Below are 107292 nucleotides of genomic sequence, written 5' to 3' on the forward strand. Positions count from 1 at the left end.
GGGACGCCAGGTCGACAAGGGTCGGGGTGTCGTCGACGGGCGGTGCGACCTCGTCCGGCACGTACCGGGCCGGCGGACGCCAGTAGTCCGGCTCCTCCGGCACGTCGTCCTCGACGCTGTGTCGGCCGCTGCCGCTGCGCGGCGTCGCCGAGATGGGGCTGGCCGAGATCGGGCCGGCGGAAATCGGCTCGACGGAGACCGGGGAGGCAGAGATCGGCTCGGCGGCCTGCCACCGGCGCGGGCTGTCCCACGGCTCCTCCGGCTCGACTGTCGGCCGTGGCGGTGCCGAGTACCGGGTGCCGTCGTCCTCGTCGCGGGACCGGCGGCTGGACCGTTCGGCGGCCGGCTCCTCGACGCGTCGCCGTCCGGTCGGCACCGCCTCGTCCCGGGTCCGCGAGCCGCGCCGCCGGGTCACCGGCTCGACCTCCTCGTCGTCGCGCCCACGGGTGACGGTCTCCTCGACGCTGCGCCGCGACCGGCGGGTCGCGGGCTCCACCTCGTCCCGCCGGCCGCGCGAGGGCCGTTCGGTGTCGCGGCCGGCCGCCGGCTCGTCCACCCGCCGCCGGCGGCTGGGCCGGGTCGACTCGACGAGGGAACCAGGTTCGGGCACCACCGGGACGGTGAACCGGTCCGGGTCGCGACGCGCGGCCGGCGCGGCCCAGGTGGCGGTGGTGGTATCCGCCCAGCCCGGACGCTTGTCCGCGTCGGCGTTCTTGCGGCGGGTCAGCCCGGCCAGCAGCGATCGACCCCGGTCCGCCTCGCCGGCCCGACCCGCCAGCACGGCGTTACGCACCGCGGCCTGGTGCTGTTCGCGGCTGCGCCGACCGATGGTGACCGAGAGCCGGACCAGCAGGGCCAGCACCACCAGCAGGATGCAGCCCAGGTAGCTGAGCACCACCCAGGAGCTCGCGGCCCGACCGGCGTTGAGGCCGTGCAACACGGCGAACGGCCAGGCCAGGTACGCGGTGGAGTGCAGCGTGCGCCACAGCCACTTGGGACCGACGCCGGCGAAGCGGGCCCGGATGATGCCGGTCCAGATCACGCTGACCATCAGCAGGGCGGCCACGGTGCCGAGCCCGACGTAGAGCCCTCGGCCGCCGACGAACGGCACCAGCGCGTCGGTCGCGGCGGCCCGCCCAGTGGCGATCTTGGTGAGGACGTGGAAACCGAGCCCGGCCACGCCCAGTACGCCGGTGGCCCGGTGCGCCGACTGCATCAGTACCCGGTGCGAGATGCGCAGCACCAGCCGGTCGGTGGCGAGCAGCCCGAGCATCACGGTGAGGCTCAACGTCACCAGGGAGATCACCCCGGCGAAGAACTCGGTGAAGAAGAAGCCGTACGCGTACGCCTTCTGTCCGGCGCCCGTCAGCATGACCGCCGCCCACAGGGCGGCGAGCACCGACGCGATCAGCATGGTGGCCGCCGACCTGGACGGTGCGCGTACCCCCCGACTGCTGGCGCTGGTCCGGACGGTGGCCGCCTTCTGGTTCTGCTGTGCCCGGGCCATGTGCTCCTCGATCGTCTCGCGGCGGCGTACCACCGGCCGACCCCTGCTCCCCCATCCAGTACGGACCGGCGGGGCGCGCGGATCATCCGTGCGGAAAATTTTCTGGGCCGAGATCGAACCGACGGGTGTCGACGTGCGTTTCCGTCCTTCTCGGAGCGGGGTCGGGACCTTCGGTCGGCGGGTATCACCGAATCGGGGGCCTCGAACCGTCCGCCACCTTAGAGTGGTTTAGTGCTGTTTGACGGAAAGTCCCCGTACCGCCGCCGTGCCTCCTGGGTGGCCGCCGCCATCGCCGTGCCGGCCCTGCTGGTGGCCGCGCTGCTGGTGGGTCAGGCCCTGACCCCCGGCACGACAGCACCCGACCGACGGATCGCGGCCGACCCGACGCCGAGCACCGTCGAGCAGAGCGCCGAGGAGCCGATTCCCTCGGCCGCGCCCGCCCCGGCGGGGCTGCCGGTGGTCGACTACGACCCCGCGCCAGGGGGCTTCCCCACGGATCCGGCCACCATGGACACCACGCCGCTGACCGAGGCTGCGCACCCGACCAGGCGGATCGCCGCGTACGACGCGCCCGGCGGCCGTCCACGAGCCTTCCTCGAACCAACGATCAGCGGCGTCGACCTCACCATGCCGATCGCCGACCGGCGCTCCGGCTGGATTGCCGTCCTGCTGCCCTCCGCCAATCGGCGGCTCGCCTGGCTGCCTCCCGGCGGGTTCGACACCGTGGCGTTGCGCGACCAGATCGTGGTGGAACGCAAGGTCCATCGGCTCACCTGGTACCGGGCCGGCACGGCGGTGCGCTCCTGGAAGATCAGCCTCGGCCAGCCGGGGCAGGACACTCCGCTCGGGCGGACCTTCGTCCTGGGCCGGACCCCGCCGCCCGAGGAGGTCTACGGCGGGGTGGACATCTACGCCCTCGGCTCGGTGCCCGACGACCCCGAGTCGGTGCCGGCCGGGCTGCGGGGTGCCCACATCGGGGTGCACACCTGGCACAACGACGACGAGTTGGGCGAGAACACCACGAACGGCTGTATCCGGCTGACCCGCAGTGGTCAGCGGGAGCTGCTCGCCGAGGTCCGCCCCGGCAGCAGTGTGGTGGTTGTCGACAAGCTACCCACCCCGCCCCCGACCGCCTGACCGGCTGGCGTCACTCGCCGAGCAGCCAACCGTTCTGCTCGGCGACCCGGATCGCCTCGGCCCGGTTGCGGGCCCCGGTCTTGCCGATCGCCGCCGAGAGGTGGTTGCGTACCGTCCCCTCGGACAGGTGCAGCGCCCCGGCCAGATCGGCGACCGTGCCACCCCCACGGGCGGTCCGCAGCACCTCGGTCTCCCGGTCGGTCAGCGGGCTCACCCCGGCGGCCAGGGTCTCGGCGGCCAGCGTGGGGTCGACCACCCGCAGGCCGGCGTGCACCCGACGGACCGCGTCGGCGAGTTGCCGGGCCGGGGTGTCCTTGACGACGAACCCGCTCGCGCCGGCCTCCATCGCCCGACGCAGGTAGCCGGGCCGACCGAAGGTGGTCACCACCAGCACCCGGCAGGTCGGCAGCGCGGTCCGTAACGCGGCGGCGGCCGCGATCCCGTCCAGGCCGGGCATCTCCACGTCCAGCAGGGCGACGTCGGGGTTGCTGCGGCGGGCCGTCGGCACCACCTCGTCGCCCCGGCCGACCTCGGCCACCACGCTCAGGTCCTCTTCCAGCGAGAGCAGCGCGGCCAGCGCGCCGCGCACCAGCGCCTGGTCGTCGGCGAGCAGCAGCCGGATCGGGTTGGACCGGCCCGGGCCGGACGCAGTCACCGGGCCTCCGCCGGGGCGTGCACCCGCAGCAGGAAGCCACTCCCGTCGGGCCGGCGGCCGACGCTCACCACGGCGTCCAACTCGCGCGCCCGCTCACGCAGGCCGACGAGCCCGTGCCCGTTGGCGTCCGGAGTGGACGGGCCCCGACCGTCGTCGCTCACCTCGACCGCATCCGGGTGTACGCGGACCGTGCAGCACCGCGCCCCGCTGTGCCGGACCACGTTCGTCACCCCTTCCCGTACCGCCCACCCGAACAACCGGTCCCACCCGTCCGGCAGCGCCGGCACCTCGGCCGGCAGATCCGCCGCGATGCCCGCCGCGGCCAGCGCGGAGCGGGCACCAGCCAGCTCCGCGGCGAGGGTGACCTCGCGGTACGCCCCGACGGTCTGCCGCACGTCGGACAGCGCCGCGCGGGCCAGCGCCTCCACCTCGGCGATCTCGGTGGCGGCGCGGTCGCGGTCCACCTGGATGAGCCGGCCCGCCAACTCCGCCTTGATCGCCACCACGGTCAACGAGTGCCCGAGGATGTCGTGCAGGTCGCGGGCGGCACGGGCCCGCTCCTCGGCGACCGCGAGCCGGCCGATCTCCTGCTGGGCAGCCCGGAGTTCACTGTTGCGCTGGGCCAGCTGGGACACCCCGAACATCGCGAACGAGGCGAGCAGCACCGCGAAGACGATGCCGCTCTCCGCCTGCCAGCCCGGCACCAGCCAGGACGTCAGCACGGGGGTCACCGCGCAGAGCACCACCGTGGCCAACGCCTCTCGCGGCGGCAGCAGGAACACGCTCGCCGCCGCCACGTAGACCAGGGTCGCCAACCAGTCGCCACCGGCGCCCGGCATGCTGGCCAGGCCCACCGCGAGCAGCAGGACCAGCCCCACCCGCGCCCGACCCACCGGGATCGGCCGCAGGGTCTGGCGCTGCTTGCGGGCCCACTGGAACAGCAGCACGTAACCGACGCCGAAGGCGACCAGGGCCACCACCCCGACGGCCCGCCGCCACAGCTCCGGCTGGTGCAACGCGGTGGCGAGCGGCACGTTGAGGAAGAACAGCCACACGGCCGCCAGCAGCCAGCCGGTGAACCGCCAGTGGCGGCCCACCGGCCAGGGCTGCCCGGTCGAGAGGTCCATCGGCTCCACGCTAGCGCCTGCCTCATCAGGGCGGTCGAGCCGAGGCGGGCCAGTTCGGACGAAGCAGGCGCTGACCGTCGCGGTGATCAGACCCGCGCGGTGTCCCGGCGGAACAGCCGGGCCGCACCGACACCGAAGACCAGCGCCCAGCCGACGAGGTTGACCACCGCCGCCACGCTCACCCCGTCGCCGGTCAGCGGGGCACGGGCCAGCACACCCATGCCGTACACCGGGGTGAACTTCGCGACCTGCTGGAGCACCTCCGGCAGCACCTCGACCGGGACGAACAGCCCGCCGAACATGGCCAGCACGGCCAGGATCGGGCCGATGAACTGCATGACGTTCTCGGCCGGCACCAGGTAGCCGATGAACAGGCCGAACGCGGCGAAGACCAGCGAGCCGAGCCAGGCGGCGAGCCCGGACAGCAGCCAGATGTACACCGGGATGCGCACACCGGCCGCCGCGCCCACCAGGAACTCGACGGCCACGGCCAGCAGGCCGAGGGTCATCGCGGTGACCAGTTTCGTCGCCACGTACGCGGTCGGGCGCAACGGGGTGAGCCGCAGCTGACGGCTCCAGCCCAGTGCCCGCTCGGTGGCGACCGCGCCGCCCGCGCTGGTGGTCGCCACCATGGCCGCGTACACGGCCAGGCTGATCATGACGTACGCCGTGACCGGGCGGCCGTTGTCCAGCGACTGCCCGCCCTGCGGCAGGCCGAAGATGAGGAAGAAGACGCCCGGCATGATCAGCGTGAAGGCGAGGGTGCGGCGGTTACGCAGCACCCGGCGCAGCTCGATGCGCAGGACGCCCGGGGCGAAACCGCCCAGGGCGGGCAGCCGACGGTCCGGCTCGACGGCACGGGTGGGGGTGAGTGTGGTCATCTCAGGCTCCGGGATGCGCGGTGGTCAGGGCGAGGAACGCGTCCTCGAGGTTGCGGGAGGTGATCTCCACGTCCCGGGCGTCGGTTCGGGTAAGCAGGTGCCGGGCGATAGCGTCCGAGTCGCCGGTGCGCACCAGCACGCTGTCGCCGCGTACCTCCACGGCGTCCACGCCCGGCAGCGCGGCCAGCGCGGCCTGGTCGGCACCGGGCAGGGTGGCCCGGACCGTGCGGCCGGCGGCCAGGTTCTTGATCTCCGCGGTGGTGCCGTCGGCCACGATGCGCCCCTGTCGGACCAGCACGATCCGGTCGGCGTACGCGTCGGCCTCGTCCAGGTAGTGGGTGGCGAAGATGACGGTCCGACCGGCCCGCGCGTCGCGGCGAAGGGCCTGCCAGAAGTCCCGCCGGCCCTCGACGTCCATCCCGGTGGTCGGCTCGTCGAGCACCATCAGATCCGGGTCGGGCAACAGTGCCAGCGCGAAACGCAACCGCTGCTGCTGGCCGCCGGAGCACCGTCCGACGACCCGCCCGGCGATGTCGGCGATACCGGCCCGCTCCAGCACCTCGGCCGTGGGGCGGGTGTGCCGGTAGAAGTGCGCGCTCATCTCGACCGTCTCGCTGACGGTGAGGTCCTTGAGCAGCCCGCCGGTCTGGAGCACGGCGGCGACCCGGCCCCGGGCCACCGCGTCGTCCGGGGTGCCGCCGAGGATCCGGACGGTGCCCTCGTCCGGGCGGGCCAGACCGAGCAGCATGTCGATGGTGGTGGTCTTGCCCGCCCCGTTGGGGCCGAGGAACGCCACCACCTCGCCGGGGTGCACCCGCAGGCTCAGCCCGTCGACCGCGGTGACCGCGCCGAAGCTCTTGGTGAGGCCGTTCAACTCGACGGCCGGATGCGTACTGGTCATGGCACTCATGCTCCGGCGGCGCGGACCCCGAGGCCCGGAGCGGTCGTCACGTTCCGACCGTGACATTTGTCAGGGGGCATCCCCGGCGCGACCCCATCGCGTTCTCGGAGGAATTCCACGTGTGGGAGCGGGTAACCGCCGGGCCGGACGCCGCGACACCGGGAGGATGCGATGGGTGCCATGCCGCAGGGCCAGGTCGACACGATCGTGCTGATCCACGGACTCTGGATGACCCCCCGTAGCTGGCAGAGGTGGATCGAGCGGTACACCAGGCGCGGCATGCACGTCATCGCCCCGGCCTGGCCGGGGATGGACCGATCCGTGGAGCAGTTGCGCGACGATCCCAGCCCGATCGCCGAGCAGAGCATGGCCACGATCGTCGCGCACTACGACAAGATCATCCGAGCGCTGCCCCGACCGCCGATCATCATGGGCCACTCGTTCGGCGGCCTGTTCGCCCAGGTCCTCGCCGACCGAGGGCTCGGCTCGGCGGTGGTGGGGGTGCACCCGGCGGCGGTGAAGGGGGTGCTCAAGGTGCCGCTGAGCCAACTGCGCTCCGGCTTCCCGATCCTGCGCAGCCCGGCCAACCGGAGCAGGGCCGTCCCGTTCACCCCGGACGACTTCGCCTACACCTTCGGCAACGTGCTGAGCCGCGAGGACTCCGACCGGGCGTATCAGCGCTATGCCGTGCCCGGTGCCGGCCGGGTGTTCTTCGAGGGCGCCTTCGCCAACGTCGACCCGCGCTCGCCGGCCCGGGTCGACACCACCCGCGACGACCGCGCTCCCCTGCTGTTGCTGGCCGGCGGGGCCGACCACGTGGTGCCGGCGTCAGTGGTCCGGGCCAACGCGGCGCTCTACCAGAAGTCCCGCGCGCTCACCGCCTACCAGGAGTTTCCCGGCCGATCACACTTCACCGTCGGGCAGGACGGCTGGGAGCAGGTCGCCGACTACGCGCTGGACTGGGCGCTTCGGGCTGCGGCCCTGCCCCGGGAGGCGACCATCGCCAGCGAAGCACCCCGCCGCTGAACCGCCCAACAGGGGCAGTCCGGGCAAGACGCCAGGTCGGTGGCGCTTCAGCCCCAGCCCAGCGAGATGTCGAGGATCTCCAGATCGGGCGGCGCCGCGGGGGCCACCCTCTTTGGGTCGCGGGTGACCAGGTAGCAGCGGTACAGGACGGCGGTCGCCACGGCGTGGGCGACGTCCAGCGGCACATCGAACCGCGCGGCGATCCGGGCCACCCGCCGACTGGTCGGCGCGTCGTAGACCGCGACGTTGATGTCCCGCTCCTCACTGAGCAGCAGGTCGAGCAGGTGGACCGCTGGCGTCCCAGCCACCTCCAATTGAGCCTGGCCCAGGCAGAGCGCGGGAATCCAGACCACCTGGTCCGGGTCCTCCTCCGCGAGGGTCAGGATCGCTCCCGGCTCGATGCTCGTGCCCGAGGCGTAGGCGAGGAGGGCGGACGTGTCCAGGACAAGGCCGTTCACGCGGCGGCAGTCCCGTCCTGGTCGAACTGGCGCAGCCATTCGGCGTTGCGGGCGTGCTGTTCGTCGGTGATCGGCGCTCGTGCGGCAAGGTGCGACCGGGTCCGTTCGATGTCCTCGTCGGTCACCACGTAGCCGAGCTGCGCCCAACGGGCGCGAAGACTGTCGGCACGCATTTTCCGGCGCAGGATCCCGGTGATGAAGCCTGACGTGTTGCCCTGCGTGCGCTCCACGTACGCGGCCACGTCATCGGGCAGGCTGATGGTGATGCGGCGAGTCATACTCTCACCCTACCCGTTGCATACTCAGGCAGGGACTACGACAGCGTCGCCTGTCCCGGCTCAGCCGGGGCTGGCATGGGTGGGTCCACCTGGGGTATCTCGGTGGGATGAGGGCCAGTTTCCGACTTGGTCGGATCGCGGGAGTGCCGGTCGGAGTCAACTGGAGCGTTCTGGTCATCTTCGCGTTGATCGCGTGGGGTCTGGCCGCCAATCAGTTTCCCCGCTCGTACCCCGATCGCTCGTCCGTGGCGTACACCCTCGCCGGGCTGGCCGCGGCGGTGGTCTTCTTCGTCGGCCTGCTCGCCCACGAGGTGTCGCACGCGGTGGTGGCCAAGCGCAACGGGCTGACCGTCGACGGCATCACGCTGTGGCTGTTCGGCGGCGTGGCCGAGCTGCGGGGCGAGCCGCGCGACCCGGGCGCGGAGCTGCGCATCGCGGGGGTCGGCCCCCTGGTCAGCCTGCTGCTCGGGGCATTCTTCGGCGCGATCGCCGCGCTGCTCGCGCTGGCCGGGCAGGACGGGCTGCTCTTCGGGGCGGTGGCGTGGCTGGCCGGCATCAACGTGCTGCTGGCCATCTTCAATGTGCTGCCGGCCGCGCCCCTGGACGGCGGCCGGCTGTTGCGCGCCGCGGTGTGGAAGGCCACCGGTGACCGGACCAGAGCGTCGGTGGTCGCCGCGCGGGCGGGCTGGGTGCTGGGCGTCCTGTTGATCGGCCTGGGGCTGTGGCAGTTCCTGTCCGGAGTCGGCTTCGGCGGGCTCTGGCTGGCCCTGATCGGTTGGTTCCTGATCGGGGCCGCCGGGACCGAGGAACGGCAGGCCCGCACCGGCAGCGCCCTACGCGGGGTCCGGGTGGGTGACGTCATGACGCCGCACCCGCAGACCGCCTCGGCGGAGATGACGGTCGCCGACTTCGTCGACCACTACCTGTTCGCGTACCGGCATTCGGCGCTGCCCCTCACCGAGGAGGGCCGGCCGATCGGCCTGGTCACCGTCGACCGGGTACGCGGCGTGCCGGCCGAGCGGCGGGGGGCGACCACGCTTGCCGAGGTGGCCTGCCGGGCCGACCAGTTGGTCCTCGCGCAGCCCGGCGAGCAGCTCAACGACCTGCTCCCCCGGCTCAGCGAGTGCGCCGACGGCCGCGCCCTGGTGGTGAGCGAAGACGGTCACCTAACCGGAATCGTCTCCCCCAGCGACATCAGCCGAGCCGTCCAACGCAGCACCCTGCGCACCCCGGCCACCCCGACCCCCGACCAACCCCGTTGATCATGGAGTTGTTGTCACGACACGGGCAGGGCGGCAATAACCCCATGATCAACGGGGGTCGGCGGAGGGGTCGGGCGGGGGTCTGCGGGGGTCGGGCGGGGGCAGGGTCAGCGGGGAAAGTGGCGGTCTAGGAGGGCCGTGCGGAACTTGCCGGTTGGGTCCAGGTGGGGCAGCAGGGCGGCGAAGTCGGCATGGCGCGGGTAGCGGTCGGCCAGCTCGGCCGGGTCGGTGACGAAGACCTTGCCCCAGTGTGGGCGCGGCGCGAACGGTGCCAGGCGCTCCTCCACCGCGGCCACCACCGGCAGTACGGCCGCGGTGTCGTCAATCCAGGTGAAGTGCACGACGAAGCTGTCCCGCTGGTGGTTCGGGCTGAGCCACAGCTCGTCCGCCGCCACGGTCCGCAGTTCGCAGACCAGCAGCACCGGTGCGATCAGGTGCGCCACCTCGTCCAGCGCGGCGAGCGCGTCGGCCGCCGCCGGACGCGGCACGTGGTACTCGGACTGCAACTCGTCGCCGCTACTCGGGGTGAAGCCGAGCTTGAAGTGCGGCAGCCGCTCGTGCCACGGACCCGGTTCGCCGAGCTGCGGGGTGCAGTTCTCCGCTGGCATGCCGAGCACCGGGTGTCGTGGCTCGGTGGCGGCTGTCGTGCCGAGCCAGTCCGCCGGGGGCGGCGGCTGGTCGGCCACCTGCTTGCGCCACACCTCACGCAGTCGGGGTGCCCGCCAGTCGGTGAAGACACTCACGCTGTACGCCGAGCCGAGCGCCTCGTCCAACGCCTCCCGGTCGAGGTCGAGCGACACGTACTGGCGCAGCTCGAAGGCCGGCACCACGTCCAGGGTGACCCTGGTGACCAGGCCGAGCGCGCCGAGACCGACCACCATGCCGGCGAACGTGTCCGGGTCGGTCTCGCGGTCGACCCGCAGCAGGTCGCCGTCGGCGGTGACCAACTCCAGGCCGGCGACCGCGGTGGCCAGGTTGCCGTGCGCCTGACCGGAACCGTGGGTGGCGGTGGCCACCGCACCGGCCACCGAGATGTGTGGCAACGAGGCGAGGTTGGCCAGCGCGTACCCCTGGGTGTGCAGGTGTCGGGCGAGGTCGCCGTAGCGCATCGCCCCGCTCACCGTGACCTGCCCGCGCTCGCGGTCCACCTCGACGACCGGGGGCAGCCCGGCGAGGGTGACCAGGTCACCGTCGGTGTCGCCGAGGCGGTTGAAGGAGTGCCCGCTGCCCACCGCCCGGATCCGGGTGCTGCCGGCGACCAGTCGGCGCAACTCGTCGGTGGAGGTCGGTCGGTGGAACGCCCGCGCGGCGTACCGCACGTTGCCGGCCCAGTTGCGGCGCGGAACGTCGGCCGCGGTGCTCGCAGTGGCGTGCTGTCCGTGCGCGATCATGTAGCGGTCTCCCGATCGGTGGACGGGTGGTCGGCCAACGCGGCGACGAGGGCGACCAGAACCGTATCCGTCTGGAACGTGTGGTAGCCACGCTGGGCGATCGGCAGCCCGGCCGCGCCGGCGCGTTCGATCTCACCCCGGGCCGCCTGCCGGGTCGGCGCGTCCCCGGACACCAGGGCGTCCTGGCCGCGTCGGATCAACCGGTCGACCCGGTCCATCTGGTAGCCCCGCAGGCCCACCGGGAGGTCCGGGTCGGCGAAGGCGGCCCGGCGCAGCGCCAGCAGGTCGACGAAACGGTCGCCCGCGTATTGCCGGAGCGCGCCGGCCACCTGGTCGGGCTGCTCGCGGACCTGGTCGAGGACGAGCAGCTCGATGGCGGGGCGGCCGTCGAGTGGGTGGCGGGCGGTCACCGGCTCCAGCGGCACCCCTGGCACGGGCACCAGCAGCAGTCGCGGCGCTTTCCGGTAGCCGTCGCGGCGGGGCGGCTCGTCGAGCACCAACGTGTCGACCTCGGCCCACGGGATGTCCCGGCGCAGGCCGGGTCGTCGGATGCTGAGCCCGTCGGGGCCGATCCCGAATCGGAACGGCCGCAGCGCGCTGGCCAGCGCCACGACGCCGAGCGCGACGGCACCACCCGCGATGATCGTCCGTAGCAGGGCGCCGTGGCTGGGATAGACCAAGAGCAGCACCCCACCGAGTACGCACACCAGAGCGAGCGCACGGGCCCCCCGATTCCGGCGCAGTTCCACGCTCGGACCCCCGTTCATGACCGTGGCGTCGGTTCCAGCATCTTCCGCCAAACCGCCCACCGGGGACACCGGTCGATCGGGCACGGTTGTTCTCGTCATCGCCGGGGAACCCTACGCCCATGAGCAGCTACCGTGATCCGGCCCCACGGGGCGATGTGTATCCCTCCGAGGAGGAGCTGGACCCGACCGGCAGCGGCGTCGAGCAGGCCAGCGCGCCGTCGGCCAGCGGGTTGCCCAGCCATCCGGCGCCCACGCCCGGTCCCCGGCCCACCCCGGCGCCCGCGCCGGCCCCGACGCCGGTGCCGGCACCCGGCCCGGCGCCGCGCGCGCCCGGTGCCGGGCCACAGTCGATCGTGACCCGGCACCTGGACGGCTCGGTGGAGGTGGTCACCGACCTGGACGGCGACGGCGTCGCCGATGTCGTCCAGATCGATGTGGACGGCGACGGGATTCCCGACATCACCTATGTGGACAGTGACCGGGACGGACGGCTGGACACCGTGCTGAGGGACGCGAACATGTCCGGGACGGGCGTGGGCGCCCATCGCCGCGCCTGAACCGCGAGCAGCATCCCCACGGTGACCCGTTGGCTCAGAGCTTCGCCATCACCTCGTTGGCGACGAGTTCGAGGTGCGCCAGGTCGCCAAGGTCCAGCACCTGGAGGTAGAGCCGCTCGCTGCCGATCTCCGCGTACCGGCCGATGGTGTCCAGCACCTCGCTGGGCGTGCCGGCCAGGCCGTTGGCCCGCAGCTCGTCCGGTTCGCGGCCGATCGCGGCGGCCCGACGCGCCACCTCGGCGTCGTCGCGCCCGCAGCAGAGCACCAGCGCGTTGGACCAGACCAGCTCGGCCGGGTCCCGGCCGATCTCCGCGCACGCCGCGCGGACCCGGTCGAACTGTGCCGCCGTGTCCGGCACCGAGGCGAACGGCAGGTTGAACTCGTCGGCGTAGCGGGCGGCCAGCGCGGGGGTGCGCTTCGGGCCCGTGCCGCCGAGCAGGATCGGTGGGCGCGGCTGCTGCACGGGCTTCGGCAGTGCGGGTGAGTCCCGGACCGGGTAGTACCTGCCGGCGTACTCGTACCGCTCCCCCGGCGGTGTGGACCACAGCCCGGTGATCACCGCGAGCTGCTCCTCCAGCCGGTCGAACCGCTCGGCCAGTGGCGGAAACGGAATGCCGTACGCGGTGTGCTCCTCGGCGTACCAGCCGGTGCCGATGCCCAACTCCACGCGGCCGCCGCTCATCTGGTCGACCTGCGCCACGGTGATCGCCAGCGGGCCGGGCAGCCGGAAGGTGGCGGCGGTCATCAACGTGCCGAGCCGGATCCGACTGGTGTCCCGGGCCAGGCCGGCCAGCGTGGTCCACGCGTCGGTGGGGCCAGGATCCCCGGTCCCGTCACCCATCCTCAGGTAGTGGTCGGACCGGAAGAACGCGCCGTAGCCGGCGTCCTCGGCGCAGCGGGCGACAGCGAGCAGTTGGTCGTAGCTGGCGCCCTGCTGGGGTTCGGTGAAGATCCGCAGTTCCATGATCCGAGCATAGGTCCCCCACTCGGACCCGGTCGGTGGTCGCACCGACCGGGTCGTCAGCCGCTGACTCAGACGTACGGCGGGGTGGCGTAGGCCGCCGCCAGGGCGGCCAGCCCGGTCGCCTTCGGCGTCAGCGTGCCCCACCCGGAGTTGAAGTAGTTGGTGCGGGCGATCAACGGCCCACGCTCGGCGTTGAGCTGGGCGACGGCTGCTGGCACGGTGGCGATCCAGGCGGCCTGGTTGGGGATCTCAGCCACCCGCACCCCCCACTCGGCGATGAGCACCGGGCGGGACAGCGCCACCGGACCGAGGTCGGCGACCGCCCAGTCCTTGGTACGGCGGAACCGGGCCAGCGCGGTGTGGCTGGCGTTGGTGCCGTAGACGTTCCACTGGAGGAAGTCCAGCCGGGTCATCAACGACTCGGGGTGGACGCGCTGGAAGCAGGCTCGGTCGAAGCCGGCGATCCCGACCGAGAAGGTCGTGCCGCCGGGCAGCGTGCGCGCCTTGAACCAGGTGAGGATGTAGTTGATCGCCTGCACCGCGCGGGCGTCGGACTGCGCCCAGGTGTACCCGACACCGCCCTCGGTGGTGCCGAACTCGTGGTCGGTGTCCAACTCGGACGCGAGTTGGATGTTCACGCCGAAGCCGAGCGTCCGATACTGCGCCAGCGCGCGGGCGAACAACCCGTCACACTGACCGCTGACCACCTGGCCGTACCCGTACGCCTTCGGCCAGGTCGTGCCGGGGCGCTGCTGGATGGTCATCGACGGCGCGGGCACGGTGTAGGTGGTGCCGTCCACGGTGAAGGTCTGCGGGCCGGTGTCCGGGGCGCCGTAGTGCTTCAGCTCCAGGACCATGTTCATCTGGATCCCCTCCCGGCCCAGCGTGATCAGCCAGGGCCGGTTGTAGCCGGGGAAGGTGTAGCCGTCGGCGAAGCTGCGGTACTGGGTCAGCGAGCGGAAGTTGCCGCCGGCCATGTCCGCGGTCGGGTCGGCGCCCCCGGAGAGGTAGTAGCCGCCGAGGACCGGCTGGCCACCCACTGTGTAGTCGGCGCTGGCCGTCGCGGTGTTGCCGGCGGCGTCGCGCACCTGCACGGTGACGCGGGGCATCACGCCACCGCCCGGTAGACGGCGACCGCGCCGTTGTCGGAGACCCGGGTCCAGGTCCGCCCGGAGTTGTCGGTGACGGTCAGGGTGAGCGGGTCGATGACCGCGGTGACCTTGACGGGCGCGCTGCTGTTGCCCTGCGCGTCGGTCACCACGATGGTGACGGTCAGCGGCTTGGTGTCAGCGTCGGAGTAGGTGACGGTCAGCAGCATCTGGGCGCCGGGCGGGTAGGTCGACGCGTTCAGGCTCGCGGTTGCGGTGGGAGCGGCCATGGAGGTGCCTCTCTGAGATAGATCGTCAGGTCCGGGCGCGCTGGGCGACGCCGGACCGACGGGACGCACACAGGTGCGGAAAGGGAAGGCGGAGCACCGGCCCAGGCGACGCGGCCATGCGGCGGTGTCGGCGGTGATGACGTCCTTGTCCCGGTGAGGACGAACCCGCTGAGGGCGCCCCCAGCGGAGTCGGCACCTGCCCCAACAGTGCTCCGCAAAAGGCCCTACCGTCTTGTCCGGTGCACGACAGGGACCCCCACTGAGCTGCGGAAACGTGAGTCGCGGTTGCTAGTTGGCCGCGACACCCGGAACGGCCCAGGCCCGCGCGCCGAGGTGGACCGAGCCGTCTGGCTCGACCGGAGGGCGGGCCGCCAGCGCCTCCCGCAGAGCGTCCCGCGCCGGCTCGGCCAACGTCGTGAGGTACCCCGGCGCCGCGCCGACGTACGCCTCGTACGCGTCACCGTCCGCCCACACCGGGTGCGTCATCCCGGAACGATACGACGGGCGCTGCCACCCGGCGGCGATCTTCAGTCGAGATGGTCGGCGGGAGCCGTCTGCAGCAGCCACGCCAACGGCATCCGGGCCCGCTCCTCGTAGCTGCCGTCTCCGCCCATCCGATGCAGGGCGACAGTCTGCGCGCCGTCCCGGTCCACCACCCAGTACCGCGGGATCCCCGCTGACGCGTACTCGCGGACCTTCGTCACCGAGGCCATCGCCTCCGATCCCGGCGGAACGATCTCCACCACGAGTACGACGTCGTCGACCGCGGCCCAGACGCTGCGGGTCGGCGGCGTGCGCCACACGCTGAGGTCGGGGATGCGACCGCCGTGGCCGTCCGGCCCGGAGATGCGCAGACCGGCCGCCTGGAGGACCTGCTCGGCGGGCCAGCCAGCCATGATCAGCCAGGCGAAGAGGCGACTGGCGATCATGGCGTGGTCCGAGTCGGGGGGCGGCATGACCGACAGAACCCCCTCGGGGCTGGTCTCGTAGCGGTGGCCGTTCGGGTCGGCGGCGTTCATCGCCGCCAGGTCGTCGAGCGTCACGATGGCGGGCATGTGCATGCCGACGGCCTCAGCGCTCATGAGCCTCATCCTAATTGACCAGCGGCACCGTGCCCTGCTCGACGCAGCGACGTCGCCGAGCTGCGTCGAGCAGGGCGGGCGGGGTGTCGGACTGCCCGTGTGCGGCGAGGTCGACGCCGGGCGCCACGATCGCGTCGGGCACGGCGGCCGAGGCACGGTGACCGCGGTGGCGAGCTGAGAGTGCAGGTGGTCCATGCTGCGGGGGCGATGATCGCACCCGCGGGCAGCGATAGCGTGGTGATCATGGTGGAGTGGGAACTGCGACCGGCCTCGCTGGCGGACGTCGACGCCGTGGCCGAGCTGCGTGCCGTGGTGCTGCGGGCGGATCTGGAGCGGCTCGGGCGCTACGACGAACAGCGCGTACGGCAGCGCCTGCGGGACGGCTTCGTTCCGGCGTACACCTGGGTTGTCGAGGTGGGTGGGGCGTTCGCCGGCTGCGTGGCGCTGCGCCCGGCGGACGACGCCCACTGGTTGGAGCACTTCTACCTGTCCCCGCGCGTGCAGGGCAGCGGCCTCGGCACGGCCGTGTTGCGCGAAGTGCTGGACCGGTGCGACCGCGACGGCACCCTGGTCCGGCTGAACGTGTTGCGGGGCAGTCCGGCCCGGCGGCTCTACGAGCGGCACGGATTCACGCTGACGGCCGAGGACCGGGTGGATGTGTTCATGGTGCGCGCGCCGCCACCTCTGCTGTCAATGTAACGTTGACAGATGACGTCGGAGTTGGCGCAGTTGGCGGACGTCCAGGTCGCCCGCGCCCACCTGGACGAGCGGGAGCTGGACCTGATCGACCGGGCGCGGCACGACGGCGCGACGTGGGCGCAGGTGGCGCAGGCGTTGGGCCTCGGCAGCCGGCAGGCCGCAGAGCAGCGCCGGCAGCGCCTGGTGGTGGCGCGGAGGTCGCGGCAGAAGCACCGCGACCTCGGCTACCCGGCACAGATCGCGGCACTGCGCGCCGCCGTGGCCGAGCTTGAGCGATGGATCGCGGCGGACCGACGGTGGAACGCCCGATTCCGTCGAGCGGCGCTCGTGCGCAGCACGGTGGACGCCGCCCTGGACGCCGCCCCGGGGTCGCTGTACGCGCTGGCCCCGCCCCTCGTCGCCGACCTCGCCGAAGCAGGCGACCGGCTGCCGGTACCCGCCCGAGCCGCGGCGGCGGCGCTCGACGCGGCGTTGTCAATGCCACGTTGACGTACGACGTCAACGTTGCGCCGACAAGCCTCAAGGCCAAAGGATGAGTCATCCCGACTCAACCTGGGGGGCTCATGCGGCGCAACGCCGGACTGTTCGTGGCGATCTCACTGCTGTCCGGCTTCGGCAGCAGCGCCATGTCCCTGGTGTCCGGCATCTGGACCCTGGACCTGACCGGCTCCACCGGCCTCGCGGCCCTGACCGGGCTGTGCGTGTACGCCCCGGTGCTCGCCGGCCCGTGGCTGGGCGGCCTGCTCGACACCGCACCCCGACGGCCGCTGGTCATCGCGGTCAACCTCGTGTTGGCTAGCGCCCTGCTGGCCCTGTTCGCGGTACGCGGGCCGGGGCAGACGTGGCTGATCTTCGCCGTCTCCGCCGTCTACGGCGTCAGCTACGTGCTCATCGACGCGGGCGAGACGGCGCTGCTGCCGTCCGCGCTGTCACCCACCGAACTCGGCGACGTCAACGGGTGGCGCTCCAGCGCGGGGGAGGGCATAAAACTCGTCGCTCCCCTGGCCGGGGCGGGCCTCTACGCCTGGCACGGTGGCCACGCGGTCGTCGTCCTCAGCGCGTGCGCGCCGGTCCTGGTCGCCATCCTGTACCCGGCGGTGCGCCTCAACCGGAGGCCACCGGTCCAGCCGAGGCGGCGGCGTCCGGGCCTGCGTACCGGATTGTCGGCCCTGTTCGGACAGCGGGCGACGGCCGTGCCAATCGTGCTCGCCGCCGTGTCGATCGCCATGTCCGGCTTCACGACCGCGGCGATCTACACGATCGTGACCACCGACCTCCGTCTCCCGACGACGTTCCTGGGGGTGCTGACAAGCGCGCAGGGCGGCGGTTCCGTCATCGGCGGCCTGATCGTCGGCAGGCTCCTGGCCGGCCGGGGTCCGGGTGCGGTCGGCCTGGCCGGGACCGTGCTGTTCGCCGTCGGTTGCCTGGCGCGTGGCCTGCCGTGGTGGCCGGTCACGGTCGCCGGCGCGGTGGTCGCCGGCGTCGGCCTGCCCTGGACCCTGGTCGCGGCGGTGACGGCCGTGCAGACACACACGCCGTCGGAGCTGCTGGGCCGGGTGTCCGCAACGGCGAACACCGCGATGTTCGGCCCACTCGTGCTGGCCATCCCCCTCGGGTCGGCGGCCGTCCACGTCGGCGGTCGCCCACCGCTCGTCGCCGCTGCCGTGATCTGCCTGACGGCGGTGGCCGTCACGCTCGCCCGTCCGCCGACCAGGACTGGCCGGGCAACCGGACGTGGTTAACTATCGAGCCATGCCGCTCAGTCTGGACGAGGTCGAGCTCTTCGAACGCGCCAGGGCTCGCCTGGGGGCGATCGCCTATCGGCTGCTGGGCTCGGCAAGTGACGCCGAGGACGCGGTGCAGGACACGTTCCTGCGCTGGCAGGCCGCCGACCGGCAGCGCGTCGAGACGCCCGAGGCCTGGCTGACGAAGGCGCTCACCAACGTGTGCCTCAACCAACTCACCTCGGCGCGGGCCCGACGCGAGACGTACGTGGGCACCTGGCTGCCCGAACCGGTCCTGGCTGGGGACCGGATGCTCGGCCCACTCGACACCGCCGAGCAGCGCGAGTCGGTCTCCATGGCGGTGCTCACCCTGCTGGAGCGGCTGTCGGCCAAGGAGCGCGCGGTGTACGTGCTCCGCGAGGCCTTCGGCTACGCACACGCGGAGATCGCCGACATGCTCGGCGTCAGCGAGTCGAACTGCCAGCAGATCTACCGGCGGGCCAAGCAGCACGTCACCGGCGACCGCGCCCGCGCCGAGGTCGACCTTGCCACCGCGCGCCGAATCGTCGAGGAGTTCCTCGCGGCGGCCGCCAACGGCGAGACCCAGCGGTTGGTCACGCTCCTCACCGACGACGCGACGAGCATCGGCGACGGCGGCGGCAAGATCCCGGCCCGGACCACACCCGTCGTCGGCGCGCTGGCGGTGGCCAGGTTCCTGCGTGGGCTGTTCGCGCCCAGCACCGCCAAGCGGGACATCGTGGGCGGCAGCCCCGCCCTCTACGCCGAGGTCGTCAACGGCGGTCCGGCGCTGGTCGTCGTGCTCGACGAACAGGTCGTCGGGGTCATGTCGGTGCGGGTGACGCCCGACGGCGTCGCGGCCCTGCACGTCCAGGTCAACCCCGACAAGCTCGTACGCGCCACCCGCCACTGGTCCACCTCCGCGCACGGGGAGCCCCTGCTGCACGTCTGGTGACCCAGCTCTCAGCCGACTCCTGTCAGGAATCGGGACGCTGTCCGGTTCAGGAAGCGACCCTCACCGAGACAGGAGTGACACCATGAAGCACCGGATCGTCGTCCTCGGGGCTGGATACGCCGGAGCCATCGCGGCCGGGCGTCTCGCCCGGCGGCTGCACCGCGACGACACGCAGATCACCATCGTCAACGCCGACGACGACTTCGTCGAGCGGGTCCGTATGCACCAACTCGCCACCGGTCAGCACCTCAGGCGCCGACCGCTGACCGACATCTACGCGGGCACCGGCGTCGAGGTCCGGGTGGCCCGGGTCACCGCCGTCGACGTCGACCGCAGGACCGTCGCGCTCGGCGCCGAGCACGGCACCGACGAGATCGCGTACGACACGCTCGTCTACGCCCTCGGCAGCACCAGCGCGGACCACGGCGTCCCCGGTGTCGCCGAGCACGCGTACGACCTCGCCGGCAGGCCGTCGGCGGCGCGTATGCGCGACCGCCTGGCCCAACTCCCGGCCGGCGCGACAGTGCTCGTCGTCGGCGGCGGCCTCACCGGCCTGGAAGCGGTCACCGAGATCGCGGAGGCCCGCCCGGACCTCGACGTCGCGCTCGCCGCCCGAGGCGCTCTCGGTGACTGGCTCACCGCGAAGGCGCGGCAGCACCTGCGCGGGGTCTGCGACCGGCTCGGCATCACCGTTCACGAGCACACCGACATCGCCCGGGTCGACGCCACCAGCGCGGTCACCGGCGCCGGCCGGGTGCTCCCGGCCCAGGTGACCGTGTGGACGGCCGGCTTCGCCGTCCACGCCATCGCCGCCGCCACGACCCTGACGGTCGAGGACACCGGGCAGATCGTCGTCGACGCCACGATGCGGTCGGTCTCCCACCCCGACGTGTACGCCGTCGGCGACGCCGCCGTCGCCGAGGGACCGGGCGGGAAACCACTGCGGATGTCCTGCGCCTCGGGAATCCCGATGGCCTGGCAGGCCGCCGACGCCATCGCCACCCGCCTGACCGGTCGGACGAAGATCCCGAAGGCCCCGCTGCGCTACTTCAACCAGTGCATCAGCCTCGGCCGCCGCGACGGCATCATCCAGTACGTGACCGCCGACGACCGGGCGCGGCCCGCCCTGCTCAAGGGCAGCCTGGCGGCCCGCTACAAGGAGGTCGTCTGCGCGGGCGCGGCCTGGAGCATCTCCCGCCCCATCCTGTACCCGGTGCGCCGCCACCGCATCCTCGCGACCCGACCGGAGACCCTCGCGACCATGAGCATGAGCCCGAGGCGCTGATCAGCCGTCGGGCGCCGCGGGCAGGGCCGGCTCGAAGCGGAAGACCTGACCGGAGCCGTTGCGGTCGCACGCCTCCTGCCGGATCGGCGCCCACCTGCGGGTGGACGCTCCCAGCACGCCGAGACAGAGACCGGAGTGGGTGGGCCGGATCCGGAATCCGGACAGCGGCGCGCTGACCGGCTCCAGGGTGAACTCCTTGGCATCGGGCTCAGTGCAGAAGTCGTCGGAGACGACACCACCGATCGCCATGCTGGCATCCTGGACACCCATGCAACCGGGACCCTCCCGCGGGTGGAAGGTCCGGATCAGGTACCCCCCGTCGGTCCGGTCCAGGGCCCGGTCGACGAAAACCTGGCCGCAATCAACCTGATAGACGGCACCGTCCTCCCGGTCGGGGCGTTCGGAGAGACAGTGACCGGAGTGCGCGGCACGGATCCGGTAGAAGCCGTTGTCCGGTGGTTTCGATCCGACGCCGCTCGACGACTCCACCTGCGGCGGCCGTGGCGGCGACGCGTCGTCCCGGCCGCTCAGGTGGGCAGCGTTGAGGCTGACCACGATGGTGACAGCGGCAGCGACCGTGACGAGGCCGACGCTCAGCAACCACCGGCGCGGTCGGCGGGGATTCGGCGACGCTGCCTCGTCGTTCCCACTCGGGGCGGCACCGGTTTCCACCGCGGACCCCGCTCGCCCGCCGCTGGGCTGTTGGCCGAGCAGCAGAGCCCGCCGGGCGTCGACCCAGCGGGAAATCTCCCGATCATCGGCGCCGGCCGCGGCCAACAGCGCCACCACCAACTCCTGTCGGGGCAACGTGTCGCGGCCGAGCATGTCGTGCAGAGTGCTGGACGGCAGGGAGCGACCGTTCGATTCGGCGCGCCGCTGTAGCTGCCGGTAGGTCAGCTCGGATTGTTCGCGAAATTGCCGGAGCAGCGCCACGTATTCGGCGTGGCTGCCCGCGGTAGCCGGATCGGGTTCCGGGTGGTCGGACATTGCTTGCCCCCGCAAGGTCGTCCGGAGTCAGTGCCGGGCGATGTGCGCGACCACCGTCGTATCACCCGCCGCCTGGCAGTGCGGGCACCGATTCTGACACAAACACGTGAGGGCGGCGCGACGGCCAACTCCCGCCTGCCACTGCGGCCCCACCGCCGGACTCGCAACGGCGGCGCGTACCGCACGGCCCCCCGGTGACCAACTCGGGTCGGTCACCGGGGGTCTCAATCGCCTGTTCGGGACTGGCCTAATGCGCCCCCGTGCTGGTCGGGGGCGGTGCCACGACGCGGCTAGCCGTGGCCCCAACCGAGGGTCTGCAGGATGGACTCCGAGACGACCGGCTTCTCGCTGGCCTGAGCTGGCGCGGCCACCCCGCTGACTGCCAGCGCGGCTCCGATCGCCACTGCGTAGAAGACACGACGGATTCGCATGAACTCTCCCTTTGAGCCGTTTGTGCCGCCGGTGCGACTGGCGACAGCGTGCACTGATCGTCGGACCTGCTTGAGGTGCCCACCGGTGGGCGGAACTCGTCACCCAATCTCGATCGGCCGGCGTCCTGGCTGATCGAAACGCAGCGTATTGGCCCTACCGGGGTGGCCGCTACGCCGATGACTGTCCCGGACACCCACGTACCTGTCCGGGCTGCTCACGGCCTTGTCCGAGGCTGTCCGGAACACCCGACCCGCGCTCCCGGAATGGTTCCGGTCGCCACCGCGACTGCGGAGCCGATCGACCGACGTCGCGACAGTTCCACCTCCCGTCCTCGATCCAGGTCTGGCGCGCATCGGCCTACTTGACTCTTTCGTCATGCTGGAAGCGGAGCCCACACCCGTGACATCCGAGGAGGACTCGTGCGTAAGCCAGCCAGGACCGCCGCCGCCCTCTTCGGGCTCGGTGTCGGCGTTGCGGTCGGCCCGTCCCTCGGGCCGGCCGCCACGTGGTCCGGCATCGTGGTCGCCGGGCTCGGCGTCGTGCTGTCCCTCGTGGGCACCACGGAGTCCGATCTCGTCGAGGACGGCCTGGTCGACCGCGACGAGGTTGCCGCCGAGACGGGCACCGGGACTCCGGTCGTCACGGACCAGCTACTGCTGGACCTCCAGCGGCGACCAACCCTCAGCGGCCTGGGCGACCGGGTCGAGCAGATCCTCAGACTCGCCGAGCGGCAGGCCCACGACCACCGGACCGAGGCGCGGCGCGAAGCAGAGGGCGTCGTGACCGACGCCCGACGGGAGGCGGAGGCCATCCTCAACCGGGCGCGCGAACAGGCGGCCGGGATCACCGGCACGCACCGGGAGCCGCCTGCGGCACCACCCCGCCACGCGTCTGCGGCGGACGAAGATCCGAGCCGGCACGCCTGACGGAGGCGGCGGCTACCTCACTCCGTCTACCTCGCGGGCGCGAGCCAGGTGGGAGCCGGACGCGCGTACTCGATGGTGGCCGCGACGCGGTCAGCGGTGCCCGCGTCGAGCTCTCGTTCCGTGATCCACAGGGCCAGGTCCAGCCCCGCCGCGAGCGCACCCGCGGTGATGCGGTCCCCGTCGTCGACGACCCGCTCGTCGACGACGTCGACGCCGTAGGAGCGCAACTCCTCGTACGCGTTGCGGTTGGTGGTCGCCTGCCGCTGGCCCAGCAGGCCGGCGGCCGCCAGCAACAGACCGCCGGTGCAGACCGACGCCATCCAGCGGGTCGAGGGAGCCAGCGCGGCCAGGCGGGCGGGGAGTACGCCGTGCTGCGCCTGCGCCCAGGCACCAGCGGCGGCCCGGTTCAGCCACCCTCCGCCCGGCACGATCACACCGTCGGGCCGCCCCAGCACCGCGGGCACCTGCAGGTGGACGCCCCGCATGCTGACCACCGGGCCGGGCCGCTCGACCGCGACCAGCTCGACCGCGAACCCGGCGATCGCCAGCACCTCGAAGGGGCCGAACACGTCCAACTCGTCGAACCCGTCGAACACCACGATCTCTATCCGCATCCGACGAGAATCCCGTCTGCCACGGTGGACTACGAGTGGCATCCTCGCCACTGTGCACAAGCAATCGGCCACGCACCGGGTCGCCGTACTGGCCCTGCCACCCGTCGTCGCCTTCGACCTGACCATCGCGACACACGTCTTCGGCCACGAAGGCCAGGGCCGGTACGCGACCACCGTCTGCTCGCCGGACGGCGGCACGGTCCCCACCACCACCGGCGGGCTGGGCCTGACCGTCGATGCCACGATCGACGCCCTCACCGACGCCGACACCGTGATCGTTCCCGGTTTCCGCCGAGGACCCGCGCCGGCTCAGGCCCTCGACGCCCTGCGCGACGCGTACCGGCGTGGCGCCCGCATCGCCTCGATCTGCACCGGCGCGTTCGCACTGGCCCAGTCCGGCCTGCTCGACGGCCGGCGGGCGACCACCCACTGGATGCACGCCGAGGCGCTGGCCCGCGAGCATCCGGAGGTCACCGTCGACGCCAATGCGCTGTACGTCGACGAGGGACAGGTGCTGACCAGCGCCGGGCTGGCGGCGGGCCTCGACCTGTGCCTCTATCTGGTGGGCCGGGACCACGGCCAGCACGTGGCCATCGAGCGCGCCCGTCTCATGGTCACACCGTTGCACCGGGCCGGCGGTCAGGCGCAGTTCGTCCCCGCCCACGCAAGCGTTGACGACGCCGAGATGGCCGCCGTCACCACCTGGGCGACCGCCAACCTGCACCTGCCGATCACCGTCGCGGACCTTGCCCGGCAGGGCCTTCAGTCGACCCGCACGCTGCACCGCAACTTCCGACACCGGTTCGGGCTGAGCCCGCAGGCCTGGCTGACCGAGCAACGCCTACGCGCGGCCTGCGGGCTGCTGGAAGGCGACGACATCACGATCGACGAGGTCGCCAGACGAACCGGGCTGGGCACCGCCACCAACCTGCGCGCCCATTTCCGGCGAGCCTTCGCCACCACGCCCACCGCCTACCGCCGCGCCTTCACCCCCTGACGCCCCGCAGAACCCGATCCGGGCCGACGGCCGTGCCGGTTGGTTACTGGAGCAAATCACGTGTGGCCAGGTGGGCCCGCAGCGTCTCGTCGTCCTCGGCGGACATCAGGCGACGTGGGATGACTGTCGCCGGCATCCGCCCGACGAACACGATCCAGAACTCGGGGGTGGCCTTCACCTGGGTTACCCCATCCCAGGCGATGCCGCTGGACTGCGAGCCACTGCGCATCATGATGTTGTTGTCGGTGATGTCGTAGGCACCCTCGACCGCGTAACCGCTGGAGCGTCGCCGGGCGCGCCACCGCACCCACGGCGAGTACAGCATCGACAGCAGGCCGGCCACGACCAGGGTCACGCACAGCGGCGAGATCTGGTCGGCCCGGTCGGAGCCGCGCGAGACGGCGAGGCCGATCGCCCCGACCGCCACCAGCACTGCGCCGATGATGCCGTACCTGCGCAGGCGTACCCGGCTGAGCGCAGCGGCCACCCGGCCCGGGTAGGCGGGATCGGCGGGGACGTCGAAGTGGATGTGCACGTCAGCACGATAGTGCCCGGTCAGCCGTTCCGGATGTCTGACCTTCGCTTCGGGGTGGTACGGCCGGACGGCGACACGCTCGTGGCGTGCTCGACGGGGACACGATCCCATTCGTCGATTTCCGGCTGGCCGCGCACACCGGGCGAGCTGATCACACATCGAAGCTCGGCAATGCTATTTTGGTAGCCGTCGATTCCCGATCGCGCGCCGGGTGCTGTCGACAGCACGCCTCGCCGACCTACCGACGGGGAGATCATGCTGAGCCGCACCCCTGCACGCCTGGCGATCCGGTCACGCGTCATTCCCGCTGCCATCGCGCTCGGCTCGCTGGTCGCCGCCACGCTGACCGCGCCGGCATCGAGCGCCGCAGCCGCGCTCTCCGACAGCGGCCCGGTCAACCCGGTGGTCACCTGGGACCTCAACGCCCAGACGGCGATCTGGGACGTCGCGGCCCAGCAGCCGAACGAGCAGGTGCGCAGCTTCGCCATGGTGAGCGGAGCCGTCTACGACGCGCTCAACGCAATCGCCGGCACCCCGTACCAGCCGTATCTCGTCGCACCGCCCTCAAGAGGGACAGACTCGGCGGACGCCGCCGTCGCCACCGCCGCCCACGACGTACTCGCTGCCCTCTTTCCCGCCCAGCAGGAGCGGCTTCGGGCGCAGTACGACGCGGCTATCGTCGCGATTCCCGACGGGCGGTCGAAGCAGGGCGGCGTGGCGGTGGGGGCGCGAGCAGCGGCCTCGATGGTGGCTGCCCGGCAGGGCGACGGCGCGTTCGGGGATCAGCAGTGGCGCACCGGGACGGTGCCCGGCCGGTGGCGACCCACGCCGCCGCTGTTCCTGTCGCAGGGTGCCTGGACCGGGCACATGCGACCGTTTCTCCTCCCGCACGCCTCGACGATCCGCACCCCCGCGCCGCCTCGACTGACCAGCAGCGCCTACGCCCACGACCTCAACGAGGTGCGGGAAGTCGGCGGTGCGACGAGCACGGTGCGCACCCAGGACCAGACCGAGGCCGCGATCTGGTGGCACGACCGGCGGTCCGCCTCCTGGGAGATCAAGCGACAACTCGCCACCACCCAACGGTTGGACGCCCTGCACACCGCGCGCTTCTTCGCGATGACCGACCTCATCGTGGCCGACTCCGGGGTGGCGTGCTTCAACCAGAAGGACTTCTGGAGCTACTGGCGTCCGGTCAGCGCGATCCACCTGGCCGACACGGACGGCAACCCGCGGACGTCCGCCGACCCGGGCTGGCAGTCGTTGCTCGGCACGCCCCCCTTCCCGGAGTACCCCTCCGGCCACGCCTGCGGCACCGGCGCGCGGATGTCGCTGTACCGGTACTTCTTCGGCCGGGACGACGTCGCGTTCAGCGGATCCAGCGTCGACTCCGGCACGACCCGGCACTTCAGCAGCTTCTCGCAGGCACTCGACGAGCTGATCGGCGCGCGGGTCTGGGGTGGCGTCCACTTCCGCACCGCCGACGTCGAGGGTGCGAAACTCGGCGCGGAGGTTTCCCGCTACGCGGTCCGACACTACTTCCGCCCGTTGCGACAACGGCAGTGAGCGTGGCGGTGCCGTGCACCAGGCGTGCCGCTCGTGCAGCCGGCGCCCTCACCTTGGCCCGGCGGGTAAGGAACACTTGCCGACATGGCCTTTGCTGGGCGATGCGAAGGCGGCACTGCACCACTGTCTCCGGGTGACCCGCGACGACCTGACGATCCGCCGGCACGGTCGGCCGGACCCGCCACCGTCCGGGCCTGACGTACCAGGTCCGGACGGTGATCGAGAGCTGACCCGTCGGTGGCGTACCCGCTAGAACCCACCCCACCGGTGGGCCTCGCACTTCCAGGTCCTGCCGTTGTTGTGGGAGACGCAGACCACGACGATCTTCCCGAGGACGGGAAGCCCGAGGGTGAAGATGTGGAGCTTCGTCTTCTTCACGTACGGTACGCCGGACTTGTCGGCGAGATCGGCCAACGCCCACCCGGGGTCCGGTGCGTCCACCGTCGCCACCCGGCGCAGCGTGTCGACGTCCTTGCCGTCAAGAAGCATCTCGATCTCTCCCGCCGTGGGATCACCGTCGCCGACCAACGTGTCCACGCTGTACGGCCCGTCGACGGCGACCCCGTTGACCTTCTCGAAGGCCGCCACCGTCCCGCCCACCGTGGTGTCACCGGCCAGGTCGAGGGTGAGGATCTGGTCGGTGCCGCGACGCAACAGGATGCACTCCCAGATGCTCTTGCCCGAGGCGACGCACATGGTCAGGCACCACTCCCGGCCGTCGGGCGCGGACGAGGCGAACAGTAGCGACGTCGCCGTCGTGCCGTCACCCCGGCCGTCGTACGCGCCGTCGGCGAGGTCGGCCATGGTCGTGCCGAGGATGTCCCGGCCGCCCGGCATCGTGCCCACGACCGTGGCGCCGTCCACCCGCTCGCCGGCCACGAGCGCCGTAAGCTGGTCGTCGGTGAGATCGCGGCCGCCGGCGTCGACGGCCAGCACCGCGTCCAGGTCGCCGACGGGCCGGCCGGTCAGATCCTCGAACCGTTGCAGCACCGTCCCCGGCGCACCGGGGTGGTCGGTGACCGTGGTGCGGGCCTCGTCCTCGGCGGCCTGCGACGGAGCGTACGACGCGGTCAGCCCGACGATCAGGGCCGTCGTGATGATGGTGACGCGCCTGGTGATGTCCCGCAGAGCTGTCATGCTGTCCTCGTCTCGGTGATCGGTGTGGGCGGGGTCGGGCGGGCTACCAGCGGCACGTGACCACGTCGCCAACGTCGTTCGGGGACCCCCAGTCGCAGTGGTCGTCGATCCATTCGCCGACATCGCTGATCGTGTCCACGATCCACGCGAACACCGACTTGATCGCGCCCCAGAGGCTGAAGTAGACAACTGTCGTCTCCGGGGTGCCGCCGGCCTCGTCGATGACGTCCTTTGTCGACATTGCGGCGGTTGGCTTCTCGATGATGTCCAGCACCCGTACGCCGGTGGTGTCCTTGCCGGCCAGCAGCGCCTCGACCTGCTCCGGGGTGCGCTCCTTGCCGTCGTCGACCGCCACGATCGCGCGGTCGATCAGCACCTCGCGGCTGCCGCTGACGGCCTGGGCGATGGTGGTGATCTCGCCCACCGTGAGCTCGTTACCGAGTGCGGGACCGGCGAACCGCCGGACCGAGACGGCACCGGCCGGGTCGATCTGGATCTCGTCGGCGGTGATCAGGTCGTCCGCTCCGAACGGGTCCCAGGCGAACGTCCACCGGCCGCCGACGCACCGGAACGGGCCGTGCTCCCGGCCCTCGGGCTCGGTCTCGGTACTGACGATTCCGCCGCGCTCGTCGACCTGCTGGACCACGCAGTCGGTGCCCTTTGACGGCGGCCTGTCGGTCCGGGCCACGGCTGCGGTGGACATGGCCAGCACCGTCGCGCTGACCACCCCCACCACCGCGAGGCGGTGTGCCAAACGCTTCATCGAACGCTCCGTTCCTCGAAGACCACAACCGGTGTCCGAAGAGTGCCGGGCCGCGCTGAAGCGGCCCGGAAACGGCGCGGAAAGCGGGGTACGTCAGGGAAGTCGACTGGCGTCGAGCTGTGCCAGGTCGGCGCGGATCGAGTCGGCGTCGGCGTCGCCGAGCTCGTCGAGGATGGTCAGGGCCTGGCTCCACGCGGCACGGGTGGCACCGAGATCGGCGAGTGCCCGGTGGCTGCCGCCGAGGTTGACGTACGTGCTCGCCTCGGCGTACCGGTCGTTGACCTGCGTGAAGAGGTCGAGCGCGTGCTCGTAGCAGGCGATCGCGTGCCGGTCGTCGCCGAGCTGGTGATGGGCGTGGCCGAGGCTGTCCCACGTGTCGGCCTGCCCCTGGACGTCGCCCACCTCCTGCAACATCCGCAGTGCCTCGCCGCACGACTGGAGGGCACGGTGGTAGTTGCCGAGCAGCCCTTCCTGCCAGCCGACCGCGTTGAGGGTGTAGCCCTGACCGGCCCGGTTCCCGGCCCGCCGGAACAGGGTCAGCGCCCGGCGGGAGTGGTGGAGCGCCTCGTGGTGCTGCCCTCGCCGCTCGGCCAACTGACCGAGGTTCAGGCAGGTGTGTGCCCGCCCGGCGTCGTCGCCGACCTCCGTGAAAAGGTCGAACGCGCGCCGCAGGTGGTCGTCGGCCTCGTCGTAGCGGCGCAGCCGGGAGCAGGCGAGACCGAGGCTGCGGTGTGCCTGAGCCTGCCCGCTCCGATCTCCGATCCGGGACGCGGCGGCGAGAGCGATGCGTTGCGTGCCGAGCCAGTCCTGCCAGTGCCCCTGCCGGTGCAGGAAGCCGGCCAGGCTCCAGGCGAGCCGCCAGGCGTGTCCCTCGAATCCGAGGCGGGCAGCGAGCGGTACCGCGGCGAGCAGGACGGGAAGTTCGGCGGTGAACCACGCCGTGGCGGCCGACCTGCTGCGGGGATTCTCCGGTGTCACGCCCAACCGTGCGAGCGGGAGGCTGATCTCGCTGAAGTGCGGGTGCAGGACGAGGTCGGCGGCGTGCGCGGTGCGCAGACAATGGTCGAGCAGCCGGTGGACGGCGCCACGGCGGTCGGCCGGTGGCTCGGTCTCGTCGGCGAGGCTGGCGGCGTACGCGCGCAGCAGGTCGTGGAACGCGTAGCGCCCGTACGAGTGTTCGGTGAGGAGATTCGCCCGGGTCAACTCGCTCAGCAGAGGGCCGCTCGCCTGGGGGGTGAGACCGGCCAGGCTGGCCACGGCCGGGACGGCGACGTCCGGGCCCGGATGCAGGCTCAGCAGCCGGAACAGCCGCAGCGCCGGTGGGCTGAGCGTCCGGCACGACCAGGAGAAGACCGCCCGCACGTCGGTGGCCTCGTCGCCCCCGTGAAAGGCGTCCAGGTCGCCCAGCTCGGCGGCGACCGTGGCCAACGAGAAGTGCCGGTTGGTGACGGCTCTGGCCGCGACGATGGCCAGGGCGATGGGCAGCCGCGCGCACCTGTCGACGATGTGCTCGGCCGCGGCGGGTTCGGCGGCGACCTGGCGCTCCCCGAGCCGGCGGACCAGCATGTCCCGGGCTTCGCCAGGGCTCAACAGGTCGAGCAGCAGCGGGTGGGCGCTTTCGGTGACGACAAGCGGGTTGAGCCGGTCGCGGCTGGTGACGATCGTCAGGCAGTCGGGTGAGCCGGGCAGCAGTGGCCGGACCTGTGCCGCGTCGCACGCGTTGTCGAGCACGACCAGCAGGCGTCGGCCGGCCACCGTCGTGCGGTAGAGGCTCACCATCAGGTCCGGATCGCTCGGCATCCGCGCCGCCGGCACGCCGAGCGCCTCCAGGAACCCGTGCAGCGCTCGCGCCGGCTCGGTCGGTGTGGCCCCCGGGTCGAAGCCGCGCAGGTTGACGTAGAGCTGCCCGTCGGGGAAGCGATCGGCCGCCCGGTGCGCCCAGTGCACGGCGAGCGCCGTCTTGCCGACGCCGGCCGTCCCGGACACCACGACGGCGCCGCCCCGGTCGACGACCGCGTCGAGGGCGGCGAGTTCCGCCTCCCGACCAATGAACGTCGGTACGGGAGGAGGCAGCTGCGCCGCCACCGACGCCGCGGCCGGGGCGGGTGCGGCGGGTGCGGCGATCGCGCTGTCCTGGCGCAGGATGGCGCACTCCAGATCCCGGAGCCGCGGACTCGGGTCGATGCCGAGGTTTTCCCGGAGGGTGTCGCGCAGCCGCCGGTACGTGGTCACCGCTTCGCCCTGTCGGCCGTCGCGGTACAGGGCGAGCATCAGTTGCGCGTGCAGGTGCTCGTCGAAGGGGTGCTGCCGGACGAGCCGTTCCAACCCGGGGACGAGCCGCGCGTGCTCGCCGACGGACAGCCGCGCCTCGGCGAGCGCCCGTTCGGCCTCCAACCGGAGGCGGGCGAGGTGTTCGGCCTGCTCCTCAAGCCAGGCCGACCCGCCCACGTCGGCCAGCGGCGGGCCACGCCACAGCGCCACGGCGGCCGTCAGGTGCTTCACCTGCTCGTTGCGGTCCGACGACCGCCGGGCCAGTTCGAGGAGCCGCTCGGCGGCCTGGACGTCCGTGGACTCCGGCCCGGTGTTGAGCAGGTAACCGGGCGGGCGTGCCACTATCGATCCAGGCTCGCCGAGCACTCCGCGCAGGTAGGAGACGTGGCGTTGCAGCGTGTTCGCCACGGTGGCCGGTAGCTGCTCCCCCCAGACCACGTCGATGAGCCGGTCGACGCTGACCACCCGGCCCACGTGCAGCGCCAACGTCGCGAGTATCGCCTTGCGGCGTTTGCCGTTCACCGCCTGCGGACTGTCGGCGACGACCACCTCCACCGGCCCGAGCAGCCTGATCCGCACGCCCGTGCCAGCCGTCGAGATCACGGGGTCAGGCTAGTTCCGCGGCCCGGCGACCTCGCTCTGTTCGTCGCGCACTGGACACGGTCGACGACAGAGCCCGCCGTCAGCCAACGTACTTGCCGTTTCGGGTGTCCCCCGAATTGCCGTCGTAGTGCACCTTGCGGTAGCGGTGCACCGAACCCTTCTTGACCGCCTGCCAGTGGGCGTATGCCACGGCGTAGTCGTGGTGCTTGTAGTAGGACCCGCCCGACTTGTAGTAGATCCGGTGCCGGGCGTCGCCGCCGCAGTTGGCGAGGTAGCTGTAGGAGTACATCTTCATTCCGCCGAAGTCCGACGAGTAGTACGTCTTCGCCGGGTGCCACACCGACGCCGGATTCGGATATCCGGGCAGCTCGGCCCAGTTGTACGGGTCCCAGTACAGGTCCCAGCAGGTCCGCACCGCCGTGGTGGACATCGCGCTCGACGTGGGCGCGGCGAGATCGTCGGCGACGACCGGGGACGCCACGATGGTCCGGTAGGCAAGCTCCGGTGGGGTCGGCGTGCCGGCCGGCGGCTCCGACAGCAGCACCCGCGGCACCGGCACGGACCGGGGCGTGATGGTCAGGTACGTCTGCAGCATGCTCTGCTTGTCGTCGTACGCCAGGGGTGCGTTGCGGCCCATCTCCCCGTCCTGCCGAAGACCCCAGTCGCCGGACAGCTCGTCGCGGGAGAACACCACCCGCACACCGTTGCGGTAGCCCAGCCGCGCCAACTCGACGTCGCGGTCCACCGGCTCGTCGTCGAACATTCCTGGCCCTGACCCACCGGCGGCGCTTACCGGCGCGGCATTCCACGCGGTGAGCGTCGGTAGGACGACCAGCACTGCGAGCAGTGCGCGTCCCGACAGCACTCTTGCCATCACAACTCCTCATCCGATCGATTCGCGAGACGCGGACCGGGCTGATCGCCCTCCGCGTGCCTTCCCGGGACATCCTTCGAGGCGGGGTTCAGAGCGCCGTCAAGGTGGCGTCAAATGCGCCGGGATTCGGTGTCGTAACGGCGACGCTCGCGTACCCACGGCCACCCGCAGAGCGCCCAATGGGGACCTGGACCAGCGTCGACCGGAAGGCAGCGGATGAACGCCACGACGGATCGAGGATGGAGCCGCCGCTGCACCGTCGTGGTCGCCGCGGCCGGCTACGGCAAGACCTTCGCCGTGCGACGCTGGCTGGGCGACCGCTCGGTGCGGTGGTGCGACGGACCGGACGTCGCGGCGCTGGCGACGGCCGGGCCGGAATGGCTCCGCACCCTCGGTGCCGGGATCGCGCCGTGCGTCGACGAACCGAGCTGGCTCGTCCTCGACGACGTCCCACGCCTCTCCCGCCGCCGGCTACAGACCCTGCTGGACACGCTGGAACGCCTACCGCAGCAGCTCAGGGTCGTCCTGGTGACCCGCCACCCGCCGACTTTGTCCCCGCGACAGTCGGCCCAGCTCACCGAGTACGGTCCGGCGGATCTCCGGCTCTCACCCGAGCAGGTGGCATCCGTGCTCGCCGCCGACCACGGCCTGACCGACCCGGCGCTCGCGACGCGGGTCCACGCCGAGACCGACGGCTGGCCGGCACTTGTCACACGTGCCGCGCCAACGGCCGCCGCCACCGGCACGGACCGGGACAACCCGGCCGAGCCGGGGACACCACTGGAGTCCTACCTGGTCCGGGAGGTGTTCGCGGAGCTGCCGCCCGAAGTCCACCGACTGCTGCGGGACGCGGCGCACCTCGACCTGGTCCACCCCGAGCTGAGCCGTTTCCTCGGCCACCGACACGGGGGCCATCGACTGGACCAACTGACTCGCGGCGGCATCCTCGTCCCGGTGCCGGGCGGTGGGCCCGCGTACCGGATGGTGCCTGTCGTCGCCAGCGCCGCCCGCCGCCGATTCCCGTTGGACCCGACGGCGGCGCGACGCCTGCACGGGCGGGCGGCAGCCTGGTACGCGGAGCACGGCTACCTCGTCCCGGCCCTGCGGTCGTACCGGAAATCGGGTGGCCTGGACGCGACGGCGCTGATCCTCGCCGACCACGGCGCGGAACTGCTCGCCTCGGGCGGCGCCGAGGCCGTGGTCGACGCCTTCCAGGCCCTCCCCGAGCACGCCCGCTCCGACGGTCTGCGGCTGCTCCACGGGGAGGCGCTCCAGATGTGCGGCGACTTCGACGCGGCACTCGCCGTCTACGCCGCGCTGGACGATCATCAGGGCGCCCTCGCCGCCAGGCTCGCCTGGCAGTACGGCCTCGTGCACTACCTGCGCGGCGAACCGCAGTCCGCCCTTGAGGTCTTCGAACGCGGAGTGCTCGACGAGCACCCGTCCACCGACAACGCCCGACTGCTCGCCTGGACCGCATCGGCCCAGTGGACGACCGGGGACACCGAGGCGTGCCGGGGCAACGCCCAACGGGCCCTTGCGGCAGCGGCAGCGGTCGGCAGTGAAGCGGCCCTCGCCGCCGCGCACACCGCGCTCGCCCTCGACGCCAAACTGCGCGGTGATCGACCGGCAGCCGACGAACATCACCAGAAGGCGCTGCGGGCCGCCGAGGCCGCCCGGGACACCATCCAGGTGACGCGCATCCGCGCCAACCGCGCGTCCGCCCTGGTTGGCGAGGGCCGATACCTCGAAGCGCTGGCGGAGGTGCGCCCGGCGGTGGAGTTGGCCCAGGCCAACGGGCACGCCGCGATGCTCGCACTGGCACTCTGCAACGAGGGTGGAGCCCATTTCCACCTCGGTCAGCTTGCCGAGGCCGCCGCGTGTTACGAACGCGCCGTACCGCTGCTGCAACGGATGGGGTCCCGCAAGGTGGCGTACCCGTTGGTGGGTATCGGCGACGTCCACGCGCTGCGGGGCCGGACCAACCTGGCTCGCGCGGCGTACGAGGAGGCGCTGCGCGCCAGCGAACCCGTCAACGACCAGCAGATCCAGGTGCCGGCGCTCGCCGGCCTGGCCCGCGTGCTGGCCGCCGAGGACAGCGCCACGGCGATCGCCCTGGCCCAGCGCGCCGTCGAACTGGAACGCGGCCCGGACTCGGCGACCGCCCGACTCGCGCTCGGCTGGGTGGCCCTGGAGATCGGCGACCACCAACGGGCCGCCGAGGTGGCACTGCTGGCGTCCACCGCGGCCCGGCTGCACCGTGACCGGGCGGCGCTCGCCGAGGCGTTGGAGCTTCGCGGGGCCGCCACCGTCGACTCCGACGACACCCGCCACGCCTGGCGGGAGGCAGCGGCGACCCTACGCGACATCAGGTCGGCCGTGGCCGCGGACCGGATCGCGGTGCTGCTCAGCCGGTTGCCCGGGGCGGACCCGCAGGAGCGGGTCGATGCCCGGCTGGCCGCCGAGCGGCTGACGAACGCCGGCGTGCCGACGCCGGCACTCAACCGGCAGCGCCCCCGCTGCGTCGCCCAGGTCACCGTCCGCACCCTCGGACGCTTCGAGGTGTTCGTGGACGGCGCGCAGGTGCAGGCCACCGCGTGGCAGTCCCGTAAGGCACGGGACCTGCTCCGCATCCTCGCCGCCCGGCGCGGTCGCGCGGTGCCCCGGGAGCAGCTCGGCGAGATGCTCTGGCCCGCCCAGGACCCGGACCGGGTCAGCCACCGGCTGTCCGTGGCCCTGTCCACCCTCCGCGGCGTGCTCGACCCGCAGCGTCGTACGTCCACCGACCACTTCATCATCGCCGCGCACCCCAGCCTGGCGCTCGACGTCGGTCACGTGGAACTGGATGTCGAGGAGTTCCTCACCGAATCCGCACACGGCCTGCGCCTGGCCGAGCACGGCGCGACAGACGGCGCACGCGCCACGCTCCTCCTCGCCGAGCAGCGCTACCGCGGCGACTTCCTGGAGGACGAGCCGTACGACGACTGGTCCCGACCGACCCGCGAGGAGGCACGTCGGGTCTACCTACGCGTGGTCCGCAAGCTGGCCGCGCTGGCACACGCCCTCGGCGAGACCGACGAGACCCTCCGGCACCTCGGTCGTGCGCTGGAGCTGGAACCGCACGACGAGGGCGTGCACGGCGATTTCGTCCGGACGCTGACGGCGGCGGGCCGACACGGCGAAGCCGCCCAGGCGTACCGACGGTACGTGGAGGCGATGTCCTCGATCGGCGTACCGGCCCAGTCGCGGGGCGACCTCGCAGGTCGGGTGACAGCACTCGGCGTGGCCGCTTGAGGACGTCACCGCCTGGGCTGGAGGCGCTGGTGGGCGGTGAGCAGCGCTCCGCTACTCGACGTTCGTCTTGATGAGCACACCCTGGTCGGCGCAGGCCGTCTGGAGCCCCGTCGACGCGGTGCCCGCCGCGGTGAGCAACCCGAACGCATCCGACTCCTGTCCCTTCGGCAGCTGCGAGATCCGCCAGGCGATGTCGATGAGCGTGGTGCCGTGCTTGCGAATGTCCTCGTACCGGGAGTCCTCGAACACCTCCCGCGTTTGCCGATACTCGGCTTCGGTGAGCTTGAGGTCCCCGGAGCCCATGGTGCTGCCGTCCGGGCTCTTGCCCTCAGCCAGCCGCTTGCAGGCGGCGAGCCCGGAGTCCTCCTTGATGAACCCCTCGTACACGGTGAAGCCGGCGGCCACGAGCATCAGGAGGGCGACGAAGGCGACGCCGGCGAACAGCAGCGGCTTGCGCCCTGCTCCCCCGCCCGTCGGCGCTGGCAGGTGGCCGGGCTGGCCCGAACCGAGGTCCTGCTGCCCGATCGGCTGGTACTGCTGTGGCGGGTGAACCGGACCGCCCGGCTGGTACGGCGACTGCGGCTGCGGCTGCGGCTGCGGCTGCGGCTGCGGGGCTTGGTAAGGCTCGGTCACGGTGTGCTCCCCACGTGTCTTCTGACGTCGGAATCCAGACAACCATGCGTCCGGCACACCTGGTGCCCCGCGGTACGGGTGCCGCTGCGATGGGGCACTCGCCTCCCGGGCGGCCGTACCGCGGCTTGACGGCCCGACCCCGACGGCAGGCCGCTGGCCCGGCGGTTTGCTTCGCGCGGCGGCGGGAAACCGGCGGCACCGAAAAGTTGGGGGGGCTCATGCGCTGGTTCCGCGCGGCTCGCCGCGCCCCCAGGAAGGACGCGACCAGGTCCAGCAACCCGATCGGTGCGGAGCGAGATCCGAAGCGGGTCGTCTCGTTCAGCGACGCGGTCATTGCCATCGCCGTTACCCTGCTCGTCCTGGAGATCCGTCCGCCGGAGGACTTTGCGCACCTCCTTCGCGGCCTCATCGAGCTGTGGCCCTCCTACGTGGCCTATGCGATCACGTTCCTGCTGATCGGGCAGATGTGGGTGAACCACCACGTCATGTTCGATCACATCCGCTCCGCCGACCGCATGCTGCTCCTGCTCAACACCCTGCTGCTGATGGTGATCGCGTTCCTGCCGTTCGCCTCATCCCTCCTGGCCCACGCGTTCGAGTCCGGCGAGGGCAAGCGAACGGCACTCATCTTCTACGGGGCCACCTACGAGGTGGCCGCCCTCCTGTTCAATGTGATCTGGGAGTACGCCAGGTCTGGCCGGCGCCTGCTCACCCCCACCACCGACAACGACACCGCCCGGGCGATCAGCAGACGGTTCCGTCCCGCGCCCGTCTGGATCGCCGCCGGAACCGCGCTGGGCGCTCTCCATCCGGTCGTCGGCCTCGTCGTGGTCACCGCGTTCATCCCCTTCTACTGGCTGCCCATCAGGGGTGAGGTCGCCAGCATCAGGCGCACCCGCGAGCAGAGTCCCGGCGACCCCTAGGGTGGGGATGGATCCAGCGGGCCGTCCGACGGGCTCGTGGGACGTCAGGCGATCTGCCAGGCCGGCAGTTCGGGATCGTCGTTGTATACGACGATGTTCGCGTGCTCGGCCGGGCGAGCCGCAGCGAAGTAGAGCTGCTGGGAGGGGATGTAACGCTCGCGCCAGCGTCGTTCGACGGCCGCCCGAGGTGACACCGGGCGCTCGCGTCTCACGGCACGATCCACGGTCCTCTCCAGTGCCGTCGACACGAAGAGGCGCAGTTCCCAGCGATCGACCAGTTCCGGGCGCAGGAGGAAGACGCCGTCGAAGACCAGCACGGCGGCGGCCGGGGCAGTCGTGACCGGCGGAGATAGCACAGCATCCGCGGCGTGGTCGTAGATCGCGTGTTGGAAGCGTCGATCTCCGCCCGGGCCGAGCGGATCCAGCAGGACCCGGTTCAGGGCGTCGTAGTCGTGGGTGTCGTAGTAGCAACCTTCGGCCGAGTACTCGCCACGCGGATAGCGCTGTGCCCGGGGGTGGACGAAATCGTCGATCGTGGCGCGGATGACGTCGCGGCCCTGTTTGCGCAGGGCGGCCGCCAACTCGTCGGCGAGGGTGGTCTTGCCGGCAGCGGGTGGTCCGTCGACGGCGACCCGTGTCGGGTGGGCGACCACGACTGACCCGACCGCCGCAGCCAGGCGCTCGATCAACTCACCGCGCGTGCCATACACCATGTGAACCTCCTGCTGGGCCAGGTTGGCGTACTCGACATCCACACATTGTCCGAAGCGTGTCACCCCCTCCCGGTAGCCTGCCCGGCGAGCCGACTGACAGTCGCAGCGGCGGAGTCGTACGACGGGGGGTGTGATGTCCGCGATCACGTCACTGACCGTGGTCCCCAGGGACAGCGTCACCGAACTGGCCCACCGGGCCGCCACATCGTCGTCGTCGCTCCACTCGTACCTCGCGGAGCACGGGAGCCCGGCGCGCCAGGAGTACGACTGGTCCGGTTACTGCATGCTGTACGTCCTGACTTATCTGGAGGAGCGCGGGGTCGACCTGCAGCAGTCGGAGTTCGATGCGGAGTCGAACGCCATCAACAGCGTGCTCGGCTTCACCGTGGTGATCACGCCAGCCCACCGGCAGTTCCTGGACCAGCTCGACCCCGGCAGGCACCGCGCGGAGGAGTTGACCGCCCACTTCGATGAGATGGGAATGGAGTTCGAGGAGAGCGGGACGGCCGGCCTGGACGGGCTGAGGCTGCTGCGCGACAGCATCTCCGACCTCCGCGACGACCAGGTCCTGCTGCTGCACCTCGGCTGAGGGCGACTCGATCAGGCGCGTCACGACCCTGGGCTGCCCGCAGCGCCCGATCCCGAAAGCGCGGCGTGGGCAGCAGGAAGGCCGCCTGCTCCGGCCAGGTCAGCAGCGGAGCGACCTCGCCGGGCAGCGTACGGAAATCGTCGACCACGACCGGTCGCTCAGCGGGCATCGCGAGCAGGTCATCGACCACGAACCCGAACGTCTCCCCGTGCAGGCTCGGCATCGACTCGAAGATGTCCTGGGCGCTGCGGCTGTTCCAGTTCTGCGCCGGCGAAGCGTGCAGCAATGCCCAGAGGTACGGCTGCTCGCGCGCGGTGCACCGGCTGACGTAGCTGCGCTCCGCGCGGTCGCCGTCGTAGATCAGCACGTCGTAGCGCTCGGCCAGGGCGCGGGCGAGGGTGCTCTTGCCTGACCCGGTGCCCCCGCCGAGCAGCGCACATGAGACAGCCGGCGAGCAAGATCTACAGCTTGGTTGTCAGCGACCATGCCACGAAAGACTGCCGCCGTCACGGACGAAGAAACAGTCTTGTTCTTCAGGTGGCGGCCGCTGAGAATCAAGGAGAGAGCCGTGACAGGCGTCTACGCCTCCGCGGCCTGCTGGGCGCGGGCGGCCGCCGGCAGGAGCGGAGTGAGCAGGACGGCGAGGCCGATGACTGCCGCGTTGTACGACAGCGCCGTTCCTGCGGCGTCCGGGAAGTTGCGGGACTCGAGCAGCGCGAAGAAAATGGCACCGACGATGGCGACACCGACGGCCGCGCCCAGTTGCAGCACCGCGTTTGTCACTCCGGAGCCAGCACCGGCGCTGCGCGGCGGGACGTCGGCGAGCACGACTGTGGTCACGATGGAGACGCACAGGCCCATGCCCAGACCCATCACCAGGATCGGCGCGGCGAGCTGCCAGAAGGTGACGGTCATGCCCTCGCGGGTGAACGTGAGAATGAGCAGGACCATGCCGGCGGCCATGACGGTCAGCCCGATCTGGATGAGCCTGCGGCCCTGGGTGGTGGCGAACCGCTGGGCCACGCCGGTGGTGAGGAAGATGCCGACGGGGAAGCCGAGGCCGGTCAGGGCGGTACGCATCGGGCTCCATCCGTACCCGGTCAGCAGCGTGTAGTTGAGCACCAGGAACAGCGACGCCAGCGCGGAGAAGACGATCAGCAGCACGATCAGGCCGACCGCGAACGAGCGCTGCCGCATCAGGTCCGGCGGCACCAGAGCCGAGCCGTCGCGGCTGTCCCGGCGCCGTTGCACCACCGCGAACGCCCAGAGCAGCGGGACCGCGGCTACCAGCAGCACGATCATCCCGTTCGGCCAGCCCGCCTCCCGGCCCTGGATCACCGGGAACATGAGGGCGAGCGAGGCGAGGCTGATCAGCACGATGCCGGCGACGTCGACAGCCAGCGGCGTCTCCGAGCGCGACTCCGGCAGCCAGCGCAGCGCGCCGAGCAGCGCGAGGACGCCGACCGGCACGTTGACGTAGAAGATCGCCCGCCAGCCCAGGTCGAAGACGCTGTACTCGGTGAACAGCGCCCCGAGCAGCGGGCCGCTGACGTTGGCGAGGCTGAGCGTGACGCCGTACAGGGCGAAGGCCTTGGCCCGTTCGGCGTTCCGGAACAGGATGACCACCACGGACATCACCTGCGGGACCATCAGGCCGGCGGCGACGCCCTGGATCAGGCGTGCGACGACCAGGACCGGGGCGGTCGTGGCGGCGCCGCAGACGATCGAGGCTACGGTGAACGCCGCGATGCCGATCAGGAAGACCCGGCGCCGGCCGTAGATATCGCCGAGGCGGCCGCCCGGGATCAGGGCCAGGGCGAACGTGACCGAGTAGCCGACCAGGATCCACTGCGCGGCGGCGTAGCCGGCGCCGAGGTCGGCTTGGATCCGCGGCAGGGCGATGCTGACGATGGTGCCGTCGACCAGGTCCATGAAGGCGGCGGTGAGGACGACGGCGAAGGCCAGCCACGGGCGGGCTCCACTCCGCTGGGGCGCGACGTCGGTGATCATGTCAGTCCTCCGACTTTTGCTACGGTCGGAGCAGACGCACGGGACAGAGCTTCTCGCGTGGCGATCTGCTCGGTTTTAGATTCTCTCTAATTCCGAGACTTTATGGGGAGGGTGGCCGGGTGTCAACGTCGATGTCACGGGGCTCGCTTGTCACCGACCTGTACCACCTGGAGCGCGCGGCGGCCCAAGCCGCGGTCCTGTTCCACGCCGCACTCGCCGCGCGGGCCGGCATCACCGTGACCGACATCAGCTGCCTCGGCGTACTCGACAAGGACGGTCCCATGCCCACGGGCCGCCTCGCCCGCCAGATCGGCCTCACCCGCGGCGGCGCCATCACCGCGATGCTGGACCGGCTGGAGCAGGCCGGTTTCCTGCGCCGGCAGCGCGATCCCGCCGATCGGCGCAAGGTGACGATCGAGCTGGTACGCGGCGAGGCGTACGAGCGCCTGCAGCAGACCCTCGACGAGTTCAGCCGCGACTACCTCGCCCTCATCGAGGAGTACTCCGACGAACAACTGCGTCTGTTCACCGGGTTCTCCCGCCGTTCCACGGCGATCCTCGACCGGCACACCGCCACGCTGCAGGGCGTCGAGCAGCCCCCGACGAAGCCCTCCTGAGCCGGACGGTGCGTTCGGGTGGTCCCACGAGGATGTGTGCAGCCAGGCCCTCCGGACAGTCGGCGAATCCACGGCCTAGCGATCATCCGGAACGCGAACAGCGCTGGGCCATTCTTTGCGAAAGGCTTCCCTGCTGCACACATTGCTGAACGACGACACGTTGAACGCTGACGACAGAGCGTGGCTTCAGCAGGTCGAAGGAGCCTGTGGCTGATTCAGGATCTCCTCGTCGGGCAGTTTCCCATGAGGCGAGGAGCGGACACTGGATCTTGTTGGAGTCAGTCTTGCTGCAGGGGCCTGCGTCGGGCGCGCACGATTCGGTGCGTGATACGCCATCCGGCAGCCGTTCGTTCGACGGTGTCCTCGTACGTGACGCTGCCGGTCGATCCGTCAGCCATGACCCCGAATCCCTTGGACAGGGCGGAGACCGTGCCGTCCGCCGTCTCGCGCAGCACGATATTGGTCACGTGGTGGGCTACCGGGTTGGCGTCGGCCAGTGCCAGGCCGGCTTCACGGACTGCCGCGAGACCGACCAGTTCGCCGCCACCGAGAGTCGACACGTCGTAGACGACGTCCTCGGTGAACAGCGTCGCCAGACCATCGAAGTCCCCGCGATCGGTCAGGTGGCCGTGCAGGTTGATCAGGTCCGTGATGGCGATCCGGTCATCCATGGTGATGAGCATCATGATCCCTCCGCACCCTAACTGGGGAACTCCCCGTTTGGTTTCCGGTACCGTAAGCGGGGATGTCCCCGGATAGCAAGCGTGGCCCGCGCTCCGACGCGTCCCGCAACCGTGCGCGGCTCGTCGCCGCGGCCCGTGAAGCACTGGCCGAGGCGGGCAACGACGTCGCATTCGACGTGATCGCCCGACGCGCCGGGGTCGGCAACGCCACCCTGTACCGCCACTTCCCGACGCGCGCCGACCTGCTCGTCGCCGTCTACGCCGACGAGGTCGCCGCACTGTGCCAGCGCGGCGAGCAGTTGTTGGGGTCCGCGGAGCCGACGAGCGCGCTGTTCGCCTGGCTCGACGAATTCGTGGTGCACGTGACCACCAAGCGTCCCCTCGCCCTGGCCGCGACGGAAGGCACCGACGACAGGCGTACCACGCTGTTTCGTGACTGGCACGCGTCGATCACCTCGATCGCCGATCGCCTTGTCCGACGCGCGCGGCCGGCACTCCGTCCCGACCTCACCGCCACCGACGTGCTGACCTTGGCCAGCGGAGCGGCCCTGACCGCCGACCCGGCGCAGGCCCGCCGTCTGGTCGCGATTCTGCGTACGGGCATTGTCGCTCCAACCGGCACCGACTGAGGCTTCCTTCGGCCTGAGCCCGCCCGGTTGCTGATGGCCGTCAGTGCCGGGGGACTGCTTTTCGGGCAAGGTGGGTCCACGGCGAGGCCGACGAATATATTTTCTCCTATGAATAAGCCTGCGGAGGTGAGGACGCCCGTGCGCGTCCGCTCGTGGCTTAAGATCGCGGCGGCCACCGCCATAGCGGCGATCGCCACGGCTGGCTTCTGGTGGTTGGCCGTACCACGTCTTGACGTCTGCGCGACCGTCCTGCCCGCGCCTGCCGGCTGCCGGATCGCCGATCGGGTGTCCACCGCAACACTCTGGACGGCTGTCGTCGCGGTGCTGTACGCGGTGACCGTCGTCGTCGCCCTCGCCCGCCCGCGTGGTCGCTGGTGGCCGTCGGCGGCGGCGATCGCGGTGCTGATCGTCGCCGCGTTGTGGGGTTACCGGGCGGTGCTGTACCAGACCTGACCGGCGGGCGGGCTGCCAATCCCCCAGCACCCATCAACCTCTCACGGACTGGATGCGGACTGCGCTGCGGTCGGGACGGATCGGCCTTTGCACCAACCAGGTTGCCGACCAGGCCCCTCGGGTAGAGGCAGATCCATGGACCCCCGAACCTTGTTCCAAATGGTGTTGGGCGTCGGCGGTCTGGTTCTTGCCGGCTACGGTGTTCGTCTCCTGTTGACTGGCCGCATGTCGCCTTTTGCCGGGAGACGGTGGAGGCGGTCGGTCGATGCGGGGATCTGGTTTCTCTACGCTGGGCTCTCCTTCCTGTTACTCGCAGTGGGGTACCTCGGCCAGCTCATCGGCGCGTTCGGATCCGCAACAACGTGGACGCTTGGGGGCCTGGCGCTCGTGCTCCTCGCGCTCGGCCTCATCAGGCATCGGCCACGTGACAGCAGACGCGGCGGATCTTCGGACCCGACGTAGCCACACTGGTGGGCCGGCGGTACCACCATGCGAACCACACGCCACGATTCGCGGGTAACCCGTTACTGCTGCCTGTGCCCGGCTCACGAGCCTCGGACGAGGCCCGATGAGCCCGACCCGGCTCGCCCGGGTAGCGCAGCATGCCCTGGCTGGGTGGTCGTTCGGGTCGTTGGTCCACCCGCTCTGCTCGGCTCCTGCGGCTCGGTTGTCCAACTGGCGAGCATGGGCAGAACCTGTGCCGTGTGTGAGTCGGGTTCGACGGTGTAGACGACCAGGCGTTGATCGGGGTCATGCGGCCCGACGAGGGACTCGATGCCGAAGGTGAGCGGTCCGGCCGTCGGGTGGGCCAGGTGCTTGGTCACCGAGGTGCGGAAGGTGACCCGCTGGTCGTCCCACCACTGCGCGACGTCGGGATCGCCGCTGCGCACCTCCTGCACCAGCTCGACGAGTCGCCGATCGTCGGGGTGGCGTCCCACCTCGTAGCGCAGCGCCCCGACCGCGGCGGCAGCGAAGTCCGCCCAGTTCACGATCCGCACCCGCGCGTCGGGATCCAGGAACAGCCACCGCGCGAACGACGACCCCGGCTCGAGAGCAGGCCCCAGCACCGCGGCCAACAGCCCGTTTCGCGCCAGCACCTGCGTACGGCGCCCCAGCAGCAGCACCGGGACGTGGCTCAGCACCTCCATCAGGCGCAGCATCCCCGGGTCGGGCCGCTGTGCGACCTCCGGCCGCGCCCATCGCCGGCGCGAAGTCGGGGCGGCCAGGTCCCACAGGTGGGCGCGTTCGATCTCGTCCAATTGCAGCGCCCGCGACAACGCCTGCACCACCTCATCGGTGACGGTGTGCTGGCGTCCCTGCTCCAGGCGGCTGTAGTGGTCCGGGCTCAACCCGGCGAGCACGGCGAGTTCCTCCTTGCGCAGACCCGGCACCCGGCGCGGGCCCGGGAAGGCCTCGATCCCGGCCTGGGCAGGGGTCAGACGGTCACGCCGAGACCGCAGGAACGCCCCGAGGGCAGCACGGTCAGCAGGCATACACCCACTGTAGGAGCAGACCTCGACGCGAACCTGGTCATGGCGTGACCAGGCACCACGCGTCCTGGTGCGTGCCGCGTGTCCGCGCTGAGGTGGGGACCATGACCTCTACCGAGACTTCCGCCGAGCAGACCCGCACCGTCCTGATCACCGGCTCCACCAGCGGCATCGGTGCCGCCACCGCCCGGACCCTGGCTACGCAGGGATGGCACGTCGTCGTCACCGGCCGCGATCAGACCCGCGGCGCCGCCGTCGTCGCCGACATCGAGGGCGGCGGCGGACATGCCGTGTTCGTGCCCTCTGACCTGGCCAGCCCACCCGAGGCGCTGCGGGACTTCGCCCGCGCCGCCACCGAGGCCGCCGGTGGTCGACTGAACGCGGTGGTCCACAACGCCGCCCTGTGCCCGGCCGTCGACACGGTGAGCCTCACCGACACCGACCTGGAGGCCACGCTCGCGGTCAACGTCCGCGCCCCGCACGTCCTGACCGCCGCGCTGGCCCCGGCAATGGCTGAGCGCGGCCACGGCGCGATCGTCGTCATCGGCTCGTGGATGGCCCACGTCGGGCACCCCTTCGTCGGGCTTTACTCCGCGACCAAGGCCGCCGAGATCCAACTCGCCCGCAGCTGGGCCGCAGAGTTCGGCCCCCGCGGCGTGCGGGTCAACACCGTTTCCCCCGGGGCAACGCGCACCCCGATCAACGCATCCGACGGCGACGTCATCGCTCGGATGACCGCCGGCACCCCCGCCGGACGCCCGGGAACCCCCGACGACACCGCCAACGCGGTGGCCTGGCTACTCTCGGACCACGCCAGCTACATCCACGGCGCGGAGATCGCCGTCGACGGAGGCATCACGGCAACCCGCTCCAGCTGAGAGATCAACCGCGCCGGCCCACAGACGACAACGCTGATGACCACGCGGGAACCGACCGCTTCCACCGAAAAGGTGGCACGCGGAGGTAACGGAAGCGGTTCGGGTACCGCCCACATCGTTTCGCGTCTTCCCAGCTCAGGCGCCGTGAGTGGCCGGAGGCACCACCAGGCGGACCGCACCGCTTCTCGCACCGCTCGGCCGCCGTCAGTCGAGCTCAGGCGGACTAGATGCGGACTGCGGGACGGGCGGCATGGAGCGTCAGTGTGGAAAAGCGGGCTCAACCGGTCGTGATGCCCGAAACGCCGGCTCATGGTTGCCGGCACGACTACGCCTCGTGTCCACCCGCGACCGCTCGGCGCGATGGCTACTGGCCCGTGGATGGCCCGGCAGCGCCTCTTCCGTAGGCTCGGCGAAGCTTGCACACGCAGCGATGTATGGCCCGGAGGACCACACCTGCACGAACGGACACTGATCGTCGCGCATGCCGCAGGCTTCGAGCATGACGAAGACGACGAGGTCGTGGAGGCCGGCTTTGCCGAGGGCGCGGACGGATCGGGGTTCGCGCTGATGTTCCAGCGCACCGACTACGAACCCGATGAGCAGGACATCAGCCTCGACATGGATACCTACTGCCTCACCACCGGCGACGGCCGCACGCACTACGGCGGTCTGCTCGGGGCAGAGCTGGACGGTGGCCAACTCACCCTGCGCCTCGCGCCGGGCGCCGCCGAAGCCATCGGACTCAGCGAGGTCACCACCGTCCGGCTCCACGTCGACGCCGCCTCACTCGCTGCCTTGAGAAACGGTCTGCCGCAGGTCGTGAACTGGGGCCGCTGCGAGGAAATTCCTACGCTGCAGGGCTTTGAGTTTCCTGCCGCCGGCTGACGCACCGAGGCTGAGGCGGATCTCTGCGGAGGGCCGAAGTTCGGGGCAGAGACCCGAGGTCTTCAAGGGCTTCGTCGTCCCAAGCGTGGCCGGCTTGCGGGCCGCCCTGATCTGAACGGATGCTGCGTGGTGGTTCCTCGACACCGTCGAAGGGCAGCTCGTACGGGGGTGGGACTCAGGTGCCGATCTAACCGCCGAATTGGACACCGAGGGTGGCCAGGACAGGTACGAGGCTGCGTCTCGGTCATGCGAACCACGGAAGCGCAGGCTAAGAGCGAGATCAAGTCATGTGGTGGGGCGGGCGGGGCTCGAACCCGCGACCGAGGGATTATGAGTCCCCTGCTCTAACCGGCTGAGCTACCGCCCCGAAACACCGCGCCGGATCTTATCCCGCTCGGCGATCAGCAGCCAGCACCGCGCCGGCCGGTGCCCACGTCTGCGCCAGCACGATGGGCTACAGGAATATAACAGCGTGCTCGGGTACGCCGGTCAGCCGGCGCGCAGCTCGTCCAACACCGCGCCGGCCGCGCGCCACCCACTGGCGAGAGCGCCCTGGATCGATGGGCTGTCCCGGTGGTCACCGGCCACGAACAGGCCCTCCCCCAACGACACCGGCTTGCGCAGCCGTCCCTGCGGTGGCGGTGCGGCGGGCAACGCCTGTGGGACGGCCACGGTGGTGAGGTGCGTCCAGTCGGCGGTGGATCGGCCGTACAGCCGGGTCAACTCGGCCCGGATGGTCGGCTCGGGTGGCGCGGTCGGGCCGACCACCGAGGTGGCCACGAGGTGCCGCCCGGCGGGCGCGTACGTCGTCGCGGCGTTGCTGAGCACCACCGTGTTCGCCACGATCTCCCGCCGGTCGCCGTCCACGAGCAGGATCGCTTCGGTAAGCGGCGGTTCCGGTGCGCTGTGGTAGTAGGTGGTGTAGCTGTGCATGCGTACCGTCGCCAGAGCCGGCAGCAGCGCGGGCGCGGCGGGCGGGTCGACGGCGACCACGACGGCCCGGCAGTGGATGTCGCCGGCCTGGGTGCGGACCCGGCCGGGGGCGACCTGCGCGACCGGGGTGTCCAGGTCGAGCAGGTCGGCGGGGAGCGGATCGGCGATGGCCCGGGGCAGCGCGGCCATGCCCTCGGCGGGCAGGCCGATCCGGCCGCGGGCGAAGGAGCGCAACACCACCGCGAGGACGTGGCTGGAGGTGGCCAGCTCCCGGTCGATGAACACACCGGACAGGAATGGCCGCAGCAGCTCCTCGATGATCGCGTCGGAGAGGCCCGCCCGACGCAGCGCCGTCTCGGCGCTGGTCTCCGGCGCGGTGAGCAGCCGGGACACCGGCAGAGTGGCGCAGCCGGTCGCGAGCGCGGCGAAGCGCAGCCGGTCGAGCAGGGTGCCGATGCCGGCGAGCGCGGTGCCGGGGGCGCCGGTCGGCTCCCGCAACGGGTTGACCAGCCGCAGCAGGTCGTCGCCCTTGCGCACCAGCACGCCGGAGGTGAAGTACCCGAGGTGCAGCCGGTCGGTGTCGAGCAGCGTGCCGAGCTGCGGGTAGGCGGTGTTGAGCACCTGGAAGCCACGGTCGATGAGGTAGCCGTCGACGACGTCGGTGGCGACCCGGCCGCCGAGTCGGCCGCTGGCCTCCAGCAGCCGCCAGGGCACGCCGGCGCGGTGCAGCCGGCGGGCGGCGGCGAGGCCGGCCAGGCCACCGCCGACGATGACCACGTCCGTCTCAGCCAGCATCGCGCGCCTCCCGCTCACCGTTCGTCCGGGACAACCGGCCCGGCCACCAGATCTTCGGCCCGATGTCGTACGCGAGAGCGGGCACCAGCAGCGACCGGACGATGATTGTGTCGATCAGTACCCCGATCGCGACCGCCGTACCCAACTCGACGAGGATCACCAGCGGCAGTACGGCGAGGGCGGAGAAGGTCGCGGCGAGCACGATGCCGGCGGAGGTGATCACGCCGCCGGTGACGGCGAGGCCGGCCAGCACCCCGGCGCGGGTGCCGCGCCTGAGCGACTCCTCCCGGACCCGGCTCATCAGGAAGATGTTGTAGTCGATGCCGAGGGCGACCAGGAAGACGAACGCGAACAGCGGGAACGACGAGTCCACCCCGGGAAAGTCGAACACGTGCCGGAACAGCAGCGCGCAGAGGCCGAGGGTGGCCGCGAAGCTGAGCAGCACGGTGCCGATCAGCAGCAGCGGGGCGAGCAGCGCCCGCAGCAGCAGGGCCAGGATGACCGCGATGACCACCAGCACCACCGGGATGATGACGTTCTGGTCGCGCTTCGCGGCGTCGGAGGTGTCCACGTTGATCGCCGTGAAGCCGCCGACCACCGCGTCCGCGCCGGGCACCCGGTGTACGGCCACCCGCAGCTCCCGGATGGTCCGCTCGGCCCCGTCGCTGTCGGGAGGGTCGGCCAGGGTGGCCTCCAGTTGCACCCGTCCGTCGACGACCTTGGGTGTGGCGCTCGGGTCGGGTGGCCCGATCTGCGCGCCGGCGGTGAGTGGACGGACGTCGGCGATGCCGGGCACGTCCTTCGCCACCTGGGCGACCTGCTGGGCGGTCCGCTCGGTGGTGAAGATGGTGGCCGGGCTGCCCGTGCCGGCCGGGAAGTGTCGGGCGATCACCTCCTGGCCGTCCACCGAGTCGGTGCGCTGGGTGAACAGGTCGGACTGCCCGAGCGTGGTGGCGCCGAGCTGGGTGAGACCCAGCGTGAGGACGGCCAGCACGACGGCGGTGCTCAGCCAGATCGGTCGGGCGTGCCGGGCCACGAAACCGGCGATGCGGCTCCAGAGGCCGTGCTCGGCGCGTGGGTCGGCCTGGTCCTCCCGGGGTCGTCGCGGCCAGAACGCCCACCGGCCGCCGAGCACCAGCAGCGCGGGCAGGAAGGTGAGCATCACCAGCAGGGTGGCGGCGATGCCGATGGCGGCGACCGGGCCGAGCGCCCGGTTGGAGTTGAGGCTCGACAGCAGCAGGCAGAGCAGGCTGACGATGACGGTGCCGCCGGAGGCGATGATGGCGGGCGCGGCACCCTTCCACGCGGTCCGCATGGCGTCCCACGGTCGGGCGTGGCGGTGCAACTCCTCTCGGTAGCGGGCGATCAGCAGCAGCGCGTAGTCGGTGCCGGCACCGAAGACCAGCACGGTGAGGATGCCCTGCGCCTGCCCGTTGAGCTTCACCACGTCGGCGTCGGCGAGCAGGTAGACGAAGACCGAGGCCAGGGCGTACGACATGCCGGCGGCGAGCAGCGGAAAGACCCAGAGCACCGGGCTGCGGTAGACCACCAACAGGATGATCAGCACCACCACCAGGGTGACCAGCAGCAGTGGCCCGTCGATGGCGGAGAAGACCTTGATCAGGTCGGCGAGGAGGCCGGCGGGTCCGGAGACGTCCACGGTGAGCCCGTCCCGGTCCCCGCCGGTGATGTCGCGGAGCTGGTCGACGACCGAGCCGATCTCCTCCCCCTCGGCGTCGTCCACCGGCACGACGACCTGGAGGGCCTGGCCGTCCTCGCTCGGTGTGGGTGGGGGCAACGGGGTGAGCACGCCGGGCACCTGGGCGAACCGGGCGGCGTCCGCGCTGACCCGCTGCCGGTCGGCGTCGGTGATCCCGGTCGGCCGTTCGTAGACGACAAGCGCCGGAATGGTCTGCCTGTCGACGAAGTCGCCGGTGAGGTCCTGGGCGCGGGTCGCCTCGGCGTCGGTGGGCAGGAAGGCGGCGTTGTCGTTGGTGGCGACCTCGCTGAGTCGCCCGGCGTACGGCCCGGCCACGCCGCCGATTACCAGCCAGGCCAGCACGACCGCCACCGCGATCAGCGTGGCCCTGCCGCCTCGTCCGGACATCGGCACTCCCCCCGGCTGGATCGACGCAGCGGTCGACATCGACCATCCTGCCGGCCCGGGTAGCCCTTAGCGGGCCAAACCTCTCATTCCGCCCGCGCCCCGCGCCCCGCGCCCCGCGCCCCGCGCCCCGCGCCCCGCGCCCCGCGCCCCGCGCCCCGCGCCCCGCGCCAAGATCGTCGCAACTTCGGGGATGTTGCTGCCTCGAATGCCGGCCCCTGCGCACAGGCGGGGAGGGTCGGGGGTGGGGTGGGGGTACGGGAACGCCCGCCGGCAGCAGGCCGACGGGCGTTTGTGGAGAGGCTCCCCCGATTGGACTCGAACCAATAACCTGCCGGTTAACAGCCGGCTGCTCTGCCAATTGAGCTACAGGGGATCGTGCATCGCGCGCCTCCGGATCACGCCGGCACCGTGCGACGGGAAAAGAATACAGGACATCCCCCGGTGGCGGTCCAGTGGGTTCCGCCGCACCTTCCGATGATCAAGGGGTGCAGGTCAGGCCTCGCAACGTATCGACAATTGGGGTAATTCGCCATCCCGGCACAAGCATGCTTGAGCGGAGAGCAGGATGGGTAGTTAGCTACGGACAGAGGACGCAGGCGCGAACAGGTCGCCTTCCGACGGGGCAACTCGCCGGGGCGACGGCGCGTCAGGTACGGAAGGAGCCGCCATGCGCGGAAAGATCATGTTTCTTGGCGGGCTGGCTGCGGGATTCGTCCTGGGCGCCCGTGCCGGCCGGGAAAAGTACGAGGAGCTCGTTGTTCGGGGCCGCAAGGTGCTCGACCACCCGACCGTCCAGGAGGCGGCCGGGGTCGCGCAGGCCCAGGCCAACAAGCTCTACAGCGAGGGCAAGGACAAGCTCGGCCAGACCAAACTGGGCGAGAAGCTGGGCACCGGTAACGGCAGCACCGGCACGCAGGAGCTGACCGCCGCCGACGACGCGTTCGCCGGCACGCCCGCCACCGTGGGCGCCAAGGCGGGCACCAGCACGGTCGGCACGACCTCCGGGTCGCCGTCGTCCACCAACAACCCCCGCACCAAGCCGTCCGGCTCGGGCACGAACGCCAGCACGCTCTGACCAATCGCACGTCGACGGGCCGGTCGCCGCAGGGCGACCGGCCCGTGGTCTGTCCGAGGTGCGGTCAGTCCTTGCTGCTGAACGCCGCGTCGAAGGCGGCGCTCGGTGCGTCGAAGGCCAGCCGACGGACGAACTGCAACGCCTCCGGGGCGCCGACCAGCCGGTCCATTCCGGCGTCTTCCCACTCGACCGAGATCGGGCCGGTGTAGCCGATCGCGTTCAACGCGCGGAAGCAGTCCTCCCAGGGCACGTCGCCGTGCCCGGTGGAGACGAAGTCCCACCCGCGGCGCAGGTCGGCCCAGGGCAGGTGCGAGGCGAGCCGGCCACGCCGGCCGTCGCCGGTGCGCACCTTCGCGTCCTTGCAGTCCACGTGGTAGATCCGGTCGGCGAAGTCGAAGATGAAGTTCACCGGGTCCAGCTCCTGCCAGACGAAGTGCGACGGATCCCAGTTCAGCCCGAACGCGGGCCGGTTGCCGATCGCCTCGAGCGTCCGCTTGGTCGTCCAGTAGTCGTACGCGATCTCGCTGGGGTGGACCTCGTGCGCGAACCGCACCCCGACCTCGTCGAACACGTCGAGGATCGGGTTCCACCGGTCAGCGAAGTCCTGGTAGCCGCGCTCGATCATCGACGGCGGCACCGGCGGGAACATCGCCAGGGTGTGCCAGATCGACGAGCCGGTGAAGCCGACGACGGTCTTCACTCCGAGCTTCGCCGCCGCCCGCGCGGTGTCCTTGATCTCCGCGGCGGCCCGCTGACGAACCCCCTCGGGCTCCCCGTCGCCCCAGATCCGGCCCGGCAGGATGTCCTGGTGCCGCTCGTCGATCGGGTGGTCACAGACCGCCTGACCAACGAGGTGGTTGGAGATCGTGAAGACCTCAAGGTTGTGCTTCGCGAGGGTCTCCCGCTTGCGCTCGACGTACGAGTCGTCGGCGAGCGCCTTGTCGACCTCGAAGTGGTCGCCCCAGCAGGCGATCTCCAGACCGTCGTAGCCCCACTCGGAGGCGAGCCGGCAGACCTCCTCGAAAGGTAGGTCGGCCCACTGGCCGGTGAAGAGCGTGATGGGTCGCGCCATTGTTCTTCTCCCCTGTTGTCATGGGGGATTCCAGGTGCGGACCGGGGCGAGGGTGACCGGACGTACGCGGCACCGAGTGGTCACCGGTGGGTGCGGACGCACCTGGGCCCGGCGGGTTGCGCCTCCCACCGGGTCACCGGCCACCAGCACGGTCGCCGCCCCCACCCTATTTCCGTGGCACCCGATTGCGAAAGCCCTGCGGGGCGATCATCATTCGGCCAGTTCCTCGGGCGCCGGCAGGGCGGCCCGCACGGTGAAGCCACCACCGGCGCGCGGGCCAGCGGACAACGTGCCGCCGAGGCGTTCCGCGCGCCTGCGTACCCCGAGCAGACCCCGCCCAGCGTCCTGGCTGTCACCGCTGAACGGCAGGGCGCCGGTGCCCTCGTCGCGGACCTCGATGGTGATGCCCGTGGCGTCGTAGCGCAGGCGGACCGCGACCGGCGCGCCGGGAGCGTGCCGGCCCGCGTTCGTCAACGATTCCTCGATGATCCGGTACGCCACCGCGTCGACCGGTCCCGGCAACGGCCGGGGTTGACCGGCCAGGCTCCACCGCACCGGCTGACCGGCGGCAAAGCCCTCCACCAGCGCGTCGAGGCGGTTCAGACTGCCCGTCGGATCGAACGGGTCGTCCAGCTCCTCCGGGCGCCGAAGCGCACCGCGCAGCCGATGCCCCTGCTCAAGCACCATTCCGCGCCACTGCGCGAACCGCCCCATGCAGGTCAAGGTACGGCAGTCGGCTGTGCGCCGGCCCCCCGCGTCGCCAGAACGCGCCCCACCCCACCCCACCCCACCCCACCCCGCGCCGCCCCACCCCGCCCCGCGCCGCCCCGCCCCACGCCGCCCCGCCCCGCGCCGCGCCGCGCCGATCTTGCACTTTGTGTCGCCGAAGAGTCGGCATTGTGGGCATATGTCCCGACAGAAAGTGCAAGATCGGCGCGGCGGGGGCGGGGTGGGGCGCGGGGGTGGGGTGGGGCGCGGGGGTGGGGTGGGGCGCGGGGGTGGGGTGGGGGGGTGGGGTCGACGCCTGTGGGCGTCGGCCCCACCCGTTCTAGCTGGTTAGGGCAGGGTCCACTTCTGGTTGGCCGCGCCGAGGCAGGTCCAGAGGTGTACGGCAGTGCTGTCCGCCGAGTTGTTTCCGGAGACGTCGAGGCACTTGCCCGACGACGGGTTGCGCAGGCTGCTGTCGGAGGACTGGGCCGCCCAGTTCTGCGCGGCGCTGCCGTTGCAGGTCCAGAGCTGGATCTTGGTGCCGTTGGCGGTGGCACCACCGTTGACGTCCAGGCACTTGCCGAGCGCCTTGATGGTCGAGCCGGACACGGTCCAGTTCTGCGCCGTGCCGCCGTTGCAGGTGTAGAGCTGGATCTGGGTGCCGTCGGCGGTACCGCCGCCGCGCACGTCCAGGCACTTGCCCGCCAGGCCCTTGATCGGGCCGACGCCGGGGGTGCCGCCGCCGCCCTTGACCAGGGTGAAGTCGTCCAGGTCGAAGAGCCCCGTGCCGCTACCGGTGAAGGTGAGGTAGAGGTTCTGGGTGCTGGACGGGACGTTGGAGAGCGCGGTGGTGACGTTGGCGTACGTGGACCAGCTGCCGGTGTTGGGCACCGCGACAGTGCCGAGCACCGGGCCGGTGGCCGAGCCGGTACGCACCTGGATGGCGCCACCCGCCCCGCCGGAGACGACCCGGGCCGTGAACGAGGTGACCCCGGTCAGGTTGACCCCGTTGTACGCGGCCCAGTCACCCGGCTCGATGTAGCCGAGGGTCTGCCCACCGTTGGCGCCCTCCTTGGTGAACGCGGAGACGCCGTTGGCCGAGCTGAACGCCTCGGCCTGGATCGTGCCGGTGGGCGTCGGGGTGGTGCCCAGCTCCTTGATCCGGATGTTGCGGAACGCGACGTCGTCACCGGTGCCGTGGTTCTGGATGCCGATGTGGCCGGCGAGTGAGCGGACCGGGTCGGTGTTGGTGAAGTCGTTGATCTTCACCCCGTTGAGCAGGACCTGCAGCCGCTCGCCCTCGACCAGCAGCTCGTAGGTGTTCCACTCCCCCGGCGCGTTCAGCGCCGCGTCGCGGGCCGCGGTGTCGGCGGCCTTGTAGGTGTAGATCGAGCCGGTGGTGCGGTCGACCGCATCGGTGGCGTCGATCTGGACCTCGTAGCCGTTGTTGATCGCCGAGTACGGGTCACTCGACGGCGGGAAGCCGAGGAAGATGCCGGAGTTGTCGTCCCCGGCCATCTTCCAGTCGAGCTTCAGCGAGTAGTTGGTGAACTGCTTGGCGTTGTACCAGAACAACCCCATGCCGCCCACCGAGGTCAGGGTGGCGTCGGAGTTGGTGAAGTTACCCGGGCCGGCCTGCGACCAGCCGGTCGTCGAGCCGTTGTAGAGCGGGGTGTAACCGGTCTCCGGCCGGCAGTCGGCCTTGCTCCGACCGGAGGCGTACCGGATGCCACCGAGCAGGTGGGTCCGGAACGCCGGCTCCGCGTACGACGCCTGGGTGTGCCCGGCCCCGGTGTAGAAGGACCGGCCGCCGTTGTAGCTCTTGCACCAGCTCAACGGGTGGTCGGCGCCCATGCCGCCGCCGGAGTACGACGACTCGTCGAGCGTGGCGAGCACGTGGGCGGTCGAGCGGGCATTGGTGCGGTAGTTGTACCACTCGTCGGTGCGGGTCCAGGTCTGCGGCAGGTGACCGGTCGCGGCGTGCCCCCGGTCCTCCACCTTGACGTTGGCCTGCTGGATGGCCGGGTGCGAGGCGAACCACGCGCCCACCAGGTTGCCGTAGAACGGCCAGTCGTACTCGGTGTCCGAGGCCGCGTGCACGCCCACGTAACCGCGACCGGAGGCGATGTACGACTCGAAGGCGGTCTGCTGGCTGGCGTTCAGCACGTCGCCTGTGGTGTTGAGGAAGACGACGGCCTCGTACTGGGCGAGGTTGGAGGTGGTGAACGTGTTCGCGTCCTCCGTGGCGGTGACCGTGAAGTTGTTCGCCGCGCCCAGGTCCCGGATGGTCTGGATGCCGACCGGGATCGCGTCGTGCCGGAAACCGGCGGTCTTGGAGAAGACCAGCACGTCGTACGGGGCGTCGGCGGCGCTGGCCGGGCTGGCCGGGGTGGTGCAGGCGATGACGGCGAGTGCGGCCAGGGCCGCACCGAGGACGGGTCGCAGGCGTCTGCGCATATCGCTCTCCTAACTGCGGTTAGGAAGGGCCCCTCGCCCAACCGTAGGCGGTGACGAGGGGCCCCACCACTCAGCTCAGGGCAGGATCCACTTTTGGTTGGCCGCGCCGAGGCAGGTCCACAGGTGGACCGCCGTGCTGTCGGCGGAGCTGTTGCCGGAGACGTCGAGGCACTTGCCCGACGCCGCGTTGCGTAGCGTGCCGTCGGCCTGGGCGGCCCAGTTCTGCGCGCCGGTCCCGTTGCAGGTGTAGAGCTGGATCTTGGTGCCGTCGGCGGTGCCGGCGCCGGCGACGTCCAGGCACTTACCCAACGACTTGATCGTGGAGTTCGGCGTGACCGCCCAGGTCTGCGCCGCACTGCCGTTGCAGGTGTAGATCTGGATCTGCGTGCCGTCAGCGGTGGCGCCACTGCGCACGTCCAGGCACTTGCCGCCGAGACCCTTGATCGGGCCAGCCCCGCCGGTGGGGGGCGTGCCGGTGACGAAGGTGAACGCGTCCAGGTCGTAGAGCGCCCCGGTGCCCGACCCGGCGAAGGTCAGGTAGAGCGTGGTCGTACCGGTCGGTGGGCTGGTGATCGTGCCGGTCACGGTGGCGAAGGTTTCCCAGCCGCCGGTCACCGGGACCGTGGCCGAGCCGAGCACCGTGCCGGTGGCCGAGCCGGCCCGGACCTGGAGGGTGCCACCGGCGCCCGCCGAGGAGACCCGGGCGTTGAACGAGGTCACGTTGCCCAGCCGGTACGGCTGGAACGCGATCCAGTCGCCGTTGTTGATGTCGCCGACGGTCTTGCCGCCCTCGGCCGTGGCCTTGCTGAACACGTTGATCCCGGACGAGGTGCCGAAGAACTCGGCCTGCCGGTGCCGCGGCGGCAGCGTGTGCTGGGTGTGGGTGGTCAGGCCACCGGCGTCGGTGTACTCGGCGTCGAAGATCGCGAAGATGTTCGCCGCGTCGTCGTGCTCACCGTCGACCGGGATGGTGATCGAGCCGGAGCACCCGGTCTTCGAGGTGATCTGGTGCCCGTGCTGGTCGTGCCCGAGCACGTAGGTCATCTTGACCTTCGTGCAGTCGATCGCGCCGTCCTCCGGGTCGGTGACCGTGATGCTGTACGGCACCGTGTCGCCGAAGCTGAACAGTTGGCCGTTGCCGGGGTTGTTGATGGTGACCGTGGGCGCGGTGTTGCCGACACTGATCCGCACGCTGCTGCTGCCGGTGGCGCCCTGCGGGTCCCGCACGGTCAGCGTGGCGGTGTAGGTGCCGTTCGTGGAGTACGTCTTCGTCGGGTTGGCGGCGGTCGAGCTGGTCCCGTCACCGAAGGCCCACGAGTACGTCAGCGCGCCGCCCTCGGGGTCGGACGAGCCCGCCGAGGAGAACGTCACCGCGAGCGGTGCCGCACCGGAGGTCCGGTTGGCGCTGGCCACCGCGGTCGGTGCCCGGTTGCCGCTGCCGACGTAGTCGAAGCGGTAGAGCGCCGAGTTGGCGTCGCCGTTGAAGTAGCCGGTGCCGTAGTCGAGCACGTAGTACGCGCCGTCCGGGCCGAAGGCCGAGTCCATCACCTGCTTGCCGACCCAGGGAAAGGTGTCGATGGTGCCCCGGGAGCCGTCGGAGTTGACGTGGATCGGCTTGATCCAGCCCCGGCCGAACTCGGTGGCGAAGAACTGCCCGTCGAACGACTGCGGGAACTTGGTGGTGGAGGTCGACGAGGCGTTGTACCGGTAGACCGGGCCACCCATCGGCGACTCGGAGCCGCCGCCGAACTCGGTCGGGGTGCCGGCGTCGCCCGCGTACCGGATCCAGGCGGGCTGGGCCGGCGGCAGGGTGGTCAGGCCGGTGTTGCGGAACGAGTTGTTCGTCGGCCCGCTGGCGCAGTTGTACTTCGCCCCGCTGGCGTTGCTGGCGAAGTCCCACTCGTTGTACGTCTCGGTGGAGGTGTTGGTGCCGGTGCAGTACGGCCAGCCGTAGTTGCCCGGCGCGGCGACCCGGTTGAACTCCACCTGGCCGGACGGCCCGCGGGTGGAGCTGGTGGTGCCGGCGTCCGGCCCGTAGTCACCGACGTAGACGACACCGGTGGCCTTGTCCACGCTGATCCGGAACGGGTTGCGGAACCCCATCGCGTAGATCTCCGGCCGGGTCCTGGCCGTGCCGGGCGCGAACAGGTTGCCCGAGGGGATCGAGTACGAGCCGTTGGCGTTCACCTTGATCCGCAGGATCTTGCCGCGCAGGTCGTTGGTGTTGCCGGCGCTGCGCTGTGCGTCGTACCCCGGGTTGCGGTTGGTGCGCTCGTCCAGCGGCGAGTAGCCGGCGGACTCGAACGGGTTGGTGTCGTCACCCGTGGACAGGAAGAGGTTGCCGGCGGCGTCGAAGTCGATGTCCCCACCGACGTGGCAGCACAGCCCACGGTCGGCCGGCACGTCGAGCACGTCGACCTTGCTCGACTGGTTGATCGTGAAGTCGGCGTTGAGGGTGAACCGGGAGAGGCGGTTCACTCCCTGCCAGGCGGAGAAGTCGGTGCCGGTGGCCGGCGCGTCGCCGCCGGGGGTGGAGAGCGGCGGCGCGTAGTAGAGGAAGATCTGCCGGTTGCTGGCGAAGTTTGGGTCGACCCCGACGCCCTGCAACCCCTCCTCGTCGTGGTTGTAGACCGACAGGGTGCCGACCACTGAGGTGGTGCCGCTCGCGTCGGTGCGGCGCAGGGTGCCGTTGCGGGCGGTGTGCAGGACCGAGCGGTCCGGCAGCACGGCCAGCGACATCGGCTCGCCCATGTCGGTGACGCCACGGGCGAGTTCGACCTGCTGGAAGTCGCTGGCGACGATCGTGTGCGCCTGTGCGGGGGCCGAGCCGGCGGCGAATGCGACAGTGCCGGCGGCGACCGCCAGCAGCAGCGCCGATCCGGCGGAGGACCATCGTCGAGATCGATGGCGTGGAGCGTCCTTGATGGACATGTGTGCTGCCCCTTCCTGACGAGTGACTGCCAGGCGGGCGCGCGCCGTCGCGCCGGATGCCGTAGCGGTGATGGTGGTCGATGGGTTACCGCGCCGCCGGTTCACCTCGACGAAACATTGTGGTGTTGGTCACGACACTAAATTGTGGGTGTCGATGTGTCCATACCTTCCGGTGGTTCTACGCCAACTTTCGTCGATCTGTTCGAAAGTCGGCGATCACGCGTGGCGGTCGATCGCCTGTCCGGCCAGCGCAATCAGCGCCGCGCGCGCCTCGTCCACCACCAGGGCGCTCTTCAGGGCACCGAGCGCGGCCTCGGTCCGGACCCGGATCATCTGCTCGATCCGTTCCAGGGCGCCGGTCGTCTCGATGATCCCGCGCAGTTCCGCAGCGCCCTCGGCGTCCAACGCCGGGTTGCCGAACAGCTCCCGGAGGCGGGCCATCTGTCCCCGGTCGGCCGCACTGCGGGCCAACGCCATCATCACCGTCGGCTTGCCCTCACGCAGGTCGTCCAGGATCGACTTGCCGGTGATCGCCGGGTCCCCGAAGACGCCCAGCACGTCGTCGCGGAGTTGGAAGGCGTCACCCAACGGGTCACCGAACTCACCCAGCGCGGCGATAAGCTCCGGCCCCGCGCCGGCCAGGGCCGCCCCGATCTGCAACGGCCGCGTCACCGTGTAGCGGGCCGCCTTCATCCGGATCACAGTGAGCGCGCTGGCCACCGAGCCGTCACCCACACCCGAGACCAGGTCCAGGTACTCCCCCGCGATCACCTCGGTGCGCATCAGCGCGAACACGCCGTACCCGCGGTGCACCTGTTCGGTGCTCAGCCCGCACTCGTGGAACATCTGATCCGACCAGGCCGCACAGAGGTCCCCGCAGAGCAGGGCGGTGTTGCGCCCGTACGCCTCGGGGTCACCGCGCCACGACGAGCGGGCGTGCAGGTCGGCGAAGAGCCGGTGCACCGACGGCTCGCCCCGGCGGCGGTCGCTGCCGTCCAGGATGTCGTCGTGGATCAGCGCGAACGCGTGGAACAACTCCAGCGCGGCGGCGGCCACCACGATCGGGGTGCCGTCGGGTGCCCCCGCCCCGCGCCAGCCCCAGTAGCAGAACAGCGGGCGGATCCGCTTCCCACCGGCCAGCACGAACCGTTGCAGGGCGGTGAACACCCCGCGGGGCGCGCCGTCGGGCCAGTCCGGACCCTGCCGTTCGAGGAACCCGGCCAGTTCGGCGTCGAAGCGTGCCCGCAGCCCGCTGGCGTCGGCGGGCGCAACGGTCACCGTCACGACCCCTCCCCCGGCCCGCCGTCACGCAGCCCGGCCAGTTCCAGCAGCAGCGCCTTGACCTCGGTCGCGGCGATCTTGTCCCGGGCCGCCGCCGGGTCGGAGCAGAGCAGGACCGGGGCGTCCGCCGGGTCGTCCGGCAGCCGCCCGTGTGAGCCCTTCACCGCCCGCGCACCGGCGTCCAGGCCGACCGCGCTCATCAGGTACCGCATGCCGAGCTTCTTGCGGGCCAGGGCCACCCCGGCGCGGGCCTTCGCGGCACCGGGGTTGGCCGGGTCGAAGAACAACTCGGCCGGGTCGTAACCCGGCTTGCGGTGAATCTCCACCAGGCGGGCGAAGTCCGGCGCCCGATCGTCGTCCAGCCAGTAGTAGTAGGTGAACCAGGAGTCCGGCTCGGCCACCAGCACCAGCTCACCGGCGCGCGGATGGTCCAGCCCGTGCGCGGCCTTGCCGTCGGCGTCGAGCACCTCGGCCACCCCGGGCAGGCCGGCGCAGAGCTTCGCCACCGCCGGCACGTCGGCCGGGTCCTTGACGTAGACGTGCGCGATCTGGTGGTCGGCGACCGCGAACGCCTTCGACGTCCACGGGTCGAGGTACTCCATGCCGGCCTGCGTGTGCACCCGCAGCAGCCCCTCGGAGCGCAGCAACCGGTTGACGTCCACCGGCCGGGACACGTCGGTGATGCCGTACTCGGACAGCACCACCACTGTGGCGTCCCGGGCGCGGGCGGCGTCCAGCAGCGGCCCGAGCACCGCGTCCAGCTCGGCCGCCGCGGCGGCGGCCTGGGCCGACGACGGTCCGAACCGTTGCAGGTCGTAGTCGAGGTGCGGGACGTAGACCAGGGTGAGGTCGGGCGACACGTCGGCGAGGATCTGCTCGGCCGCCTGGCAGATCCACCGCGACGACGGCAGTCCGGCGGTCGGCCCCCAGTAGGTGAACAGGGGGAACGTGCCCAGCCGCCCGGTGAGCGCGTCGTGCAGCTCCGGCGGGTCGGTGTAGCAGTCCGGCTCCTTGCGTCCGTCGGCGTAGTAGACCGGTCGGGGCGTCACCGTCCAGTTGACGTCCGCGCCCATGGCGTACCACCAGCAGACGTTGGCCACGGTGTAGCCCGGCTCAGCCTTGCGGGCCGCCTGCCAGAGCTTCTCCCCGCCGACAAGCGCGTTGTGCTGCCGCCACAGCAGCACCTCGCCCAGCTCCCGGAAATACCACCCGTTGCCGACGATCCCGTGCCCGCTGGGCGGCTCGCCGGTGAGGAAGGTGGACTGCACCGAGCAGGTCACGGCGGGCAGCACGGTGCCCAGCTCGGCCCGGAAGCCGCCGTCGGCGACCCCGCGCAGCCGGGGCATGTGCGCCAGTAACCGTGGGGTCAACCCCACCACGTCGAGGACCACCAGTCGGCGGCTCATCGCGTCACCCCCATGCTCACGGTTCGCTCTGCGGTCAGGCCGAGGCCGACCAACTCGTCTCGGGCGAAGGTCAGCTCCGCGGCGATGCCGGCGGCCAGCTCCGCGTCGGTGCCGGGCCGTCGTGCGGCCGGCAGCACCCCCCAGGTGTACGTCTCGACGTCGAGGTGGTCACAGCCGGCGGTCGGCGCGTCGAAGAGCGCTCTCAGAGCCGTGCGGAGCACCGGCAGGGTCGAGCCGAGCGGCTCCTCGGGTGGGGCGTGCAGGGGCACGTGGTAGTGCACCCGCCACGGGCCGGGCAGCTCCCGGTCGAGTGCCTCGTCCAGGTCGTCGGCCGCGTACGCCGGGTCGGCCGGGTCGGCCCCGCCCGCGCAGCCGGCGCCCCGGGTCTGGTGCAGGAACCGCGGCTCCACCCAGCGGCGCAGCGCGTCGGCCCCGCCGGCCGGGTCGGCCGCCTCGACGGCGGCGGAGACCTGCACCTTCACCACGGGCAGCCCCGCCGCCCGCAGACGCTCCAGGGCCTCGGCCGGTTCCTCCCACGCGCAGGCCAGGTGGGCCAGGTCGACGCAGACGCCCAACCGCTCGGTGTCCATCCCGGACAGCAGCTCGGCGGCCTGGCCCGTGCTCTCCACCACGCAGCCCGGCTCCGGCTCGAAGGCGACCCGCACCTCGCGGCCGGTGTCGCGCTGCACGGCGGCCAGGCCGGCCGCCAACTGGTCCAGCCGGCCGCGGGCCGCGTCGGCCCGAGCGGTGTCCCAGGGTTGACGCCAGGCCAGTGGCAGCGTGGAGATCGAGCCCCGGGCCGCGTCGTCGGGCAGCAGGTCGGCGAGCACCCGGGCCAGGTTCAGGGTGTACGTCAGTCGCTGCTCGGTGGTCCAGTCCGGGTGGTAGACGTCCTGCTTGACCACCGGGGCCTGGAAGGCCGCGTACGGGAAGCCGTTGAGGGTGACCACCTCCAGCCCGCGCGCGTCCAGCTCGGTGCGCAGCCGGCGGCGCAGCGTCGGGTCGGCGGCCAACTCGGCGGCGACCGGGGCGGCCAGCCACAGGCCGAGCCCGAGCAGGTCACTGCCGAGCGCCTCGCGCACCGGCACGGCGTAGGTGTCCAGTTGACCGAGGATGCCGGCGAGGTCCTCGGCGGGGTGCACATTCGTGCAGTAACTGAGGTGGACGGTGTCGCCACCAGCGTGTCGCAGCCGCATCAGCTGCCGCCGCGCAGGATCGAGTTGCCCGTCTGCGGATCCACCTTCTCGGCGACGTCCAGGTCGCTGAGGTCGAGCCGGCCGGACTGCCCGTAGAACTGCACCGGGTTGCGCCACAGCACCGCATCGACCTCGTCGTCGCTGAACCCGGCCAGCAGCATCGCCTCACCGGTGGCCCGGGTCAGCAGCGGGTCGGAGCGTCCCCAGTCGGCCGCCGAGTTGACCAGCATCCGGTCCGTGCCGTACTCGCGCAGCAGCTCGACCATCCGCTGCGGCGTCATCTTGGTGTCCGGGTAGATGGAGAAGCCCAACCAGCAGCCGCTGTCCCGGACCAGCTTGACGGTCACCTCGTTGAGGTGGTCGACCACCACCCGGCCGGGCTCGATTCCGGATTCGGCGACCACGGCGAGGGTCCGTTCGCATCCGCGCGCCTTGTCCCGGTGCGGGGTGTGCACGAGCGCCGGCAGGTCGTACGCCACCGCGAGGGCGAGCTGCGCGGCGAACGCCTCGTCCTCCTCCGGCGTCATCGAGTCGTACCCGATCTCGCCGACCGCCACCACCGCGTCCTTGTCCAGGTAGCGGGGCAGCAGGTCGAGCACGGGACGGCAGCGCGGGTCGTTGGCCTCCTTGGGGTTCAGGGCCACGGTGGCGAAGTGCCGCACCCCGAACTGCCCGGCCCGGAACGGCTCCCAGCCGATCAGCGAGTCGAAGTAGTCGGTGAACGAGGCGGCGCTGGTGCGTGGCTGACCCAGCCAGAACGACGGCTCGACCACGGCGCGTACGCCGGCGGCGGCCATCCGTTCGTAGTCGTCTGTGGTGCGCGAGGTCATGTGGATGTGCGGGTCGAAGATACGCATGTCACGCCTCTCGGGGCAGTGCGGCGGTGAGCCGGTCGAGCAGTTCGGTGGCGTCGGCGGGCAGGTCCCGGCCGGCGGCGTGCCGCTCGGCGGCGAGCGCCGCCAGCATCGCGGCCAACTCCCCGTCGGCTCGGGTCTCCAGGTCGGCGACCACCGCCAACGGCACACCGCTGAACACGCACTTGAGCACGGCCTGGCGCCAGGCGGCCGGGTCGAGGTGCCGGGCGTACGGGCCGAGGGCCGCACCGACCAGCCGGGTGTCGTTGGTGCGGATCGCGTCGTGCAGCAGCGGCACTCCGGCGGCGCCGATCGGCAGCAGCGGCAGGGCCCGCAGCACGGCTCGCCGTTCGGCGGCGTCACCGTGCTGGTAGAGGCTTTCGGCGTGTGCCGCGTGGTCGCCGGGCAGGCTGGTGAGCAGCAGCACGCGGGCCGCGTCGTCGGCGGTCCAGCCGGGGGCGTCGGGCAGCGCGGCCCGACCGCAGCGTCGTCCGGCGGCGGGGAAGAGCCGGGTGATCGCGGTGGGCTCGGTCGTGACCCGGCGCAGCGCCGTGTCCAGCCAATCGGGATCCGGTACGCCTCGCAGCGCGGCCCGTAGTGAATCCGGTGTCATCCCGTCTCCTCCCTCGTGCTGCTGTGCAGCTCCGCAGGTGCCCGACCGCGTCCTTTGCTCTGCTTCACTCCACGCGACGGTCGGTGCCCGGATCTGTCGCGTCCGTTGATGCAGAGCTGAGGGCCTTGGCAGGCACCTCCTGTCGCCGGCGGTCACCGCCTGTCGAGGTGGCCGCCGCGGCGCGCAGGAAATCGATGGACCGGGCGGCCACGTCCGGTGCGGCGTGCGAGTCGCGGGGCAACTCGACGGCGACCAGGCCGCGGTAGCCGGCCTCGGCCAGGGCCGTCAGCACCGGCGGAAAGTCGATCTCGCCGGTGCCGAACTCCAGGTGCTCGTGCACGCCCCGGCGCATGTCGTCGATCTGCACGTTGACCAGGTGCCCGGCCACCTCCGCGACGCACTGCGGCACCGGCCACGGCTCCAGGCAGCGACAGTGGCCGATGTCGAGGGTGATGCCGAACCGTGCCGGGTCGCCGAGGGCCGCGCGCAGCCGGCGCCAGTCGGCGATGTCCTGCACCAACATCCCCGGCTCGGGCTCGAAGCCGAGGGTGACGCCGGCGCTGTCGGCCGCGTCGACAACCGTGGCGCAGCCGGCGACCAACCGGTCCCAGGCGCACTGCGGCGACACCGTCTCGGGTCGGACACCGGCCCAGAACGAGACCGCCTCCGCGCCCAGGTCGGCGCCGATCCGGACGGCCCGGCGCAGGAACTCGATCCGCCGGGTCGGGTCGTCGTGCAGCAACGTCGGGGCGTGCTTGTGCCACGGGTCGAGCAGGTACCGGGCTCCGGTCTCGATCACCACCGCCAGACCCAGCTCCGCCAACCGCCGGCCGAGGACGGCCACCCGGCGTGCGAGCCCGGGCGCGAACGGGTCCAGGTGGTCGTGGTCGAGGGTGAGAGCCACCCCGTCGTACCCGAGGTCGGCGAGGACGGCGAGCGCGTCGTCGAGCCGGTGGTTGGCGAAGCCGTTCGTGCCGTACCCGAGGCGCAGCGTCGTGGCGTCGGCCGTCGGCGGTGCGGGTCGGGGGTGGGGAACGGTCATGTCGGGGAGACTTTCCGGGCCAGGCGTCGACCCAGCGGCGCGGCCGCCGCGACCGCCAACCCGAGCAGGCCGGCGCCGCCGCGCGCGGTGAGCGCTCCCTGCAGGGCGGGCAGTCCGGTGATCCCCGCGCCGACCGCGGCGCGAACCCGCCCGGCCGACGGGTCCCGGATCACCTCGGCCTGGGCCGCGCCGTAGCGGGCGGCATACCACCCGGCCAGCACGGCGGGCAGCACGGCCGCGACCCCGGCAGAACGGGTGCGACTCACGCGCGCGCCGACCTCGTCGGTGGCCCGACCCTGGGCGGTGGCACCGCTGTGGTCGGCGGCTCGGGCAGCCGCGCGCCGGGCCTGCGGGATGGCGGCGCTGGCGGCGACGAGCGCGGTGCCCGCGAGGGTGCGCATCGGCAGGGCCGCGTCGGCGCCACTGACCTCCCGGCGGGACAGCGCGGTGACCGTCCAGGTGTGCGCGGCGACGGTGACCGCCGCCGGCAACGCCCTGGTCACCCGGCCGCCGGACGCGCCGAGCAGCACGTCCAACCCCCGGCAGGCGGCCATCACGGCCGGCCCGGCGGCGGTGTTCTTGGCCAGCAGGTCGTACCCCCAGATGGTGGCGGCCAGCGGCACGGCGAGCGCGGCGGCGCGGCGACCGCCCACGGCGGCGGCCAGGCCCACGCCGGCGGCCGTGAGGCCCGCCGCGAGACCGACCGCGGCGGCCGGGGTGACCCGCCCGCTGGGGATCGGCCGCTCGGGCCGCTCCACGGCGTCCAGGCCCCGGTCGGCCCAGTCGTTGGCGGCCATGCCGGCCCAGTAGAGCAGCACCGAAGCGCCGGCCAGGGCGGGGGTACGCGAACCCAACGCACCGGCTGCCGCCGCTCCGGCGACCACGTCACCGGGCACGGAGAGCGCGGCCGGTGCCCGGACCAGCTCGGCGAGGTCAGCCAGCGTGGTCATCGGCACCGTCCGCGCCGGCGTGCAGAAGCCGCGTGAAGTCGGTCAGCCGGGCCCACTGCTCGCCCAGCGAGTGGCTGGGCGTGCCGAGCGGGTCCTTGAAGAAGAAGCCCAGCTCGGTCAGCGGACCCACGTGCCCGGCGGCGTGCGCGGCGGCGGTGAGTCGGGCCAGATCGAGCACCAGCGGCGCGGCCAACGCGGAGTCGCAGCCGTGCCAGGTGAACTCCATCCGCATGCCGGTGCCGAGGAAGCCGGCGAAGGTGATCAGATCCCAGGCGGTCTTGAAGTCGCCAAGCTCTTCGACGTACTCGATGCGGGTGCCGCCCTGCGGGACGTAGCCCAGCGTCTCGCCGAGCACCCGCTGCTTGCTCTGCACCTTCGCGGCGTTCGCGGCCGGGTCGGCGAGGGTGGCGCCGTCGCCACCGCCGAGCAGGTTGAACCCGGACCAGGAGCGCACGTCCAGGTTGCGCATCGCGAACATCGGCGCGAGTACCGACTTGACCAGGGTCTCCCCGGTCTTGCCGTCGTGTCCGGCGTACGGCAGGCGAGCCTCGTCGGCCAGGGCGGCGAGCGCGGGCAGCCGCAACCCGGTGGACGGGGTGAAGTCGACGTACGAGCAGCCGGCCAGCAGTGCCGCGTACGCGTAGAGGGAGCTGGGTGGCAGCACCTCGTCCGGGCCGGTGAGCGCGGCGCGCAGCGCGTCGGGGTCGGCGTGCCCGGGATGCGGTGGCGGGGCGGCTTCGGTGGCGCAGACGTTGACGACCACCACCCGGTCCAGCCCGTGCCGCTCGCGGAAGCTGGTGAGGTCGCGGACCACGGCATCGGCCCGGTCGGCCTGGGTGTCGCCGACCGGCGCGGGGCGCAGCTCCTGCTCGACCACGCCCAGCTCGTCGCGGAGCGCGGCGACCAACCGCCAGGGGATGACACCGGTGTCGGCAAGCGCCTCGGCGCGCTTGCACAACGGGGTGGTGGCCAGGTCGTGTCCGCCGAAGACCAGATCGGCGAAGGCCGGCAGGGCCGGGCCGCGCAGCTCGGGAAGCTCGGTGACACAGCCGGTGTGTCCGGCCAGACCTGCTCGCAGCGCGAGCCCTCCGACGATGCTGGTGGTCGCGACTGAACCACGCGCTCCTATCAGCCAGACACCTGTTCGCATGGTGCTCCTTCCCCGTTCTCGAGGAATCGTCGGTACCGCTAAATATAGGGATATCAGAATATTGTTCGGAAAGATATGGCCGTGGCTGGATGGGCCCCGCCCGCCCGCCCCGCACCGGGACGACACCGGTTTCCGACGTCGGCGTCGGCGGCGACGACGCCGGACCGGCTCCCGGTACGGGTGCGGGCAGACGGGGCTGGTAGGCAGGGTCGGGTCGGCGTCTCGACCCTGCCTCCCCCGCATCCGACCGACCGGGGCGTTGGCAAGCCCCGACCGGGCGTCTCAGGCCGCCGTGCCCACCTGGTGACCGACCGCAGCACGGCGCGCCGAAGACCGGCGAGCGGATGCGGTACGGGTGGGGGCAGCAGCGGGCGGTGCCGTCAGGTTCTGGATTTCCACCGGTGGTGGCGGTCCTCCGGTGCGGCCGGGGAATCCCGGTCCGGCCGCACCGAACGACCGTCCTGCGCGTGCGCCACCGGGCCGTACGGCCCGGCTGCACGCTCTCCGTTGCCAACCTCGTCCCGGCCGCGGGGCGCAATCCGCGGTCGGTCCCTCGCCGGTCGGCGTCGGAAAGCCGGTCGGGCGATGGCGGTGCGAACACCGCCATCGCGGATGGTCAACTGTCAGGCGGCGGCTGTGACCAGCGCCGTTTCCACCTCGGTCCAGGAGGAGCCGAGCTCCGCCGAGCGGGTCACCGCGTCCAGCACCAACTGGACCTGCAACGCGTCGGCGAAGGAGGGAGTCGGGTCGACGCCGGTGGCGACCGCCTCGATGAAGTCGCGCATCTCGTGGGTGAACGAGTGCTCGTAGCCGATGATGTGGCCCGGAGGCCACCACGCCGACATGTACGGGTGGTCGCCCTCGGTCACCAGGATGCGGGTGAAACCCTGTTCCACGCTGGGCCGGGTGGCGTCGTAGAACTCCAGCTCGTTGAGCCGCTCCAGATCGAAGATCACGCTGCCCAGCGAGCCGTTGATCTCGACGCGCAGCGCGTTCTTGCGACCGGTGGCGAACCGGCTCGCCTCGTACGTGGCCAGGGCGCCACCGTCGAGCCGGGCCACGAAGACCGCGGCGTCGTCGACGGTGACCGGCCCGGTGGGCGCCGAACCGCCGTCCACACTGGCCGCCAGCCCGCTCGACTCGGCCGGCAACGGCCGCTCCTTGACGAAGGTCTCGGTGACCGCGCTGACCCCACTGATCCGCTGACCGGTGACGAACTGGCTCAGATCGATGATGTGCGCACCGATGTCACCGAGCGCGCCGGAGCCCGCCCTGTCCTTCTGCAACCGCCAGACCAGCGGGAACTGCGGGTCCACGATCCAGTCCTGTAGGTACGTCGCACGGACGTGTCGAATCACCCCGAGCCGTCCGTCGGCGACCATCTGACGCATCATCGTGACCGCGGGGACCCGGCGGTAGTTGAACCCGCACATCGATCGCACTCCGGAGGCCCGGGCCGCGTCCGCCGCAGCGGTCATCGCCCGTGCCTCCGCCACCGTGTTGGCCAACGGCTTCTCGCACAGGACATGCTTGCCGGCGGCCAGTGCGGCGAGGGCGATCTCGGCGTGACTGTCACCCGGTGTGCAGATGTCGACGACGTCGATGTCGTCCCGGCTGATCAGGTCACGCCAGTCCGTGGTGGACGCCTCCCAGCCGAGACGATCGGCGGCTTCTGCCACCTTCGTTGTGTCTCGACCGCAGATCAGCGCCATCCGGGCCCGCGCCGGCAGGTCGAAGACGCGGTTCACGGTGCGCCACGCCTGTGAGTGCGCGGCGCCCATGAACGCGTAGCCGACCATGCCGACCCGCAGTTCTTTGTCTGTCGTGGACAAGGTGGGTCTCCCCCCGTATGTCAGAACCCGAGCTTGTCGTAGCTGCTCGCGTTCTCCTTGGTGATCGTCTCCGAGGCCAGCGTCACTTCCTTGGGCACCTGCAGCTCCGTCAGGTCGCCCAGGCCCCGACCCTGCGCGACGAGCCGCGCGAGCGAGATCGCCGAGGACGCCATCGACGGGTTGTAGGTGACCGTGGCCTTCAGCACCGTGTTGTCGGCCTTGATCGCCTCGATCGCGAGCTTGGAGCCCGCGCCGCCGACCATGAAGAACTCCGACCGGTTGGCCTGCTTGATGGCCGCGAGCACACCGATGCCCTGGTCGTCGTCGTGGTTCCAGATCGCGTCGATCTTCGGCAGCGCCTGGAGCAGCTGGGCCGCCTCGCGCTGACCGCTGTCCGAGGTGAACTCGGCCGAGCGGCGGTTCTTCACCGTGAAGCCGTAGGTCGCCAGGGCGGCCTTGAAGCCGTCGCTGCGCTCGACGGTCAGCGGGATCTCCAGGCCGGCGATCTCACCGATGACCGGGTTGGTGACGCCCTTGTCCTTCAGCATCTTGCCGATGTAGTGCCCGGCCGACACGCCCATGCCGTAGTTGTCGCCCTTGATCACCAGCCGGGAGGCCAGCGCGTCGGGGAACGCCCGGTCGAGGTTGACGATCGGGATGCCCGCCTGCATCGCCTGGAGGGCAACGGCGTTGACCTCCTTGCCGTCGTGCGGCAGCACGACGATGATGTCCGGCTTCTGGGCGATCAGCGTGCCGAGCGTGGAGCGCTGGGCCTCCGAGTTCGAGCCGCCGTCGACCTCCTTGAACTCCACGTCGGAGTACGCCGCGGCCTGCGCCTTGGCGTTGGCGTGGATCGCGCCCATCCAACCGTGGTCGGCGGCCGGGGCGGAGAAGCCGATGACGACCTTCTTGCCCGGGGCGTTGTTGCCTTCGGCGTTGCCGGCGGCCTTGGTCTGGGTGCTGGCCGCCGGGGTCTCGTTGCTGGTGCAGGCGGTCAACAGGGTGGCGGCGCCAACTGCGGCTCCACCGAAGAGCAACCGGCGGCGCGACACGTCGCGACTGTGCTGGGTCATGAACGACCTCCTGGGAACGGGGATTTGAGTGAGTAAGGGTGTGCGGGGCCCGGCCGGTGTCGAATTTCTCGACCTGGCCAGGACATCGGTGCGGTGCGTCAGGTTGCGGTGGTGACCCTGTTCCGCGCGAAGAGCCGAGTGACTGACTTGAACTGGAACTGCTGGATCAGGACGGCGGCGACGATGATGCCGCCCTTGACCATGTTCTGCGCCTCGATGGAGAGGCCGTTGATGGCGAAGAGGTTGGTGATCGTGGCGAAGATGATGACGCCGAGCAGCGAGCCGACGATCGTGCCCCGGCCACCGCTGAGCAACGTCCCGCCGATGATCGCCGCGGCGATCGCGTCCAACTCGTACAGGTTGGCCATCGCCGCCTGCGCCGAGGTGGCCTGCGAGGTGAGCATGATCGCCGCGATGCCGCAGCAGAGACCGGAGAGCGCGTAGAGCAGCATGGTGTGCCGCCGGACGTTGATGCCGGCCAGCCGGGCCGCCTCCGGGTTACCGCCGACGGCGATGGTCCGCCGGCCGAAGGTCGTGCGGTTGAGCAGGATCCAGCCGGCCACCACCACCGCGCCCAGGATGTAGACGAGGATCGGGATGCCGAGGATCTTGCGGGCGGCGATGTCGTTGATGACGGTGCTGGTCGACACCTGGGTCTGCTTGTTGGAGATCGACGCCGCGAGGCCGCGGGCCGCCACCAGCATCGCGAGCGTCGCGATGAAGGGGACCAGCTTGCCGTACGAGATGAGCACACCGTTGACCAGGCCGACGCAGATGCCGACCACGAGGGCGGTGAAGATCATGCCGCCGGCGCCGTAGTTCTGGGTGGCCACCGTGGTGCACCAGACCCCGGCCAGCGCGACGATCGCACCGACCGAGAGGTCGATACCACCGCCGATGATCACGAAGGTCATCCCGACCGTGACCACGCCGACGACCGACGCGAGTTGCAGGATGGCCAGCACGTTGTTCCAGACCCACGTCGGGTCGCCGTACAGGTCCGGCTTGGTGATCGCGCCGACCAGGATCAGCGCGGCCAGCACCCCGATCAGGCCGAGGTTGCGCTTCGCGCCGTCACCGCCGTCGCCGCGCCACCAGGACAGTCGGCCCGTGGACCCCGCCTTGTTGCTGGCCACCGCCGTCTCCGCCGGGTCCACCGGCGGCGACTGGGCCGGAAGCTGCGGGCGCTCCGGTGTCGCGGTGGGAGTGGGAGTCGCGTCGCTCATGCCGGTGCGCCTTCCATCAAGGACCCCGCCATCACGAGGTCAAGCACAGTGTTTTCGTCAAGTTCGCCGGCCGCTGCTTCACGCACGACCCGCCCTTCCCGCATCACCAGCACGCGGTCGGCCAGACCCAGCACCTCGGGCACCTCGCTGGAGACCAGCAGCACCCCGACGCCCTGCGCGGCCAGACCCCGGATGACCTGGTAGAGCTCAGCCCGAGCGCCCACGTCCACGCCCCGGGTGGGCTCGTCGAGCAGCAACAGCTTGGTGCCGCCGAGCAACCACCGCCCGACCACCACCTTCTGCTGGTTGCCGCCGGACAGCGTGCGTACCGGCCGGTCGACGTCCCGTGGCCGCAGCTCCAGGCTCTCCGCGATCCGGTCCGCCTCGGCGCGCTCCTTGGCGGCGTTGGTGAAGCCGAGCCGCGCGTACCGGCCGAAGGTGGCCAGCGTGACGTTGCGGTAGATCGGTTCGCCGAGCAGCAGCGCCTGACTCTTGCGTTCCTCCGGGGCCATCCCCATGCCGGCCCGCACGGCGGCGCCGACGCCGGGACGCAGCGCCTTGCCGTTCATCCGGACCGAGCCGGCCTCCGCGAGACGGGCGCCGTAGATGGTCTCCAGCAGCTCGGAGCGGCCGGAGCCGACCAGCCCCGCGATGCCGACGATCTCCCCGGCGCGCACGTTCAACGAGACGTCGGCGAACTCGCCAGTGCGGGTCAACCCCTCCACCTGGAGCAGATCCGCGCCGGCGGGGTCCTCGGCCGGCCGGTCCGGGAAGACGTACTCGATGGTGCGGCCGGTCATCCGACTGACCAGGTCGCGGGTCGGGGTTTCGCGCGCCGGCAGGTTCGCCGCCGTGGTCCGACCGTCCTTGAGTACGGTGACCCGGTCACCGATCTCGCGGATCTCCTCCATGCGGTGGGAGATGTAGATGACGGCGATGCCCTGCGCGGTCAGCTCGCGGATGATCCGGAACAGGTTGCCCACCTCGTCATGGGCCAGCACCGCGCTCGGCTCGTCCATGATGATCAGTCGGGCCTCGTGCGAGAGCGCTCGGGCCATGCTGACGATCTGCTTGCCGGCGGCCGGCAGCGACCGGACCATCCGTCCGGGCGGGATCTCGCCGTGGCCGAGCCGGCTGAGGATCTGCCGGGTGTGCCGGGCCATCCGACCGCGTCGGACGAACCCGAAGCTGCGGTACTCGTGCCCCAGGAAGGCATTTTCCGCCACCGACAGGTCCTCGACGAGGTCGAGCTCCTGGTAGATGGTGGCGATGCCGGCCTTCATCGCGGCCTGCGGGTTGGTGAACGTGGCCGGCTCGCCGCGCCACTCCACCTGCCCGGAATCCGGTTGGTGCACGCCGGAGAGCACCTTGATCAGGGTCGACTTGCCGGCGCCGTTCTGCCCGAGCAGGCAGTGCACCTCGCCAGCACGCACCTCGAGCTGCACACCGTCGAGTGCGCGTACGCCGGGGAACGTCTTGACGACATCGGTGAGGCGCAGGACCACCTCGCCCGCGACGGTGTCGGCGGGAGCCTCGACCAGCGGTGCCTCGGCGACGGCCTCGGCCGACGCGGTGGCGGCGTCATCCTCGGGCAGAGCCACAGTCTCCTCCTCGCTCACGACAGGATTTCGGTCAGGGTTCACAGTGCGGGCCTCTGTTCGCGACTGCGGGGCTCGCAAACCCGGCTCACTCCTCGCGCTCACGATGCCGGCCTCTGTTCGCGACTGCGGGGCTCGCAAACCCGGCTCACTCCTCGCGCTCACGATGCTTCCCCGAAGGCGACGTCGCCGGCGAGCACCGCCGCGCCGGTGACACCGGCACGTCCACCCAGCTCGGACAGCACGACCGGCAGGTTGCCGGTGGCCAGCGGCAGCGACCGGCGGTAGACCACACTGCGGATCTCGGCGAGCAGGATGTGCCCCAGTTGGGCCAGCCCGCCGCCGATCACGATCATCGAAGGGTTGGTGAAGCTGACCAGGCCGGCGAGCACCCCACCGACCCGCCGTCCGCCGTCCCGGATGAGCTGGATGCAGGTCACGTCGCCCTCGACGGCGCCCTCGGCGACGTCCAGCGCGGTCACCATCCCCCGCAGGGCCAGCCGCTCGGCCAGCGCCGGCGACGTCCCGCTGCGGGCGGCGGTCGCGGCGTCCTTGGCCAGCGCGGCGCCGCTGAACAGCGCCTCCAGGCAGCCGACGTTGCCGCAGGAGCACATCGGGCCGTGCGAGTCGACCTGGATGTGGCCGATGTCGCCGGCGCAGCCGTCGGTGCCCCGGTAGACCTCGCCGGCGAGGTAGATGCCGCACCCGATGCCGGTGCCGATCTTGACGAACAGGAAGTCGTCCACCGAGTGGGCGACCCCGCCGTGCCGCTCACCGATCGCCATGATGTTGACGTCGTTGTCGACCACCGCCGGGCAACCGTGCTCCCGGCTGAGCAACTCGCGCACCGGATACCGGTCCCAGCCGGGCATGATCGGCGGCGAGACCGGAACGCCGTCGCGGAAGCTGACCGGACCGGGTACGCCGATGCCCACCGCGTCCAACCGCTCGTACGCCCCGTCGACCCGGGCCTTGTGCAGCAGCTCGTTGACCCGTTGCAGGGTCACCTTCGGTCCGTTGCGGATGTCGGCCGGCTCGGCGTACTGGGCGACCGGCTCGAGGCGGCCGTTCACCACCTCGATGTCCATCGAGCTGGCGCCCAGGTCGACCGCGGCGAAGCGCAGCTTCGGGTTCAACTCGACCAGGGTGGAGCGACGCCCACCCCGGGAGGCGGCGAGCCCCGCCTCGGCGACGTAACCCAGTGCGACCAGGCGATCCAGCTCAGCCAGCATGCGCGGGCGGGGCATCTGCAGTCGGTCGCCCAGCTCGGCGCGGGAGACGGCCCCCTCGTCGCGGAGCAACCGCAACAGCCGTACGTGCAGGGGGTCGACGGTGCGCACCGGGGGGTCACCTCTTCATTCGCATCGTTCACATCGACGCAATGTCGAAGTGTTGTGTCCGACACAGTAGGAGCGCTCTGCACCGTGTGTCCAGAGCTTCAACCGTTCCGAGATGAACTTTTGTCCGAAAGAACAAAAGCTACTAGTCGATCAAGAAAAGGATCACGGTCCGCCCGCGTCCGATCGCCCGCAGTTGCATCGACACACCCGAAACCGCCCCGCCAACCAATGGCTGGTGGCGGGGCGGTTTCGGGTGTGCGGGGCGGGAGCCCGTCAGCGGCTGCCGGCGGCGTTGCGCTTCTTGCGGAGCTTGCGGTCGTCGCGCAGCTCGACGTACGGCTCGTCGTCGACTCCATGGCCGGCCGCGATGGCGCGACCCCGCTCCAACTCGGCGTCGAACTCGGCACCCAGCAGGATCGCGATGTTGCTCAGCCACAGCCAGACCAAGAAGATGATCACGCCGGCCAGCGCCCCGTACGTCTTGTCGTACGAGCCGAAGTTGCTCACGTAGAGGGCGAACAGGCCGGAGATCACCAGCCAGATCACCACGGCCAGCACCCCACCCGGGCTGACCCAGCGGAAACCGCCGTGCCGGGCGTTCGGTGAGGCCCAGTAGAGGATCGCGAACATCAGGCTGACCAGGATCAACAGCACCGGCCACTTGGCGACGTCCCACACCGTGACCGCCGCCGAGCCGAGGCCGACCACGTCCCCCACCGTCTCGGCGAGGCGGCCGGTGAAGACCACGATCACCGCACTGACCAGCAACAGCACTCCGACCACCGCGGTCACGCCGAGGCGGATCGGCAGCGTCTTCCAGATCGGCCGACCCTCCGGCACGTCGTAGATGCTGTTCGAGGCGCGCATGAACGCGCCGATGTAGCCGGACGCGGACCAGAACGCGGCCACCACACCGATGATCGCCGCGACGCTGGCCAGGCTGCCGTTCTTGTCCGCCGCGGTGATCGCATCGATGATGATCTGCCGGATGCTGCCCTCCGGCACCGCCTGGTCGACGGTGTCCTTGACCCCCTCGGTGGCGCCCGTGCCCAGCAGACCGAGGATCGAGATCAGCACCAACAGGCCAGGGAAGATGGAGAGCACCCCGTAGTAGGTGAGTGCCGCCGCCCAGTCGGTCAGGCTGTCGTCCTGGAATTCGCTGACCGTGCGCCGCAGCGCCGCCTTCCAGCCGCTGCCGGGGAGATCGGCGGGGCTGTCCGGTCCCGCGTCGGGTCCGACCGGCCCGCTGGCGTCGGCAGGCGTCCGGCCGGCGGCAGAGTCGTCCGAGGCCATCGCCCCTCCTCATCGTCGGTGGTGGTGTCACCTCCGACATGCCCCGTCGACGGGCGCCGATAACCCCTACTGGTAGAGCAACCTGCCCATCCGGCACGACGCCACCAGCAGGCCGACCGCCAGCACCGCCAGCAGGTAGAGCACGTCGAGCAGCCAGAGCCAACCCCCGGTGCCCAGCGCGAGGCCCCGGATCAGGTGCACCGACCGGTACAGCGGGGTGATCTCGACCAGCCAGTGCAGCAGGGTCGGGTACGCCTGCGCCGGCACGAAGGTGCCGGAGAAGAGGAACAGGGTGAACTGCACGCTGCCCACCAGGTCGAAATCCTGCCAACTGCGCAGCAGGGTGGAGACCGCCATGCCGAGGGCCCCGAACGCGAACCCGACAAGCACCGCGGCCGGGAGAGCCGTCACCGCACGGGTGACGCTTGTCAGATCCAGGGCGATCATCACGCCGAGGAACGCGGCCGAGTAGGTGCTGCCCCGCAGCATCGCCCAGCCCAGCTCACCGAGGGCGATCTCGATCGGCCGTACCGGGGTGGCGATCATCCCGTCGTACAGCTTCATGTACTTCATCTTGCCGAAGAAGTTGAAGGTGGTCTCGGAGAGCGCCCCGGTCATCGCCGAGGAGGCCAGCATCGCCGGAGCCACGAACTCGGCGTACGACACCAGTCGCCCGTCGGGCAGCGGCAGGTCGCCGATCAGCGTGCCGACGCCCACGCCGATGGAGAGCAGATAAAGCAGCGGTTCCAGGAAGCCGGAGAGCAGGAGCAGCCAGTAGACCGACTTCAGCGCCGCGACGTTGCGCCCCACCACCGACGCGGACCGCCGGGAGGCGGCGGAGACGTCCACCAGCCGGGGCAGGAGCAGCGTGACCACGGGATCTCCCTAGACGACGAGCTTGCGGCGGAAGGCGCGCAGCGCCAACAGCCAGCCGACACCGGCCCACGCGGCCAGGTAGAGCAGGTGCCCGGCGATCGACCACTGGGGGGCGACCCCGAGCGTGGCCGCGCGGCAGAGGTCGACGGCGTGCCACAGCGGCGTCGCGTACGCCAGCCACCGCAGTGCGTCGGGCAGCGACTCCACCGGGAAGAACACCCCGGCGAAGAGCGTCATCGGGATGACCGCGAACCGGAACAGCATCGCCAGCCAGTTGTCGGTGGACACCCAGGCGGCGTACGCGAAGACCGGCGCGGCAACGGCCAGCCCCAGCAACGCCACCACCGGCAGGGTGGCCACCGCCCACGGCGAGCGCAACGCCCCGAACAGCCCGGTGACCACCAGGAACGCCGCGATGGTGGTGAGCACCCGGAACAGCACGAAAGCCAGGTGCCCCAACACGATGTCGCCGACCCGCAGGGACGAGGCGCTCTGCGCGAAGTAGGTCTTGACCCACTGGAAGTTGCTGAACACCGGCCAGGCCGAGTCACCGACCGTCACCTGCAACGCGGTCGAGGCGATCAGCCCGGGAACCAGCCAGTCGAGGTAGCGCACCCCGTCGACGCCCTGGTCGACGTAGGCGCCGACGCCCATCCCGAAGCCGACAACTGTCAGCACCGGCAGCAGGAACGAGGAGAACACCCTGGCCCGCCAGGTGCGGCGCAGACCGACCAGGTATTGCTCGAACACCGCCCACGCCGGCAGCCACGGCAACCGCGCCCGCCCCGCCACACGCACCACGACCACCCCCCGTCCCCGACCTTCCTACCCCCGGGGTACGACAGGCCGCCGGCCACCCTACGACGAGCACGTCGCCGTGTCGCCCGGGTTTCGGCCGGCTCGTCGCTGATGATCCACTCGGGTTTATCGAAACCGAGGGGTCCAGGGCCGGCTCACGCTGGTGAGCGGCACGGGTTCACGGAAACCGGGGCGTCTGCGGCCCGGCTCAGGCTGGTGAGCGGCACGGGTTCACCAAAACCGGGGCGTCCCGGCCCGGCTCACGCTGGTGAGCGGCACGGGTTCACCAAAACCGGGGCGTCCCGGCCCGCTCGCGCCCATGATCCACTCAGTTTCACGGAAACCGGGGGGTCCACCGCGCTGCGACACCCCAGTTTGCAGGAAACCGAGTGGATCTAGCGGTCCGAAGCGCCGCCAACGGGCGACCGGCGACCGATGCGACCGCAGCGACCGCAGCGACCGGCGCCACCGGCGCGACCGGGCGCGAGCGCAGCGACCGCAGCGACCGGCGCGACCGGGCGCGACCGGGCGCGACCGGGCGCGACCGGGCGCGACCGGGCGCGAGCGCAGCGCCACCGGCGCCACCGGCGCGACCGCAGCGACCGGCGCAGCTACCCGCGAAGGGCGCCGAGCCCGACGAACGCACGCCACGCGTCCGGCGCGAAGAACAGCGCCGGGCCGCTCGGGTCCTTGGAGTCGCGGACGGCCACCACCCCGGGCAGATTGTCGGCAACCTCCACACAGGCACCACCGCTGCCGTTGCTGCGGGTGCTCTTGCGCCAGCGGGCGCCGGTCAGCTCCATGTCTCCGCCACTTCCGCGATCAGGTCGAGGGACTGCTGCTGCGATAGTGCCTCACCGCGGATCGACTCCCACACCTCGACCATCTGCCGCACGTACTCGGCCCGGTCGATCACCTGCCCGTGGCGCTGCCCGTCCAGGAAGACGACATCCTCACCGGTGGCGGTGGTGGCGATCACGAAGGGACCATCGAGCCCAGCGTACGCACCGGCGGAGAGCGGCACGACCTGGATTCGGACCCGGGGCAGGGCCGAGCCGAGCTTCACCAGGTGCCGCAGCTGCTCGCGCATCACCTCCGGCCCGCCGATGTGGCGGCGCAGCGCGTACTCGTCGACGACCACGCTGAGCAGCGGTGGCCGGTCCCGGGTGAGCACGCCCTGCCGGTCGAGCCGGGCGGTCACCTGCTGCTCGACCTCGTCCGCCGCGAAGAGCCCGGCACCGGCCAGGATGGCGCGGGCGTACCCCTCGGTCTGCACCAGGCCCGGCACGTAGAGCGGCTCGAACCACCGCAGCGCGGTGGTCTCCTGCTCGGGAGCGTCCCGTGACCACGGTCCGGGGCGCTCCCCTCCCACCCCACGGAGGTTCCCCGTGCGACTCAGGTGCCGGCGACGCGCCCGCCCGAACGGCAGCCACTGGTTGCGGGATCGGGACAGCCTCTGATGCCCCGCTACCGCCCACACGTGGCAGCGCGCCCCTCCTGGCGCTGCCGGGTCTGCGGTGCGGCGTGGCCGTGCTCCCCGGCCCGGCTGGCGCTGCTCGGCGAATACCGCGAGGACCGGATCGGCCTGCTCATCTACCTCGCCACGTTGCTCTGCGAGGCGACCGAAGACCTGCCCGGCCAGGCCGTTGACGATCGACTAGGCGACCGATTTCTCACCTGGGCGAGAGCCCGTTGATCGTTGGCAGCTCGATCACGCGGGAGACGATCGGACCACGTCGCCCGCGCGGGCCTCCGCCGGTCAGGCCGGTCGGTAGGCGCGGACCAGCGCCTGCACGGCGTAACCGAGCAGCAGCACTCCCGCGCCGACGCCGACCACCAGACCCGCGGACACCGCCGAGGCGAGGCCGGTGCCCAGCCCCGCCGCTGCCACCAGGCACAGCGCGACACCGAGCGGACGCAGCAGCGGGTCCCGCAGGAGCGGGGCGAGCGGGAAGAAGTGCAGGCCGACCACCAGGCAGACCAGCACCGGCACGTACTCGGACCAGCCGGCAGCGACAAGCACCGCGGCACCCAGCCCGGCGGCGGCGAATTCGGCGACGACGATGAGCAGGTACGGGCGGTCGGCTGCCCGGTCCCGAGGGCTGCCGGCGCCTCGGAGTCGGGCCGCCAGCACGCCACCCAGTACGGCGGTGAGCAGTGCGACGATGCTGCCCACCACCAGCAGGGCGCGCAGCGGTTGTTCCGCCGCCGGCACACTGAACCAGACCATCGCGAAGATGCCCAGGTAGAGGGCGGTCAGCCCGGCCTGACGTCGGTTGGCGGTCACCAGATCGGACATGAAGCTCCTTCGGGGTACGACAGGCCGCCGGTCACCCTAACGGCGGCCCGGCCGCCGTCAACCGTCGCCGGCCCTCAGCCCGGCGCACCTCGTGCCTGGTCCCCGCTTGTTGATCGACTCGACGTCCGGAAAGTCGGGGCGTCAGCGCCACGCCGACACCCCGACTCCAGGACAGCCGAGTGGGTCAGTCGACCAGGGTGCGGCCGGTCAGGTGGAGGAAGACGTCCTCCAGGCCGCTGCGCCGCACCAGCACGTTGGCCGGGTCGAGCCCGAGCGCGGCGACCTCGGCGACCGCCGCGTCGCCGTCGGGCACGTAGAGCAGGACCCGGTCGGGCAGCACCTCGATCCGCTCCCCCAGGCCGTCGAGCTTGCGGGCGAACGGCTCCTGCGACTCGGCGGCGAAGCGCAGCTCGACCACCTCCCGGGTGGAGTGTCGCTCGATGAGCGCCCCGGGCGAGCCCTCGGCGACGATCCGCCCGCCGTCCATCACCACCAGCCGGTCGCAGAGCTGCTCGGCCTCGTCCATGTAGTGCGTGGTGAGCACCAACGTGACGCCCTGCTGCTTCAGCCGGAACAGCCGCTCCCACACCAGGTGCCGGGCCTGCGGGTCGAGCCCGGTGGTCGGCTCGTCGAGCAGCACGATCTCCGGATCGTTGACCAGCGCGCGGGCGATGGTCAATCGGCGCTTCATCCCACCGGACAGCGGATCGACCCTGCTGTCGGCCCGCTCGGTGAGCCGGACGAAGTCGAGCAACTCGTCGGCCCGCTCCCGGGCCGATCGGCGGCCGATGCCGAAGTAGCGCGCGTAGACCGTCAGATTTTCCCGGACGGTCAGCTCCGGGTCGAGATTGTCCAACTGCGGGCACACGCCCAGCCGGGCTCGGATCGCCGGACCGTCGGCGACCGGGTCCATATCGAGGATGCGCAGCTCACCACCGCTGGGTGGGGACGTGCAACCGACCATCCGCATGGTGGAGGACCTGCCCGCGCCGTTGGGGCCGAGGAAACCGAACGCCTCACCCGAGCGCACCTCGACGTCGATGCCATCCACGGCGGTGAAGTCACCGAAGCGCTTCACCAACCCTCGCGCCTGAATCAGTGGCCGCCCCGAAGTCACCGCCAGACCCTATCCGCCGGGTCCGACAGCCCTCCACGCAAATTCGACGCCAGACCCCACCCCCCCCCACCGCGTCGACCTTGCCGTTGAGCCCAATCCCGAGCCGCAATGAGTGGTCGCCCCGAAGGCACCACCGGCCCCGAACCGACACCGCAGACAGCACCACCCGAATAGCGCGTCGACCGAGCCATGATCATCATGGATGACCCGGACCGCCAGCAGTGCCGGGTCCCTGCAATTTGTCGGCGGCAAAGAGGCTCCGGGATTCAGCAACACCCGGATGGCCGACGCGATAACAAGAAGGTCACACCGACAAGTTTTTTCGGCTGACAACGGGCGAGATCGAACCGGACGAAGATGGTTATAGCAGTGCTAAGCCGGCGTGCAGGGATGAATGATGTGACTTTTAGTGATGACATGTTGGGGATGCGTATCCGTTGACCCTCACCACTCACCGACCCCGCGAGCGGGACCACGCAGCCTGCACGACCTGCCGAATCGCCGGGTGTCTGCGACTGTCGCAGACACGAATCCCATTCTGAAATCGACGTTCTCGGGGATTCCCCTCATCAAACAATAGTCACCCACAGCAATCACGATCAACAATATTCCCAGACAGCGCAGTCCCCCGTAGTGTCCCCCAGCGTGTCATCCGCCCACCCTGTTCAGGACTCCGTCCCCTCGCCCCGAAACGACGACGCGCCCGCACCGGCCGACATCGACGAACAGCCGCTGCCGCCGGCCGCCGAGAAGGGGCCAGCCGCCGAACCCGGTGGGACCAATCCCACTCTCGTGCCCGTGGGCGGGCAGGCCGACCGCGAGCTGACCGCACAGTTCGAGGACGAGAAACCGGGCCGGGTGTTCACCGGGCCACTCGGCCTCTTCTTCGCGGGCGTCACCCTTGCCGTCGCGCTCCTCGCCATCTACCAGGTCTTCTTTCCGCTGGCTCAGGGCAGCAAGTTCTACCTGATCATCTTCCTCGCCGGCGTCCTGCCGATGGTCTTCCTGGCGTATCCGTCGGGAGTGCGCCTGCCCCGACGAGGCACCCCGGCAGCGCGGACCGACCCGGCGAGCAGACCGACGAGCCGGATGCGCCCCACCCCGGTCGACTGGGTGCTCGCCGTGGCCGCGTTGCTGAGCTGCCTCTACCCGGTGTTGCCGGTGGCCGTCGGTACGGGGGGCGGCGGATACGACGCCTTCCTCGACCGACAGGGGCTGCTCGACCCGGTCGACCTGATGCTGGGCACCGTGCTGCTGCTCCTGCTGCTGGAGGCGTGCCGCCGAACCACCGGGTGGATCCTGCCGGCGGTCTGTCTGCTCTTCCTGGCCTTCGGCTACTACGGCGGGCTGCTGCCGCAGTCCTGGCCGGTGGCCCACGCCGGTCTCGACTTCGGGCAGCTCATCGACGCGTTCTACAACTCCGACAGCGGCTTCTACGGGACCCCACTGGACGTGGCCGCCTCGTACATCGTGCTCTTCACCATCTATGGCGCGGTGCTGGACCTCTCCGGCGCCGGTCGGTTCTTCGTGGAACTCTCCGCCGCCGCGTTCCGCCGCTCCCGCACCGCACCGGGACGCACCGCGGTGGCCGCCGGCTTCCTCCTCGGAACCGTCTCGGGTTCGGGTGCGGCCACCACGGTCAGCATCGGCTCGGTCACCTGGCCGATCCTGCGCCGAGCCGGCTATCCGCCGGAGCGGGCCGGCGGCATGCTCGCCGCTGCCGGCGTCGGCGCGATCCTGTCGCCGCCGACGCTGGGGGCCGCGGCGTTCATCATCGCCGAGTACCTCGGCGTCTCGTACCTCCAGGTGCTCGGCTGGGCCACCGTGCCGACCCTGCTCTACTACCTGGGCATCCTGCTCGCGGTCGAGATCGACGCCCGCCGCTCCGGAGTACGTCGGGTCACGATCGACGCCGGGTCGGCCTGGTCGCTACTGGCCCGTTTCGGCTACCACTTCCTCTCGCTGATCGTGATCGTCGTGATGCTCGCCCTCGGCGCCTCGGCGATCAGGGCCGTGGTGCTGGCCACCGCGTTGGCGGCCGTGCTCTCCTTTTTGGACCGGCGGCACCGACTCACCGCCGCACGCCTGATCGAGGCGCTCAGCAACGGAGTGCGCGGAGTGTTGGCGGTCACCGCGGTCTGCGCCGCAGCCGGCATCATCACCGCCACCACCACCAAGACCGGGCTCGGCCCGCAGGCTGCGGCGCTGCTGCTCAGCGGCGCCCAGGCGATCAGCTCCGACCCATTCGTCGTGCTCCTGCTCACCGCCCTGCTCGCCGCGCTCGCGCTCACGCTGCTCGGCCTGGCCGTGCCGGTCACCGCCTCGTTCGTGATCGGCTGGGTGATCATCGGCCCCGCGCTGCTCAACCTGGGCGTCGCCGCACCCGCCGCGGCGATGTTCGTCTTCTACTTCGCGGTGCTCTCCGAGGCCTCGCCGCCAACCGCGCTCGCCGCGGTGGCCGCCGCCGCCGTCACCGGCGGACGACTGGTCCCGACCATGTGGCAGACCCTGCGGTACGCGCTACCCGCGTACCTCATCCCGATCGCCTTCGTGCTCACGCCAACCGGGCTCGGGCTGCTCGGTATCGGCGGGGTGGACCGCATCCTGCTGGCCGGTCTGACCACCGCGCTCGGGGTCGCGGTGCTCGCGGTGGCGGCCGGTGGATGGCTGCCCGGCATCGGCCCGGCCGGAACGCCCGAGCGGATCGTCGGCGCGCTCGCCGGGCTGGTTCTGCTGTGGCTCGAACCTGTCCCCGTCATGGTCGGCGCCGCCCTGGTCGCGCTCACCGTGGCGGGTGTTCTGCTCCGTCGCGGAACGGCCAACCGGACGGCCGCCGCCGGCAGGGGCGTCAACCAGATAGACCATCAGGAGGAGAACAGGTGAGACGGATCAACGTGCGAATCGCCGCGAGTCTCGGGGCAGTCACCCTGCTCACGGCCGGCGTCGCCGGATGCGGAGGCCGTCAGAAGAGTGCGGCCACCGACGACACCTCCAGCGCAGTCGGCTGCGAGGTCACCAAGGACACCCGGGTCGGCATCGCCACCGGCAACGCCACCGGGGTCTACTACGTCGTCGGCAACGCGCTCGCCGGGCAACTCGCCACGGCCAGTGGCGGCAAGCTCACCGGCACCGCCGCCGAGACCGGCGCCTCGGTGCAGAACATCGAGCAACTCGTCGCCGGACAGTACGACGTCGCCTTCTCGCTCTTCGACACCGCGGTCAACGCGACGCAGGGCAAGGGGACCTTCAAGGGGCCGCAGCCGGTGAAGGCGCTCGCGCGCATCTACGACAACTACACCCAGGTCGTCGTCCGGGCCGACGCGGGAATCACCTCGGTCGCCGAGATGAAGGGCAAGAAGATCTCCACCGGATCGCCCAAGTCGGGTACCGAGGTCATCGCGCAGCGGCTACTCACCGCGGCCGGCCTCGACCCGGCAAAGGACATCCAGGCGCAGCGACTCGATCTGACCAAGACCGTCGACGGCATGAAGGACGGCAGCATCGACGGCTTCTTCTGGTCCGGCGGCACGCCGACCGGCGGCGTCACCGACCTCTTCACCACCGCGGCCGACAAGGTGAAGTTCATTGACATCAGCTCGCTGCTGCCGAAGATGGCAGAGCTGAACCCCGCGTACCAGGCCGGCACGATCGCCAAGGACGTCTACCAGACTCCCGCCGATGTCCCGACCATCGTGGTGCCGAATGTGCTGCTGGTCCGCGACGACCTCGACGCCAACGTCGCCTGCGTCATCACGAGGACCGTGTTCGAGAAGAAGGACGCCCTCAGCCAGGCCAACCCGGCGGCCAAGGGCATCGACCTGACGAACGCGCGCAAGACCGACCCGGTGCCGCTGCACCGTGGGGCGGACACGGCGCTGACGAAGCTGAACGCCGCAAGTTGATCCGATCGTCCCGGCCCGGGCTCACCGCCCGGGCCGGGCACCACCCCGACCCGGGAGGCCCCTGTGCCGCTCCCCGCCCACGTACGCCAGCATCGCACCGGCGGTGTTCTCGAGAACCTTCGCTCGATCCGCACCCAGCTACTCGCGCCGATCCTGGTGACGATCATCAGTCTGACCGTGCTCGGTGCCGCGCAGACCAAAGCCGCGCTGGACGCCAGCGCGGACGCCGACCGAGCCCGTGTCCTCTCCGGCACCGCCACCGTCACCGTCCAGCTGGTGCACGAACTGGAGCGGGAACTCGGCGAGACGGCGGCGCTGCGCCAACGCGGCGGCACCGCCGGACGGCCACTCGTGGACGCCCAACGGCGCCGCGTCGACGCTGCCGTCGAGCGGTTCCGCTCCGCCGATGAGCAGGCCCGGGAGTCCGTGCCCGAGCTGACGTCGGTGCTCGGCAGGGCCAGAGGTCAACTCGATGGGCTCTCCCCCAACCGCGCCCTGGCGCTGATCGGCACGGAGGCGGACACGGCGTACGCCCGTACCGTCGAGTCCCTGCTGGCCGTCGCGGACGCGCTGCCGGCTCAGTTGCGTGACCCGGAGTTGGCGAACGCCGCCCGGGAGGTCGCCGCCGTCGCCACCCAGGAGCACCTGGCCTCCGTCGAACGTGACCTGCTGCGCGCCGTCTTCGTCCGGGGCCGCCTGGACGCCGGCGAGCTTGCCTCGCTGGGTTCGCTGAACGGTGCTCAGGAGCAGCGCGAGGCCGAGTTTCTCCGGATCGCGACCGACACGGCGAGCAGGTCCTGGGCCCGGCTGATGACCGGCGGCGACGTGGAGACGGCCCGCACCATGCGGGACGCGGTGCTGGAGACCGACGGTGGCGCCGAAGCGATGAAGACCGATGGCGACGCCTGGTTCGTGGCGCAGAGTGGCACCCTGCGCCGATACAACCTGCTCGGCCGTGAACTCTCCGAGGACCTCGACCGCGACGCGGCGGCGCTGGCCCAGGACACGCTGCGGAAGGCCCTGCTCACCGGTGGGGTGACCGGTGCCGTGGCGCTCGGCTCGCTGATCACGGCCGTGGTGCTGGCGATCCGGATCAGCCGGCGGTTGAGCCGCCTGCGGGCCGCGGCGTTGGCCATGGCGAACCACGAGCTACCGGAGCGGATCACCGCCATCGCCGCCGGGGCGGAGCGCCCGGACGAGAGCGCCGCCGGCGCGGCCACCGCCGCGATAGCGCGTGGTCACGACGAGGTCGCCCAGGTCGCCGCGGCTTTTGCCACGGTCAGCCAGGCCACGCTGCGCCTTGCCGGCGCGCAGGCCGAGTTGCGCCTGGACATGACGCGGATGGCCGAGGCGCTTGCCCGGCGGATCCGCACCCTGATCACCCGCCAGCTACGGCTGCTGGACGACTTCGAGCGCGAGGAAACCGATCCCCAGATCCTCGAACGCCTCTTCGCACTGGATCACCTCGCCGCACGCCTGCGTCGCAACGGGGAGAACCTGCTGGTCCTCTCCGGCGGGGAGCCGAGCCGGGGGCACGAGGCTCCGCTGCACCTGGAGGACGTGGTCCGGGCGGCGGCCTCGGAGATCGAGCACTATCCCCGGGTGGAGCTGAACCTGCCGTCGGCCGGGGTGCACGGCGCGGCGGTCGGCAGCCTGGTGCACCTGCTCGCCGAACTGCTGGAGAACGCCACCGTCTACTCACCGCCGCACACGCCCGTGCTGGTCGACGGCCGGCAGACGGTGGACGGGCTGCTGCTGCGGGTCCACGACCACGGAATCGGCATCCGGCCGGCCCGACTGGCGTCGATCAACGACCGGCTCGCGAGGCCAGCCATGATCAGCAGTGCGGCGGCCGGCAGCATGGGATTGCACGTCGTGGCTCACCTGGCCGTCCGGTACGGGATTCGGGTGCAGCTCTACAGCACCGACAGCGGCACCATCGCCCAGGTGCAGCTCCCCGACCAGCTGTTGACCCGGATCGAGACGGTCGCCCATCACCAGCCCGTGGCGGGTCGGCCACTGGCCGGACGGCCGGCGGCCTGGTTCCGACCGGCCAGCAACGCTGCCGCCGGGGCACGGCCACTGGTCGCCGCCCAGGGCGCGGCGGGCGGGCAGGCTCGCGGCGTCGCCACGGTATCGCCGCCGCCCACCGGGCCATTTCCCAGCGCTGCTCCCGCGCCGCCGCCGCCGGCCGCCCCGCCGACCCCGCAGTTCACCGCCGGCGGGCTGCCTCGTCGGAGCCGCGGTGACCAACTGCCCGCGCAGCTACCCACGCACCTGTCCCCACCACCGTCCCCCGTCAGCGAGTCGGATCTGCTCGACCCCGAGGTGGTCCGGCGTCGCCTCACCGCCCTCGCCGAAGGCGTCGCGAGCGCCGCCCGCTCCAACCCGTACACGACACCCAACGGGAGAATCCGATGACCACACCCGCGCCAACAGGTCTGGACTGGCTGCTCGCGAACTTCGTGGACCAGGTGCCGGACGTGTCGCACGCCCTCGCGGTCTCCGAGGACGGGCTTCGACTGGCCGCCTCCCCACACCTCTCGATCGACCAGGTCGATCAACTCGCCGCCGTGATCAGCGGACTGGCGAGTCTGACCGTCGGCGCGGCCCGGCTGATGTCCGCCGGCCGCGTACGCCAGCAGATCATCGACATGGACGGCGGTGTGCTGCTGGTGATGGCGGTCGGCTCACGCGCGCTGCTCGGCGTGCTCGCGGCACCCGGCTGTGACCTCGGCCAGATCGGCTACGAGACCGCGACCCTGGTACAGCGAGTGGCCGAGGCCCTGGAGCCGGCGGTACGCCGGTGACCACCCGAGTGCGGCGGCTGGTGGCGGCGCTGCTGCTGGCGGTGCTCGTCGCGGGTTGCGGTGGCGAGTCGCCCCCGTCGGACGCCTGGCACGGCGGGCGGATCTTCCTGGCCACCGGCAACACCACAGGCGTCTACTACCAACTCGGCGGCGGTTACGCGGACCTGATCAATCGACATCTGCCCGGCTACGAGGCAAGGGCCGAACCGACCGGCGCCTCGGTGGAGAACATCAACCGCCTGACCACCGGCGACATGGAGATCGCGTTCAGTCTCGCCGACACCGCTGCCGACGCCATCGCCGGGAAGGGCGCGTTCGACGGGAAGCCGCAGCCGGTTCGCGCGCTGGCCCGCATCTACAGCAACTACACGCACCTGATCGTGCGTGCCGACAGCAAGATCGAGAACGTCGCCAACCTCCGCGGCAAGCGGGTCTCCACCGGCTCGCCGAAGTCCGGCACCGACATCATCGCCGGCCGGCTGCTCACCGCGGCCAGTCTCGATCCGGACCGCGACGTCCGACGGCTCACCCTGTCGCTGCCCGAGACGGTGAAACAGATGCGGGCCGGAAGGCTGGACGCCATGTTCTTCTCCGGTGGTCTGCCCACCCCCGGCATCAAGGACCTGCTCACCAGCTCACCGGGGGCGTTCCGGCTACTGCCGCTGGACAACCTCCTCCAACCGTTACAGAAGGGCTACGGGCCCGTCTACACCACCTCGACACTGACCGCCAACGTCTACAACACGGCGAGTGACGCGCCCACCATCACCGTGGCGAACGTGATCCTGGTCAGCGCCGACATGCCCGACGGCCTGGCGTACGACCTCACCCGGACGCTCTTCGACCACCAGAGAGAGCTGATCGCCGTCCATCCCGAGGCGGCGAACTTCACCCGGGCCAGTGCCGCGCTGAGCGAGCCGATCCCACTGCACCCCGGGGCCAGCCGCTACTACCGGGGGAGTTGAGCAAGCGAGCGTTCGCTCACAGGTCGCCCGGAGCCGTGGCGGCGCGGGCCACGCCGACCAGGCGGTCGGTCTCGGCGAGCAGGGTTTCGTCGTCCGCCGGGGTGCCGGGATCGAGGCGGACCGTCCAGGTGAGACCGTCGGCCCCCGCCACGCGGCGGGCCGCGACCCGCGCCGCGCCGCCGGGCACCGGCTGGTGCTCGGTGTACGCGACCGAACGCGTCACCCGCGCCCGCACCTGGTGCGGCAGCTCCTGCGGATCGAGGAGGAAGTATGTCTCGGCCGGGCCGTCGGCGACCAGCGTGTAACCGTCGCGTTCGGCGACTGTCTCGGCCGGTGTGACGGTCAGCTCCCGGCCGGACCAGACCGCCTTGAGGATGGTGTGCCAGCCGAGCCGGTGCCCTCGACCGGGCAGCCACAGCCCGAGGTTGCTGGCGACCACCACCCCGTCGCCCTCGCCGTTGCCGACGGCGGCCCAGGCCAGCACCCGTTCGTCCGGGGTCAGCGGCGGCCGGTCGGCCGGTGGCAGCTTCGGCTTGCGGCTGAACAATCCCATCTAGAGGCCTCCCGCAGCCTGCTCACGCAACGCCCGGGCATGCTGCTCCAGGGACAGCAGCTCACCGAAGGCGGCGAAGTACTCGTCCTTGTTGTTGACCGGGTTGATCCGCTGGATGCGCGACTTCAGGTCCCGGACGCGGGCGGTCACCGACCCGAACTGCACCCGCGCCATCGTGATCGACACGTAGCGCGGGTCCGGTTCGCCGTCGATGCGCAGCGGCTCCACCGCCAGCTCACCGACGAGAGCCGCCGCGGCCAGATCGTCGCAGGCGTCCCGGACCGACTCGATCCAGACCGCGCCGCCGGTCGCCGACGCGGCCCCACCGGCGGTCGCGATGGCGGTACGCACCGCGACGTGCACCGGGTGGCGGTATTCGGGCGACTCGACCGCGTCGAACATCGGCCCCGCCAGGACCGGCTGCTGGAGGGCGAGCTTCAGCGCCTCCCGCTCGACCATCGACTGCGGGCTGTCCAGGGCCGGCTCGGGGCGAGCCGGGGCGGGCCGGGCGCCGGAGGCGGCGGCGCGGTTGCCGAGGGCGGCGTCGCGCGTGCCGGGCGGCGGGGTGTTGGCGGCGGCGAGCACCGCCCGCTGCACCGGCTCGATCTCCATCCCGAGGTCCATGGCGAGCTTGCGGACGTACTCGGGGCGCTTTTCCCGGTCCTTGAGTCGCGCGACCAGCGGCGCGGCGTGACGCATGGCCTCGACCCGGCCGTCGACGGTGTCCAGGTCGAAGCGGCTGATCACGTGTCGCAGGGCGAAGTCGACAAGCGGCTCACGGCGGGCGACCAGATCCCGCACGGCCAGGTCACCCTTGGCCAGCCGCAGATCGCACGGGTCCATGTTGTCCGGGCTGACCGCGATGAACGTGCGCCCGACGAACCGCTGGTCGTCCTCGAAGGCCCGCAGTGCGGCCTTCTGGCCGGCGGCGTCACCGTCGAAGGTGAAGATGATCTCGCCAGCCACCTCGTCGCTGTCGAACAGGAGCCGCCGCAGCACGGAGATGTGGTCCGCGGCGAACGCGGTGCCGCAGGTCGCCACCGCCGTGCTCACCCCGGCCAGGTGGCAGGCCATCACGTCGGTGTAACCCTCGACGATGACCGCCCGGCCCTGCTTGGCGATCTCTCGTTTGGCCTGGTCGATGCCGTAGAGGACGTGCGACTTCTTGTAGATCGGCGTCTCGGGGGTGTTCAGGTATTTCGGGCCGTCGTCGTCGTCGAAGAGCTTGCGCGCGCCGAAGCCGATCACGTCGCCGGCGAGGTCGCGGATCGGCCAGAGCAGCCGACGGCGGAACCTGTCGATCAGGGTGCCGGAGCGGGACTCCCGGGACAGCCCGGCGGTGACCAACTCCTGGTGGGTGAAACCCTGCTGGCGCAGGTGCTTGGTGAGCGGGTCCCAGCCCTCCGGCGCGAAGCCACAGCCGTAGCGCTCGGCGGCGGCCCGGTCGAAGCCCCGTTTGGCCAGGAACTCCCGCGCCGGCCGGGCGCCCGCCGTGCTGAGCTGCGCCCGGTAGAACTCGACGGCGGCGGCGTGCGCGGCGACCAGGCGCTGCCGTTGACCCTGCTGCGGGCGGGGGCGCGGAGTGCCCTTGTCGTCCTCGATGTAGCGCAGTTGGATGCCGGCGCGGCCGGCCAACCGCTCGACGGACTCCACGAAACTGAGGTGGTCGGCGTCCATCAGGAACTTGATGGCGTCGCCGCCGGCCCCGCAACCGAAGCAGTACCAGACGTTGCGGGCCGGGGACACGTTGAACGACGGGCTCTTCTCGTCGTGGAACGGGCACAGGCCCTTCAGGTTGCCGCCGCCGGCGGACTTCAGGGTGACGGTCTCGGAGATCACATCCCCGATCGAGGTGCGTTCCCGGACCAGTGCGATGTCCTCGTCCCGGATCCGCCCAGCCATGCGCCACCCCCTCGGCGTACATCCTGCCCTGCCGGACCGACGACACGCCGGCCGGGGGATGCCGGTGTGGCGACCACCGCTGCCGGCCGGGCGGTTCCGGCAACGGCCGCCGCCGAGGCGGCAGTCGACCGAGCGCGGCGGATCTGAGTCCCGCTCCACCCGATACTGGCCGGCTATGAGCTTAGGTTACCCTAACTACTATGACGGAACGTCCCAGGAACGTCACCGCGGTCCACGTGCTGCGCACCGAGCGGCCCACCCCGCACCTGATCCGGCTCGTCCTCGGTGGGGACGAGCTGGCCGGCCTGCCGGTGGGCGAGTTCACCGACCACTACATCAAGCTGGTGTTCCCGCAGCCCGGCGTCGCGTACCCGCAGCCGTTGGACCTCGCCGCGATCCGCCGGGACCTGCCCCGGGAGCAGTGGCCCCGGCTGCGCGCGTACACCGTGCGGCGGTGGGACCCGCTGGCCGAGGAGCTGACCGTGGACGTGGTGCACCACGGCGACGAGGGGTTGGCCGGGCCGTGGGCCGCCGCGCTGCGTCCGGGTGACCCGGTGCACTTCGTCGGCCCCGGCGGGGCGTACGCGCCGAGCCCGGACGCGGACTGGCACCTGCTGGTCGGCGACGAGAGCGCCCTGCCGGCGATCGCCGCCGCGTTGGAGCGGCTGCCGTTGGGCGCGCCGGCCCAGGTCTTCGTGGAGATCGGCGACCCGGCGGACGAGCAGAAGCTGCTCAGCCCCGGCGCGGTCGAGCTGACCTGGTTGCACCGTGGGGACCGCCCGGTGGGCGAGGCGCTAGTCGCTGCGGTACGCGCGCTGGAGTTCCCGAGCGGCCAGGTGCACGCGTTCGTGCACGGCGAGGCGGCCTTCGTCCGGGACCTGCGCCGGCTGCTGCGCGGGGAGCGGGGCGTGCCCCTCGACCGGCTCTCCATCTCCGGTTACTGGCGACGCGGCATGGACGACGAGGGCTGGCGCTCCACCAAGGCCGACTGGAACAACCAGGTGGCAGCCGAGGAGGCCACCGCCGCCGCCTAGGTGTTCATCCCTCGGGCGTGCCGCTCGCCGCGCCGGCGCGGGTGAGTCGTCGGCTGAGCAGCACTGCGTACCCGACGATCGCCGCGGCGAGCAGGGACAGCATCAGCTTCGGCTCGTGCACCGTCGCGGTGATCAGGCTGACCGAGAGCACCCCGTAGGCGGCGATCGCCAACCGGGCGCGGCTCGGTCGGGTCCACAGCCAGTACAGGGCCAGGCCGCACAACGTCCAGATCACCATCGACGCGCCCAGCAGCAGCCGCAGCTCCAGCGGCAGGCGGGCCGCGTTGGCGTCGACAAGCCGGACCACCTGGCCGAGCGACCAGCCGAGCAGCAGCAGCGCGCCGCCGAGCGGAATGTGCAGGAAGCTGTACGCCTGCCCGCCGCGTAGGCGGCTCTGCAGGAGTCGGGTGGTGACGAACGTGGTGTAGACCCACCAGACGGCCGCCGGGATCAGGAAGGCCATCGCGGCGGTGAGGATCATGTGCGGCGGAGGGTGGTCCGGCACCGCGAAGAGCAGGCTGGCCAGCGCGCTGCCGAGCACGATGATGGTGAACTGGCCGATCCGTTCCGGCAGGTGCCGGTTGTCCACCGGCCAGCGGTTGAGCCAGCGCACCCCGACCCACGGCGTGGCCAGTTCGATGACCATCGCGACGATCCACAGGACGGGACGCAGCTCGGTGGGCGCCATCAGCGACACCAGCCAGATCAGCCAGCCCGACCCGAAGCCGATCAGGTAGACGGTCGTCACCAGGCGGGCCATCGGGCTGGTCGGACGGGCCCGCAGGTACAGCAGGAGCAGCACGCCTCGCACGATCAGGTAACCGACCGGCAGGAGCACGCTCTCCGGCACCTCGTCGACCCCGAGTGTCATCGCGCCCGCGCCGACCAACGCGACAAGCACCAGCAGTCGGTGCGGCGCGTCGTCCGGGTCGAACCTGGTGTCGTAGTAGACCTGCCCCAGCCAGGCCCACTGGATCACCACGAAGAGCCCGATCACGGCCAGCACGGCCGTCGGCGACGGGCTCGGCTCGTTGCCCAGCCGGGCCGCCACCGCCGCCAGCGCGTACACGAAGATGAGGTCGAGGAACAGCTCCAGCCAGGTGGCGTGCCGGTGGCCGGCCTCGTCGGTCCGCGGGGCCAGTCCACGCAGCCCCATCCGGCTGGCCAGCCAGTTCGGTACGTGGGTAGCTCCGGTCCGTACCCTGCGCATCTGGTCATGGTCCCCGGGCGGACCCGGCCTGCGGGCCGGAACCGCCCAGCCGGTCAATGGTGGGGGTCACCGGCGCGGCCGGTGACCCCCGCGGTGGTGCTGGGTCAGCCGAGGTTGGCCCAGGTGGACCAGGGGCCGCTGGTGGTGGTCTGCCACATGCTGTAGAGGCTGCCGTTGCCGCCGACGACGAAGACCTGGAGTCGTCCGTCGGCGTTGGTGGCGACGGCCAGGTCGGTGGTGAGGCCGTTGCCGCCGAGGCTGGTCCAAGCGGAGAACGGCCCGTTCGGGGTGCTCTGCCACTTGTGGTAGAGCTTGGCGTCGCCGCCGATGGCGAACAGCTCGATCCGGCCGTCGGTCTTGGTGACGGCCTTGATGGCGCTCAGATCGGTGCCGTCGAGGTTGGTCCAGGCGGACCAGGGGCCGCTGGTGGTGGTCTGCCAGATGCTGTAGAGGCTGCCGTTGCCGCCGACGACGAAGGCTTGCAGGCGTCCGTCGGCATTTGTGGCGATGGTGAGGTCGGTGGTGAGGTCGTTGCCGCCGAGGCCGGCCCAGTCGGAGAACGGCCCGTTCGGGGTGGTCTGCCACCTGTGGTAGAGCTTCGAGTCGCCGCCGATGGCGAACAGCTCGATCCGGCTGTCCTTCTTCTTCACGGCGCTGAGCGAGCGCAGGTGGCTGCCGCCGAGGTTCGCCCAGGTGGACCAGGGGCCGCTGGTGCTGGTCTGCCAGATGCTGTAGAGGCTGCCGTTGCCGCCGACGACGAAGGCTTGCAGGCGTCCGTCGGCGTTCGTGGCGGTGGTGAGGTCGGTGGTGAGGTCGTTGCCGCCGAGGCCGGCCCAGTCGGAGAACGGCCCGTTCGGGGTGGTCTGCCACTTGTCGTAGAGCTTCGAGTCGCCGCCGATGGCGAGCAGCTCGATCCGGCCATCCGGCTTGGTCACGGCGGTGGGGGCCTGCAGGTGGTTGCCGCCGAGGTTGGCCCAGTCGCCGAAGACGCCGTTCGCGGAGGTCTGCCAGGTGCTGTACACCGCACCGGAGCCGCGGGTCTGGAATGCCTGCAACCGCCCGTCGGCGTTCAACGCCACGGCCAAGGACCGGGCGGACGGCCGGGTGCCCCACTGGCCGAAGTCGATGGCCCAAGCCTCGTTGAGATCAACCTCGGCCCCGCCGATGGTCTCGCCGTTCTTCACCTGCCGCAGTTGCGCCCGGCTGTCCCACTGACCGGACGACCAGGCGTACGTCTGCCAGCCCCAGCGGATCTTGCCAGCGTCGAAGAGCCGCTTGATCACGAAGTAGCCGCCGTAGGCGCCGACCCGGGCCGGACCCAACACCGAGGCCACCCCGTCGAAGTATGCGTTGATGGCGGGTAGGTGCGACTCCAATGCCTCGAAGTCCACGCTGAAGTAGATTGGTTTGCCCGCCGGCATGCCGCAGGCCAGCGCCTGGCTCTGCGCCTTGGTGGCGTTCTCCACCCCCTTCGCGTACCCCTGTAACGCCTCGCTCGCGGTGTACTCCCAGTTGCAGACGATGTCGATGCCGCCCGCGATGAGGGCGTCCGCCTCGCTGCGGGTGAGGTTCTTGCCATTGAAGCTGTCGCTCAGGTATCGGCAGGCAAAGGTGTAACCGGCGGCCTTGAGGGCGCTGATGCTCGGGCGACCCCACGAGTAGTCGACACCGCGGCGGTAGACGGCCGCGGCCGCCGGGGATCCGAAGGCGAGCCCGGTGACGCCGCCCGCGGCGACGGCGGCCAGACCAGCCAGCACGCCGCGTCGGGAGATCCGGTTGGGCAGGTGCGGTGCGGAGAAGGCACGCATCGGAGAAGTTCCTTTCCGAGAGTTGTCAGGGCGTACGAGGGCGCGGCTCCGCCGAAGCTGGTCCGGTCGGAGAACGGCCCGTTCGGGGTGGTCTGCCACGTGTCAGGGGTGGTGACGACCGGACCGGAATGCATCGAGACCCTTGGCTGGAGCTGACGCCTCCGGTTAAGATCCGCGACGCAGGCGTCACCGTGGGTTCCGCCCTTAGTGGTCGGTCCCTGGTGGTCCTGCTGTGCGGTTGTGGGTCGGCAACCTTCCCTTCGCATGAGGACACAAGAGCCGTGGTGCCCCGCTGAGTGGTGTCGCGTGCTGCTCGCGGTGACTGGCTGGGGAGACCCTCGCCGCCGGACTCGGTAGCGAACCTGAACGGATCCTTGACAGCGTGGGCGGCCCCGATCGTGGGCCGTGTAGGCACTACGGGCGCGGGGGCGAAGCCGTGGAACTACGGATATTGGGTGACCTGCAGGTTGTGGCCGACGGGCGACCGGTGGAGCTGGGTCCGCCGAAGCAGCGGTTGGTGTTTGCCGCGCTCGCCGTCGACGCGGGTCGCAGCGTGCCGATCGAGACGCTCGTCGATCGCGTCTGGGACGAGACGCCGCCAGCCGACGCACGCGGCGTCCTGTACACCTACCTGACCCGCATCCGGCGGATCATGGCCACCGCCCGGTCCGCCGAGACGGTGCCGATCACCGTGGGTCGCAGTCAGACCGGCTATCTCCTCTCCGCCGACCCGGACCGCGTGGACCTGTACCGGCTGCGCAGCCTCGCCGAGCAGGCGCAGGGCCTGCCGGTGGAGCATCCGGACCGGCCGACTCTGCTGCGGGAGGCGATCGACCTGTGGCGCGGGGAACCCCTCGACGGTCTGCCCGGCGACTGGGCGTCCCGGGTCCGGGAGGGTCTGCGCCAGCAGCTCATCCGGGTCCTGCTCGACTGGGCCGACAGCGAGATCACCCATGGCCGGCCCGGTCCGGTCACCGAGCGGCTCACAGTGGCCGTGGACCGCAGCCCGCTCGTCGAGCCGTTGGTGGTGAGCCTGATGCGGGCGCTCTACCTCAACGGACGCCGAGCTGAGGCGCTCGACCTGTACGCCCGGACCCGGACCCGGCTCGTCGACGACCTCGGCGTCGATCCGGGTACGGACCTTCAGGACCTGCATCGGGAGATCCTGCGCGGCACCCTGCGGCCACCGGCGGCGCTCGCGACCGCAGTCTCGACGCCGCCTCCGGCGCAACCGTCGGCCGTCGCGCCGACGCCGGTCCAGACCGCACCGGAGTCACCGCAGCCCACCAGCGGGGGACCCGGGTGTCAGCTCCCGGCCGACCTGCCCGACCACGTCGGGTGCGAATCGGAGATCTCCCGCGCGCTGAGCGTGTTGCGATCCGACGGCCGGGATGCCGGGGGCACCGCCGCACCCGTGCTGATCCTCTCCGGTCTGGGTGGGGTCGGGAAGACGGCCCTCAGCATCCGACTGGCGTATCTGCTGCGGCACGCGTACCCGGACGGTCAGATCTTCGTCACGCTCAGTGGCCACGGTCGTGACCCGGGGGAGGCGGTCGACCGGGTGTTGCGGGCCCTCGGCGCCACGAACATCCACCAGCTCCCCACGCTGGCGGACAAGCTCGGGCAGTACCGGGCCATGCTGAGCGGGCGACGCTTCCTCATCGTGCTCGACTCGGCGGTCAGCGCCGAGGAGGTCCGGCCCCTGGTACCCGGCGGTCCGGGTAGTGCCCTGATCGTGTCCAGCCGGGCACTGCTGACCACCGTTCCCGGTGCCGAACACATCGAGGTGCCACTGCTCGATCAGGCCGACTCGATCCACCTGTTGGATCGCGTCATCGGGCCGGACCGGGTGGCGGCGGAACCGGAGGCGACCGACGCGCTTGTGGAGATGTGCGCGGGGCTGCCACTCGCCCTTCGGATCGTCGGCGCGCGGATCGCGGCGCGCCCGCACCGCCGGATCGCCCGCCTCGCCGAGCGGATGCGGGACGAACGCGGGCGGCTCGACGAGATGACCGCGGACGGGTTGGCCGTGCGGGTCAGCGTCGGGGTCGGCTACCAGGCGCTCGATCCGGCGGCCCGACGGGCGTTCCGGCTGCTCGGCTTTCTCGGGGTGCCGAGCTTCGCGGAGTGGCTGGTGGCGGCGCTCATCGGCGGCTCGCTGGACGACGCTGAGGAGCTGTTGGAGCAACTCGCCGACGCCCGGCTGGTGACCGCCCTACCCGACCCGACGCACGGGCTGCTCCGCTACCACATCCACGACCTGGTCCGGCTGTTCGCCCGGGAACGCGCCGTCGACGAGGACGCCGACGTCGCGCTGCGCGCCGCGGTGGCCCGAGTCCTGGCGACTGCCACCGACCTGGGGGAACGGCTCAACCAACGGCAGCCGTACGCCGTTCCGCCGCTCTACCGGCAGACGCCGCAGCCGGTCGACGTGCCGGCGGTCCCGCTCCCGGCGGACCACCAGCTGCCCGGCTGGCTGGAGGTCGAGGCGTCGACACTCATCGTCGCGGTGGAGCGGGCCGCCGAGCTAGGCATGGACGTGGCGGCGTGCGCGCTGGCGGACGCGTTGGTCTACGCGTCCTTCGCGGTCCGGAACGACTTCGTCGGCTGGGGGCGCACCCACGCGGCGGCGTCCGCGGCGGCACGGGCCGCCGGGAACGCCGTCGGCGAGGCGGTGATCGCCTGCGGCATCGCGCTGCTGCGCTACAAGGAGGACCGGTTCGTCGAGGCCGAACAGAGTTTCCGCAGCGCCATCGAGTTGTTCGAGGCGTCCGATCACGAGCACGGGTCGGCGGCAGCGCGCAGCGGGCTCGGCGCCGTGCTGCGCGAGGTCGGCCGGCACCGGGAGGCCGTCCCGTTGCTGACCGCGGCGGCCGACGTGCTGAACCGGATCGGCGGCGACAACGCAGCCGCGCACGCCACCTATGGGATCGGACACTGCCTGCGGGAACTCGGCGACGACGATGAGGCGGTGCTGTTCATCGGCCGGGCCATGGACGCGTACCGGGCGCTCGGTCACGTCCGGGGGGAAGCCATCGCCGCCCGGGGGATCGGCCTGGTGCACCGGGCAAGGGGTGAACTGGACGAGGCGCAGCGCTGGTGCGTCCAGGCCCACGAGTTGATCGTGGCGAGCGGTGACGAGTTGCTCGCCTGCTACACCGAGCAGGCGCTGGCGAAGGTGTGGTTCCGGCAGGGGCACGTGGGTCGGGCACTGGCACCGTTGGAGCGCAGCCTGGCGACGTGCCGCCGGCTGAACGACCGGTTCGGCAGTGCGCTGGTCCAGCGGACCGTCGGTGAGCTGCACCTGGCGGCCGGGCGGCCGGAGGTCGCCCTGGAGGCCCTCGGGCTGGCCCATGACGGCTGGGTCGAGCTGCACCACGATCTCGGCGCGGCGCGTACTCTGCGCGATCTTGGCGCGGCGCACGCCGCGTTGGGTGACGTCGCGTCGGCGCACCGGGTGTGGGAGACCGCCGCGGCGACCTTCCGGCGGCTCGGCACCCGGGAGGCCCGCGAAGCGCCGGGCTGGCACGAGCGGTGGTGGTGCGAGTGCGCCACGACACCCGGGGAGGACCGGACCGTGACCGGCGCGCAGCTGGTCTGAAGAGCGGGCGACCTGCGCTTCCAGGTTTTGTCAAGACCATCCGCAGGCCGCCTGCCTAGCGTCGGAGACCAGCACAGGGATCGCCCCGAAGGCTCATCCCTGTTCGACGGACACATTGTCCCGTCGGTGCTCTGACGGAGGTAGAGAGATGAATCAACGATCGCGGCGGTCGATCCTGACCCGCCTGATGGCGCTGGCGCTCAGTGTGCCGGTAGCCCTGACCGGCGGCGCGCTGGTGGCCGCGCCCGCCTTGGCCACGCCCGCCGCTCTGGTTGTCCAGGCGGACAGCAGCATCGGTGGACAGATCACCCGCTCGGAGGTATTGGCCCGGGCCGGGAACTGGTATGCCCGTCGGAGTGACTCCGACATGACCTACAGCATGAACGCATCCACCTGGGATGGTCCGCATTCCCGGATGTACCGACGGGACTGCAGCGGTCTGGTGGACATGGCGTGGCATCTCGACGCCGACCCGAACACCCACGGACTGATGTCGAGCACCTACACCTACAGCATCAGCCGCAATCAACTGAAGCCGGGCGATCTGCTCGATGACGTCTCCGACTCGGAATCGGGCTACCCCTATCACGCAATCCTCTTCGGCGGATGGGAGAACAGCCAGAAGTCCTCGTTCTGGTATTACAGCTTCGGCGATACGCCCATGGCGCTGGTGAGGGGTGCATCCTTCAGCGACTCGACCCTGTCCGGGCATCCCACCTCCGAGTACCAGGCCCGGCGTTACCGCAAGATCGTCGACAACCCGACGCAGGCACCGGATCTGCTCCGCAAGCTGTCGGTCGGGGCGAATGCGGACGGGCGGTTGCAGGCATTCCAGGTCCGCAGTGGTGGCACGGTGAACAGCACCTGGCAGACCTCGGCCAATGGCGTCTTCGGCCCCTGGGCCAACCTCGGTGGGACTCAGCTGCGGAACATCACCACCAACCGCACCAAGGACGGCCGCATGGAACTGTTCGCGATCGGCGGCGACAGTAAACTCTACCACAAGTGGCAGACGACCCCGAACGGTCCCTTCTCCGACTGGACCAGCCTCGGCGGCGACGACCTCACCACCGACCTCACCATCGCCACAAATGCCGACGGACGCCTGCAAGCCTTCGTCGTCGGCGGCAACGGCGCCCTCTACAGCATCTGGCAGACCACCGCCAGCGGCCCCTGGTCGGCCTGGGCCAACCTCGGCGGCACCGACCTACACGCCGTCACCGCCACCACCAAAACCGACGGCCGCATCGAACTCTTCGCCATCGGCGGCGACAGCAAGCTCTACCACAAGTGGCAGAGCACTGCGAACGGTCCCTTCTCCGAATGGACCAGTCTCGGCGGCAACGACCTGACCAACGACCTGACGGTCGCCACCAACGCCGACGGACGCCTCCAGGTCTTCGCCATCGGCGGCAACGGCGCCCTCTACAGCACCTGGCAGACCACCACCAGCGGCCCCTGGTCGGCCTGGGCCAACGTCGGCGGCACCGACCTGAGCGCCGTCAGCGCCAGCAAGACGAAGGACGGGCGGATCGAAGTGTTCGCGATCGGCGGCGACAGCAAGCTCTACCACAAGTGGCAGAGCACTGCGAACGGCCCGTTCACGGACTGGGCCGGCCATGGTGGCAACGACCTCACCACCGATCTCGCGGTCGCCAGTAACGCGGACGGACGCCTACAGGTGTTCGTCGTCGGCGGCAACGGCAGCCTCTACACCATCACCCAGCAGGCCTCCGGCACCTGGAGCGCGTGGGCGAATCTCGGCTGAGGTAGGTCGCCCCGGGGTGCCCGGCCGGGCCCCCCGGGGCGACAGCGCGACCGGATCGACCGCCCGCCCCTGGACGGGCGGTCGCCGGCGCTGCGGGCAGTTTCAAGCAACGGTGGCGAGCATCGCGAGGGGCTGTGCCGGACCTGGGCCGAGCACCTGAGCGCACGCCGTCCTAGCTAGCAACCAAGCGGGTGTGCCAGGTCACCGCCGCCGGGTCGGTGAGCGAGGCGACCTGGTCGATCACCACCCGCAGTCGGGCGGTGTCGTCCGGGGCCGCCCGCCACAGCGGGGCGAAGATCGGATCGAGCCCGTCCGGGGCGCGCCGAAGCAGCGCGGCCACCACCTCGGCAAGCATCGTCCGCTGTCGTTCGTAGCGGCCCCGAAAACCGGAACGGCGCATCACGTACCGCAGGGCGATGCCCTTGAGCAGCGCGCACTGCGCCCGGACCAGCCTCGGCACCACCAGATCGGCGTCGTAGCGGCGGTGCGGGCCGGGACCGGAGCGCTCCTCGGTGGCGGCCACCGCCGCTGAGACGAACCGGCCGGTCACTCCGCTGGTGGTGGCCTTCAGCGCCACCTGGGCGCGGTGGCTGCCGTCGTACCCGGCGAGCGGGGCGAGCAGCGGGTCGGCCAGCAACTCCACCAGCACCTCGGCCAGGTCGGCCGCGGACTCGCCGGAGTAGGCGGCGGCCACGTCGGCGCAGAGCGCGGCCCGCTCGTCGGCGTCCGCGAGCAGCGGACCCAGCGTGACGTACCCGCCGTGGATGCCGTCCTCCACGTCGTGCACCGAGTACGCGACGTCGTCGGCCCAGTCCATCACCTGCGCCTCCAGGCAGCGCCGGTCGCCGGGCGCACCGCCCCGGATCCAGCCGAAGACCGGCGCGTCGTCCGCGTACACCCCGAACTTGCGCTGCCCGGGGCGACGCGGCCAGGGATACTTGCCGATCGCGTCGAGCGACGCCCGGGTCAGGTTGAGGCCGGCGGGCGAGCCGTCCGGGGCGAGCACCTTCGCCTCCAGCCGGGTCAGCACCCGCAACGTCTGCGCGTTGCCCTCGAAGCCACCGCAGGGTGTGGCCAGCAGGTCCAGAGCGGACTCGCCGTTGTGCCCGAACGGCGGATGCCCGAGGTCGTGGGCAAGCCCGGCAACGTCGACCACGTCCGGGTCGCAGCCCAACCGGGCACCCATCTCCCGGGCGATCTGCGCCACCTCCAGCGAGTGCGTCAGCCGCGTACGCAGGAAGTCGTCGGTGCCGGCGGTGTGCACCTGGGTCTTGGTGGCCAGTCGCCGGAACGCCGCGGAGTGCAGCACCCGGGCACGGTCGCGCTCGTACGGTGAGCGGCGGTGCCCGGTGTCCTTGGGCGCCTCGCGCACCAACCGCGCGTCCGGCTCACCTTTCACGCAGCCGCCGATGTTCGCGACTGCGGGGCTCGCAAAACCGGCTCACTCCTCGCGCTCACGCAGGACGCAGAACTCGTTGCCCTCCGGGTCGGCGAGCACCGTCCACTCGACGTCGCCCTGGCCGATGTCGACGTGCCGGGCACCCATGTCGACGAGCCGCTCGACCTCGGCCTCCCGGTTGGCGGGGCGCAGGTCGAGGTGCAGCCGGTTCTTGCGGTCCTTGCCCTCGGTCACCGGCACGAAGACCAGGCCGGGGAGGCGGTCCGCGGACTGGCGGATCTCCACCTCGTCGGGAGTGTCCCTGATGACCTGGTAGCCGAGCGCCTCGGCCCACCAGCGGGCCAGCCGGCCCGGATCGCGGGCGTCGACGGTCAGGTTCTCCCAGACGCTTGTCATTCAGTCACCTTTCCCGTTCGACGGCGTACGCAATCAGCCGTTTGCGAGCGAGCCAAGATTATGCCCGTCACGACTGCGCGACGTGCCCCCGACGCGTCGACGAATCGTCCACAACCGCCGATCGGCCCGGAGTTGTGGACCGATCGCCCCGGGTTACAGGCTCGCGGGCGCAGGTGGCCAACGGTAGCGTTCCCAGCGCGGAACGTGACGAGCCGACCGACACGCAGATCCCGACCGGTAAGGGAGCAGCTCGTGGACGCAGACACGGTGGTGGGTACGGAGCTACGCGGGCTGCGTCGACGCCGGCCCGACGTCGCCGGGTCGGTGCTGGCCGGCACCGACGGGTTGCTCATCTCCAGCGATCTGCCCAACACCGACGCCACCCATCTCGCCGCGCTGGCCGCCGCCAGTTTCGGACTCGGTCACCGGGTGGCCGACACCGTCCGGCGGGGCGAGTTCCGGGAGTCGGTGGTCTGCACGACGGCTGGCTGCGTGGTGACCTACCCGGCGGGGCGCACCGCCCTGCTGACCCTGGTCACCGCGTCGGCGGTAGAGGATCTGGAGACGCTGCACCAGGAGGCTCGGGCGGTGGCCCGGCGGACCGGATCGGTGTTGGACACGCGCGTCGGCGGTGGCGGCGCCACCGCCGTTCCGAATGGGCACGCGCCGCTCGCCGTGCGTACCCCGATGGCGACCCTGCCCACCCAGTTGCGCCGCTCGTCCCGGCCGACCTGGCGGCGCCCACCGATCTGATCGTCGGGGCCGGCGGCGGACCGGGTGACCTGGTCCGCCGCCGGCCCGCGTCAACGACTGTCCGAGCCGCCGGTCTCCACCACGGCCCGACCGGCCTCCAGCCGGGCCACCGGCACCCGAAACGGCGAGCAGGACACGTAGTCCAGGCCGACCTCGTGGAAGAAGTGCACCGAATCCGGGTCGCCGCCGTGCTCGCCGCACACCCCGAGCTTCAGTCCGGGGCGGGCGGCCCGCCCCTCCTCGGCGGCGATCCGCACCAGCCGGCCGACGCCGTCGCGGTCGATCGACTCGAACGGCGAGATGCCGAAGATGCCCAACTCCAGGTAGCGCCAGAAGAACGCGCCCTCGACGTCGTCCCGGGAGAAACCCCAGCCCATCTGGGTCAGGTCGTTGGTGCCGAAGGAGAAGAACTGCGCCGCCTCGGCAATCTGCCCGGCGGTCAGCGCCGCCCGGGGCACCTCGATCATCGTGCCGATCAGCACCTCGACCCCGCTGTCCCCGACCACCTCGGCGATGATCTTCTCGGCCTCGGCGCGGACCGTCTCCAACTCCTGCACGGCCCCGACCAGCGGCACCATGATCTCCGGCTTCGCGGTACCGCCGCCACGGGCACAGCTCACGGCCGCCTCGGCGATGGCCCGGACCTGCATCGCGAACAGACCGGGGATGACCAGGCCGAGACGGACGCCGCGCAGCCCGAGCATCGGGTTCTCCTCGTGCATCCGCCGAACGGCGGCGAGCAACGCCTCTTCCTTGGCGACGTCCTCGCCACGCTCCTGGGCGACCGCCACGTCGACCGCGAGCTGCTCCAACGGCGGCAGGAACTCGTGCAGCGGCGGATCGATGAGCCGGACGGTGACCGGCAGGCCATCCATCTCCCGGAAGATCTCCTCGAAGTCGGCCCGCTGCAACGGCAGCAGCGCCGCCAGCGCCGCTTCCCGCTCACCCGCGGCCCGAGCCAGGATCAGCCGCTCGACCAGCTCCCGCCGGTCGCCGAGGAACATGTGCTCGGTGCGACACAACCCGATGCCCTCGGCGCCGAAGCGCCGGGCCCGCGCCGCGTCCGCACCGGTGTCGGCGTTCGTGCGGACCGCCAGCCGCCGCTTGCCGTCGGCGTGCGTCATGATCCGGTGTACGGCCCGGACCAGCGCGTTGTCGATGTGCTCGGGGTCGAGGCTGCCCTCGAAGTACTGCACCACCTCCGACGGCATGACCGGCACCTCGCCGAGGTAGACCTTGCCGGTGGTGCCGTCGATGGAGACGACGTCGCCCTCGCCAACGGTCTGCCCGGCCACCGTGAACCGCTTCGCCGGCACGTTCACCTCGATCTCGTCGGCACCGGAGACACAGGTCTTGCCCATGCCCCGGGCCACCACCGCGGCGTGGCTGGTCTTGCCGCCACGAGAGGTGAGGATGCCCTTCGCGGCGATCATGCCGTTCAGGTCGTCCGGGTTGGTCTCCCGGCGGACCAGGATCACCGACTTGCCCTCGGCAGCCAGCTCGACGGCTCGTGCGGAGGTGAAGACCACAGTGCCGGACGCCGCTCCGGGCGAGGCGCCGATGCCCGTGGCGACCGGCTGGAACTCGTGGTCGAGTTGGAAGCGCGGGAACATCAGCTGGGCCAACTGCGCGCCGTTGACCCGGTGCAGTGCCTCGTCCTCATCGATCAGGCCCTCGTCGACGAGTTGCCCGGCGATGACGAACGCGGCGGCGGCGGTGCGCTTACCGACCCGGGTCTGCAACATCCACAGCTTGCCGCGTTCGATGGTGAACTCGATGTCGCACAGGTCCCGGTAGTGCTCCTCCAACCGGGCCATGATGCCCAGCAGCTCGTCGTAGGAGGCCCCGTCGAGCTGGGCCAACTCCTGCAGGGGCACGGTGTTGCGGATGCCGGCCACCACGTCCTCGCCCTGGGCGTTGGCCAGGTAGTCGCCGTAGATGCCCTGCGCGCCACTGGCCGGGTCACGGGTGAACGCGACACCGGTGCCGGAATCGGGACCCAGGTTGCCGAACACCATGGTCACCACGTTGACCGCGGTGCCGAGGTCGGCCGGGATGCGCTCCTGGCGGCGGTAGAGCACCGCGCGCTCGGCGTTCCACGACTCGAAGACCGCCCGGATCGCGAGGTCGAGCTGCTCACGCGGCTGCTGCGGGAACTCCCGACCGGTGTGCTTCACAAAGATCTTCTTGTACGCGTCGACCAGCCCGCGCAGGTCGTCCGCGTCCAGGTCGAGGTCGTTGTGCGTACCCTTGGCGCTCTTGACCTGGTCGAGCGCGTGCTCGAACTCCTCGCCCGGCACCTCGCAGACGGTCTTGCCGAACATCTGGATCAGGCGGCGGTAGGAGTCCCAGGCGAACCTGTCCGCGCCGCCGGAGGCGGCCTGATCGCCGGTGCCGCCGGCCTGCGCGGAGAGCCCGACCACGCTCTGGTCGTTGAGGCCGACGTTGAGGACGGTCTCCATCATGCCGGGCATGGAGAACTTGGCGCCGGAGCGGACGGACACCAGCAGCGGATCCTGCGGGTCGCCGAGGCGCTTGCCCATGGCGCGCTCCAGCGATTCGAGGTGCGCCTCGATCTGAGCGGCGAGCCCGTCCGGCTCCTGTCCCGTCGCGAGGTACGCCTGGCAGGCCTCGGTGGTGATGGTGAAGCCGGGGGGGACGGGCAGGCCGAGGTTTGTCATCTCGGCGAGGTTCGCCCCCTTGCCGCCGAGCAGGTCCTTGAGGTCCTTGTTGCCTTCGGAGAAGTCGTAGACGTACTTGTGATCGACGGTTCCTTGCGCTGCCACCAAAGCCTCCACACACGCGCCGGATGGACACTTAACGAAGGTTCAGTTTTTTCCTGCCCCGGGACGGACCGCCGGCAATCCCGGGGTCGACGCCGATCGGTGGGCGAAGGTTAAGCGACCATCGGGCGACCTGGGACCGTTCGGTGACAATTGGCACAGCCATCACGACTATCCGTGTTCGTACCGGTTTTTGGGAACGCTTCCATGCGCACCATCACGCATCCCGGCCGAGCGTCGTACGCTTGACGACACGCCAGCCGGTGAACCTCACTTTTGCCATAACCGACGCGAATACACCCCCCGGAGTCGCCGCCGTGTCGACCACCCCCTCCCCCGGCCCCACCGCCGCCCCCGCCACCGGCGAGGTGCCGCTGCCGACGCGGGAACCGGACCCGGCCACGCTGGCCCAGGCCGCCGAACGGGCGGCGGGCGACCTGCTCACCCCGTCGGCCCCGCAGCGGCTGGCCGACGTCGTCCCCGCCCCCGCGCAGGTCCAGCCGGACCCGACCGAGGACTGGGTGCTCCCGGCCGAAGCGGTCATCGTGGCCAGCGCCGACCCCGCCGCGCTGGCCATCGCCACGCAACTCGCCGAGCTGCTCCGGCCAGCCACCGGCTACCCGCTGCCGGTCGTCCACGCCGCCTCCCGTCCACTGCCGGCCAGCGACGCCGCCACGCCTGCGCCGCCGGCTTCCGACGCCGCCGCGCCGGATCGGGTCGACGGCATCGCGCTGGTGCTGGACGCGTCCGTCGATCTCGGCGCGGAGGGCTACCGGCTCGACATCGCCCGCGACGGGGTACGCCTCACCGCCGGCACTGCCACCGGCCTGTTCTACGGCGTGCAGACCCTGCGCCACCTGCTGCCACCGACCATCGAGAGCCCGACCCCGGTCACCGCACGGTGGGCGCTGCCCGGCGGGACCATCACCGACAGTCCCCGCTTCCCGTACCGGGGCGCGATGCTCGACGTCGCACGGCACTTCTTCACCGTCGAGGACGTCCTGCGCGTGGTGGACCACCTGGCCCGCTACAAGCTCAACCACCTGCATCTGCACCTCACCGACGACCAGGGTTGGCGGATCGCCGTCGACTCCTGGCCGAGGTTGACCTCCGTGGGCGGGACGACCGAGGTCGGCGGCGGCCCCGGGGGCCACTACACGAAGGCGGACTACCGGCGGATCGTCTCCTACGCCGCCGCCCGCCACATCACCGTCGTTCCGGAGATCGACCTCCCCGGGCACACCAACTCGGCGCTTGTCGCGTACCCGGAGCTGGCACCAGACAAGATCGCGCCGCCGCCGTACACCGGCACCGAGGTCGGTTTCAGCTACGTCGACCCGGCCGACGAACGGACGTACGACTTCGTCGCCGACGTGCTGGGCGAGGTGGCCGCACTCACCCCCGGGCCGTTGCTGCACATCGGCGGCGACGAGGCGTTCAAGGTCAAGGGCGAGGTCTACACCGGTTTCGTCGAGCGGGTCCAGCGCATCGTGGCCGACCTCGGCAAGACGGTCGTCGGCTGGCACCAGCTCGCACCGGCCGCCCACCTCGACGGGCGGGTGCTGCAGTGGTGGGGCACGAACGCCGACGACCCCACCACGGCCGACGCGGTCCGTCGGGGCGCCCGACTCATCGTCTCCCCCGGCAACCACGCCTACCTGGACATGAAGTACGCCCCGGACACCCCGATCGGGCACGACTGGGCCGGGCTGATCGACGTGCGCAAGGCATACGACTGGGATCCGGGCACACACGTCGCCGACGTGCCCGCCACCGCCGTTCTCGGGGTGGAAGCCCCGCTCTGGACCGAGTCGGTCACCTCGCTGGCCGACATCGAGTTTCTGCTCCTGCCCCGACTCCCCGCCATCGCCGAGCTGGGTTGGTCACCCCGGGCCACCCACGACTGGGCCGACTTCCGTGACCGGCTGGCCGGTCAGGGTGCGCGCTGGGCGGCCGCCGGGATCACCTTCCACCGCGCACCCGAGGTCCCCTGGCCGAGCACCCCGGCCATCCCCACTCAGCGCACCGTGCCAGAGACCGACCCCGCCACATCCTGATCCTCGGCTCACGGAATCCCCGACGCGCCCGACCCGATCCGGGCTGACCATCCCCGCTGCCCGATACCGGCCGTCGCGCCTTGCCCAATACCGGCGTCGCGCCTCAACCCACACCCACCGTCGCGCCCAGCATGATCGTGCTCGATCCTGGATGTAGTGGTCTCCGTGAGCCACTCGACTTTCGTGATGTCGGGCCGTCCCCGACACTTGGATACCGCGATTTCTGTGAACCCGAGTCGATCACGCCGCCTCGTCCGCCGTGTCCGTTCGCCGGTCGCGACGATTGTCTGGTTTCGTCGTGAGTGTCGGTCGCCGGGGCTACCTCCGGGGCGGAATCGGTGGCCGGCCCGGGTCGTTATACCTGGCAGCCCCCCGAGGTGGCCGGCCACCGAGACCATCGAGTCCCAGTGCGCCGGGCCGGCCCCCGCAACAGTCAGGCCCACCGCAGCAGTCAGGGTCGCGGGGCGCGGCCCCGGCCGGGAACATCCGGCGGGCCGCCCCGGTTACATCCCCCGCACGGCCGAGCACCACCACCGGCCAACCCCCGGGCAGGCCGCATGCGCCACCCCCGTGGGAGGCGGAATGACCCGCCACCACCAGCCGTCACACCCTGTCCCGACGCCGACCCCTGCGGGTCGCCGGGCAGAACCCCCACGAACTTCTCCCACACCACCACCCACCCCCCGGGTGTGGTGCGGGCACCCCCGATGCAGAGGAGCACGCCATCATGCGTACCGATCTGATCCGTAAGACCGCCCTGACCGCCGCCGGCCTCGCCTTCACCGGAGGCGCC

The 107292-nt window shown here is 71.3% G+C and carries 92 protein-coding genes, 2 tRNA genes and 1 pseudogene (1 of these 95 running past the window's edge); 32 read left to right on the plus strand and 63 right to left on the minus strand.

Annotated features, from left to right (window positions below):
- On the minus strand, positions 1-1540 hold the 5' portion of the coding sequence (locus ACFYPM_RS24345) for a hypothetical protein (RefSeq protein WP_387201063.1). 110 nt of this gene lie to the left of the window's left edge; 1540 of the gene's 1650 nt are visible here — the first part of the coding sequence; it begins with the start codon at positions 1538-1540; the stop codon falls past the left edge of the window.
- Between the two features lie 198 nt (positions 1541-1738).
- Here ACFYPM_RS24345 and ACFYPM_RS24350 point away from each other — a divergent pair, with 198 nt between their 5' ends.
- Complete coding sequence (locus ACFYPM_RS24350) at positions 1739-2644, plus strand: L,D-transpeptidase (RefSeq protein ID WP_387201066.1); 906 nt, start codon at positions 1739-1741, stop codon at positions 2642-2644.
- A gap of 10 nt (positions 2645-2654) precedes the next feature.
- On the opposite strand, the gene ACFYPM_RS24355 is transcribed toward ACFYPM_RS24350, so the two are convergent.
- The 4 genes from ACFYPM_RS24355 to ACFYPM_RS24370 form a co-directional block, all read right to left on the minus strand.
- Positions 2655-3299 (minus strand): response regulator, encoded by a 645-nt coding sequence (locus ACFYPM_RS24355; RefSeq protein WP_387201069.1) that lies wholly within the window; start codon positions 3297-3299, stop codon positions 2655-2657.
- The gene (locus tag ACFYPM_RS24360; RefSeq protein WP_387201073.1) at positions 3296-4426 is read right to left on the minus strand and encodes a sensor histidine kinase; all 1131 of its coding nucleotides are present in this window, start codon (positions 4424-4426) and stop codon (positions 3296-3298) included. The genes ACFYPM_RS24355 and ACFYPM_RS24360 overlap by 4 nt, the downstream gene beginning before the upstream one ends.
- 86 nt (positions 4427-4512) lie before the next feature.
- Positions 4513-5307, minus strand: coding sequence for an ABC transporter permease (locus ACFYPM_RS24365; protein ID WP_387201076.1), 795 nt, complete (start codon positions 5305-5307; stop codon positions 4513-4515).
- A gap of 1 nt (position 5308) precedes the next feature.
- Positions 5309-6208 carry an ABC transporter ATP-binding protein gene (locus tag ACFYPM_RS24370; RefSeq protein WP_387201079.1) on the minus strand — a complete coding sequence of 300 codons (900 nt, stop codon included), beginning with the start codon at positions 6206-6208 and terminating at the stop codon, positions 5309-5311.
- Positions 6209-6379: 171 nt separating this feature from the next.
- On the opposite strand from ACFYPM_RS24370, the gene ACFYPM_RS24375 reads away from it, so the two are divergent.
- Positions 6380-7234 (plus strand): alpha/beta hydrolase, encoded by an 855-nt coding sequence (locus ACFYPM_RS24375; protein ID WP_387201082.1) that lies wholly within the window; start codon positions 6380-6382, stop codon positions 7232-7234.
- Between the two features lie 47 nt (positions 7235-7281).
- Here the strand turns inward: ACFYPM_RS24375 and ACFYPM_RS24380 are convergent, their stop codons facing one another.
- Positions 7282-7692, minus strand: coding sequence for a type II toxin-antitoxin system VapC family toxin (locus tag ACFYPM_RS24380; protein ID WP_387201085.1), 411 nt, complete (start codon positions 7690-7692; stop codon positions 7282-7284).
- Positions 7689-7970, minus strand: coding sequence for a hypothetical protein (locus tag ACFYPM_RS24385; RefSeq protein ID WP_357379161.1), 282 nt, complete (start codon positions 7968-7970; stop codon positions 7689-7691). The genes ACFYPM_RS24380 and ACFYPM_RS24385 overlap by 4 nt, the downstream gene beginning before the upstream one ends.
- Positions 7971-8077: 107 nt before the next feature.
- Here ACFYPM_RS24385 and ACFYPM_RS24390 point away from each other — a divergent pair, with 107 nt between their 5' ends.
- Positions 8078-9232, plus strand: a complete 1155-nt coding sequence (locus ACFYPM_RS24390; RefSeq protein WP_387201089.1) for a site-2 protease family protein — start codon at positions 8078-8080, stop codon at positions 9230-9232.
- A 107-nt stretch (positions 9233-9339) separates the two neighbouring features.
- On the opposite strand, the gene ACFYPM_RS24395 is transcribed toward ACFYPM_RS24390, so the two are convergent.
- Positions 9340-10623, minus strand: coding sequence for an FAD-binding protein (locus ACFYPM_RS24395; RefSeq protein WP_387201091.1), 1284 nt, complete (start codon positions 10621-10623; stop codon positions 9340-9342).
- Positions 10620-11390 (minus strand): hypothetical protein, encoded by a 771-nt coding sequence (locus ACFYPM_RS24400; RefSeq protein WP_387201093.1) that lies wholly within the window; start codon positions 11388-11390, stop codon positions 10620-10622. The genes ACFYPM_RS24395 and ACFYPM_RS24400 overlap by 4 nt, the downstream gene beginning before the upstream one ends.
- A gap of 101 nt (positions 11391-11491) precedes the next feature.
- On the opposite strand from ACFYPM_RS24400, the gene ACFYPM_RS24405 reads away from it, so the two are divergent.
- Complete coding sequence (locus tag ACFYPM_RS24405) at positions 11492-11929, plus strand: hypothetical protein (RefSeq protein ID WP_387201095.1); 438 nt, start codon at positions 11492-11494, stop codon at positions 11927-11929.
- Positions 11930-11963: 34 nt separating this feature from the next.
- Here the strand turns inward: ACFYPM_RS24405 and ACFYPM_RS24410 are convergent, their stop codons facing one another.
- The 6 genes from ACFYPM_RS24410 to ACFYPM_RS24435 form a co-directional block, all read right to left on the minus strand.
- Complete coding sequence (locus ACFYPM_RS24410) at positions 11964-12893, minus strand: LLM class F420-dependent oxidoreductase (RefSeq protein WP_387201098.1); 930 nt, start codon at positions 12891-12893, stop codon at positions 11964-11966.
- 68 nt (positions 12894-12961) lie between these two features.
- Positions 12962-14002: a hypothetical protein gene (locus tag ACFYPM_RS24415; protein WP_387201101.1), complete on the minus strand. Its 1041-nt coding sequence runs from the start codon at positions 14000-14002 to the stop codon at positions 12962-12964.
- The gene (locus tag ACFYPM_RS24420) at positions 14002-14271 is read right to left on the minus strand and encodes a hypothetical protein (RefSeq protein ID WP_387201103.1); all 270 of its coding nucleotides are present in this window, start codon (positions 14269-14271) and stop codon (positions 14002-14004) included. Before ACFYPM_RS24420 ends, ACFYPM_RS24415 begins: the two co-directional genes overlap by 1 nt.
- 288 nt (positions 14272-14559) lie before the next feature.
- The gene (locus ACFYPM_RS24425; RefSeq protein WP_387201106.1) at positions 14560-14757 is read right to left on the minus strand and encodes a hypothetical protein; all 198 of its coding nucleotides are present in this window, start codon (positions 14755-14757) and stop codon (positions 14560-14562) included.
- A 41-nt stretch (positions 14758-14798) separates the two neighbouring features.
- Positions 14799-15353, minus strand: coding sequence for a Uma2 family endonuclease (locus tag ACFYPM_RS24430; RefSeq protein WP_387201109.1), 555 nt, complete (start codon positions 15351-15353; stop codon positions 14799-14801).
- A 10-nt stretch (positions 15354-15363) separates the two neighbouring features.
- Positions 15364-15495 (minus strand): hypothetical protein, encoded by a 132-nt coding sequence (locus ACFYPM_RS24435; RefSeq protein ID WP_387201112.1) that lies wholly within the window; start codon positions 15493-15495, stop codon positions 15364-15366.
- Positions 15496-15560: 65 nt separating this feature from the next.
- Here ACFYPM_RS24435 and ACFYPM_RS24440 point away from each other — a divergent pair, with 65 nt between their 5' ends.
- The 5 genes from ACFYPM_RS24440 (at position 15561) to ACFYPM_RS24460 (ending at position 20034) form a co-directional block, all read left to right on the plus strand.
- Positions 15561-16052 carry a GNAT family N-acetyltransferase gene (locus tag ACFYPM_RS24440; protein WP_387201115.1) on the plus strand — a complete coding sequence of 164 codons (492 nt, stop codon included), beginning with the start codon at positions 15561-15563 and terminating at the stop codon, positions 16050-16052.
- Between the two features lie 9 nt (positions 16053-16061).
- The gene (locus tag ACFYPM_RS24445; protein ID WP_387201118.1) at positions 16062-16541 is read left to right on the plus strand and encodes a hypothetical protein; all 480 of its coding nucleotides are present in this window, start codon (positions 16062-16064) and stop codon (positions 16539-16541) included.
- Between the two features lie 74 nt (positions 16542-16615).
- Positions 16616-17794 (plus strand): MFS transporter, encoded by a 1179-nt coding sequence (locus ACFYPM_RS24450; RefSeq protein WP_387201121.1) that lies wholly within the window; start codon positions 16616-16618, stop codon positions 17792-17794.
- Between the two features lie 10 nt (positions 17795-17804).
- Positions 17805-18749: an RNA polymerase sigma-70 factor gene (locus ACFYPM_RS24455; RefSeq protein WP_387201124.1), complete on the plus strand. Its 945-nt coding sequence runs from the start codon at positions 17805-17807 to the stop codon at positions 18747-18749.
- A gap of 82 nt (positions 18750-18831) precedes the next feature.
- A complete protein-coding gene (locus ACFYPM_RS24460; RefSeq protein WP_387201126.1) occupies positions 18832-20034 on the plus strand; it encodes an NAD(P)/FAD-dependent oxidoreductase in 1203 nt (400 codons plus the stop codon).
- Here the strand turns inward: ACFYPM_RS24460 and ACFYPM_RS24465 are convergent, their stop codons facing one another.
- Together ACFYPM_RS24465 and ACFYPM_RS24470 are read right to left on the minus strand one after the other, a co-directional pair.
- Positions 20035-21021: an RICIN domain-containing protein gene (locus ACFYPM_RS24465; RefSeq protein ID WP_387201128.1), complete on the minus strand. Its 987-nt coding sequence runs from the start codon at positions 21019-21021 to the stop codon at positions 20035-20037.
- 290 nt (positions 21022-21311) lie between these two features.
- A complete protein-coding gene (locus ACFYPM_RS24470) occupies positions 21312-21452 on the minus strand; it encodes a hypothetical protein (protein ID WP_387201131.1) in 141 nt (46 codons plus the stop codon).
- A gap of 420 nt (positions 21453-21872) precedes the next feature.
- Here ACFYPM_RS24470 and ACFYPM_RS24475 point away from each other — a divergent pair, with 420 nt between their 5' ends.
- A complete protein-coding gene (locus ACFYPM_RS24475) occupies positions 21873-22379 on the plus strand; it encodes a DivIVA domain-containing protein (RefSeq protein ID WP_387201133.1) in 507 nt (168 codons plus the stop codon).
- Positions 22380-22405: 26 nt separating this feature from the next.
- Here ACFYPM_RS24475 and ACFYPM_RS24480 read toward each other — a convergent pair whose 3' ends face one another.
- Positions 22406-22993 carry a DJ-1/PfpI family protein gene (locus ACFYPM_RS24480; RefSeq protein ID WP_387201136.1) on the minus strand — a complete coding sequence of 196 codons (588 nt, stop codon included), beginning with the start codon at positions 22991-22993 and terminating at the stop codon, positions 22406-22408.
- 52 nt (positions 22994-23045) lie between these two features.
- Here ACFYPM_RS24480 and ACFYPM_RS24485 point away from each other — a divergent pair, with 52 nt between their 5' ends.
- The gene (locus ACFYPM_RS24485) at positions 23046-23990 is read left to right on the plus strand and encodes a GlxA family transcriptional regulator (protein WP_387201140.1); all 945 of its coding nucleotides are present in this window, start codon (positions 23046-23048) and stop codon (positions 23988-23990) included.
- Between the two features lie 43 nt (positions 23991-24033).
- Here the strand turns inward: ACFYPM_RS24485 and ACFYPM_RS24490 are convergent, their stop codons facing one another.
- Positions 24034-24525 carry a YcxB family protein gene (locus tag ACFYPM_RS24490; RefSeq protein WP_387201143.1) on the minus strand — a complete coding sequence of 164 codons (492 nt, stop codon included), beginning with the start codon at positions 24523-24525 and terminating at the stop codon, positions 24034-24036.
- A gap of 255 nt (positions 24526-24780) precedes the next feature.
- On the opposite strand from ACFYPM_RS24490, the gene ACFYPM_RS24495 reads away from it, so the two are divergent.
- Positions 24781-26091, plus strand: coding sequence for a vanadium-dependent haloperoxidase (locus ACFYPM_RS24495; protein WP_387201146.1), 1311 nt, complete (start codon positions 24781-24783; stop codon positions 26089-26091).
- 249 nt (positions 26092-26340) lie between these two features.
- On the opposite strand, the gene ACFYPM_RS24500 is transcribed toward ACFYPM_RS24495, so the two are convergent.
- The 4 genes from ACFYPM_RS24500 to ACFYPM_RS24515 form a co-directional block, all read right to left on the minus strand.
- Positions 26341-27228, minus strand: a complete 888-nt coding sequence (locus tag ACFYPM_RS24500) for a hypothetical protein (protein WP_387201149.1) — start codon at positions 27226-27228, stop codon at positions 26341-26343.
- Between the two features lie 43 nt (positions 27229-27271).
- Positions 27272-27991, minus strand: coding sequence for a hypothetical protein (locus ACFYPM_RS24505; protein WP_387201152.1), 720 nt, complete (start codon positions 27989-27991; stop codon positions 27272-27274).
- 93 nt (positions 27992-28084) lie between these two features.
- On the minus strand, positions 28085-30865 hold the full coding sequence (locus tag ACFYPM_RS24510; protein WP_387201155.1) for a BTAD domain-containing putative transcriptional regulator: 2781 nt from the start codon (positions 30863-30865) through the stop codon (positions 28085-28087).
- Between the two features lie 79 nt (positions 30866-30944).
- Positions 30945-31739 (minus strand): hypothetical protein, encoded by a 795-nt coding sequence (locus ACFYPM_RS24515; RefSeq protein WP_387201157.1) that lies wholly within the window; start codon positions 31737-31739, stop codon positions 30945-30947.
- Between the two features lie 216 nt (positions 31740-31955).
- Between ACFYPM_RS24515 and ACFYPM_RS24520 the strand changes: the two genes are divergently transcribed.
- Positions 31956-35033 carry a BTAD domain-containing putative transcriptional regulator gene (locus ACFYPM_RS24520; RefSeq protein ID WP_387201160.1) on the plus strand — a complete coding sequence of 1026 codons (3078 nt, stop codon included), beginning with the start codon at positions 31956-31958 and terminating at the stop codon, positions 35031-35033.
- Between the two features lie 51 nt (positions 35034-35084).
- Here ACFYPM_RS24520 and ACFYPM_RS24525 read toward each other — a convergent pair whose 3' ends face one another.
- Positions 35085-35666 (minus strand): hypothetical protein, encoded by a 582-nt coding sequence (locus tag ACFYPM_RS24525; protein WP_387201163.1) that lies wholly within the window; start codon positions 35664-35666, stop codon positions 35085-35087.
- A 218-nt stretch (positions 35667-35884) separates the two neighbouring features.
- Here ACFYPM_RS24525 and ACFYPM_RS24530 point away from each other — a divergent pair, with 218 nt between their 5' ends.
- Positions 35885-36589 carry a TMEM175 family protein gene (locus ACFYPM_RS24530; protein WP_387201166.1) on the plus strand — a complete coding sequence of 235 codons (705 nt, stop codon included), beginning with the start codon at positions 35885-35887 and terminating at the stop codon, positions 36587-36589.
- 44 nt (positions 36590-36633) lie between these two features.
- Here the strand turns inward: ACFYPM_RS24530 and ACFYPM_RS24535 are convergent, their stop codons facing one another.
- Positions 36634-37302: a uridylate kinase gene (locus tag ACFYPM_RS24535; RefSeq protein WP_387201169.1), complete on the minus strand. Its 669-nt coding sequence runs from the start codon at positions 37300-37302 to the stop codon at positions 36634-36636.
- Positions 37303-37435: 133 nt separating this feature from the next.
- On the opposite strand from ACFYPM_RS24535, the gene ACFYPM_RS24540 reads away from it, so the two are divergent.
- Positions 37436-37891: a hypothetical protein gene (locus ACFYPM_RS24540; protein WP_387201172.1), complete on the plus strand. Its 456-nt coding sequence runs from the start codon at positions 37436-37438 to the stop codon at positions 37889-37891.
- Positions 37892-38470: 579 nt separating this feature from the next.
- Here the strand turns inward: ACFYPM_RS24540 and ACFYPM_RS24545 are convergent.
- Positions 38471-39901 carry an MFS transporter gene (locus ACFYPM_RS24545; protein ID WP_387201175.1) on the minus strand — a complete coding sequence of 477 codons (1431 nt, stop codon included), beginning with the start codon at positions 39899-39901 and terminating at the stop codon, positions 38471-38473.
- A 119-nt stretch (positions 39902-40020) separates the two neighbouring features.
- On the opposite strand from ACFYPM_RS24545, the gene ACFYPM_RS24550 reads away from it, so the two are divergent.
- The gene (locus tag ACFYPM_RS24550; RefSeq protein ID WP_387201178.1) at positions 40021-40518 is read left to right on the plus strand and encodes a MarR family winged helix-turn-helix transcriptional regulator; all 498 of its coding nucleotides are present in this window, start codon (positions 40021-40023) and stop codon (positions 40516-40518) included.
- A 278-nt stretch (positions 40519-40796) separates the two neighbouring features.
- On the opposite strand, the gene ACFYPM_RS24555 is transcribed toward ACFYPM_RS24550, so the two are convergent.
- Entirely contained in the window at positions 40797-41204 is a 408-nt protein-coding gene (locus ACFYPM_RS24555; RefSeq protein ID WP_387201181.1) for a nuclear transport factor 2 family protein, read from the minus strand.
- A gap of 59 nt (positions 41205-41263) precedes the next feature.
- On the opposite strand from ACFYPM_RS24555, the gene ACFYPM_RS24560 reads away from it, so the two are divergent.
- Both ACFYPM_RS24560 and ACFYPM_RS24565 read left to right on the plus strand, forming a co-directional pair.
- A complete protein-coding gene (locus tag ACFYPM_RS24560; RefSeq protein ID WP_387201184.1) occupies positions 41264-41830 on the plus strand; it encodes a TetR/AcrR family transcriptional regulator in 567 nt (188 codons plus the stop codon).
- Between the two features lie 126 nt (positions 41831-41956).
- A complete protein-coding gene (locus ACFYPM_RS24565; protein ID WP_387201187.1) occupies positions 41957-42283 on the plus strand; it encodes a hypothetical protein in 327 nt (108 codons plus the stop codon).
- A 545-nt stretch (positions 42284-42828) separates the two neighbouring features.
- On the opposite strand, the gene ACFYPM_RS24570 is transcribed toward ACFYPM_RS24565, so the two are convergent.
- Positions 42829-43776 (minus strand): helix-turn-helix transcriptional regulator, encoded by a 948-nt coding sequence (locus tag ACFYPM_RS24570; protein WP_387201190.1) that lies wholly within the window; start codon positions 43774-43776, stop codon positions 42829-42831.
- Positions 43777-43877: 101 nt separating this feature from the next.
- Here ACFYPM_RS24570 and ACFYPM_RS24575 point away from each other — a divergent pair, with 101 nt between their 5' ends.
- Both ACFYPM_RS24575 and ACFYPM_RS24580 read left to right on the plus strand, forming a co-directional pair.
- Positions 43878-44651, plus strand: coding sequence for an SDR family NAD(P)-dependent oxidoreductase (locus tag ACFYPM_RS24575; protein ID WP_387201193.1), 774 nt, complete (start codon positions 43878-43880; stop codon positions 44649-44651).
- 378 nt (positions 44652-45029) lie between these two features.
- Positions 45030-45536, plus strand: coding sequence for an Imm10 family immunity protein (locus ACFYPM_RS24580; RefSeq protein WP_387201196.1), 507 nt, complete (start codon positions 45030-45032; stop codon positions 45534-45536).
- Between the two features lie 290 nt (positions 45537-45826).
- Here the strand turns inward: ACFYPM_RS24580 and ACFYPM_RS24585 are convergent.
- From ACFYPM_RS24585 to ACFYPM_RS24600, 4 genes are all read right to left on the minus strand, one after another.
- A tRNA-Ile gene (locus ACFYPM_RS24585) sits at positions 45827-45903 on the minus strand.
- A 122-nt stretch (positions 45904-46025) separates the two neighbouring features.
- On the minus strand, positions 46026-47264 hold the full coding sequence (locus ACFYPM_RS24590) for an NAD(P)/FAD-dependent oxidoreductase (RefSeq protein ID WP_387201199.1): 1239 nt from the start codon (positions 47262-47264) through the stop codon (positions 46026-46028).
- Entirely contained in the window at positions 47254-49371 is a 2118-nt protein-coding gene (locus ACFYPM_RS24595; protein ID WP_387201202.1) for an MMPL family transporter, read from the minus strand. The genes ACFYPM_RS24590 and ACFYPM_RS24595 overlap by 11 nt, the downstream gene beginning before the upstream one ends.
- Before the next feature lie 300 nt (positions 49372-49671).
- Positions 49672-49744: transfer RNA gene (locus tag ACFYPM_RS24600), tRNA-Asn, on the minus strand.
- Between the two features lie 294 nt (positions 49745-50038).
- Here ACFYPM_RS24600 and ACFYPM_RS24605 point away from each other — a divergent pair.
- On the plus strand, positions 50039-50446 hold the full coding sequence (locus ACFYPM_RS24605; RefSeq protein ID WP_357244700.1) for a hypothetical protein: 408 nt from the start codon (positions 50039-50041) through the stop codon (positions 50444-50446).
- A 64-nt stretch (positions 50447-50510) separates the two neighbouring features.
- On the opposite strand, the gene ACFYPM_RS24610 is transcribed toward ACFYPM_RS24605, so the two are convergent.
- From ACFYPM_RS24610 to ACFYPM_RS24715, 22 genes are all read right to left on the minus strand, one after another.
- On the minus strand, positions 50511-51518 hold the full coding sequence (locus tag ACFYPM_RS24610; protein WP_387201206.1) for a sugar phosphate isomerase/epimerase family protein: 1008 nt from the start codon (positions 51516-51518) through the stop codon (positions 50511-50513).
- A gap of 210 nt (positions 51519-51728) precedes the next feature.
- Positions 51729-52232, minus strand: a complete 504-nt coding sequence (locus tag ACFYPM_RS24615; protein WP_387201208.1) for a sensor histidine kinase — start codon at positions 52230-52232, stop codon at positions 51729-51731.
- 342 nt (positions 52233-52574) lie between these two features.
- Positions 52575-54683 (minus strand): ThuA domain-containing protein, encoded by a 2109-nt coding sequence (locus ACFYPM_RS24620; RefSeq protein ID WP_387201211.1) that lies wholly within the window; start codon positions 54681-54683, stop codon positions 52575-52577.
- Positions 54684-54758: 75 nt separating this feature from the next.
- Positions 54759-57614, minus strand: coding sequence for an RICIN domain-containing protein (locus ACFYPM_RS24625; protein ID WP_387201214.1), 2856 nt, complete (start codon positions 57612-57614; stop codon positions 54759-54761).
- A 216-nt stretch (positions 57615-57830) separates the two neighbouring features.
- Positions 57831-58898, minus strand: a complete 1068-nt coding sequence (locus ACFYPM_RS24630; protein ID WP_387201217.1) for a polyprenyl synthetase family protein — start codon at positions 58896-58898, stop codon at positions 57831-57833.
- Positions 58895-60301, minus strand: coding sequence for an alkaline phosphatase family protein (locus ACFYPM_RS24635; RefSeq protein WP_387201220.1), 1407 nt, complete (start codon positions 60299-60301; stop codon positions 58895-58897). Before ACFYPM_RS24635 ends, ACFYPM_RS24630 begins: the two co-directional genes overlap by 4 nt.
- On the minus strand, positions 60298-61497 hold the full coding sequence (eboE, locus tag ACFYPM_RS24640; protein ID WP_387201223.1) for a metabolite traffic protein EboE: 1200 nt from the start codon (positions 61495-61497) through the stop codon (positions 60298-60300). Before eboE ends, ACFYPM_RS24635 begins: the two co-directional genes overlap by 4 nt.
- On the minus strand, positions 61497-62354 hold the full coding sequence (locus tag ACFYPM_RS24645) for a TatD family hydrolase (protein WP_387201226.1): 858 nt from the start codon (positions 62352-62354) through the stop codon (positions 61497-61499). Before ACFYPM_RS24645 ends, eboE begins: the two co-directional genes overlap by 1 nt.
- 1 nt (position 62355) lies before the next feature.
- On the minus strand, positions 62356-62964 hold the full coding sequence (locus ACFYPM_RS24650; protein WP_387201228.1) for an EboA domain-containing protein: 609 nt from the start codon (positions 62962-62964) through the stop codon (positions 62356-62358).
- A gap of 64 nt (positions 62965-63028) precedes the next feature.
- Positions 63029-64006 (minus strand): sugar phosphate isomerase/epimerase family protein, encoded by a 978-nt coding sequence (locus ACFYPM_RS24655; protein ID WP_387201231.1) that lies wholly within the window; start codon positions 64004-64006, stop codon positions 63029-63031.
- Entirely contained in the window at positions 64003-64956 is a 954-nt protein-coding gene (locus ACFYPM_RS24660; RefSeq protein ID WP_387201234.1) for an SCO3242 family prenyltransferase, read from the minus strand. The genes ACFYPM_RS24655 and ACFYPM_RS24660 overlap by 4 nt, the downstream gene beginning before the upstream one ends.
- A complete protein-coding gene (locus tag ACFYPM_RS24665; protein ID WP_387201237.1) occupies positions 64940-66106 on the minus strand; it encodes an inositol-3-phosphate synthase in 1167 nt (388 codons plus the stop codon). Before ACFYPM_RS24665 ends, ACFYPM_RS24660 begins: the two co-directional genes overlap by 17 nt.
- Before the next feature lie 623 nt (positions 66107-66729).
- Positions 66730-67905: a Gfo/Idh/MocA family protein gene (locus tag ACFYPM_RS24670; protein ID WP_387201323.1), complete on the minus strand. Its 1176-nt coding sequence runs from the start codon at positions 67903-67905 to the stop codon at positions 66730-66732.
- Between the two features lie 53 nt (positions 67906-67958).
- Positions 67959-69011 carry a substrate-binding domain-containing protein gene (locus ACFYPM_RS24675; protein ID WP_387201240.1) on the minus strand — a complete coding sequence of 351 codons (1053 nt, stop codon included), beginning with the start codon at positions 69009-69011 and terminating at the stop codon, positions 67959-67961.
- Positions 69012-69109: 98 nt separating this feature from the next.
- Positions 69110-70237 carry an ABC transporter permease gene (locus tag ACFYPM_RS24680; RefSeq protein ID WP_387201243.1) on the minus strand — a complete coding sequence of 376 codons (1128 nt, stop codon included), beginning with the start codon at positions 70235-70237 and terminating at the stop codon, positions 69110-69112.
- Positions 70234-71742: a sugar ABC transporter ATP-binding protein gene (locus tag ACFYPM_RS24685; protein WP_357245185.1), complete on the minus strand. Its 1509-nt coding sequence runs from the start codon at positions 71740-71742 to the stop codon at positions 70234-70236. The genes ACFYPM_RS24680 and ACFYPM_RS24685 overlap by 4 nt, the downstream gene beginning before the upstream one ends.
- A gap of 254 nt (positions 71743-71996) precedes the next feature.
- A complete protein-coding gene (locus ACFYPM_RS24690; RefSeq protein WP_387201247.1) occupies positions 71997-73175 on the minus strand; it encodes an ROK family protein in 1179 nt (392 codons plus the stop codon).
- Positions 73176-73448: 273 nt separating this feature from the next.
- Positions 73449-74468 (minus strand): YihY/virulence factor BrkB family protein, encoded by a 1020-nt coding sequence (locus tag ACFYPM_RS24695; protein ID WP_387201250.1) that lies wholly within the window; start codon positions 74466-74468, stop codon positions 73449-73451.
- Between the two features lie 66 nt (positions 74469-74534).
- Positions 74535-75344 (minus strand): ABC transporter permease, encoded by an 810-nt coding sequence (locus tag ACFYPM_RS24700; RefSeq protein ID WP_387201253.1) that lies wholly within the window; start codon positions 75342-75344, stop codon positions 74535-74537.
- Positions 75345-75353: 9 nt separating this feature from the next.
- The gene (locus tag ACFYPM_RS24705) at positions 75354-76151 is read right to left on the minus strand and encodes an ABC transporter permease (protein ID WP_387201256.1); all 798 of its coding nucleotides are present in this window, start codon (positions 76149-76151) and stop codon (positions 75354-75356) included.
- Between the two features lie 602 nt (positions 76152-76753).
- Positions 76754-76945: a DUF397 domain-containing protein gene (locus tag ACFYPM_RS24710; protein WP_387201259.1), complete on the minus strand. Its 192-nt coding sequence runs from the start codon at positions 76943-76945 to the stop codon at positions 76754-76756.
- Positions 76936-77514 (minus strand): DUF5753 domain-containing protein, encoded by a 579-nt coding sequence (locus ACFYPM_RS24715; protein ID WP_387201262.1) that lies wholly within the window; start codon positions 77512-77514, stop codon positions 76936-76938. Before ACFYPM_RS24715 ends, ACFYPM_RS24710 begins: the two co-directional genes overlap by 10 nt.
- 108 nt (positions 77515-77622) lie before the next feature.
- On the opposite strand from ACFYPM_RS24715, the gene ACFYPM_RS24720 reads away from it, so the two are divergent.
- Entirely contained in the window at positions 77623-77838 is a 216-nt protein-coding gene (locus ACFYPM_RS24720; RefSeq protein ID WP_387201265.1) for a flavin reductase, read from the plus strand.
- 63 nt (positions 77839-77901) lie between these two features.
- Here the strand turns inward: ACFYPM_RS24720 and ACFYPM_RS24725 are convergent, their stop codons facing one another.
- Positions 77902-78441 (minus strand): hypothetical protein, encoded by a 540-nt coding sequence (locus ACFYPM_RS24725; protein ID WP_387201267.1) that lies wholly within the window; start codon positions 78439-78441, stop codon positions 77902-77904.
- Positions 78442-78625: 184 nt separating this feature from the next.
- Complete coding sequence (locus tag ACFYPM_RS24730; RefSeq protein WP_387201270.1) at positions 78626-79558, minus strand: ABC transporter ATP-binding protein; 933 nt, start codon at positions 79556-79558, stop codon at positions 78626-78628.
- A 792-nt stretch (positions 79559-80350) separates the two neighbouring features.
- On the opposite strand from ACFYPM_RS24730, the gene ACFYPM_RS24735 reads away from it, so the two are divergent.
- From ACFYPM_RS24735 to ACFYPM_RS24755, 5 genes are all read left to right on the plus strand, one after another.
- Positions 80351-82441: a TRAP transporter permease gene (locus ACFYPM_RS24735; RefSeq protein WP_387201327.1), complete on the plus strand. Its 2091-nt coding sequence runs from the start codon at positions 80351-80353 to the stop codon at positions 82439-82441.
- A complete protein-coding gene (locus tag ACFYPM_RS24740; RefSeq protein WP_387201272.1) occupies positions 82438-83460 on the plus strand; it encodes a TAXI family TRAP transporter solute-binding subunit in 1023 nt (340 codons plus the stop codon). The genes ACFYPM_RS24735 and ACFYPM_RS24740 overlap by 4 nt, the downstream gene beginning before the upstream one ends.
- 63 nt (positions 83461-83523) lie before the next feature.
- A complete protein-coding gene (locus ACFYPM_RS24745; protein WP_387201275.1) occupies positions 83524-85881 on the plus strand; it encodes a nitrate- and nitrite sensing domain-containing protein in 2358 nt (785 codons plus the stop codon).
- Positions 85878-86270 carry a roadblock/LC7 domain-containing protein gene (locus ACFYPM_RS24750; protein ID WP_357376553.1) on the plus strand — a complete coding sequence of 131 codons (393 nt, stop codon included), beginning with the start codon at positions 85878-85880 and terminating at the stop codon, positions 86268-86270. Before ACFYPM_RS24745 ends, ACFYPM_RS24750 begins: the two co-directional genes overlap by 4 nt.
- Positions 86267-87235, plus strand: a complete 969-nt coding sequence (locus ACFYPM_RS24755) for a TAXI family TRAP transporter solute-binding subunit (protein ID WP_387201278.1) — start codon at positions 86267-86269, stop codon at positions 87233-87235. Before ACFYPM_RS24750 ends, ACFYPM_RS24755 begins: the two co-directional genes overlap by 4 nt.
- 16 nt (positions 87236-87251) lie before the next feature.
- Here ACFYPM_RS24755 and ACFYPM_RS24760 read toward each other — a convergent pair whose 3' ends face one another.
- Complete coding sequence (locus tag ACFYPM_RS24760) at positions 87252-87788, minus strand: hypothetical protein (protein ID WP_387201281.1); 537 nt, start codon at positions 87786-87788, stop codon at positions 87252-87254.
- Positions 87789-89712: pseudogene (gene dnaG / locus ACFYPM_RS24765) on the minus strand (DNA primase).
- A 178-nt stretch (positions 89713-89890) separates the two neighbouring features.
- Between dnaG and ACFYPM_RS24770 the strand changes: the two are divergent.
- The gene (locus tag ACFYPM_RS24770) at positions 89891-90724 is read left to right on the plus strand and encodes a siderophore-interacting protein (RefSeq protein WP_387201285.1); all 834 of its coding nucleotides are present in this window, start codon (positions 89891-89893) and stop codon (positions 90722-90724) included.
- A gap of 4 nt (positions 90725-90728) precedes the next feature.
- Here ACFYPM_RS24770 and ACFYPM_RS24775 read toward each other — a convergent pair whose 3' ends face one another.
- Together ACFYPM_RS24775 and ACFYPM_RS24780 are read right to left on the minus strand one after the other, a co-directional pair.
- Complete coding sequence (locus tag ACFYPM_RS24775; protein WP_387201288.1) at positions 90729-91934, minus strand: low temperature requirement protein A; 1206 nt, start codon at positions 91932-91934, stop codon at positions 90729-90731.
- 104 nt (positions 91935-92038) lie between these two features.
- Entirely contained in the window at positions 92039-93742 is a 1704-nt protein-coding gene (locus ACFYPM_RS24780; RefSeq protein ID WP_387201291.1) for a glycoside hydrolase domain-containing protein, read from the minus strand.
- A 436-nt stretch (positions 93743-94178) separates the two neighbouring features.
- Here ACFYPM_RS24780 and ACFYPM_RS24785 point away from each other — a divergent pair, with 436 nt between their 5' ends.
- Together ACFYPM_RS24785 and ACFYPM_RS24790 are read left to right on the plus strand one after the other, a co-directional pair.
- Positions 94179-97343 carry a BTAD domain-containing putative transcriptional regulator gene (locus ACFYPM_RS24785; protein ID WP_387201294.1) on the plus strand — a complete coding sequence of 1055 codons (3165 nt, stop codon included), beginning with the start codon at positions 94179-94181 and terminating at the stop codon, positions 97341-97343.
- A 148-nt stretch (positions 97344-97491) separates the two neighbouring features.
- On the plus strand, positions 97492-99111 hold the full coding sequence (locus ACFYPM_RS24790) for a hypothetical protein (RefSeq protein WP_387201297.1): 1620 nt from the start codon (positions 97492-97494) through the stop codon (positions 99109-99111).
- A gap of 172 nt (positions 99112-99283) precedes the next feature.
- Here ACFYPM_RS24790 and ACFYPM_RS24795 read toward each other — a convergent pair whose 3' ends face one another.
- Both ACFYPM_RS24795 and ACFYPM_RS24800 read right to left on the minus strand, forming a co-directional pair.
- A complete protein-coding gene (locus tag ACFYPM_RS24795; protein ID WP_387201298.1) occupies positions 99284-100510 on the minus strand; it encodes a deoxyguanosinetriphosphate triphosphohydrolase in 1227 nt (408 codons plus the stop codon).
- Between the two features lie 42 nt (positions 100511-100552).
- Positions 100553-100906, minus strand: coding sequence for a VOC family protein (locus ACFYPM_RS24800; protein WP_357244594.1), 354 nt, complete (start codon positions 100904-100906; stop codon positions 100553-100555).
- A 252-nt stretch (positions 100907-101158) separates the two neighbouring features.
- Between ACFYPM_RS24800 and ACFYPM_RS24805 the strand changes: the two genes are divergently transcribed.
- Positions 101159-101659, plus strand: coding sequence for a roadblock/LC7 domain-containing protein (locus ACFYPM_RS24805; protein WP_387201301.1), 501 nt, complete (start codon positions 101159-101161; stop codon positions 101657-101659).
- Positions 101660-101709: 50 nt separating this feature from the next.
- Here ACFYPM_RS24805 and ppdK read toward each other — a convergent pair whose 3' ends face one another.
- Positions 101710-104445: a pyruvate, phosphate dikinase gene (ppdK, locus tag ACFYPM_RS24810; RefSeq protein WP_387201304.1), complete on the minus strand. Its 2736-nt coding sequence runs from the start codon at positions 104443-104445 to the stop codon at positions 101710-101712.
- A gap of 260 nt (positions 104446-104705) precedes the next feature.
- Between ppdK and ACFYPM_RS24815 the strand changes: the two genes are divergently transcribed.
- The gene (locus tag ACFYPM_RS24815; RefSeq protein WP_387201330.1) at positions 104706-106499 is read left to right on the plus strand and encodes a family 20 glycosylhydrolase; all 1794 of its coding nucleotides are present in this window, start codon (positions 104706-104708) and stop codon (positions 106497-106499) included.
- Positions 106500-107292 lie beyond the last annotated feature (793 nt).

Origin of the sequence: Micromonospora sp. NPDC005203, assembly GCF_042872705.1 — a bacterium.
Lineage (GTDB): Bacteria > Actinomycetota > Actinomycetes > Mycobacteriales > Micromonosporaceae > Micromonospora.

Coding starts and splice junctions, on each gene's coding strand:
- ACFYPM_RS24360 (WP_387201073.1), bottom strand. CDS start 4,426: ATGGACCTCTCGACCGGGCAGCCCTGGCCGGTGGGCCGCCACTGGCGG.
- ACFYPM_RS24365 (WP_387201076.1), bottom strand. CDS start 5,307: ATGACCACACTCACCCCCACCCGTGCCGTCGAGCCGGACCGTCGGCTG.
- ACFYPM_RS24370 (WP_387201079.1), bottom strand. CDS start 6,208: ATGACCAGTACGCATCCGGCCGTCGAGTTGAACGGCCTCACCAAGAGC.
- ACFYPM_RS24375 (WP_387201082.1), top strand. CDS start 6,380: ATGGGTGCCATGCCGCAGGGCCAGGTCGACACGATCGTGCTGATCCAC.
- ACFYPM_RS24385 (WP_357379161.1), bottom strand. CDS start 7,970: ATGACTCGCCGCATCACCATCAGCCTGCCCGATGACGTGGCCGCGTAC.
- ACFYPM_RS24390 (WP_387201089.1), top strand. CDS start 8,078: ATGAGGGCCAGTTTCCGACTTGGTCGGATCGCGGGAGTGCCGGTCGGA.
- ACFYPM_RS24395 (WP_387201091.1), bottom strand. CDS start 10,623: ATGATCGCGCACGGACAGCACGCCACTGCGAGCACCGCGGCCGACGTT.
- ACFYPM_RS24400 (WP_387201093.1), bottom strand. CDS start 11,390: ATGAACGGGGGTCCGAGCGTGGAACTGCGCCGGAATCGGGGGGCCCGT.
- ACFYPM_RS24405 (WP_387201095.1), top strand. CDS start 11,492: ATGAGCAGCTACCGTGATCCGGCCCCACGGGGCGATGTGTATCCCTCC.
- ACFYPM_RS24410 (WP_387201098.1), bottom strand. CDS start 12,893: ATGGAACTGCGGATCTTCACCGAACCCCAGCAGGGCGCCAGCTACGAC.
- ACFYPM_RS24415 (WP_387201101.1), bottom strand. CDS start 14,002: ATGCCCCGCGTCACCGTGCAGGTGCGCGACGCCGCCGGCAACACCGCG.
- ACFYPM_RS24420 (WP_387201103.1), bottom strand. CDS start 14,271: ATGGCCGCTCCCACCGCAACCGCGAGCCTGAACGCGTCGACCTACCCG.
- ACFYPM_RS24425 (WP_387201106.1), bottom strand. CDS start 14,757: ATGACGCACCCGGTGTGGGCGGACGGTGACGCGTACGAGGCGTACGTC.
- ACFYPM_RS24430 (WP_387201109.1), bottom strand. CDS start 15,353: ATGAGCGCTGAGGCCGTCGGCATGCACATGCCCGCCATCGTGACGCTC.
- ACFYPM_RS24440 (WP_387201115.1), top strand. CDS start 15,561: ATGATCGCACCCGCGGGCAGCGATAGCGTGGTGATCATGGTGGAGTGG.
- ACFYPM_RS24445 (WP_387201118.1), top strand. CDS start 16,062: ATGACGTCGGAGTTGGCGCAGTTGGCGGACGTCCAGGTCGCCCGCGCC.
- ACFYPM_RS24450 (WP_387201121.1), top strand. CDS start 16,616: ATGCGGCGCAACGCCGGACTGTTCGTGGCGATCTCACTGCTGTCCGGC.
- ACFYPM_RS24455 (WP_387201124.1), top strand. CDS start 17,805: ATGCCGCTCAGTCTGGACGAGGTCGAGCTCTTCGAACGCGCCAGGGCT.
- ACFYPM_RS24460 (WP_387201126.1), top strand. CDS start 18,832: ATGAAGCACCGGATCGTCGTCCTCGGGGCTGGATACGCCGGAGCCATC.
- ACFYPM_RS24465 (WP_387201128.1), bottom strand. CDS start 21,021: ATGTCCGACCACCCGGAACCCGATCCGGCTACCGCGGGCAGCCACGCC.
- ACFYPM_RS24470 (WP_387201131.1), bottom strand. CDS start 21,452: ATGCGAATCCGTCGTGTCTTCTACGCAGTGGCGATCGGAGCCGCGCTG.
- ACFYPM_RS24480 (WP_387201136.1), bottom strand. CDS start 22,993: ATGCGGATAGAGATCGTGGTGTTCGACGGGTTCGACGAGTTGGACGTG.
- ACFYPM_RS24495 (WP_387201146.1), top strand. CDS start 24,781: ATGCTGAGCCGCACCCCTGCACGCCTGGCGATCCGGTCACGCGTCATT.
- ACFYPM_RS24500 (WP_387201149.1), bottom strand. CDS start 27,228: ATGACAGCTCTGCGGGACATCACCAGGCGCGTCACCATCATCACGACG.
- ACFYPM_RS24505 (WP_387201152.1), bottom strand. CDS start 27,991: ATGAAGCGTTTGGCACACCGCCTCGCGGTGGTGGGGGTGGTCAGCGCG.
- ACFYPM_RS24515 (WP_387201157.1), bottom strand. CDS start 31,739: ATGGCAAGAGTGCTGTCGGGACGCGCACTGCTCGCAGTGCTGGTCGTC.
- ACFYPM_RS24520 (WP_387201160.1), top strand. CDS start 31,956: ATGAACGCCACGACGGATCGAGGATGGAGCCGCCGCTGCACCGTCGTG.
- ACFYPM_RS24530 (WP_387201166.1), top strand. CDS start 35,885: ATGCGCTGGTTCCGCGCGGCTCGCCGCGCCCCCAGGAAGGACGCGACC.
- ACFYPM_RS24535 (WP_387201169.1), bottom strand. CDS start 37,302: ATGGTGTATGGCACGCGCGGTGAGTTGATCGAGCGCCTGGCTGCGGCG.
- ACFYPM_RS24540 (WP_387201172.1), top strand. CDS start 37,436: ATGTCCGCGATCACGTCACTGACCGTGGTCCCCAGGGACAGCGTCACC.
- ACFYPM_RS24545 (WP_387201175.1), bottom strand. CDS start 39,901: ATGATCACCGACGTCGCGCCCCAGCGGAGTGGAGCCCGCCCGTGGCTG.
- ACFYPM_RS24555 (WP_387201181.1), bottom strand. CDS start 41,204: ATGATGCTCATCACCATGGATGACCGGATCGCCATCACGGACCTGATC.
- ACFYPM_RS24560 (WP_387201184.1), top strand. CDS start 41,264: ATGTCCCCGGATAGCAAGCGTGGCCCGCGCTCCGACGCGTCCCGCAAC.
- ACFYPM_RS24570 (WP_387201190.1), bottom strand. CDS start 43,776: ATGCCTGCTGACCGTGCTGCCCTCGGGGCGTTCCTGCGGTCTCGGCGT.
- ACFYPM_RS24575 (WP_387201193.1), top strand. CDS start 43,878: ATGACCTCTACCGAGACTTCCGCCGAGCAGACCCGCACCGTCCTGATC.
- ACFYPM_RS24580 (WP_387201196.1), top strand. CDS start 45,030: ATGGCCCGGCAGCGCCTCTTCCGTAGGCTCGGCGAAGCTTGCACACGC.
- ACFYPM_RS24590 (WP_387201199.1), bottom strand. CDS start 47,264: ATGCTGGCTGAGACGGACGTGGTCATCGTCGGCGGTGGCCTGGCCGGC.
- ACFYPM_RS24595 (WP_387201202.1), bottom strand. CDS start 49,371: ATGTCCGGACGAGGCGGCAGGGCCACGCTGATCGCGGTGGCGGTCGTG.
- ACFYPM_RS24605 (WP_357244700.1), top strand. CDS start 50,039: ATGCGCGGAAAGATCATGTTTCTTGGCGGGCTGGCTGCGGGATTCGTC.
- ACFYPM_RS24610 (WP_387201206.1), bottom strand. CDS start 51,518: ATGGCGCGACCCATCACGCTCTTCACCGGCCAGTGGGCCGACCTACCT.
- ACFYPM_RS24615 (WP_387201208.1), bottom strand. CDS start 52,232: ATGGGGCGGTTCGCGCAGTGGCGCGGAATGGTGCTTGAGCAGGGGCAT.
- ACFYPM_RS24620 (WP_387201211.1), bottom strand. CDS start 54,683: ATGCGCAGACGCCTGCGACCCGTCCTCGGTGCGGCCCTGGCCGCACTC.
- ACFYPM_RS24625 (WP_387201214.1), bottom strand. CDS start 57,614: ATGTCCATCAAGGACGCTCCACGCCATCGATCTCGACGATGGTCCTCC.
- ACFYPM_RS24635 (WP_387201220.1), bottom strand. CDS start 60,301: ATGAGCCGCCGACTGGTGGTCCTCGACGTGGTGGGGTTGACCCCACGG.
- eboE (WP_387201223.1), bottom strand. CDS start 61,497: ATGCGGCTGCGACACGCTGGTGGCGACACCGTCCACCTCAGTTACTGC.
- ACFYPM_RS24645 (WP_387201226.1), bottom strand. CDS start 62,354: ATGCGTATCTTCGACCCGCACATCCACATGACCTCGCGCACCACAGAC.
- ACFYPM_RS24650 (WP_387201228.1), bottom strand. CDS start 62,964: ATGACACCGGATTCACTACGGGCCGCGCTGCGAGGCGTACCGGATCCC.
- ACFYPM_RS24655 (WP_387201231.1), bottom strand. CDS start 64,006: ATGACCGTTCCCCACCCCCGACCCGCACCGCCGACGGCCGACGCCACG.
- ACFYPM_RS24660 (WP_387201234.1), bottom strand. CDS start 64,956: ATGACCACGCTGGCTGACCTCGCCGAGCTGGTCCGGGCACCGGCCGCG.
- ACFYPM_RS24665 (WP_387201237.1), bottom strand. CDS start 66,106: ATGCGAACAGGTGTCTGGCTGATAGGAGCGCGTGGTTCAGTCGCGACC.
- ACFYPM_RS24670 (WP_387201323.1), bottom strand. CDS start 67,905: ATGGTCGGCTACGCGTTCATGGGCGCCGCGCACTCACAGGCGTGGCGC.
- ACFYPM_RS24675 (WP_387201240.1), bottom strand. CDS start 69,011: ATGACCCAGCACAGTCGCGACGTGTCGCGCCGCCGGTTGCTCTTCGGT.
- ACFYPM_RS24680 (WP_387201243.1), bottom strand. CDS start 70,237: ATGAGCGACGCGACTCCCACTCCCACCGCGACACCGGAGCGCCCGCAG.
- ACFYPM_RS24695 (WP_387201250.1), bottom strand. CDS start 74,468: ATGGCCTCGGACGACTCTGCCGCCGGCCGGACGCCTGCCGACGCCAGC.
- ACFYPM_RS24710 (WP_387201259.1), bottom strand. CDS start 76,945: ATGGAGCTGACCGGCGCCCGCTGGCGCAAGAGCACCCGCAGCAACGGC.
- ACFYPM_RS24725 (WP_387201267.1), bottom strand. CDS start 78,441: ATGTCCGATCTGGTGACCGCCAACCGACGTCAGGCCGGGCTGACCGCC.
- ACFYPM_RS24750 (WP_357376553.1), top strand. CDS start 85,878: ATGACCACACCCGCGCCAACAGGTCTGGACTGGCTGCTCGCGAACTTC.
- ACFYPM_RS24760 (WP_387201281.1), bottom strand. CDS start 87,788: ATGGGATTGTTCAGCCGCAAGCCGAAGCTGCCACCGGCCGACCGGCCG.
- ACFYPM_RS24770 (WP_387201285.1), top strand. CDS start 89,891: ATGACGGAACGTCCCAGGAACGTCACCGCGGTCCACGTGCTGCGCACC.
- ACFYPM_RS24775 (WP_387201288.1), bottom strand. CDS start 91,934: ATGCGCAGGGTACGGACCGGAGCTACCCACGTACCGAACTGGCTGGCC.
- ACFYPM_RS24780 (WP_387201291.1), bottom strand. CDS start 93,742: ATGCGTGCCTTCTCCGCACCGCACCTGCCCAACCGGATCTCCCGACGC.
- ACFYPM_RS24790 (WP_387201297.1), top strand. CDS start 97,492: ATGAATCAACGATCGCGGCGGTCGATCCTGACCCGCCTGATGGCGCTG.
- ACFYPM_RS24800 (WP_357244594.1), bottom strand. CDS start 100,906: ATGACAAGCGTCTGGGAGAACCTGACCGTCGACGCCCGCGATCCGGGC.